74 protein-coding genes and 1 pseudogene (1 of these 75 only partly in view) are annotated in these 115,343 nt (G+C 74.4%); 44 read left to right on the forward strand and 31 right to left on the reverse strand.

The window, feature by feature from the left end:
- Positions 1-227 precede the first annotated feature (227 nt).
- Positions 228-1,070, forward strand: coding sequence for a transporter substrate-binding domain-containing protein (locus IF23_RS0105145; protein ID WP_030280277.1), 843 nt, complete (start codon positions 228-230; stop codon positions 1,068-1,070).
- A 57-nt stretch (positions 1,071-1,127) separates the two neighbouring features.
- Here the strand turns inward: IF23_RS0105145 and IF23_RS0105150 are convergent, their stop codons facing one another.
- A complete protein-coding gene (locus IF23_RS0105150) occupies positions 1,128-1,598 on the reverse strand; it encodes a pyridoxamine 5'-phosphate oxidase family protein (RefSeq protein ID WP_030280279.1) in 471 nt (156 codons plus the stop codon).
- A gap of 333 nt (positions 1,599-1,931) precedes the next feature.
- Between IF23_RS0105150 and IF23_RS0105155 the strand changes: the two genes are divergently transcribed.
- The 6 genes from IF23_RS0105155 (at position 1,932) to IF23_RS0105180 (ending at position 7,474) form a co-directional block, all read left to right on the forward strand.
- Entirely contained in the window at positions 1,932-2,915 is a 984-nt protein-coding gene (locus IF23_RS0105155; protein ID WP_107126874.1) for a sugar ABC transporter substrate-binding protein, read from the forward strand.
- Entirely contained in the window at positions 2,912-3,979 is a 1,068-nt protein-coding gene (locus IF23_RS0105160) for an ABC transporter permease (RefSeq protein WP_030280282.1), read from the forward strand. The genes IF23_RS0105155 and IF23_RS0105160 overlap by 4 nt, the downstream gene beginning before the upstream one ends.
- Positions 3,976-4,785 (forward strand): ATP-binding cassette domain-containing protein, encoded by an 810-nt coding sequence (locus IF23_RS0105165; protein WP_030280284.1) that lies wholly within the window; start codon positions 3,976-3,978, stop codon positions 4,783-4,785. Before IF23_RS0105160 ends, IF23_RS0105165 begins: the two co-directional genes overlap by 4 nt.
- A 260-nt stretch (positions 4,786-5,045) precedes the next feature.
- Positions 5,046-6,167 (forward strand): ROK family glucokinase, encoded by a 1,122-nt coding sequence (locus IF23_RS0105170; RefSeq protein ID WP_030280286.1) that lies wholly within the window; start codon positions 5,046-5,048, stop codon positions 6,165-6,167.
- Entirely contained in the window at positions 6,164-6,730 is a 567-nt protein-coding gene (locus IF23_RS0105175; RefSeq protein ID WP_051739241.1) for a hypothetical protein, read from the forward strand. Before IF23_RS0105170 ends, IF23_RS0105175 begins: the two co-directional genes overlap by 4 nt.
- Positions 6,731-6,901: 171 nt before the next feature.
- The gene (locus tag IF23_RS0105180; RefSeq protein WP_030280291.1) at positions 6,902-7,474 is read left to right on the forward strand and encodes a dihydrofolate reductase family protein; all 573 of its coding nucleotides are present in this window, start codon (positions 6,902-6,904) and stop codon (positions 7,472-7,474) included.
- 30 nt (positions 7,475-7,504) lie between these two features.
- Here the strand turns inward: IF23_RS0105180 and IF23_RS0105185 are convergent, their stop codons facing one another.
- The 4 genes from IF23_RS0105185 to IF23_RS0105200 form a co-directional block, all read right to left on the reverse strand.
- Positions 7,505-7,933 (reverse strand): YbaB/EbfC family nucleoid-associated protein, encoded by a 429-nt coding sequence (locus IF23_RS0105185; RefSeq protein ID WP_051739242.1) that lies wholly within the window; start codon positions 7,931-7,933, stop codon positions 7,505-7,507.
- A gap of 222 nt (positions 7,934-8,155) precedes the next feature.
- Positions 8,156-39,736, reverse strand: a complete 31,581-nt coding sequence (locus tag IF23_RS0105190) for a protein-glutamine glutaminase family protein (RefSeq protein ID WP_030280295.1) — start codon at positions 39,734-39,736, stop codon at positions 8,156-8,158.
- A gap of 168 nt (positions 39,737-39,904) precedes the next feature.
- Positions 39,905-40,399, reverse strand: coding sequence for a hypothetical protein (locus IF23_RS31885; protein WP_051739243.1), 495 nt, complete (start codon positions 40,397-40,399; stop codon positions 39,905-39,907).
- 160 nt (positions 40,400-40,559) lie between these two features.
- Entirely contained in the window at positions 40,560-40,871 is a 312-nt protein-coding gene (locus IF23_RS0105200; protein WP_030280298.1) for a WXG100 family type VII secretion target, read from the reverse strand.
- A gap of 219 nt (positions 40,872-41,090) precedes the next feature.
- On the opposite strand from IF23_RS0105200, the gene IF23_RS0105205 reads away from it, so the two are divergent.
- Positions 41,091-41,729, forward strand: a complete 639-nt coding sequence (locus IF23_RS0105205; RefSeq protein ID WP_157847974.1) for a hypothetical protein — start codon at positions 41,091-41,093, stop codon at positions 41,727-41,729.
- A 113-nt stretch (positions 41,730-41,842) separates the two neighbouring features.
- Here IF23_RS0105205 and IF23_RS0105210 read toward each other — a convergent pair whose 3' ends face one another.
- Positions 41,843-42,904 carry a hypothetical protein gene (locus tag IF23_RS0105210; RefSeq protein ID WP_030280302.1) on the reverse strand — a complete coding sequence of 354 codons (1,062 nt, stop codon included), beginning with the start codon at positions 42,902-42,904 and terminating at the stop codon, positions 41,843-41,845.
- Positions 42,905-43,195: 291 nt separating this feature from the next.
- Between IF23_RS0105210 and IF23_RS0105215 the strand changes: the two genes are divergently transcribed.
- Positions 43,196-43,933 (forward strand): response regulator transcription factor, encoded by a 738-nt coding sequence (locus IF23_RS0105215; protein WP_078653792.1) that lies wholly within the window; start codon positions 43,196-43,198, stop codon positions 43,931-43,933.
- On the opposite strand, the gene IF23_RS0105220 is transcribed toward IF23_RS0105215, so the two are convergent.
- Both IF23_RS0105220 and IF23_RS0105225 read right to left on the reverse strand, forming a co-directional pair.
- The gene (locus IF23_RS0105220) at positions 43,908-45,254 is read right to left on the reverse strand and encodes a PP2C family protein-serine/threonine phosphatase (RefSeq protein WP_051739288.1); all 1,347 of its coding nucleotides are present in this window, start codon (positions 45,252-45,254) and stop codon (positions 43,908-43,910) included. The genes IF23_RS0105215 and IF23_RS0105220 overlap by 26 nt on opposite strands.
- 162 nt (positions 45,255-45,416) lie before the next feature.
- Positions 45,417-47,912, reverse strand: a complete 2,496-nt coding sequence (locus IF23_RS0105225) for a helix-turn-helix domain-containing protein (protein ID WP_030280308.1) — start codon at positions 47,910-47,912, stop codon at positions 45,417-45,419.
- Positions 47,913-48,093: 181 nt separating this feature from the next.
- Here IF23_RS0105225 and IF23_RS0105230 point away from each other — a divergent pair, with 181 nt between their 5' ends.
- From IF23_RS0105230 to IF23_RS0105245, 4 genes are all read left to right on the forward strand, one after another.
- Entirely contained in the window at positions 48,094-49,152 is a 1,059-nt protein-coding gene (locus tag IF23_RS0105230; protein WP_037677363.1) for a BTAD domain-containing putative transcriptional regulator, read from the forward strand.
- A gap of 379 nt (positions 49,153-49,531) precedes the next feature.
- On the forward strand, positions 49,532-50,809 hold the full coding sequence (pcaDC, locus tag IF23_RS0105235) for a bifunctional 3-oxoadipate enol-lactonase/4-carboxymuconolactone decarboxylase PcaDC (protein ID WP_030280310.1): 1,278 nt from the start codon (positions 49,532-49,534) through the stop codon (positions 50,807-50,809).
- A gap of 38 nt (positions 50,810-50,847) precedes the next feature.
- Positions 50,848-51,486, forward strand: a complete 639-nt coding sequence (locus IF23_RS0105240; RefSeq protein WP_030280312.1) for an MBL fold metallo-hydrolase — start codon at positions 50,848-50,850, stop codon at positions 51,484-51,486.
- Positions 51,487-51,528: 42 nt separating this feature from the next.
- A complete protein-coding gene (locus tag IF23_RS0105245) occupies positions 51,529-52,308 on the forward strand; it encodes an exodeoxyribonuclease III (RefSeq protein WP_030280314.1) in 780 nt (259 codons plus the stop codon).
- An 89-nt stretch (positions 52,309-52,397) separates the two neighbouring features.
- Here the strand turns inward: IF23_RS0105245 and IF23_RS0105250 are convergent, their stop codons facing one another.
- On the reverse strand, positions 52,398-54,197 hold the full coding sequence (locus IF23_RS0105250) for an SGNH/GDSL hydrolase family protein (protein ID WP_030280316.1): 1,800 nt from the start codon (positions 54,195-54,197) through the stop codon (positions 52,398-52,400).
- Positions 54,198-54,457: 260 nt separating this feature from the next.
- On the opposite strand from IF23_RS0105250, the gene IF23_RS0105255 reads away from it, so the two are divergent.
- From IF23_RS0105255 to IF23_RS0105275, 5 genes and pseudogenes are all read left to right on the forward strand, one after another.
- Complete coding sequence (locus tag IF23_RS0105255) at positions 54,458-54,901, forward strand: DUF6278 family protein (protein WP_030280318.1); 444 nt, start codon at positions 54,458-54,460, stop codon at positions 54,899-54,901.
- A 260-nt stretch (positions 54,902-55,161) separates the two neighbouring features.
- Positions 55,162-55,737 (forward strand): annotated as a pseudogene (locus tag IF23_RS0105260) (amino acid ABC transporter ATP-binding protein); the annotation flags it as partial.
- A gap of 44 nt (positions 55,738-55,781) precedes the next feature.
- The gene (locus IF23_RS0105265; protein ID WP_078653795.1) at positions 55,782-56,666 is read left to right on the forward strand and encodes a glutamate ABC transporter substrate-binding protein; all 885 of its coding nucleotides are present in this window, start codon (positions 55,782-55,784) and stop codon (positions 56,664-56,666) included.
- Positions 56,667-56,680: 14 nt separating this feature from the next.
- On the forward strand, positions 56,681-57,325 hold the full coding sequence (locus IF23_RS0105270; protein WP_030280324.1) for an amino acid ABC transporter permease: 645 nt from the start codon (positions 56,681-56,683) through the stop codon (positions 57,323-57,325).
- On the forward strand, positions 57,322-58,197 hold the full coding sequence (locus IF23_RS0105275; RefSeq protein ID WP_030280326.1) for an amino acid ABC transporter permease: 876 nt from the start codon (positions 57,322-57,324) through the stop codon (positions 58,195-58,197). The genes IF23_RS0105270 and IF23_RS0105275 overlap by 4 nt, the downstream gene beginning before the upstream one ends.
- A 23-nt stretch (positions 58,198-58,220) precedes the next feature.
- Here the strand turns inward: IF23_RS0105275 and IF23_RS0105280 are convergent, their stop codons facing one another.
- From IF23_RS0105280 to IF23_RS34335, 4 genes are all read right to left on the reverse strand, one after another.
- Positions 58,221-59,531, reverse strand: a complete 1,311-nt coding sequence (locus IF23_RS0105280; protein ID WP_245654896.1) for a cytochrome P450 family protein — start codon at positions 59,529-59,531, stop codon at positions 58,221-58,223.
- Between the two features lie 22 nt (positions 59,532-59,553).
- Entirely contained in the window at positions 59,554-60,282 is a 729-nt protein-coding gene (locus tag IF23_RS0105285) for a TetR/AcrR family transcriptional regulator (protein WP_030280330.1), read from the reverse strand.
- A gap of 212 nt (positions 60,283-60,494) precedes the next feature.
- A complete protein-coding gene (locus IF23_RS0105290; RefSeq protein ID WP_030280332.1) occupies positions 60,495-62,081 on the reverse strand; it encodes an alpha/beta fold hydrolase in 1,587 nt (528 codons plus the stop codon).
- Between the two features lie 250 nt (positions 62,082-62,331).
- The gene (locus IF23_RS34335; protein ID WP_169749985.1) at positions 62,332-62,526 is read right to left on the reverse strand and encodes a hypothetical protein; all 195 of its coding nucleotides are present in this window, start codon (positions 62,524-62,526) and stop codon (positions 62,332-62,334) included.
- Between the two features lie 369 nt (positions 62,527-62,895).
- Here IF23_RS34335 and IF23_RS0105300 point away from each other — a divergent pair, with 369 nt between their 5' ends.
- The gene (locus tag IF23_RS0105300) at positions 62,896-63,723 is read left to right on the forward strand and encodes a class I SAM-dependent methyltransferase (protein WP_245654897.1); all 828 of its coding nucleotides are present in this window, start codon (positions 62,896-62,898) and stop codon (positions 63,721-63,723) included.
- Here the strand turns inward: IF23_RS0105300 and IF23_RS0105305 are convergent.
- Both IF23_RS0105305 and IF23_RS0105310 read right to left on the reverse strand, forming a co-directional pair.
- Positions 63,690-64,937, reverse strand: coding sequence for a globin domain-containing protein (locus tag IF23_RS0105305; protein WP_030280338.1), 1,248 nt, complete (start codon positions 64,935-64,937; stop codon positions 63,690-63,692). The two genes, IF23_RS0105300 and IF23_RS0105305, sit on opposite strands and share 34 nt — an antisense overlap.
- 290 nt (positions 64,938-65,227) lie before the next feature.
- On the reverse strand, positions 65,228-65,674 hold the full coding sequence (locus IF23_RS0105310) for an RrF2 family transcriptional regulator (RefSeq protein ID WP_030280340.1): 447 nt from the start codon (positions 65,672-65,674) through the stop codon (positions 65,228-65,230).
- A 278-nt stretch (positions 65,675-65,952) separates the two neighbouring features.
- On the opposite strand from IF23_RS0105310, the gene IF23_RS0105320 reads away from it, so the two are divergent.
- Complete coding sequence (locus IF23_RS0105320; RefSeq protein WP_030280341.1) at positions 65,953-67,152, forward strand: glycosyltransferase; 1,200 nt, start codon at positions 65,953-65,955, stop codon at positions 67,150-67,152.
- A gap of 297 nt (positions 67,153-67,449) precedes the next feature.
- The gene (locus IF23_RS0105330) at positions 67,450-68,187 is read left to right on the forward strand and encodes an SDR family NAD(P)-dependent oxidoreductase (RefSeq protein ID WP_030280342.1); all 738 of its coding nucleotides are present in this window, start codon (positions 67,450-67,452) and stop codon (positions 68,185-68,187) included.
- A gap of 378 nt (positions 68,188-68,565) precedes the next feature.
- Here the strand turns inward: IF23_RS0105330 and IF23_RS0105335 are convergent, their stop codons facing one another.
- Both IF23_RS0105335 and IF23_RS0105340 read right to left on the reverse strand, forming a co-directional pair.
- On the reverse strand, positions 68,566-69,666 hold the full coding sequence (locus IF23_RS0105335) for a calcium:cation antiporter (RefSeq protein WP_030280343.1): 1,101 nt from the start codon (positions 69,664-69,666) through the stop codon (positions 68,566-68,568).
- A gap of 163 nt (positions 69,667-69,829) precedes the next feature.
- Positions 69,830-70,573 carry a hypothetical protein gene (locus IF23_RS0105340; RefSeq protein WP_030280344.1) on the reverse strand — a complete coding sequence of 248 codons (744 nt, stop codon included), beginning with the start codon at positions 70,571-70,573 and terminating at the stop codon, positions 69,830-69,832.
- 360 nt (positions 70,574-70,933) lie between these two features.
- Between IF23_RS0105340 and ggt the strand changes: the two genes are divergently transcribed.
- From ggt to IF23_RS0105355, 3 genes are all read left to right on the forward strand, one after another.
- Positions 70,934-72,754: a gamma-glutamyltransferase gene (gene ggt / locus IF23_RS0105345; RefSeq protein ID WP_030280345.1), complete on the forward strand. Its 1,821-nt coding sequence runs from the start codon at positions 70,934-70,936 to the stop codon at positions 72,752-72,754.
- A gap of 156 nt (positions 72,755-72,910) precedes the next feature.
- Positions 72,911-74,380, forward strand: a complete 1,470-nt coding sequence (locus tag IF23_RS0105350; RefSeq protein ID WP_030280347.1) for an amidase — start codon at positions 72,911-72,913, stop codon at positions 74,378-74,380.
- 183 nt (positions 74,381-74,563) lie between these two features.
- Entirely contained in the window at positions 74,564-75,085 is a 522-nt protein-coding gene (locus IF23_RS0105355) for a cupin domain-containing protein (protein WP_030280349.1), read from the forward strand.
- 34 nt (positions 75,086-75,119) lie between these two features.
- On the opposite strand, the gene IF23_RS0105360 is transcribed toward IF23_RS0105355, so the two are convergent.
- Together IF23_RS0105360 and IF23_RS0105365 are read right to left on the reverse strand one after the other, a co-directional pair.
- Positions 75,120-75,671 carry an isochorismatase family protein gene (locus tag IF23_RS0105360; protein ID WP_030280350.1) on the reverse strand — a complete coding sequence of 184 codons (552 nt, stop codon included), beginning with the start codon at positions 75,669-75,671 and terminating at the stop codon, positions 75,120-75,122.
- Positions 75,672-75,751: 80 nt separating this feature from the next.
- A complete protein-coding gene (locus tag IF23_RS0105365) occupies positions 75,752-76,192 on the reverse strand; it encodes a MarR family winged helix-turn-helix transcriptional regulator (protein ID WP_030280353.1) in 441 nt (146 codons plus the stop codon).
- A gap of 219 nt (positions 76,193-76,411) precedes the next feature.
- Between IF23_RS0105365 and IF23_RS0105370 the strand changes: the two genes are divergently transcribed.
- Together IF23_RS0105370 and IF23_RS0105375 are read left to right on the forward strand one after the other, a co-directional pair.
- Positions 76,412-77,254 (forward strand): nitrilase-related carbon-nitrogen hydrolase, encoded by an 843-nt coding sequence (locus IF23_RS0105370; protein WP_030280354.1) that lies wholly within the window; start codon positions 76,412-76,414, stop codon positions 77,252-77,254.
- Positions 77,251-78,570: an aspartate aminotransferase family protein gene (locus IF23_RS0105375; RefSeq protein ID WP_030280355.1), complete on the forward strand. Its 1,320-nt coding sequence runs from the start codon at positions 77,251-77,253 to the stop codon at positions 78,568-78,570. The genes IF23_RS0105370 and IF23_RS0105375 overlap by 4 nt, the downstream gene beginning before the upstream one ends.
- A gap of 7 nt (positions 78,571-78,577) precedes the next feature.
- Here the strand turns inward: IF23_RS0105375 and IF23_RS0105380 are convergent, their stop codons facing one another.
- Together IF23_RS0105380 and IF23_RS0105385 are read right to left on the reverse strand one after the other, a co-directional pair.
- On the reverse strand, positions 78,578-79,423 hold the full coding sequence (locus tag IF23_RS0105380) for a heparin lyase I family protein (RefSeq protein WP_078653796.1): 846 nt from the start codon (positions 79,421-79,423) through the stop codon (positions 78,578-78,580).
- A 127-nt stretch (positions 79,424-79,550) separates the two neighbouring features.
- On the reverse strand, positions 79,551-81,311 hold the full coding sequence (locus IF23_RS0105385) for a helix-turn-helix domain-containing protein (protein WP_051739244.1): 1,761 nt from the start codon (positions 81,309-81,311) through the stop codon (positions 79,551-79,553).
- A 195-nt stretch (positions 81,312-81,506) separates the two neighbouring features.
- On the opposite strand from IF23_RS0105385, the gene IF23_RS0105390 reads away from it, so the two are divergent.
- On the forward strand, positions 81,507-82,418 hold the full coding sequence (locus IF23_RS0105390) for a YceI family protein (protein WP_030280358.1): 912 nt from the start codon (positions 81,507-81,509) through the stop codon (positions 82,416-82,418).
- 24 nt (positions 82,419-82,442) lie between these two features.
- On the opposite strand, the gene IF23_RS0105395 is transcribed toward IF23_RS0105390, so the two are convergent.
- The gene (locus IF23_RS0105395; protein WP_030280359.1) at positions 82,443-83,324 is read right to left on the reverse strand and encodes a substrate-binding domain-containing protein; all 882 of its coding nucleotides are present in this window, start codon (positions 83,322-83,324) and stop codon (positions 82,443-82,445) included.
- Between the two features lie 462 nt (positions 83,325-83,786).
- Between IF23_RS0105395 and hydA the strand changes: the two genes are divergently transcribed.
- On the forward strand, positions 83,787-85,178 hold the full coding sequence (hydA, locus tag IF23_RS0105400; protein ID WP_030280361.1) for a dihydropyrimidinase: 1,392 nt from the start codon (positions 83,787-83,789) through the stop codon (positions 85,176-85,178).
- 85 nt (positions 85,179-85,263) lie between these two features.
- Positions 85,264-86,028 carry a MerR family transcriptional regulator gene (locus IF23_RS0105405; RefSeq protein ID WP_030280362.1) on the forward strand — a complete coding sequence of 255 codons (765 nt, stop codon included), beginning with the start codon at positions 85,264-85,266 and terminating at the stop codon, positions 86,026-86,028.
- 180 nt (positions 86,029-86,208) lie between these two features.
- On the opposite strand, the gene IF23_RS0105410 is transcribed toward IF23_RS0105405, so the two are convergent.
- From IF23_RS0105410 to IF23_RS31890, 3 genes are all read right to left on the reverse strand, one after another.
- Positions 86,209-86,700 carry a hypothetical protein gene (locus tag IF23_RS0105410; protein ID WP_030280363.1) on the reverse strand — a complete coding sequence of 164 codons (492 nt, stop codon included), beginning with the start codon at positions 86,698-86,700 and terminating at the stop codon, positions 86,209-86,211.
- A gap of 31 nt (positions 86,701-86,731) precedes the next feature.
- Complete coding sequence (locus IF23_RS0105415) at positions 86,732-87,232, reverse strand: RipA family octameric membrane protein (RefSeq protein WP_030280364.1); 501 nt, start codon at positions 87,230-87,232, stop codon at positions 86,732-86,734.
- Between the two features lie 71 nt (positions 87,233-87,303).
- Complete coding sequence (locus IF23_RS31890; protein ID WP_051739245.1) at positions 87,304-88,914, reverse strand: hypothetical protein; 1,611 nt, start codon at positions 88,912-88,914, stop codon at positions 87,304-87,306.
- Between the two features lie 309 nt (positions 88,915-89,223).
- On the opposite strand from IF23_RS31890, the gene IF23_RS0105425 reads away from it, so the two are divergent.
- Positions 89,224-90,225, forward strand: coding sequence for a TIGR03842 family LLM class F420-dependent oxidoreductase (locus tag IF23_RS0105425; RefSeq protein ID WP_030280366.1), 1,002 nt, complete (start codon positions 89,224-89,226; stop codon positions 90,223-90,225).
- A 177-nt stretch (positions 90,226-90,402) separates the two neighbouring features.
- Here the strand turns inward: IF23_RS0105425 and IF23_RS0105430 are convergent, their stop codons facing one another.
- From IF23_RS0105430 to lplAB, 3 genes are all read right to left on the reverse strand, one after another.
- Positions 90,403-91,281: a hypothetical protein gene (locus tag IF23_RS0105430; protein WP_030280367.1), complete on the reverse strand. Its 879-nt coding sequence runs from the start codon at positions 91,279-91,281 to the stop codon at positions 90,403-90,405.
- Complete coding sequence (locus tag IF23_RS0105435; protein ID WP_030280368.1) at positions 91,281-92,552, reverse strand: VWA domain-containing protein; 1,272 nt, start codon at positions 92,550-92,552, stop codon at positions 91,281-91,283. The genes IF23_RS0105430 and IF23_RS0105435 overlap by 1 nt, the downstream gene beginning before the upstream one ends.
- Before the next feature lie 103 nt (positions 92,553-92,655).
- Positions 92,656-93,720, reverse strand: coding sequence for a lipoate-protein ligase LplAB (lplAB, locus tag IF23_RS0105440; protein WP_030280370.1), 1,065 nt, complete (start codon positions 93,718-93,720; stop codon positions 92,656-92,658).
- A 235-nt stretch (positions 93,721-93,955) separates the two neighbouring features.
- Between lplAB and IF23_RS0105445 the strand changes: the two genes are divergently transcribed.
- Genes IF23_RS0105445 through IF23_RS0105455 form a run of 3 tightly spaced genes read left to right on the forward strand, consistent with a single transcriptional unit; the run spans position 93,956 to position 96,408 of the window.
- A complete protein-coding gene (locus tag IF23_RS0105445; RefSeq protein ID WP_245654898.1) occupies positions 93,956-94,906 on the forward strand; it encodes a hypothetical protein in 951 nt (316 codons plus the stop codon).
- Positions 94,907-94,925: 19 nt separating this feature from the next.
- On the forward strand, positions 94,926-95,585 hold the full coding sequence (locus IF23_RS0105450) for a hypothetical protein (RefSeq protein ID WP_030280376.1): 660 nt from the start codon (positions 94,926-94,928) through the stop codon (positions 95,583-95,585).
- On the forward strand, positions 95,566-96,408 hold the full coding sequence (locus tag IF23_RS0105455; RefSeq protein WP_030280378.1) for an inositol monophosphatase family protein: 843 nt from the start codon (positions 95,566-95,568) through the stop codon (positions 96,406-96,408). Before IF23_RS0105450 ends, IF23_RS0105455 begins: the two co-directional genes overlap by 20 nt.
- 41 nt (positions 96,409-96,449) lie before the next feature.
- On the opposite strand, the gene IF23_RS0105460 is transcribed toward IF23_RS0105455, so the two are convergent.
- Entirely contained in the window at positions 96,450-97,637 is a 1,188-nt protein-coding gene (locus IF23_RS0105460) for an ArsB/NhaD family transporter (RefSeq protein ID WP_245654899.1), read from the reverse strand.
- A 238-nt stretch (positions 97,638-97,875) separates the two neighbouring features.
- Between IF23_RS0105460 and IF23_RS0105465 the strand changes: the two genes are divergently transcribed.
- The 8 genes from IF23_RS0105465 to IF23_RS0105500 all read left to right on the forward strand — a co-directional run bounded on the left by IF23_RS0105465 (position 97,876) and on the right by IF23_RS0105500 (position 110,933).
- Positions 97,876-103,695 (forward strand): WD40 domain-containing protein, encoded by a 5,820-nt coding sequence (locus IF23_RS0105465; RefSeq protein WP_030280382.1) that lies wholly within the window; start codon positions 97,876-97,878, stop codon positions 103,693-103,695.
- A gap of 239 nt (positions 103,696-103,934) precedes the next feature.
- Complete coding sequence (locus IF23_RS31895; protein ID WP_051739246.1) at positions 103,935-104,336, forward strand: hypothetical protein; 402 nt, start codon at positions 103,935-103,937, stop codon at positions 104,334-104,336.
- A 277-nt stretch (positions 104,337-104,613) separates the two neighbouring features.
- Complete coding sequence (locus IF23_RS35330; RefSeq protein WP_281179954.1) at positions 104,614-104,745, forward strand: hypothetical protein; 132 nt, start codon at positions 104,614-104,616, stop codon at positions 104,743-104,745.
- 192 nt (positions 104,746-104,937) lie between these two features.
- Positions 104,938-106,761 (forward strand): gamma-glutamyltransferase family protein, encoded by a 1,824-nt coding sequence (locus tag IF23_RS0105480; protein ID WP_030280386.1) that lies wholly within the window; start codon positions 104,938-104,940, stop codon positions 106,759-106,761.
- Between the two features lie 110 nt (positions 106,762-106,871).
- Positions 106,872-107,771, forward strand: coding sequence for an inositol monophosphatase family protein (locus IF23_RS0105485; protein WP_030280387.1), 900 nt, complete (start codon positions 106,872-106,874; stop codon positions 107,769-107,771).
- Positions 107,772-107,821: 50 nt separating this feature from the next.
- Positions 107,822-109,234, forward strand: coding sequence for a phytoene desaturase family protein (locus IF23_RS0105490; protein ID WP_030280389.1), 1,413 nt, complete (start codon positions 107,822-107,824; stop codon positions 109,232-109,234).
- Positions 109,235-109,391: 157 nt separating this feature from the next.
- A complete protein-coding gene (locus tag IF23_RS0105495) occupies positions 109,392-109,922 on the forward strand; it encodes a hypothetical protein (protein ID WP_030280391.1) in 531 nt (176 codons plus the stop codon).
- 54 nt (positions 109,923-109,976) lie between these two features.
- Entirely contained in the window at positions 109,977-110,933 is a 957-nt protein-coding gene (locus IF23_RS0105500; RefSeq protein ID WP_030280393.1) for an NAD-dependent epimerase/dehydratase family protein, read from the forward strand.
- A gap of 151 nt (positions 110,934-111,084) precedes the next feature.
- Here the strand turns inward: IF23_RS0105500 and IF23_RS0105505 are convergent, their stop codons facing one another.
- On the reverse strand, positions 111,085-111,612 hold the full coding sequence (locus IF23_RS0105505; protein ID WP_051739247.1) for a winged helix-turn-helix transcriptional regulator: 528 nt from the start codon (positions 111,610-111,612) through the stop codon (positions 111,085-111,087).
- A gap of 78 nt (positions 111,613-111,690) precedes the next feature.
- On the opposite strand from IF23_RS0105505, the gene IF23_RS0105510 reads away from it, so the two are divergent.
- Together IF23_RS0105510 and IF23_RS0105515 are read left to right on the forward strand one after the other, a co-directional pair.
- Positions 111,691-112,335 (forward strand): dihydrofolate reductase family protein, encoded by a 645-nt coding sequence (locus tag IF23_RS0105510; RefSeq protein WP_030280397.1) that lies wholly within the window; start codon positions 111,691-111,693, stop codon positions 112,333-112,335.
- A 71-nt stretch (positions 112,336-112,406) separates the two neighbouring features.
- Positions 112,407-112,958, forward strand: a complete 552-nt coding sequence (locus IF23_RS0105515; protein ID WP_051739248.1) for an O-acetyl-ADP-ribose deacetylase — start codon at positions 112,407-112,409, stop codon at positions 112,956-112,958.
- A 65-nt stretch (positions 112,959-113,023) separates the two neighbouring features.
- Here the strand turns inward: IF23_RS0105515 and IF23_RS0105520 are convergent, their stop codons facing one another.
- Positions 113,024-113,479 carry a MarR family winged helix-turn-helix transcriptional regulator gene (locus IF23_RS0105520; RefSeq protein ID WP_030280401.1) on the reverse strand — a complete coding sequence of 152 codons (456 nt, stop codon included), beginning with the start codon at positions 113,477-113,479 and terminating at the stop codon, positions 113,024-113,026.
- 294 nt (positions 113,480-113,773) lie between these two features.
- Between IF23_RS0105520 and IF23_RS0105525 the strand changes: the two genes are divergently transcribed.
- Positions 113,774-115,343: the 5' portion of a flavin-containing monooxygenase gene (locus IF23_RS0105525; protein ID WP_030280403.1), read on the forward strand. Its footprint extends 275 nt past the window's final position; 1,570 of the gene's 1,845 nt are visible here — the first part of the coding sequence; its start codon is at positions 113,774-113,776; the stop codon falls past the right edge of the window.

The following is a 115,343-nucleotide window of genomic DNA, read 5'->3' on the forward strand; positions in this document are numbered from 1 at the left end:
ATCGCGCGCCCGCTCCGTTCTCCCGTGAAGCGGTCGTCCTCGTGGAGTGATCATCGGTAAGTGCGGGGCGGTGTGGCGGACTTGGGGGAGCGGCGGGGGTGGGGGCGCCGTCGGGGCTCGTGGCCCGTCCCATCCACCGATCACCCTCTTCACCCTCCGCGTCCCCTCTGCCACGCTGTCCGCGCCGCCCCCTGGCCTGATTCCGTCCCCGTACAGGAGCCCGCCGTATGAAGCGTTCCGTCGTTCTTCCCGCTCTGGCCGTGCTGCTCGCCGTCACCGCCGCAGCGCCGTCCGCGGCCACGCCCGCACCGGCGCCCGGCGCGGCGCCGACCGCCGCGGAGCCGCACCGTCCGCGGCCGGACGCCTCGCTGCTGGACACCGTGGCGCGCCGCGGGGAGCTGCGGGTCTGTACGACCGGGGACTACCGGCCCTACACCTACCGGGACCCGAAGACCGGTGCGTACCGCGGTGTCGACATCGACATGGCGAAGGACCTGGCGACGAGCCTGGACGCGAAGCCCCGGTATGTGGCGAGCACCTGGGCGTCGCTGGTCGGGGACCTCGCCGCGGGGCGGTGCGACATCGCCATGGGCGGCGTCTCGATCACCTTGCCGCGGGCCCGCGAGGTCGCGTTCACCGAGCCGACCCGGGAGGACGGCAAGACGCCGATCGTGCGCTGTGCGGACAAGGAGAAGTACGGGACGCTGGAGCAGATCGACCGGCCGGGGACGCGGGTGGTCGTCAATCCGGGCGGGACCAACGAGGAGTTCGCGCGGGCGCGGCTGAAACAGGCGAAGATCACCGTGCACCCGGACAACACCACGATCTTCGACGAGATCATCGCCGGGCGGGCCGATGTGATGATGACCGACGCGGGGGAGACCCGCTACCAGGCGAAGATCCACCCGGAGCTGTGCGCGCTCCACCCCGACGAGCCGTTCACCTTCTCCGAGAAGGCGTACGCCGTGCCGCGCGGCGACGCCGACTTCACCGCCTACGTCGACCAGTGGGTGCACCTGGCGACGCACGACGGCACGTACCGGAAGTACGAGGACGCCTGGATGAAGTGACCCGGGATGGCGGGGCGGCCCGGGCGCGGACGTACCGCCCGGGGCGCCCGGCACCCGTCAGACCAGCCACTTCCCGGCGCGCATCAGGGTCCGGCCGGACATCTCGGGGACCGTGCCCCACGCCTGGATCACCTCCGGGGTGACCTGGAAGAAGACGTACGAGGGATGGTCCGCGCGGGGGTCCCAGCCGTCCTTGGCGGCGAAGGCGTCGCCGACCCCGTCCGGCAGCTCCTCGCGGGGCAGCATGCGGGCGGTGCCGTGGACCAGGACCACGTCCCGGGGGTGGCCGAAGGCGAGCCGGGCCCGTCCCGAGGCGCACAGGTTGCGGCCCGTCGGATTGGTGTCGCGGGTGGCCAGCCAGACCGTCTCGCCGTCCCACCAGAAGGCGAGCGGGACCAGACACGGTTCGCCGGTGGCGTCGGCGGTGGCGATCCATACGTCGTTGTCCCGTGCCAGCCGTGCCAGCGCCTCACGCTTGCGCCGCTCCGGGCTGCGGGGGCCGTCGGGGGAAGATCCGGTATCCGTCATGGCAGAGGAGGCTAGGGTGCGGGCGCCCGGCCCACAACGGCGCGGGAGCGACCGGGCGGGGCGGCCCCGCCCGGACCCGCCCGGCGGCATCCGTTTCTTCCGGTCCGCCCCGCGGTCCCGCTCCGGGGCCGCCCCTGGGCTACGCTCCCGGGCCGGAGCCACCGCCACCGGCCCGGCGCCAGACCCCACGAACCGGTACAGATCGCAGGTAACGGATACTTGGTCGGTTGGGGCCGACGTTCCCGGAACGGTACGCGGCGACTCCCCGACAGAGCGTGACAATCGGCGGAAGGGCAAGACCTCGTGGCAAGGGTTCGAAGAGGCGTACGCGTCATGGGCGCCGTGCTGGCTGCGGTGCTCGGCGCCTCCCTCGCGGGGTGCAGCAGCACCGGAGGCAAACGTGCCGAGGACGCACGGGCGGCGCAGGCCGCCGGTGGCAAGGCGGCGGTGAACACCCCCAGGTGGACCTTTGCGATGGTCACCCACTCCGGGGACGGCGACACCTTCTGGGACATCGTCCAGAACGGCGCACAGCAGGCCGCGGCCAAGGACAACATCAAGTTCGTCTACGGCCACGACAAGGAGGCCCAGCGGCAGAGCCAGCTGGTGCAGTCCTACATCGACCAGAAGGTCGACGGTCTGATCGTCACCCTCGCCAAGCCCGACGCCATGAAGGACGTCGTGGCCAAGGCGGAGAAGGCCGGGATCCCGGTGATCACGGTGAACTCCGGCGCCGAGGACTCCAAGAAGTTCGGCGCGCTCAGCCACATCGGGCAGGACGAGACGGTCGCCGGTGAGGCGGTCGGCGAGGAGCTGAACCACCGCGGCCGCAAGAAGGCCCTCTGCGTCCTGCACGAGCAGGGCAACGTCGGCCACGAGCAGCGCTGCGACGGCACGAAGAAGGCGTTCAAGGGCGAGCTGGAGAAGCTGTACGTCGAGGGCACCAACATGCCGGACGTGCAGTCGTCCATCGAGTCCAAGCTCCAGGCCGACCCGTCGATCGACGCGGTCGTCACCCTCGGCGCGCCCTTCGCGCCCACCGCCGTCAAGGCCAAGGAGCAGGCCGGCAGCAAGGCGGAGGTTGACACCTTCGACCTCAATGCGCAGGTCGCCGACGGTCTCAAGGACGGCTCGCTCGGCTTCGCCGTCGACCAGCAGCCCTACCTCCAGGGGTACGAGGCCGTCGATCTGCTGTGGCTGTACAAGTACAACTCCGACATGCTCGGCGGCGGCAAGCCGGTGCTCACCGGACCGCAGGTGATCACCAAGAAGGACGCCGCGGCGCTCCAGGAGTACACGAAGCGGGGCACCCGATGAGCCCGGCCGGAACCGGTGCCTCCACCACCCTCGCGGACGCGGCGTCCGGCGATGAGCGGCTGCTGCGCCGCTCCCCGCTGCACCGTCTGATGGGCCGCCCCGAGCTGGGTTCGGTCGTCGGAGCCGTCGCGGTCTTCGTCTTCTTCGCCTGCGTCGCCGAACCCTTCCTGCGCGCCTCCAGCCTCTCCACTGTGCTGTACGCCTCGTCGACGATCGGCATCATGGCGGTCCCCGTCGCGCTGCTGATGATCGGCGGGGAGTTCGATCTGTCGGCCGGGGTGATGGTGGTCAGCTCGGCGCTGATCTCGTCGATGTTCAGCTACCAGATGACCGCCAACACCTGGGTCGGTGTCGGGGTGTCGTTGCTGGTCACGCTGGCCATCGGGTTCTTCAACGGCTTTCTGCTGACCCGTACGAAGCTGCCCAGCTTCATCATCACGCTCGGTACGTTCTTCATGCTGACCGGCCTCAACCTCGGCTTCACCAAGCTGATCAGCGGCACCGTCTCCACGAAGACCATCGCCGACATGGAGGGCTTCGACTCCGCCCGCGCCGTCTTCGCCTCGCATCTGACGCTCGGCGGCGTCGACATCCAGATCACCATCCTGTGGTGGCTCGTGCTGGTCGCCGTCGCCACCTGGATCCTGCTGCGCACCCGCGTCGGCAACTGGATCTTCGCGGTGGGCGGCGGCGACGACGCGGCCCGCGCGGTCGGCGTCCCGGTCGTCAAGACCAAGATCGGGCTCTACATGGGCGTCGCCCTCGCCGCCTGGATCTCCGGCCAGCACCTGCTGTTCTCGTACGACGCGATCCAGTCCGGCGACGGCGTCGGCAACGAGTTCCTGTACATCATCGCGGCGGTCGTCGGCGGCTGTCTGATGACCGGCGGCTACGGCTCGGCGATCGGCTCCGCCGTCGGCGCGTTCATCTTCGGGATGACCAGCAAGGGCATCGTCTACGCACAGTGGAACCCGGACTGGTTCAAGTTCTTCCTCGGGGCGATGCTGCTGCTCGCCACACTGCTGAACGCCTGGGTGCGCAAACGGGCGGAGGAGAAGGCATGACGGCGCTCGTCGAGCTGGCCGACGTCAGCAAGTTCTACGGCAACGTCAAGGCGCTGGAGGGCGTCTCGCTGGAGGTGCACGCCGGGGAGATCACCTGCGTGCTCGGCGACAACGGCGCCGGTAAGTCCACCCTCATCAAGATCATCGCGGGGCTGCACCAGCACGACGCGGGCACCTTCACCATCGACGGGGAGGAGACCCGCCTGGTCAACCCGCGCGACGCCCTCGACCGCGGTATCGCCACCGTCTACCAGGACCTCGCCGTCGTCCCGCTGATGCCGGTCTGGCGGAACTTCTTCCTCGGCTCCGAGCCGACCCTGGGCCGCGGCCCGTTCCGCCGCCTGGATGTGCGCACCATGCGCGAGACGACCCGTAGCGAACTGCTGCGGATGGGCATCGACCTGCGCGACGTCGACCAGCCCATCGGCACCCTCTCCGGCGGTGAGCGGCAGTGCGTCGCCATCGCCCGCGCCGTCTACTTCGGCGCCAAGGTCCTCGTCCTGGACGAGCCGACGGCGGCGCTCGGCGTCAAGCAGTCCGGCGTCGTCCTGAAGTACGTCGCAGCCGCCCGGGACGCCGGGCTCGGCGTGGTGTTGATCACCCACAACCCGCACCACGCCTACCTCGTCGGGGACCGCTTCGTCCTGCTCAAGCGGGGGGCGATGGCCGGTAGCCACGCCCGGTCGGAGATCTCGCTGGAGGAGCTGACCCGCCAAATGGCGGGCGGCAGCGAGCTGGAGCAGCTCAGCCACGAGCTGGCCCGCGAGGCACCCGGGGAATTCCCCGGGGGCCACCGCCCCGGCTGAGCACGCCGGGGGGCGCGCGGCGCATGCGCCCGCGCCCCCACGCCGCGGTGCGCCGGACCTGGCCGGTGATGCACAATCGCACCAAACCCGTGCACCCGGGGGTCTCGACGACCGGAAGGGAAGGCCCCCGCACCGCAGCCCCGGCGGAACCCCCGCCCGCAGACCGAGGCCCGACCGGCCTCCCGACCCGCAGGGACGAGACGACTCTTGCGCGCACACAGCCGACCGGGCCACCACCGCAGCCACGGCGAGGTGGGCCGATGAGCACGTACCGTGAACGCGTCCCGAGGGGGCCCGCCCGGGCGACCGTGCTGCGTACCGCCGGGACCCGCGAGCGCCGCTCGCACCTGACCGCCCCGCGGGTGCCGACCGTCGGTATCGACATCGGCGGCACCAAGGTCATGGCGGGCGTCGTCGACGCCGACGGAGCGATCCTGGAGCAGGTCCGCACCGAGACGCCGGACAAGTCCAAGAGCCCGAAGGTCGTCGAGGACACCATCACCGAGCTGGTCCTCGACCTCTCCGACCGCCACGATGTGCACGCGGTCGGCATCGGCGCCGCCGGGTGGGTCGACGCGGACCGCTCCAACGTCCTCTTCGCCCCGCATCTGAACTGGCGCAACGAACCGCTCCGTGACCGCCTCGCGGGCCGTCTCGCCGTCCCCGTCATGGTCGACAACGACGCCAACACCGCCGCCTGGGCGGAGTGGCGGTTCGGCGCCGGACGCGGCGAGGACCACCTCGTCATGATCACGCTGGGCACCGGCATCGGCGGCGCGATCCTGGAGGACGGCCAGGTCAAGCGGGGCAAGTACGGGGTGGCCGGAGAGTTCGGCCATATGCAGGTGGTGCCCGGCGGGCACCGCTGCCCGTGCGGCAACCGCGGCTGCTGGGAGCAGTACAGCTCCGGCAACGCCCTGGTCCGCGAGGCCCGGGAGCTGGCCGCCGCCGACTCACCGGTCGCGTACAACATCATCGAGCGGGTCGGCGGCCACGTCCCCGACATCACCGGGCCGCTCATCACCGAGCTGGCGCGGGAGGGCGACGCGATGTGCGTCGAACTGCTCGCCGAGATCGGCCAGTGGCTGGGCGTCGGCATCGCCAACCTCGCCGCCGCCCTCGACCCGTCCTGCTTCGTCATCGGCGGTGGCGTCAGCGCCGCCGACGACCTGCTGATCGGCCCCGCCACGGACGCCTTCCGCCGCACCCTCACCGGCCGCGGCTACCGCCCCGAGGCGCGCATCGCCAAGGCGCAGCTGGGCCCCGAGGCCGGGATGGTCGGCGCCGCGGATCTCGCCCGGCTGGTCGCCCGCCGCTTCCGGCGCGCCAACCGCCGCCGGGTCGAGCGCTACGAACGCTACGAACGGACCGGCCGCCGATGACCACCCAGGACCTCACGGGCGCCGCCGCCCCGCCGCCCGCCGCCACCCCGCGGCGCGGAACGCCCCGCTGGCTGATGGCGGTGATCGTCTTCCTGCTGATCACCATCCCCGCGGGCTACATCGTCATCTCCGCGGAGCAGAGCCGCGACAGCGGCGAGATGAAGGAGGCCGAGGCCGCCGCGACGGGCCTGACCAACGCCTTCCCGTCCAAGGTGCAGCAACGGATCTACAACGTCCCGGTGCCGCTCGGCTCCACACCCGTCTACTACTACGAGACGAACTCCTGGGACACCAGCTCGCTCTACGTCCAGTTCCGGACCAACGGCGTGGGCCTGGCCCGCTATCTCAAGGAGATCGGCTCCAGCACCGACGCGCTCAAGAAGGGCGAGGTCACCATCACGCCCCGGCAGGCGGCACAGGTCGGCTGGGACTTCACCGGCGACGGCCAGTTCGCCGGTCTGCGCGAACACCGCGCCGAGCCGCAGCCCTCGCAGCAGATCACGGTGAGCTTCGACGAGCCGGGGCACCCTGTGGTGCACACCGTCTCGACCGTCACGTTCTGACCGGCGGCCGGGCCCGGCACCTGCCGCCGGTACTCCGGACGGCTGAGGCCGACGGGCGGTTGCCGCGGCGGGGCTTCCCCGGGCCGGGCGGTCGGCGATCATGTCGGGGCGCCGGGCCCGGCCCGGGTCCGGTGACCGCCGCGGCGGACGGCCCGGATCCCGAGGAACCCGATGCGCACGCTGATCAGCACCGCCTTCATCTCGCTCGACGGCGTCGTGGAAGCCCCCGGCGGCGAGCCCGGCTACCGCAACTCCGGATGGACGTTCAACGACGTCGACTTCCTGCCGGAGGCGTACGAGATCAAGCGCCGCGAGCAGACGCAGGCCACCGCGCTGCTGCTGGGCCGGGTCAGCTACCAGGCGTTCAGCCCGATCTGGCCGGACGTGGCGGAATTCGCCGGGTACCTCGCGATGCCCAAGTACGTCGTCTCCACCACCCTCACCGAGGACGACCTGGTCACGAACTGGGGCGGGACCACGATCCTGCGCTCCCTCGACGAGGTCGCCGCCCTCAAGGAGACCGCGGGTGGCCCGATCCTGGTCAACGGCAGCGCCACCCTCAACCACCACCTCTCCGACGCCGGGCTGATCGACCGCTACCACCTGCTGGTCTTCCCGCTGCTCCTCGGCGCGGGCAAGCGCCTGTTCAGCACCGCCGACCGGCCCACCCGGAAACTGCGGCTGACCGAGCACACGACGTACCCCAACGGGCTCCAGCTGAACGTCCTCGACGTGGTGCGCTGACGCTCCCGGCGCGCCCCGCGCCGCGGCCGGTCAGCGTTTCCCCGGCCCGTCCTCCGCGGACGGCACCGGGGCGGTGAAACCGGCCGCCTGCGGGTCGGTGAGCGGGGAGGCCCGCAGGTGCCGGTTCTCGGTGCGGAGGCCGTCGGCCAGGCTCAGCATGCCCTCGGTGAACTCGCCGACCTGCTGCTTCCGCATCTCCCGCAGCGTCGACTGCGCGGCGGCGACCGCGGTGACGACCATCTCCTCCAGCGACTGCGGATCCTCCGGATCGATGACGGACGGGTCCACCCGCAGCGAGGTCAGCATCCCGTCGGCGTCCACCTTCGCGGTCACCAGCCCGCCACGCGCATGCCCGGTCATCTCGCTGTCCTTGAGCCCGCCCAGACCGGCGAGGTTCCCCTGGAGGTCACGCATCCGCCGGGTGAGCGCGGCGATGTCGAAGGACGGGCTGTCGGCCATGGCGGGGCTCCTCGGGGGTGCGGAAGGGGACGGACCGGGCCGCGCGGCGTGCGCGGGCGCACCGCGGGCCACCGGCGGCAGGCGGCAGCGGTCCACGGCCATCCTGCGGCCCGGCCCGGCACCGGCCCAGGTCCCTGTTCGGGGGATCTCCGCCTCCGGCACGGCGGCGCAGCCACGAGGCCGGGCCGGGGCGCTCCCCGCGGAGCGCCCCGGCCCGCCCGGTCACTGCGCGGACTCGCAGTTCTCGACGACCAGGCCCGCCGGGAGGGACGTACCCGTCATGGCGGTGACGAGCGCGGCGCCGGAGCGGTGCCACAGCACGCTGTCGCCCAGCCGCGCGAAGCCGTGCTCCGTGAGCAGCTCCGGCGTCAGCACCGCCCCGTCGGCCTCGACGAACACCCGCTCGGCGCCGGGGGTGAAGCTGTCACCGGCCGCGAGCGCCGCGACCCGCCGCAGCAGCGCCCGGACGACGTCCGAGGCGTGGGAGTCGTCCCAGAACACCGCCCCGCTCAGGTACAGCACCCGCGGCGGTTGCCCGCCGCCCCGGCCGTCCGTCGCGAGCAGCGGCGCCACCGGGTCCGCCGCCGTCAGCGCCCCGGTGTCCACGGAGCCGATCCGGTAGTGGATCTTGCCGAGCGCCGCGCCGGTATCCGCCGCCGCCTCGGCGGGGGCCCACCGGGTGACCAGGAGCCGTCCCCGGACCAGCTCCTGGTCGACGAGGAGCGGCACCGGCGGCGCGGCGAGGTCCGGGGCGGTGTCCCGGGTGGTGTCCGGGGTCTGGGACGGGGCGGCGCCGAGGTTGGCGAGCGGCAGCGGCGCGGGAGCCGGGAGCCGTGGCGTCCGCTCCGCCACGGACTCCTGGACCGGCGCCGCCGGAGCCGACAGGGCCCGCGGGCCCGGTGCCGTCTCCCGCGGCGCGACCGCCTCCTCCGCCGCGACCGCCTCCCGCGGTGCCGCCGAGGCGCGGTGCGGCAGGAGGCGGGTGAACTCGGCCACCGGCGGCACCTGCAGCCGCTCCGGTCCCTGCACGGTGACCGTCCCGGCGCCGCCGCTGCTCGTACCGGCGCCGCTGCTCGTACCGGAGCCACCGGCCCGGTGCGGGGCGTGCTCCGGGCCGGTGGTCTCCCGGCGGCCGACGGGTGCCCCGCCCACGCGGCGCAGCCCGCGCTGTTCCTCCGTGCCGATCCAGGACACCGCGGTGCCCCGTGTGCGCGGGGGCAGCGCGGCGCGTTGGGCCGCGGACAGCTCCACCAGTTCGCCGCGGAGGAAGGCGGTGCGCTGGGCGTCGGTGAGCGCGTCCCGCACCTGTGGGTCCAGTGCGGCGAGGTCGGCCGCGCGCTGACTCTCCGACACCGCCGCCGCCGTCGCCCGCGCCGTCGCCGGGCCGTCGAGGAACAGGGCCCGCTCCACCTGCCGGAGCGCGGCGCCCAGCGCCGCCCGGCGGCGGCGGGCCTCCTCGTCGGTGCCGATGATCGGGGGCCACCGCAGAATGCCGGAGGCGAGCCGGAGCCGCTCCTGCGTACCGCGCGCCACGAGTGCCTGCGGGGTGACGCGGTGGTCCGTGGCGACCTCGGTCAGCGCGTACGGGACCGCGCCCAGCGCCCGGGCCATGTCCACCAGGTGCGCCGCCGCCCGGCCGGTCAGACCGAGGGCGCGCAGGGTGTGCGGCACCGCGCGGAGCTGTGCGGCCAGCTCCACCAGGTGCGGCACCGTCTCCTGGGGCAGCGCCAGGTCATGGGCGAGGCCCACCAACTCCTGGGCGCTGAACCACGGATACCGGCGCGGGTCGGCGAGCGCGGCGAACCGCTGCCGGGTCAGGCCCAGTTGCCGGGCGCGCCAGGCGGCGATGGCCGGGGCGAGCGCGGCGCGGTGCTCGGTGGCGTACCGCCACAGCGCGCGCCGCTGCTCGTAGGTCAGCCCGTCGTAGCCACCGGTCGCCGGGGCGGACGCCGTGCTCCCCGACCGTGCCACGTGGTCCGCGAGCGCGGGCAGCTCCTCGATGCCCACGCCCCAGGTGTGGAGCGTGGTGAGCAGCGCGACGACGTACGGACCCTCGCTGCCGCCGGGGTGGACCAGGGCCCGGGCGTCGATGCCGTGGTGGGCCAGCAGCGCGCCGAAGTCCCGGTCGCTCCAGGGCAGGAGGGGGCCGACCCGCTCCGCGTGGCCCCGGAGCAGGCCCGTGAACACCTGGAGCAGATGGCGTCGCCCCTCCGGCAGGCGGAGGGCGTCGGCGACGTGCAGCAGGTGGAACGCGAGGGCCGGATCGACGCGCAGCGTCCCGGCGAGCGCGCGGACGTCGTGCAGCACGGGCCGCCCGGTGCGCGCGCCGTACTCGTAGAGGGCGTGCGTCAGCTCGGCGGGGGCGCCGGTCCCGTGGACGTAGGTGGCGATCTCCGCGAAGGTGATGCCGCCGCGGACGAGTTGGCGGTACTCGGCGGCGCTCCGGCCGCCCCCGGTGGTGCCGAGGCGGCCCGCGCGGTGGGCGACCCATCCCGTCAGCGCCGTCAGGAGCGCGGGCCCGCCGGGCGCCAGGACGTACTGGTGCCGGATGTCCGTGCCGGTACGGCGTTCCCGGGTGTCCACGGTGCGGTCGATCCGGGTCAGCACGTCATGGAAATCCTCGCTCCGCAGCTCCTCGAACGGGTGGCCGTCCATCAGCGCGAGGACATGCAGCGGCGAGAGCCAGCGGCCGGTCCACTCGCGCTCGGCGGCGCTGCCGGGCCCGGCGAACGCCGGGTCGGCCAGGGTCCGGAACAGCCAGGCACGGTCCTGGGGTCCATGGGCCCGCGCCGCGGCGGCGACATCGCGGAGCAGTTGGCGGTGCTCCGCGGTGTCGGGGATGCCGAAGGTGTGGAGGAAGTGGGCGAGGGCGGCGGGTTCGTCGTCCAGCAGCCCGGGCTGTACGGACCAGTGGGTGCCCTGTGCCCCGCCCTGCCGGGCGGGCTGCTGGGCCAGTTCGTCGAGGGCGTCGATGACCCGCTGTACCTCCGGGCCGGACTCCTGGACGTGCCGGGCGGCCAGGGGCGCGAAGAGGTCCCGCAGGACGTGCGGCGCGGCGAGCGAGTGGAGGGCCGCCAGCCGCATGGGGCGGCGGCTCAGCACCTGGTGGAAGGCGCGCGGGTTGCCCCGGAGCCCGAGGGCGTCGAGGGAGGCGCGGAACGTGTCGGGCTCCGGGACCTCGCCCATGGCGTGCAGCAGGGCCGAGAGGTCGTCCACCGGGAGGTCCAGCAGATGCTGGAGGTCCACCATCTGCCGGAGCGGGCCGAGGAAGAAGTCGTCCTCCGCCGCGGACAGCTCCGCGCCGTACTCCGGAGGGCTGACGGCGGTGTCCGCCGTGCCGGGCACCAGACCCTCGGCATCGGTCTCGCCGAGGGGCCCGGAGTAGTCCGTACGGCGCCGAGCGCGCCCGGCGTCCGTGCCGATCCAGGAGACGGCGGTGCGCGGCGTCTCCTCGGGCGGGGCGGCGTGCTGTCCGTCGGTCAGCTCCACCTCCTCGCCCGCGAGGAAGGCGGTGCGCTGTTCGTCGGTGAGCCGGTCCCGGACCTGCGGGGGAAGGGCGGCGAGGTCGGCCGCGCGCTGTGCCTGGGACGCGGTCGCCGCCTCGGCGTGCGCCGCCGCGGGACCTTCCAGGAACAGCGCCCGGGTCACCCGCGCGACCGCGTCGCGCAGCCCCGCCCGGCGGCGGTCGGCCTCGGCACGGTCCCCGGCGCCGAAGACCGAGGGCCACCGCAGGAAGGCGGCCACGAGCCGGTTACGGCCCTGGGCGCCGGAGGCCATCAGCTCCTGCGGGGTGCGGCCGAAGGCCGCGGCGACCTCCGCCAACGCCACCGGGATCGCGCCCAGTTCCCGCACCAGATCCACCAGCTGCGCCGCATCCGTGCCGGTCAGGGCCAGGGCGCGCAGGGGGTGCGGGACCGTGTGGAGCCGTTCGGCGAGGTCCACCAGACGGGGCACTGCCTCCCGGGGCAGTTCGAGGCGGCGGGCGAGACCGACCAGCTCCCGGGCGTTCCACCCGTCCGTGCCGTTGAGGGCGTGGAACCGCTCCGGGGAGAGCCCCAGTTGCCGGGCGCGCCAGGCGGCGACGGCCGGGACGAGGGCCTCGCGGTGCGCGGCGGCGTACTCCCACAGGGCGCGGCGCTGCGGCAGCGCCGCCCCGTCGTAGCCGCCGTCCAGGGCGGGCGCCTGCGGGTCGTACGCCGTCAGGAAGTCGGCCAGTGCGCCGAGTTCGTCGATACCGGTGTCCCAGCTCTGGAGCGCGGTGAGCAGGGCGACGGCGTGGGTGGCTTCGGCTCCGCCGGGTGCGGAGAGCAGATCGGTGACGCGGATGCCGTGCTGTCCCAGCAGCGTGCCGAGGTCCTGGTAGAGCCGGCCGACGAGGGCGTCGTTCCGCTCCGCGCGGTCCCGGAGGTAGTCCTCGAACACCTCGAAGACCATGGCGTGTTCGTCCTCCGGCAGGCGGAGGGCGGTGGCGACGTGCAGCACGGTGAGCGCCGACACCGGGTCGGTGTGCAGCTCCTCGGCGAGCGCGCGGACCTCGTCCACCACGGGCCGCCCGATGCTCGCGCCGTACTCGTACAGGGCGTGCATCAGCTCGGCGGGGGCGCCGGTGTGCAGGACGTAGTCGACGGTGCCGGAGAGGGTGATGCCCTGCGCGGCGAGCCGCCGGTACTCCTCGGGGGGCTGGTTGCCTCCGGTGCGGTCGATGCGGCCCGCCTGCTGGGCGACGTGGTGTTCCATCGCCTCCAGGAGCGCGGGCCCGCCGGGCGCGAGTACGTACTCGTTCAGGATGTCGGTGCCGATGATGATCGCCCGGATGGCCGCGGCGTTGTCGATCCGCTCCAGGAAGTCGAGGAAGTCCTCGCCCCGCATCTCCTCGAACGGGTGCTGCGCCATCAGGAAGAAGACATGCATCGGCGAGAACCAGCGGCCGGTCCACTCGCGCCCGGCGGCGTCCCCGGGCCCGGTGAACGCCGGGTCGGCCAGGGCGCGGAAGAGCCAGGCGCGGTCGTGCGGGGTGTAGGCGCGGGCGAGGACCGCGAAGTCGCGGAGCAGTTGGCGGTGTTCCGCGGTGTCGGGGAGGCCGAAGGTGTGGAGGAAGTGGGCGAGGGCGGCGGGCTCCTCGTCGAGCAGCCCGGGCTGTACGGACCAGTGGGCGCCCTGCGCCACCCCTTGCCGGGCGGGCTGCCGGGCCAGTCCGTCGAGGGCGTCGACGACCCGCTGCACCTCCGGGCCGGACTCCTGGACAGGGCCGTCGGCCAGCGGGGCGAAGAGTTCCCGCAGGACGTGCGGCGCGGCGAGGGAGTGGAGGGTGACCAGCCGCATGGGGCGGCGGCTGAGCACCTGGTGGAAGGCGCGCGGGTTGCCCCGGAGCCCGAGGGCGTCGAGCGAGGCGCGGAAGGCGTCGGGCTCCGGGACCTCGCCCATGGCGTGCAGCAGGGCCGAGAGGTCCGACGTCGAGATCTCCATCAGGTGCTGGAGGTCCATCAGATGGTGGAGGGGGCCCAGGAAGAGGTCGTCCAGCGCCGACGCCGGTGTTTCGGCGTACTCGGGCGGCGTGGGCACGGAGGCGTAGTCCGGCAGACGCGTCCCGAGTGTGGCCGTCCGCGCCGGGTCGACGATCCGGCCCTCGGCGTCGGTCTGGCGGAGGGTGTCGGAGTAGTCCGTACGCCGGTACCTGCGCTGCTGGTCGGTGCCGATCCAGGAGGCGACGGTGTCCGGCGCCTCCCGGTCGGTGCCCGCGGGCTCGCCGGTGAGGTACGCGGTGGCCTGTGCGGCGGTGAGGCCCACCTCCTCGCCCGCCAGGAAGGCGGTGCGCTGGTCCTCGGTGAAGAGGTCCCGCACCTGCGGGGGCAGCGCGGCGAGGTCGTCCGCGCGCTGCGCCTGCGAGAGTTCCGCCGCCGCTGCCTGCGCCGCTGCCAGGCCCTCGCGGAACAGCGTCCGCTCCACCCGGTCGATGGCGTGGCCCAGGGCCGCGCGGCGGCGCACCGCCTCCGGGTCGTTGTACGGGCCGAAGACCGCGGGCCAGCGCAGGATCTGGGAGGCGAGCCCGCTGCGCGCCTGGGCGTCGGAGACCGCCACCAGCTCTTCGAGGGTGAGGTGGCAGACCAGGGCGACCTCGGCCAACGCCAGCGGGACGGCGCCCAGTTCGTGGGCCAGCCGCACCAGGTGCACCGCGTCCGCGCCGGTCAGACCCAGATCGCGCAGGGCGTGCGGGACGGCGCGGAGCTGTTCGGCGAGGTCCACCAGCTGGGGACGGGCCTCTTCGGGCAGCTCCAGGTGGTGGCCGAGGTCCGCCAGCTCCCGGGCGTGGAACCAGGGGTGGTGGACCGCGTCGTCGAGCGCGTCGTACCGCTCCTGGGAGATCCCCAGTTCGGCGGCGCGCCAGGCGGCGACGGCCGGGAGGAGGGCGTCGCGGTGCACGGCGGCGTACTGCCACAGGGTGCGGCGCTGCGCGGGCGTCGCCGCGGGGTAGTCGACCTCCGGCAGTCCGGCCGCCGCCGGCAGCCGGTCCGTTATATGGGTGAGGAGCGAGGGGAGTTCCTCGATCCCGGCCTGCCAGGTGTGGAGCGCGGTGAGCAGGAGGACGGTGTGGGCGGCCTCGGTCCCGCCGGGCGCGAGCAGCTCGGCGACGTCGATGCCGTGCTGGGCGAGGAGTCCGCCGAGGTCCCGGTCCCTCCAGTGGAGGAGGGTGCCGTCCCGCTCCGCGTCGTCCTGGACGTAGCCGGTCAGCACCCGGAGCAGCGGGCGCTGTCCGTCCCGCAGCCCGAGGAGGTCGGCGAGGTGCAGCAGGCTGAGCGCCGCCATCTCGCCGATACGCAGCTCCGCCGCGAGGGCGTGGACGTCGTCCGTACGGCGCTGTCGGCGCCGCTCCTCCGTGGCGAGCCAGGGGGTGAGGGTGTGCGGCGTGTTCCCGGGCAGTCCGGCGCGCTGCTCGTCGGTGAGCGGGACGGGTTCGCCGGTGAGGAACGCGGTGCGCTGCTCCTCGGTGAGTACGTCCCGGATCTGCGGGGAGAGTGCGGCGAGGTCGTCGGCGCGCCGGGCGCGGGACGCGGTCGCCGCCACGGTCCGCGCGGCCTCGGGCCCTTCCCGCAGCAGCGCCGCGGCCACCTGGTCGACCGCCTCGGCCAGCGCCGCCCGGTGGCGGTCGGCGTCGGCGCCGTGGAGCGCGGGCCAGGCCAGGATCTGCAGCGCCGGCCAGCGGCGTCCCCGGGCGCCGACCGCCACCAACTCCTGCGGCGTCGTCCGGTAGATCCCCGCGACCCGGGACAGCGCGGAGGGCACTCCGCCCAACTCCCGGGCCGTGGCGACGAGATGCGCCGCGTCCGGGCCGGTCAGCCCCAGGGCGCGCAGGGTGTGCGGCACCGCGCCGAGCTGTGCGGCGAGAGCGACCAGCGACGACACCGACTCCTGGGGCAGATCGAGGCCGCGGGCGAGGCCCACCAGCTCCCGGGCGTGGAACCACGGGTGGTCGTCCGCGTGGTTGAGCGTCCGGAACCGCCCCCCGGAGAGCCCAAGTTCGGCGGCGCGCCAGGCGGCGACGGCCGGGAGGAGGGCGTCGCGGTAGGTGGTGGCGAACTCCCACAGGGCGCGGCGCTGCGCGGGCTCCACATAGGCGTAGCTGTTGTCGAGTGCGGGCGCCTGCGGGACGTGGGCCGTGAGGAAGTCCGCGAGCGGCGCCAGCTCCTCGATGCCGACGTCCCAGGTCCGCAGCGCGGTGAACAGTGCGAGGAGGTGGGAGATCTCGGCTTCGTCGCGGGCGAGCAGCGCGGCGCGGTCGCCGCCGTGCTCCTCCAGCAGCTCCCCGAGGTCCCGGTGGCTCCAGCGCAGGAGGGTGTCGCCCTGCTCCGCCTGCTCCCGGAGATGGTCCTCGAACGCCTCGACGAGCAGCTGCCGGGCGTCGTCCTGGAGACCGAGGAGGTCGGCGAGGCGCAGCAGGCTGAGCGCCGACATCGGGTCGATGCGCAGTTCTTCGGTGAGCGCCTGGACCTCGTCCACCACGGGCCGCCGGGCGAGCGCGCCGTACTCGTACAGCGTGTGCATCACATCGTCGGGCGCACCGCTCCGGCGGACGTGGTCGACGGTGCCGGTGAGGGTGACACCGGCGGCGGCCAACTCCCGGTACTCCGTGACGCTCCGGCCGCCCCCGGTGCGGTCGATACGGCCCGCGTGCTCGGCGACGTGGTGTTCCATCGCCGCCAGGAGCGCGGGCCCGCCGGGCGCGAGTACGTACTCCTCCAGGATGCCGAACCCGAAGTAGAGCGCCCGGGTGGCCGCGGAGTCGTCGATCCGCTGGAGGAAGTCGAGGAAGTCCTCGCCCCGCATCTCCGCGAACGGATGGTCGGCCATCAGGAAGAAGACATGCATCGGCGAGAACCAGCGGCCGGTCCACTCCCGCTCGGCGGCGTTGCCTGGCCCGGTGAACGCCGGGTCGGCGAGGGTGCGCAGCAGCCAGGCGCGGTCCTGGGGCTCATAGGCCCGCGCGAGGGTGGCGAAGTCCTGGAGCAGTTGGCGGTTCTCCGCGGTGTCGGGGATGCCGAAGGTGTGGAGGAAGTGGGCGAGGGCGGCGGGTTCGTCGTCCAGCAGCCCGGGCCGTACCGACCAGTGGGTGGCCGGGAGCACGCCCTGCCGGGCGGGGCGGTCGGCCAGCTCGTCGAGGGCGTCGACGATCCGCTGCACCTCCGGGTCGGGCTCGGTGAACTGCCGGTGGACCAGGGGCGCGAACAGCTCCCGCAGGACCTCCGGCGCGGCGAGCGTGTGGAGCGTCTCCGGCAGCCGGGGCCACTGCCGCAGGACGTGGTGGTAGCCGTGCGGATGGTCGCGCAGCCCGAGGGCGTCCAGGGACTCCTGGACGGCCCGGGGGTCCGGGACGTCGCCCCGCTCCCGGGCCAGCGCGACGAGGTGGTCCATCGGGACGTCGAGCATGCCGTGCAGCAGGCCGAGCCGCAGCACCTGCTCGGTGGTGAAGCCCGCGAGGACGGCGCCGTACTCCTGGACCAGGGCGGACGCGCCCCGGTCGGACTCCGGCAGCGCCGCGAAGTACCCCTCCGTGAGCGGCGGCTGCGTGCCGTAGCCGGGCGGCGCGGCGACCTCCTCGTAGCGCGGCGGAGGGGCACCGGTGCCCGCCGTCGGCACCGTGCTGATGATCCGGCCCTCGGCATCGACCTGGCGGAGGGTGTCGGAGTAGTCCGCGCGGCGGTGCCTGCGCTGCCGCTCCGTGCCGATCCAGGACATGACGGTGTCCGGCGCTTCCCGGGCGGGGCCGTTCTGCGGCGTCACGGCGGTGCGGTACGCGGTGACCTGCGCGGTGGTGAGGGGCACCGCCTCGCCCGCCAGGAAGGCGGTGTGCTGGTCCTCGGTGAGGAGGGCCTGCACCTGCGGGGGGAGCGCGGCGAGGTCGTCCGCGCGCTGGGCCCGGGAGAGCTCCGTCGCCGCCGTGTGGGCCGCGTCGGTGCCCTGTGCGAAGAGTGTTGCCGTCACCCGGTCGATCGCGCGGCCCAGGGCCGCGCGGCGGCGCACGGCCTCCGGGTCGTTGTAGGCACCGAGGACCGCGGGCCAGCGCAGGAACTGGGTGCCGAGCCAGGTCCGCCCCTGGTCGTTGAGGGTCACCAGCTCCTGCGGGGTGGTGCCGTAGGCCGCGGCGACCTCGGCCAGCGCCCGCGGGACGGTGCCCAGGTCCTGGGTCAGGAAGACGAGATGGACGGCGTCCGTGCCGGTCAGGCCCAGGTCGCGCAGGGCGTGCGGTACGGCGCCGAGCTGTTCGGCGAGGTCCACCAGATGGGGGCGGGCCTCCGGGGGCAGCTCCAGCTGCCGGGCGAGGGCCACCAGCTCCCGGGCGGCGAACCAGGGGTGGCGGGTCGCGTCGTCGAACGCGGCGTACCGCTCCTGGGGCAGCCCCAACTCCTCGGCGCGCCATACGGCGACGGTCGGTACGAGGGCGTCGCGGTGTGCGGCGGCGTACTGCCACAGCACCCGGCACCGCTCGGGCGTCGCCTGGTGGAAGCTGCCCGTCAGCTCGGGGGCCTCCGGGTCCGACCGGGTCAGGTGCTCGATGAGGGAGGGGAGTTCCTCGATACCGGCGTCCCAGGTGTGGAGCGCCGTGAGCAGCGAGGTGACCTGGGCGGCTTCGGCCTGGTTGACCTCGTTCGGCCCGTCGGCGGCGAAGAGGTCCTCGACGTCGAAGCCGTACTCCTCCAGCAGCGGTTCGAACTCCTCCCGCACCCAGTCGAGGAGGGAGTTCCCCCGCGCCGCGTGGTCGTGGAGGTGGCCGGTGAGGACGCGGAGCAGCTGGCGCCGGTCGCCGGGCAGGGCGAGGAGGTCGGCGACGGGGAGGAGGGCGAGCGCCGCCACCGGGTCGAGGTCCAGCTCCTCGGCGAGGGCGCGGACCTCGGCCACCACGGGGCGGGCGACGGCCGCACCGTACTCGTGGAGGGCGTGCGTCAGCTCGGCGGGCGCGCCGGTCTCGTGGACGTATGTGGCGGCGTCGGTGAGCGTGACGCCGTGGCCGAGCAGCAGGCGGTACTCGTCGGCGCTCCGGCCGCCCCCGGTGGTGCCGAGACGGCCCGCCCGGTCGGCGACCTGCCGCGTCAGCGCGGTCAGGAGCGCGGGCCCGCCGAGGGCCGGTGCGTGCCGCTCCAGGAGGTCGGGCTCCATGTCGTCGGCGGTGACGCGGATCCGGTCCTGGAAGTCGAGGAAACTCTCCTGGCGCATCGCGTCGAACGGGTCATCGGCCATCACCAGCGCCACCTGGGGCGGTGCGAGCCGACGGCCTGTCCACTCGTGTGCGGTGGCGTCGCCGGGCCCGGTGAACGCGGGGTCGGACAGGGCACGGAGCAGCCAGGCCCGGTCCTGGGGTGTGACGGCCCGGGCGAGGGTGGCGAAGTCCTGGAGCAGTTGGCGGTTCTCCTCGGTGTCGGGGATGCCGAAGGTGTGGAGGAAGTGGGCGAGGGCGGCGGGTTCGTCGTCCAACAGGCCGGGCTGCACCGACCAGTGGACGCCCGGCACCGCACCGTTCGGGGCGGCGGACCGCAACAGCGCGTCCAGGGCGGTGACGGCCCGCTGTACCTCCGGGTCCTCCTCGTCCACGGCACGATCGGCCAGCGGGGCGAACAGCGCGCGCAGTTCGTCCGGTGCGGCGAGCGAGCGGAGCGTGTCCAGGTGCAGCGGGCGCTGCCGGAGCACCTGGTAGAGGGCGTGGGGGGTGTCGCCCAGCCCGAGCGCGTCGAGCGTCTCGTGGACCGCGGCCGGATCGGGGATCTCCTGGGTCACCAGGGTCAGCGGGACGAGGTCGTCCATCACCACGTCGAACAGGTCGGACAGGGCGCCCAGGCGCAGGATCTGCTCGGAGGTGAAGCCCGCGAGCAGGGCGCCGTGCTCTTCGATCAGGGCGGACGAGGCGTCCTCCTCCGGATCGCTCTCCGACTCCGCATCGCCGTGGTCGTCGAGGGTGTCGGAGTCGTGTAGGCGGCGCTGGTGGTGCTGTGCGTCCGTGCCGACCCAGGACACGACGGTGCGCGGGGCGTCCTGGGGCGGACCGGTGCGCTGCGCGTCGGTCAGCTCCACCTCCGCGCCCGTGAGGAAGACGGCCCGCTGCTCCTCGGTGAGGGCGTCCCGCACCTGCGGGGGGAGGGCGTCGAGGTCGTCCGCCCGCTGCGCCCGGGACACGGCCGCCGACACGGTCCGCGCCGCCGCCGGGCCCTCGCGGAACAGCGCCCGCTCCACCTGGCCGAGCGCATCCTCCAGCCCGGTGCGGCGCCGGGTGGCCTCGGCGTCGGTGCCGGTGATCGACGGCCAGCGCAGGTACTGCGAGACGAGCCAGCTCCGGCCCTGGGCGCCGGGCGCCAGCACCGCCCGCGGGGTGAGGCCGTGGGCCGCGGCGACCTCGGGCAACGCCGTCGGGACGCCGCCCAGCTCCCGGGCCAGGGACACCAGCTGTACCGCGTCCGCGCCGGTCACGCCCAGGTGCCGCAGGGCGTGCGGAACGGCGCCGAGCTGTTCGCCGAGATCGACCAGACGGGGGCGTGCCTCGCGGGGCAGGTCGAGATCGCGGGCGAGGGTCACCAACTCCTCGGCGTCGAACCAGGGGTGGCCGGTCGCGTCGTCGAGCGCGTCGAACCGCTCCTGGTCCAGGCCCAGTTCCTGGGCCGGGTGCTCCGTCGACGCCTGGGCGGCGGAGGAGCTTCCCCAGGGGGCGAAGAAGTGGTCCGGGACGGAGGGGTCCGGGCTGCTCGAACCGGAGCCGCCGCCCTGGGAGGCCCGCATCGAGGCGAAGATGTCGTCCAGGCTGTCGGGCGCGCCGCCCACCACGCGCCGTCGGCGCCGCTCCTCCGTGCCGATCCAGGACCCGAAGGAGTCCGGGGTGCTCCGGGGCAGACCGGCCCGCCGGTCGCCGGTGAGCGTCACCCGCTCACCGGCGAGGAAGGCGGTGCGCTCCTGCGGGGTGAGCCGGTTCCGCACCTCCGGGGAGAGGACGTCGAGGTCTTCCGCCCGCTGGTCCCGGGAGACGGTCTCCGCGACGGCGCGCGCCGCCGCGGGACCGCCCAGGAACAGCGCCCGCGTCACCCGCCTGATCGCCTGCTCCTGCGCGGTCCGGCGCCGGACCGCCTCGGCGTCCGTGCCGATGACCGGCGGCCACCGCAGGATCCGGGAGGCGAGCCCGGCCCACCGCGGCGCGCCGGACAGCAGCAGTTGCTCCGGTGTCGAACCCTCGGTCTGGGCGACCTCGGCCAAGGCCGTCGGCACGGCGCCCAACTCCCGGGACAGCCGCACCAGTTCGGCGGCGGCCCGGCCGGTCACACCCGCGTTCAGCAGGGCGTACGGCGTGCCGTTCAGCCGCTCGGTGAGCGCCACCAGGTCCGGCAACGCCTCCGGCGGCAGCGCCAGCGCACCGGCGAGGTTCTGCACCGGCCGCGCGACGGCCACCTGGAGGGGGTCGGCCGTCACCGTCGCGTCCGGCTCCTCGGCGCCGACGGTGACCGCCGGTGCCTCCGCGGTGACCTGGACATAGCCGTCCGGTCCGGGCTCTCCCCAGGTCACGGTGTACGCCGCCGTGGCCGGGTCGGCGGCCAGCTCGTCGTGGAGGTACGCCGCCTCGAACGCCTCATGGGTCAGCCGCGCCCCGTACGCGAGGACGGTGGCCCCGTCCACCGCCTGGACCCGCCACACCAGGACACCGTCGGTGGCCGGGAGTTGCTGGGCCCGGACCAGGTCCGTCAGGAGCGGGTCCTGCCGGTCCGCCGCGCTCCGCGGCGGGACGAACCGGCCGGACGGCGTGGGGATCGCGGTACGCCGTACGTCCCCGAGTCCCAGCAGGGTGGCCTCCGGCGAGTACCGCAGGGCCAGCAGGTCCGATACGTGGAAGACGAGGCGGAGCCGGTCGCCGCCGTAGCGGAGCGCACCGCGTTCGTTGGCGCCGCGCAGCTCCACCACGACATAGGCGTCCGCGTAGTCATGGGTGTGCCAGAGCGTGGTCTGCGCGGTGCCGTCGACGCGGCTCATCGCCCAGCCGGAGCTGGTGACGGAGCGCCCGGCGGAGTGGCTGAACGACAGCGCCCCGCTCACCGTGGCGACCGGCAACTGCCCGTCCCGGTCCAGCGGGACGGGCTGCCCCCACCCGGTCGAGAGGCCCTGCCCCAGGCCCGTACCGAACGACATGCCGTTGTTCTGGGAGCCGTAGTCGCTCCGCTCGGCCGTGCCCGGGCGCCAGCCCAGGGACGTGCCCTGCGCGGCGGGCAGCACGGCGACGGTGAGCGCACCGGTGGTGTCGGTGAGCGGGCCGCCCAGGGCGCGCAGCGCCGGGCCGACGGGAGCCGGGGTGGCGGTGAGACCGTGGAGCAGCACATGGCGGGTGAGGACGTGCGGGTCGAAGGCGCGGTGCAGCCCGTCCTGCGAGAACTGGCCGTCGCGGGTCAGCTCGCCCAGGAGCGCGCCGTGGCGGTGCAGCGCCGCCGTCACCTGGTCGAACAGCTGCCGGACCGCGGCCGGGTTGAAGAGCGCGCCCACGGAGCTGCGGGACAGCTCGGACGCGCTGATCGCGTACCGGGCGGCGGACGCGAGGACGGTGTCCGGGCGCGGGGTGGTCAGCCGGGCGGCGACGGGCTCCGGCCGCCGGGTGGTGGGCAGTTGGTCGGGGAGCTGTTCCAGCGGGACGGTGATCTCCTCGCGCAGCCGGACCAGGCCCGGGGGCACGCCGCCGCTCGCCGTCCGGAAGACGCGGGCGGCCCGGCGGGCCAGATCGAGGCTGAGGGTGGTGACGCCGCGGGACGGCACCACCGTCCGGCGCAGCGTGATCTCCAGGACGCCGTCCACCTGGAAGGTGGCCAGCGTCCCGGAGACCGTGTACCCGTCGTGACGGCGGGTCAGCACGGCGGTGCTGATGCTCTGTGACGTGCTCGCCGTACGGCTCGCCGTCGCCGAGCCGCCCGAGAACGCCGGGGTGAGGGCGTGGCCCTGCCCCGCGCCGTGGCTCCGGCCCTGTTCCTGGCGGGTGTTCCACTGGGTGTAGCGGCTGACGGTGCCGGGGGTCAGCCGGTGGGTGAAGCGGGCGCCCCGGTCGGCGGGGTCGCGGTGGAGCCGGAAGATCAGTTGGAGATGGGTGGTGTGTCCGGTGCCGGGCACGGTGGTGTGCAGCACCATCCCGGCACCGGCCATGGCGTCGGCCATCGCGTGCAGGGTGCGCGGGGTGAGGACGGTGTCCAGCGTGCCGGAGAGCGCCGTGCCCGGGACCTGCGGCGTCCACTGGGAGTCCAGGGCGGACGCGGCATGGGCGGTGAGGAGCCTTCCCACCTCCGCCATGACCGCCTCGGTGAGGGGGGCGGGGCTCTCCAGATCGTGCCCGTGCTCCTCGGCCACCGTCAGCGCGGTCGCGTCGGCTGCCGGGAGGAGGCGTTCGCTGACCGACGCCGGGGGCAGCGCGGTGACCGGCAGTGTGTCGGGGACGGTGCGCAGCCCGGCGGGGGCGGCCACCGGCCACTGCGGGGTGAGGAAGGTGAGGCCCTGCGCGACCTCCACCGTGTCCCGCTCGACGACCGGGGACCAGTCGCCGAACTGGTTGACGTTCTTGGTCTGCACCGTCAGATGCCAGCGCACCCGCCCCGTGCGCGGACGGTGCGGCAGCGCGCCGCGGGCCACGAAACCGCCCGGGCTGACGTTGGTGATCTCCGCGAGGCTCTGCCCCTTGTCGCCGGAGACCGACCGCTCGTACCCCAGCCCGCCCGTCGTGGTGCCCGAGCCGCCGGTGAGGGTGGCGGAGTGCGCGTGGTCGAGGTGGTGGGTGGTGGTGCTGCGGACGTCGGAGAAGCCCGCGGAGTACTCCGCGAGGTCCATCGTCGACAGCGTGACCGGCGCCCCGGCGTCCACCACCTCGCTGATCTCCGCGCGGAAGAGCAGCCGGACCCGGCGGTCGGTCAGGAGTCCGTCCAGGACCACCTGGGTGGCCGCCGACGCGGCGCCGGTGTGCAGCGCCGCCACCAACTGGTCGTGGGTGAGGGCCGTCTCCAGATGGGCCCGCGCCTGGTGCCGCGGGACGCCGTGGGCGGTCAGCAGTTGCAGGGCGCGGCGGCGCAGCGCGGCGGTGCCGGAGACGCCGAGCACCCGGTCGTGCTGGGTGAGGGTCACCGGACCGTCCGTGGGCGCCTCGGTGACCTGCGCCCCGGCCGCGACCGGGTCGGGCACCGGGATCAGCCAGCGCGCCTCGGCCTCGACCGTCCGCACCCGCACGGGGCGCCGGTCGGCCGTCGCCGTGGCGCCGGTGCGCCCCGGACGGAGCGCGCGCACCAGGCGGTGCACCGCGCCGATCGGCCCGGCCGCCGGGACCTTCTCCACCGTCACGGAGGTGAACAGCCGTACCCGGTACGTCAGTTGGTGTGCCGGTCCCGAGTAGTTGAGGCCGGACAGCAGATACGCGTAGGACGTCAGGCCCTGCTTGGCGGTGTGGCTGCGGGAGAACACCTTCACCTCGCTGCCATGGCCGACGTGCGGGCCCCAGCCGGTCGCCACGCCCAGGCTCAGCGCCAGCTGGGAGCTGTGCGACTGGGAGTTGGCGAAGTCCCGCATGGCGCTGGGCCACAGGTCGAACCCGGCCTGCGCCAGCGGTACGGCGGAGAGCGGCGCGATGGCCTCCCCGGGCGCCACGGGCACCCGCTCGGCACGCACCCGGAAGTGGACCGCCTCGCTCCCCCCGTCGGCCAGCGGCCGGACGAAGGTCCGGCGCAGCCCCTGCTCCTCGGGGGCGGCGGACGCGTCCCGGTCGCCGAACAGCTCCGTGAAGCGGGCGCCCAGCGACTGGGTGTGGAAGTGGGTGTCGAGGAACGTCTCCATGGCCGTCAGCTCCGCGGGTGTCCACTCCGGCGCGCCGGTGGAGCGCCGCTCGTGCAGGAACTGCTCCCGCAGCTGCTCCCGTACGTCCGTGGACTGACCGTGCCGCGTCAACTGCGCCAGCCCGACCGGCCCGTACAGCCCCGAGCTGCCCCGCGGCTCCGTCAGCTCCTGCGGGATCACCGGCTCCGGGAGGTCCGGCCGCGGGGCGTAGGTGAGCGGCAGCGGGGCGTCCGGCAGCCGGTTCAGGCCCGCATCGTCCACGAGGCGGCCCAGCGTCGCCTGGAAGGCGTCGGCCAGCTCCTCGGGGACCCGTACGACGGCGGCGACGGATTCGCGGAACTCGTGGCCGACCGGGTCGCCGAGCGGGCGCACCCCGGCCTCCAGCCGGACGGTCAGCAGGAACGGCACGCTCCGGCCGTTGAACCGGACGCTGTGCCAGCGCCCGCCGCCGGTGTCGCCCGCCGAGCTGAACGATGTGGACGTCCCGACGTCGAGCCGCCCGGGGAACTGGAAGGCGGGCAGGACGGTGCCCGCGGCGGTGGTGGCACCGGCGGTGACGGAGAAGCCGCCGCCGGTCGCGGCGGAGGCGCCCTGCAACTCCAGCCAGCGCAGGTTGAGGACGGTCGGCAGGGCGGTCGCGTCACCGATCCGCTCGACGCCGGTCACCTGCCCCGACAGCCCGCCGTGCAGCGTCCGGCCACCGCTGAGCGGCACCGGCGGCAGCGTCATCCCGCCGTTGAGGATGCGGGCGAGGTCGTTGAGCACGCTCAGCTCGCCGAGCCGGTGGTGCAGATACTCGTGGAGCGGGTTGCCGGGCCGGGCGTCGGCGGGGTAGGCGTGGATCAGCCGGTCCCGCAGGCGGCCGAGACCGCCGATGTGCTGCCCGACGGAGAAGAACCGCAGGACCTCCTGGGTGAACCGGCGCCGCAGCGCGGCGGGCGCCTCGGTGGGCAGCGTGGCGTGCCACGGCGTGCGGGTGTCGTTCGTGGCCGGTTCCACCAGCTCGCTGGGGAAGGCGACGAGCAGCGTGTCCTGCCGCGAGCGGGTGCGGCCCAGGACCGGCACCGCCGGGCCCGCCGTGGTGACCTCCAGCCGCACATCGGCGAAGGTGAAGTGTGCCAACTCGCCGCTGTAGCCCAGCGACGGGTTGGTGTACGCGTTGGTGCTCCGGCTCTGGTCGTAGGAGCGGGACGACGACAGACCGGCACCCACCTTGGGGGTGACCGGGACGTTGCCCGGCGTCAGCGGCACCTTGACGGCGGCGCTCAGCCCGACGGAGGAACCGGCGTTCTCCGCACTGCCCGTCGACCGGTTGGTGGTCGCCTCCTGCGGGCCGATCAGCTTCTCGCCGTAGGGCCGGTAGGGCGCGGTGGCGGGGGTGGCGCGGTGGCGGTGGATGTCGGTCAGCCGGATACGGACGGTGTGCTCCGCATGCTGCCGGTTCCCGGGCACGGTGAGCGTCAGACCGCCGTCGACCAGCCGCCGGGAGAGGTTGTTCGCCCCCAGCCGGTCGAGGTACGCGCCGAGTTGGGTGTCCACCGCGGACGTCAGCCGCCGGTGGAGCGCCGCGCCGATGTCGGCAGCGGCGGGCAGCAGCGAGGCGACCAGCTCGCCGAGCGGACGGGAGACCGTACCGCCGGGCAGCACGGTGCCGTCGAAGCGGAGGTCACCGAAGGCGACGACGGAGCCGAACAGGCCGAGCGGGAACTGCGCCGCGCGGCCGTCCGCCGCGACACCGAAGCCGACCGGCGGCACGGGAGCCTGCGGGAAGGTCACATACGTCTCGTCGTACGGGAGGGTCTCCCCGGCGGTGTGGAGGAGCCGCGTCCGCTCTGCCTCGGACAGCGGGGCGGCCGGGGCGGGGAGGGTGTAGGTCGGGTAGCTCTCCTCGACGGTCTCCACGACCAGGTCGGAGTCGTCGTCGCTCTCCCGGACGAGCAGGTCGTCCTGCCCGTCGAGGGGCGCGGCGCCCGCCGTGACCTCCTCGGACTGGGACACCGGCCGCGGTACGTCGATGACGGCGGGCGGCACCAGGAGTCCGGTGGCCGTCGCCGTGGTGGCGCCGGGTGCCGCCGGGGCGGTCGCCGCGTTCCGCGGGGTGAACGTCCGCCACGCCCCGCGGTTGCCCCGGGCGTCGTGGTAGAGCAGGAAGCTGAACTCCTTGACGTGCGGGGTGGCGGCCACCTTGGTGGTCGGCGCCACGACGTTCATACCGGTGGCGTCGGCGATCTGCTGGGCGATCGAGCGGCCCGCCGCGTCGGTGGCCGCCGCCTCGCACGCGGCCAGCAGGATCCACGCCCGGCTCCCCGCGCGTTCCTTCAGCGCGACGACGCTGGGGCGCCGCCGCAGCATCCGGCCGAAGTCCGTCCCCGACACCCGGACCGGCCTGCCGTGCACCGGAACGGTCAACCAGCCCTTCCCGCCGTGGAGCAGCGCCAGGTACAGATCGTCGCCGGGCTGCCAGGGCACGGTCTCCAGGTCACTGCCGGAGACCGTGTGCCGCACGGTGTGGCCGCCCTTCCCGTCCGGGACGCGGACCGTGCGCTCCGGGTCGAAGTGGGCGAAGTGCCGGGTGGTCAGGTCGAGATCGGTGTGGGTGAGCAGCCGCTCCCGGGTGTCGTCGACGGTGTGGAAGGACCGCCCGGCCGATCGCAGCGAGCCGGGGGAGACGATGAGGAGGTGGTCGATGTCGGACGCCTTGATGCGGGTGCCGTCCGACGCCGTCAGCTCCAGCTCGGACTCCCCGGCGCCGTCCCCGAGGCCGGTCAGCTCCAGCTCCGGCGGCTCGGCCGCCTGCCGGAACCACTCCCGGACGTCCGGGTGGAGCGCCTGCCGCGGCGGGTTGACCGTCCGCGGGTCGTGGTACGCCGCGTACGCCTCCGCGAACCAGGCGCCGGGCGAGGCGAACTGGTGGCGGGAGACCGCGTGGGCGCGGGCGGCGACGGAGTAGCTGATCCACCCGCCGGTCACCGGGTGGGTCTGGTGGACGCGTCCCCCGTACGCCAGCAGGGCCGCGCCGCCGTCGTCGCGTGTCCACGGCCGGTCCATGGCGTCCCGCAGGAGTGTGACCACGGCCGTCAGCTGTCGGAACAGCTCCGGGTCACCGTCGGCCAACTGCTCGGGTATCCGCCCGATCCGCTCCGGGTCCGGGCCTTGGGCCCGCTGCGTCGGCGTGATCCGGGACGCCACCTCCGCCACCAGCCCGTCGAACGTCCGGGTGCCCGGGGTGTGGGTGGCGGCGGTGAGTCCGACGAGGGCGAGGAACGCCGTGGCGACCTCGGAGATCCCCTCGCCGGTGTGCGTCCGCCAGCCGCCGAACTCCGGCCGGTGGGCATGGTGGAGCGACCATCCCGTCCGGGCGTCGACGGAGCGGCCCACCTCGTGCCGGAGGACCCGTTCGACGAGGTTGCCGCCCTCCGCCGGGGCGGAGGTGGGGTGCGGAGCCGCGGTGATCAGGTTCTGGTGGCCGCCGGTCGCGACGAGGTCCCGCACCCAGCGCAGCGCGAGCCCGTTCCCGCCGGAGCGGGTGTCCAGCCAGGACGGCATACGGAACGGGTGGGTGAGGTGGAGCGTGCGGTCACCGGGCCGCCAGGCGCTGTCGGACGTTCCGGACGCACTGGCGGTGACCGCGGTGAGCTGCGGGTTCTCCTCCACATCGCGGCGCGGCAGGGAGCCGAGGACCTGCTCGATCCGGTCCAGCAGCGCATGCCCGAAGTGGTGGCCGCCGCCCGGCCCGGCGCCGATGAGCGTGCCGAACCGGCGGGTCAGCGCCGCCTCCCGCGCCCCCGCACCGGCGTTCCGCAGCCAGCCGCCGATCGCACGGGACGGGGCGACCGCCACCATGGTGCTCTGGGCGGCGGGGGCGGAGAGGTCCCATGCCGGGGCGTCCGCCACGGCGTCGGACGCCTCGTCACCGGTGGCCGCGCTCCCCTCGTCCTCCCGGAGGGCGGCGGGGTGGCCGTCCGGCAGCATCCGGCGCAGCTCCCGCTCCAACGGGGTGTCCTCGGGCAGCAGCCCGTCCTGCGTCAGGTCCGCGTAGGTCGTCGCGGCCCACTCCGGTGACGGTGCGTCCACGGCGTCGAGGTGCCGCCGCACGCCCTGCCGGGCCTCGTGCAGACGGGTGCGGTTGAGGTGCTGGACGGTGTGCGCGTCGAGGGCGTCCGTACCGGCGTCGCGGTGGTGGGTGTCGGTCTCCCGCAGCGAGCGGAAGGGCGGCGTGTCCGAGGTGAGGTGTGGGAAGTCGTAGGCGTGCTCATCCGTGAGGACCGCGACGGTGCGGCCCCAGGTGGGCAGGGTCTTGCCGTCGATCCACAGCCACCGCTCGCCGCGTTCGTCGGCGTCCTTGCGGAGCTGTTCGCTGACGACGGCGAGCGGCCCGCTGAACCACTCGACGCCCTGCCGCGGATCGACCCCGATCGCGGTCAGCCAGGCGTCGATGGTCAGCGGCCCCAGCTCCAGGGCCGGGTCCAGCACCCGGAACTCGTCCGCGCCCGCCGCCGTGCGGACGGGGATCGCCGCGGCGATGTGGTACGCCCACTGCACCGGCCCGGTGCCGAGCATCTCGGCGGCGCCCTCGGCGTGCGGGGACTCCAGCTTCAGCTGCGGGCCGACGCGGGAGACGATGACCTTGCGGACCTGCGTGTTCCACTGCTGGAGCCGCATCGTGATGATGTGGGCGCGCAGATGGCAGCCGTCCTCCGGGTGCCGGTTGGGCAGCGGGCGCGCCCCGTCCCGCGGATGCTGGTACTCCAGCGTCGTCAGCCGCTCGTACCACTCCTGCGCCTGCTCCTCGGAGACCGGCACCGCACGGGTCGGGTGGCCGAACACCTCCGGGAGCCGCTGGTGATCGGGGACGGAGAGCCGCCCGGGGCTGAGGAAGAAGTTCCACAGGTTCTGCCGGGTCAGCCGGGTGTACGCCTCCTCGACCGACCAGATCTTGCGCAGATCCCGCCGCAGCCCCCCGACCGCGTCCAGCGCCTGCGGGAAGAGATAGCTGGTGATGAGCAGGAAGATCCGCAGCGCGAACGCGGTGACCTGCGGCAGCCGCGGCAGCGGCACGCCCTCGGCGACATGGCGCAGATCGAGGTCCCAGGGGGCGTCCGGTGCCGCCGGTCCGTAGAAGTGGTGCAGGATCCGCAGCGCGTCCGCCGGGGCGAGGGCCTTGGTCATCAGCGCCGGGACGAGCAGCTCCGGGAGTGTGGAGCCGGTCGCCCGGTGGACGGCGCGGTCGAGGTCGTCGAGGGCGAAGCTGTCGGCGGGCCGGGCGCGGCGGGCCACCAGCGCGTGCAGCGCGGGCACCTCGACGACCGGCGCCTTCAGCAGGTCGTGGAAGCCGGTGGCGAACTCCTCGTCGGTGAGCGGGGCGGGGGCCACCGCGATGGGCGCCTGCTCCGGTGCCGGAGCGGTGTCCTGCGCCCGCGTGTCCTGGTCGCCGTCGGTGAGCGCGTCGGTCGCGGTGGTGGCCTGCGGTGCGGGCGCACCGACCGCGAGCGCCCCTTCGACCGCCGTGAGCTGGGCGAACGCCGCCCGCTCCGCCCGGTCCCGGCGCATCCACGCGTCCCGCAGGACCGCGGCGGCGGCGTCGAGCCGGGCGCGCGCCTCGGTGAGCGCCGCGTTCAGGTCGGCCGGGACCCGGTCCACGGGGTGTGTACCGCGCCGGGCCTGCCGGTCGGCGCGGACGAGCGCGTCGTACTCCCGCAGCCGCGCCTCGACCTCCGACCGGGCCCGCGCGTACCCCTCGGCCGTGTCGAGCGCGACATCGAGCCGGTCCCCGGCCGTCTCCCCCGCGTCCTCCACCACGGCGGGCGACGGCGCGGTGGTCGACGGCGCGGTGGCGGTCGCCGGGTGGTGCGCCGTGCCGGTGGGCGCCGGTGCGGCGGACTGGGCGAGCGCCGTCTCCGGCGGCAGCAGCCATCCGCCCACCCGCTCCGTGGGCGCGGTGTGTACCGGTGCGGGGGACAGCCCGGCGCGCCGCAGCGCGGCCGCCAGCCGCCGCCGCGCCGCGGTGTCCCGCTCCTCGGCCGCGGTCCGGGCGCGCCGGGTCCGCTCCGCCTCCTGCCGGGCCTCCCGCAGCCGCGCCGCCGTCTGCTCCTCGACGGCCCGCGCCTGCGTGAACTCCACGTATTCCGGGCGCTGTTGGACATTCGTGTCCGCCGTCTGCGTCCACTGCCCGGACCGCAGCAGCTCCGCCACGACGTACACGCCGGTGTCCAGCGCGGCCCGCGCCTGCCGGTGCGCCCGCTCGGCCACCGTACGGCCGGTCCGGGCCTCCCGGTCGGCCGCGACCGCCCGCCGCAGCCGTGCCGCGGTCTCCTCGGCGGCCTCCCGGAGCGCCGGAAGCGCCGCGGTCGCCTCGTCGGTCAGCGCCGCCCGCCACTCCTTCCCGGCCACCGTGAGACGCCGCTCCGCCCGCGCCGACAGCTCCTCGGACGGGGCGTCGCCGGTCGCGTCGGACCGGTCCGCGTCCCGCTCCGCCCGGGCCCGCCGGACCGCGTCCGCAGCCGCCGCCAACTCCTCCTGGGCGGCCTGGGCCCGGGTCAGCGGCCGGGCGAGCCCGGACGCCGGTGGCGCCGCGTGCGGTACGGGCATCTCCTGCGCCTCGGACCCGGCGGGGAACTCCTCCTGGACCACACCGTCCGCGGCGGGCGTGGCCGCCTCGGTGACGGTGTCGTCGGGGCGCCAGGACGGCGCGAGGTCGTGCGGCGCCCAGATCCGGCGGTAGGAGGCCATCAACTCCCCGGCGAACCGGCCCCGGAGCCGGGCGCGGGTGGCGTCGTCGAGCGGGTGGGTGCCGGTCAGGGCGTCGAACGCGGTGTGGGCGGCGCGGAGTGCGGCCGGTGCCTCCGCCTCGAAGCGGAGATGGGCGTCGAGGGATTCCAGCAGCCGCGCGGACCGCAGCTGCCAGTCCACGAGGCCGCCGGACACCTCCGCGACCCCGGAGTGTGCCCCGGCGAAGGAGGCGTCGAAGTCGGCCGCCGCCCGGGCGCGGAAACCGGCCGCGGCCCGCTCGGCCGCCTCGTCCGTCAGCGGGAGCCCGGGGTGCGCGGCCCGCCACTCCGCCAGCGCATGGGCGAACGCCGTCTGCGCCCCGGCGAGCGCCGCCGCCTTGGCGGCGACCGCCAGCAGCCGCGGCGCGAGCGCCTCCGCACCGGTCAGCCCGGTGTACGTGGCCTCCCAGTCGACGGGAATCCGGGCCGTGGCGGTGTCCGCGAACGCCCGCTCGAACGCCGCGTCGACCGCGACGGCGGTGGCGTGCTGCACCGGCGCCACCGCGGCGGCGAGCGCCCGCTCCGGCGCCAGCGCGGGGAAACGGCGCAGGAATGCCAGGTCGGCGCCCTCGCCCCGGAGCGCCGCGGCCTCCGTGACATCGTCGAGCGTCCGCGCCAGAACGGCCTCGTGGGCCGCCTGCCGGGCCAGTCGCCGCGGCAGCTCCGCCGTCGCCGCCGCGTACGCCTGCCGCCACCCCGCGAGCGCCTCCGGGCTCTCCCCGCGCGCCGCCGCGACGGTGTCCGGCCGCAGCTGCCGGGAGAACGCCTCGTCCAGCGCGGTGAGATACCGCTCGCGCAGCGCGGCGATCCCGGTCCGGGACAGCGTGGTGCCCTGTGCCCCGAACGCCGTGAGCACCGCCTGCTGCTCCTCGGTCGGCCGCTCGCCGAAGGCCGCCACGGCCGCGTCGAACTCCCGCCCCGCGCGGTCGAGTTCCGACACCCGCAGCGCCCGCAGATCCAGCATGTCCGGGAGTTCGGCGAGCAGGTCCCGCAACTGCCGCACCCCGGCCCGTACGTTGGCGGCCAGCCGGGTGCCCCGGGCGTCCGCGGGGGTGGCGAACGTCGCCCGGACATGGACGTCCAACTGCTGCGCGAACCGCTCCGCCTCCTCCTCGGCCACCCGCGTGAGCAGCTCCTCGTCGAGGGCGTGGGCGGGGGCCGCGGCGCCGGGGGCGAGCAGCGACCGGCGCCAGGACCGCACGGCACGGTCGAAGGCGGCCCGGCCCTGCGCGCGGGCGCTCTCGCGGGCCCGCTCCAGGGTCAGCCGCCCCTCGGCGGCCTCCCGCAGCTCCTGCGCGGTCGCGCCCTCCTCCCGGATACGGGACATCTCGTCGGTCAGCCGCTCCGCCTGCTGCGGCGACAGCGGGTGACCGCCGTCCCGCGCCCACTCCTCGACGCCCGCGCGCAGCTCCTGCCGGTGCGCGGCCTCCGCGCTCTCCTGCGCCAACAACTCCTCGTACGCCGTCCGGAGTTGCTGCTCGGCCTCGTGCATGACCGGCGTCCGCCAGTCGTCCGACCCCGGATGCGCGGGGACGGGCGTGGCCGGGGCGGACGCGCCGTCGAGCAGCTCCGGGTGCTCCCGGAGTTCGGCGCCGCGCCGCACCACCGCCATCTGCTCCGCGTACGCCCGCCGGACGTCGGCCGACGCGCCCGGATCGCGCTCCAGGGCCTCGATCGCCTGTGCCCGGTGGAGCTGCTGCTCGGCCCGGAACCAGCGGTCGGTCTCCGCGCTCCACCCGGAGCCCGGCAGGAACTCGTGGGAGCGGCTGTACGCGGTGAACCGGCCCACGAGGTCGGCCATCGGCGCGGCGACGGCGGTCAGCCGCTGCGCCGCGGCGCGGACCGTGCGGTTCCACTCCTCGCGGGTCTGCGGCACCTGCCCGTCGGCGGGCGGCGCGGTGTGCGCCTCGACGTAGGCGCTCTCCACCTGCGTGAGCTGGGCGGCGTACCACTTCCGGGTCGGTTCGTCCCAGAAGTGCTGGCCACGGGTGAGGTCGTTCTCCACCATCCAGCCGTCGACCAGGCCGGAGCGGGGCGTGAGCGGGCCCTGCCGGAGCGCCGCGCGGAACTCCCGCCGCAGGCCCTCCCGCTCCGTCCAGTCGGCGTGGGCCTGCCGGTAGGCCGGGCCGACCTTCCGCCCGGCGGCCTCGGCGGCCAAGGTCTCGGTCAGCCCGTCGGCGATGCCTCGGGCGAAGTGGCTGCTGAACTCCTCCTCCAGACGCCCGGCCTGCCGGGTGGCGGCGAACCCGCGGTCCCAGCGGTCGGGGCGCAGGTGGGAGTCGTAGCGCTTCCAGGAGAGTACGCGCAGCTCCTCCCCGTACTCCCAGGACCGCGGCAACTCGCCCTCCCCGGCTGCCGGGTGCTCCTGTGCGAACAGCTGCTGCCGGATGTGGCCGGAACCCTCCGCGGCGGCCGTGTGCGGCTCCGCGGGCTCGTGCGTGGTCCGCGATCCGGCCTGGTTCCGCGCCGACGGCTCCCGGGTGACCTCCTCGCGCACCTGCCGCTCCGGGACACGCCGCCCGGCGCCCCGCTCCTGCGGCACGGTCTCGGTGATCTGCTGCTGCGCGCCGGGGCTGTCCGGGGTGTCCTCGGGGGTACGGGTCCGGTCGGAGGCCGCCTCCGGGGTCTCGCGTTCCGCGGTCAGGTCCCGGCCGGAACCGTGCGGGGCGTCCCCCTCGGCGGCGGCGCCCGCGGGTTCGCGGGTACCGGCGGGCGCGGTCTCCGTCGGCCGCTGCCCCGCCACGTCCGGCGCCGGGCGCGGCTCCCGCTGTGTCCGCACACGGTCGAGGCCCTGTTGGAAGGCGTCGGCGGAGTTCTTCTCGGTCTCCAGCCAACTCTTCAGATCGTCGGCGCCGGGGCGGCGGAAGTGGTCGTCCAGGGCGACCCAGTCGCGCCGGAACGCCGACGCCACCCCGTCGCTGCCGGACCACCGGCCGCTCTCCGGGACATGGTGGATCAGCCCGTCGCCGAACGTCGTCTCGAAGACCTCGCCCGCCTCCCGGGCGGCGAACTGCCGGTCCTCGTCCAGCCGCAGTTCCGCGTCGAAGCGGTCCAGGAGTGCCCGGGAGTCCTCGCGCCACTGCCGGAACCGCGGGTCCGACTCGCCGCCCGCCAGTGGGGAGCGGCCGGTCCGTACCCCGCCCAGGTGGGTGTCGGCGAGCTTCTCCAGCTCCGCGGCGAGCTTGTCGTGGACCCGCTCGACGGTCACCGGGTCGGTCAGCAGGCCCCTGCCGTCGGCCTGCGCGCGCAGCTCACGGAGGTGGGCGTCCATCTCCTCGTGGTAGCGCAGCCGTCCGGCGAGCCCGCGCTCGCCGGTCATCGCCGCCGCGGCGGTACGGCCCTGGCCCACCGCGCGACCGGCGGCGTGCGGATCGGTCGTGCCGCCCACGTGGTGCGCGGTGAACGCGTCGTCCACCGCCGCCCTGAGATCCTTCTCCAGGCTCTGCGCGGCCGCGTCGACGAGGTCGGTGTCCCGGTCGTGCCGGAACGCCCCGTCGAACAGCGAGTCCCGCAGCCCGGGCAGCTCCCGTTCGAGACGGAGCTGCTCCTCCAGCTTCCGGACCCCGCCGTCCAGCGCCAGATCCGCCGCCTCGCGGGCCTCCGCCCCCGCCGCGTGCAGCGCCCCCAGGTCGCGGTAGGTGTCCAGCAGTTGGCCGCGGGCGGTGGCGCGCCACTTCTCGCGGGCACCGTCCCACGCGGCGCGGTCCGGGCGGTCGCCGCCGTCGTACCGCTTCATCAGATCGTCGACGTGCCGCTCGGCCCGGCGGGCGAAGTCGAGCCGGTCCCGGAGGGAGCCGACCACGTCCCCGCCGTCCGCCCCCGCCTGCCGCGCCGCCGTCAGCTCCTGGGCGTAGCGGGACTTGACCGCGTGGACCATCTCGTGGGGGAGCGGGTCCCGGACGAACTCCGGGGTCGCCAGCAGGTCGTCGACGGCCTTGTCGGCGGTGGGGGACCAGTGGCCGTCGCGGTGGCGCAGGTCGAAGCGGGTGGGCAGCTCGTCGAGGAGCTTGCGGTGGTAGCGGGACCAGGACTCGGACAGCGCCTCCCGGTCGGCGCTCCCCACCAGCCCGGCTTCGGGCAGCTCGGTGAGCTTCTCGAACTCGCTCCGCAGCTCGGCGGTGACCTCGTCCACCACCGCCTTGATGTCGTCGGCGCCCGGCGTGTACGACGTAGGACGGTCGATCAGCTTCCGGAAGCCGTGGCCCCCCGCGTCCTGCGCCGCGGTCGAGGCGCGCCAGGCGGAGGCCGCGGCGTCGTCCGCGCCACCGGCCGTGTCCAGCGCCCGCGCCGCGGCCCGCTCGGCCGCCTCGGCCGCCGCCCGGGCCTGCGCGGCGGCGTCCCGGACCGCGGCCGCCACCTCGGCCGTCGGCGCGGCGGCGCCCGCCCCGCCCGGGAACCGGTCGGCGGCGGCGCGGGCCGCCGCGGTGGCGTCCGCGGCGCGCGCCGCCGCGTCCCGCGCCGCCGTCGCGGCGTCCTCCGCGGTACGGGCGGCGGCCTCGGCCTTCTTGACCTCGGCGACATCGCCGTGCAGCGTCCGGTCCACCTCCGGCGCGGCGGGGACGGTGTCCCTGCCGCGCGCGGCGGCCCGCTCCTCGGCGGTGAGGGACTTCGGGGGGAGCGCGCCGCCCCGGCCGCCCTTCCCCACCAGCCGCTCCAGCGCCTCGGCGGCCTCCTTCGCGGCGGCGGCCGCCTGCCGGGCCGAACCGGCCGCGTTCCGGGCGGCGTCGGCGGCCTGCTCCGCGGTGCCGGTGGCGTCCGCGAGCCGGTGGTGCGGCGGCTGCCACTCGTGCGCCGCGCGCCGGACGTCGTCGGCGAGCTGCGACAGCTGCCGCTCCTGCACCCCGGCCAGCTCGACGACGGTCTCGTAGTGGTCCAGGAGACGGGTGCGGGCCTGCTGGTGCTCCGCGGCCCGGGCGGCGTCGTAGGGGATGTCGGTGGTGCGCTCGGGGGCGTGCCACTCGATGCCGTCCAGGCGTCCGTCGGACCAGATCTTGCCGTGGCCGGACATCCAGTCGCGGTGGAACTCCGACCACATGCGGTCCGTGGTGGACGTGGGCAACCCCGGGTGTCCGGCGGTCAGTTCGTCCCAGGCGGCCCGCGCGCCCGTGGTGGCCTCCGGCAGCCGTTCGGCGCCCGCCCGCAGCTCGGGCGTCGCCCGGCCGATGTCGGCGAGGGAGGAGTCGAGCCGGGTCAGCGCGGAGTCGACATGGGTGGGGGAGTAGTCGGTGCCCAGGCCCTTGCGGACGTCGGCGAGGGCGTGGTCGCGCAGCTCCTGCTGCCAGGCGCGCACCTGCGAGCCGTGCGGGCCCAGGTCGTCGGCGGGGCGCAGCGAGGCGTTCCACCGTTCCTGGACGCCGCGCTCGAAGCGGAACCGCTCGTCCAGGCTCCCGTTGAGCCGCTCCAGCCCGTCCCGGGTGAGGGTGTCGAGGTCCCGGGCGCCGGTCTCCAGCGGCTTGTCGCGCACCGTGTCCCACAGCGCCTCGGCGTCGCGCTTCAGCGAGGCGTGGACGCTGTCGATCAACTCCCCGCGGGTGTGCGCGGCGCGGGGCCCGTCCGGCAGACGGGTGTCCAGGCGGGTGGGCAGCTCGTCGATGAAGCGGCGGAGGTCCTGTCCGGCCCGGACCTCGGCGTCCAGCCGGCCGATCAGCTCCTCCCCGCGCTGCGGCCACTTCTTGACCGCGAGGTCGTGGGCGAGCTGCTGCTCCTTGGCGGTCAGCCGGGAGAGCACCCGCGGCCGGTGCTTGGCGGCGCGGAGCTTCGCCGCCTCCTTGTCCACCAGCTCGTCGAACGCCTCCCGGCCGGTGCGGGAGTAGCGGTCCTGCAGGGCGGTGCGGTCCTCCGTGCTCAGCCCGGAGCCGAACTCCTGCCAGGCGTCGAGGTGTTCACGGGCCGTGGCCTGGAACTCGATCTCCCGGCCCAGCCGGTCGGGCAGCCCCTTGCGCAGGTGGTCGGCCATCTGGTCGAAGCGTCGGCCCTTGTCGCTCACCTGCCAGTGCGGCTCCGTCCGCAGCTTGCCGTACGTGGCGTCCGCGACATGGCTCAGCCCCTCCTCGTACTCCTTGGCGAACCGCTCGACGAGGTCCGGCTCATGGCCCTCGGCCCGCCACCCCCGGCGGGCCTCGGAGACCTTCGTCTCGATCCTCCCGTCCAGCTTCGGCTGGAGCTTGTGGAGTTGGGCGCGCCCGCGGACGGTGCCGCCGAGCCTGTCCAGCTCCTTCTGCCACTGCTGCTCGGCCTTGGCCAGCGCCTCGGGCCGGACGTCGGTCCCCTCACGGAGGGGGCCGAAGATCTTGTCGAACGTGGTGCGGGCGTCGCCCACCAACCGGTCGAAGACCTGCTGCCGTTCGGCGTCGTTCAGCGACCGCAGCGCCTTGGACGAGCCGGTGGCGTCGGTGAACTTCTCCTGGAGCTTCCGGCCGCCCTCGTGGAAGTGGGCGTCCGAGGTGTACTCGCGGACCCGCTCGGCGTCGGACAGCCGCTCCGCGGTGTTCTTCTTCAACGTGTCGCTCTCGGCGGCCCACGCCTTCTCCTTGGCGGCGTCCGCCTCCTTCGCGGCGGCCGCCCCGGAGTGCTCCACGTGTCCGGCCGCGCCCGCACCGGGACCGCTCCCCGCGTGCAGGGGGTCGGCGCCTTCCCGGGAGCCGGGGTGGACGGCGTCGTCCGCGGTCCGCGACTGGTGGACGCCCTCGGCCGCCGCGTCGTGGGCCCGGTCGCCCCGGCCGCCGGAGGACGCCGAGGTGTGCTCCGTGCTCTTCGGCGCCCCGGACTGCGTCGGCCCCTCGTTGCGGGCGCCGTTCCGGGCGGTGGTGTTCCCCTCGTCCCTGGTCGGCAGCTCCTTCGAGGAGGTGGTGACGGTGCGGTCGCCGCCCGGCTTGTTCTCCACCGACGGCCTCTCCCCGGTGGGCGTCCCCGGCGTGGACCGTTCCGTCGGTGCCTTCCCCTCGGTGCCCGCGGGGTGCGGCTCGGAGCGGCTGAGCTGCTGCGGCCTGCCGTTCTCCGCACCGACCTTGGCGTCCTTCACCCCGGGCGCGGTGACATCCTGCGCCTTGGTGCTGCCGGGGTTGCCGGTGAGGTCCTGGGCCTTGGTGTTGCCGGGATTGCCGGTGAGGTCCTGCGCCTTGGTGTTGCCGGTCAGGTCGTTCGTCTTGCCGTTGCCGGGGTTGCCCGTGAGGTCCTGGGTCTTGCCGTTGCCGGGGTTGCCGGTGACGTCGTTCGTCTTGGCGCCGTTGGGCGTGAGGTCGCCGCTCCGACCGTCGCGGAGCGTCTGGTGCGGCGCCTCGGACTTCGGGATCTCGCCCGCCGGGCCACGGCCGGGCGGCGTGGCCTCCAGGTGCGCCCTGCCCGGAACCTTCTGGAGCCCCTCCTCGCCGACGTGCTGCACACCCTTGCCCGGCGCGCCGGGGTTGTGCGCACCGTGCTCGGACACCTGCGTCAGGGGCGGCACCTCGGCGTGCTCGTCCGCCGTCCGCGACGAGGTCGGCGCGTCCTGCTGCGGCGTCGCCCCCGGGCCCTCCTGCTCGGGGCGGCCCGTGGACGTACCCCCGGGCCGTTCGTCGGAGAGCGGCGCCCCCTTGGCGGGCCCGGTGTGACGGCCCGCCGGGGCGTGCGGGGACACCGGGTCGGTCGCCGACGGGTTCGGCTGGTGCGGGCTCTCCAGATCGGGCTTCGGCTGGAGCGGCACCTCGCCCTGCGGCCGGGGGCCGTTCGGCGGTGTCAGCTCGCTGCGCGGCGGGACGTTCCCGGGCGTCTCGCGCGGCGGGGCCGACGGGTGGGGACCGGCGTTCACCGGGATCTCGGCGCGGGGCAGATCCCCGCCGGGGAGGAGGGTGTCCGTCTTCGGGGGCTTGAAGGTGGTCCGGTCCGGGAGGGCGGTGACCGGGCCGTCCGGCACCTTGTTGACGACCTTGCCGTCGAGGTTGCCGAGCCCCGACGGCGGGGTGATCGAGCCCTTCGGCATGTCGAACCCGGAAGCCCCCCGCCCGCCGCCCAGCGGCGGCGCCTCGATCTTCGGGTCGAACTTCGGCGGGGTCAGCTTCGGACCGCGCATCAGATCGCCCAGCCCCCGCCGCAGCGCGCCCAGCCCCTTCAGACCGGGGGCGAGGAGGCTGCCCGCGCCCGCGAGCCCGAGGTTGAGGCCCTCCTGCTTCCACCACTCCTTGCTGCCGAAGTCCGGCATGTCGGTGTGGGTGACGGCGGCGGCGAAGGCTTGCGCGCCCACGTCGGCGCCGAGCTGCACCGCGACGTTCAGGATCACGTCGAGCGCGATGGCACCGGCGTAGGTGGCGGCGACGGCGATGCCCTCCATCACCACGCCCATCGCCTCCAGCACCGAGGTGAGCGCCGCCAGGATCGTGCCCAGCGGCAGCAGGACCGCCAGCGCCACGACGGCGAGCAGCGGGAGCAGGGTGACCAGCATCAGCTTGATCGCCTGCATCCGCGCCGCGTGCAACTCCTTGGCCTGCACCTCCTTGATGAAGTCGCCGTACGCGTTGATGGTGTTGCCGATCTCCCAGGCGTGGTTGACCGCGGGCCGGTACTTCTCGTCCCGCAGCCGCGGCCAGGCCACGGTGACCGCCGTGTCGTGGGCGTCGCCCCGCCAGTCGACGCCCTGGACCGAGCCGTCCATGTCGAGCATCTTTTCCCAGAGCATGTCGCCGAAGTCGATCCATGCGTTGCCGAGGGCGTAGATGTCGTCGGTAATGGTCTGATCGGGCTGGTACATGGCGACATCACCTGGGTGGGGAAGGGCGGAAGGAGAAAGAGGGGAACTGTGTCACGGAAAGGTGCCGGCTGCGAATATCAGCGGGACGTCAGCGCAACGCAAGAAAAAAGCAAGAAAAACGCAAGCGGAGCATCCGCGGGGAATAGCGGGGTGGCGCGAATTTCGGGGTCAGAATTTTTCACCGATCGCGGACTTCGTGCTGTCGGTGACGTCCTCCGCTTTTCCGCCGCCGTCGCCCGTCGCGGCGAGCTGGGTGGCGAAGTCGTTGAACTCCTGATGGGACGCGTCCTCCGCGGCCAGATAATTGTTGCCCGCCAGCGTCAGCGAGAAGGCGACCCGCGCCAGCACGCTGTTCGTCTGGCTCTCGGTGTCGCCGCTCTTGCCGAAGAGGCTGGTCATGCAGGCGTCCAGGCGCCGGAAGAAGGCGCCGGCCTCCTCCTCGGTCTTGCCCGCCCAGCCGACCTGGAGGTCGGAGAGCGCCTTGAAGATCTTGGACACCTCGTTGCCGAGGTCCTCGACGAGACCGCCGCCGCCGTCGGGCCCGCCGATCTGCTCCCCGTAGGTCCGCAGTGCCTCACCGTCGACGGAGATCGTCGCGTGCACGCCGCCCACCTGGCCGTAGGTGACCGGGGGATCGGGCCGGGGGTCTTTGCTGGGGCTCACCGCTGCTCCTGGGCCGTACACGGGAGCGCCGCCGTACCGCCGGGCGGGCTCCCTGGGGGATGTCCGGACGTCGGCGCCCGCCGCGCGGCAGCGCACGGCGGGCGCCCGATGCGCCAGGGGCGCCGCCCGGCCCGTCCGGACCGGTGCGGCACCCCTGGCGCTACTTGTGGAAGTTCTTCGTGTTCTTGGTCTCGACCTCGTGGTAGACGTCGTACGCCGCCTGCATCCGCCGCTTCATCTCGTACAACAGCGCGACCAGCGTCTCCATGTGGTCGCTGAACTCGCGCTGGAGCTCGGAGAAGGTCGCGCTGGACGGGGAGCTCCAGACGCCCTCGGCGAGCCGGAAGGCTTCCTTCACGGCGGCGATGTCCGCCTCGATGGCGGCGGTGCATCCGCCCACCGTGCCGATGGTGTCGTGGAGCCGGTCCAGCTCGATCCGGAACTCGTCGAGGGTGAAGGTACGAGAGGCCACGCGGTGACTTTAAGTGCGCGGATGACCCCGATGCAGGTCCCTCTTCCGACGCCGTCCGTGTCACCGATCAGGGGCGATACGGCGTCACCCAACGGGGACCTGTCTGTCTCGCCCCCGCATTGGATGGGATGGACAGAACCGGACACCACCCGGAATGATCATGGCGGAAGGGCACCTGTGGCAGTGGAACCGAAAGACTCCCGGTACGGCCCCCACCGGGTGCCCATCGACGCCGACGGCGGCGGTTCGGACACGTCGGGCGACGGCGCCGCGCCGCCCGAGGCCGCCGCGCCGCCCACCCTCTCGATGCTCTGGCAGACCACCCCGGTCATCACCACCGAGATGCCGCAGACCGACGGCAGCGGCGGCGACGGGAAGGCGACCAAGGCGCCCAGCCACGCGGCCTTCAACGTCAACGTCGGCGCGCTCGCCGACAGCATGGAACTCCTGCGGGTCTCCGCCGGTCAGATGGTCACCGGGTACGAGAACCTCAAGTCGCTCGTCCTCGCCGCCGACGCCGCGCACACCGTCTTCGGTGAGCAGGCCACCTACACGGACACCATCCCCAAGCCCCGCCCCGGCCAGAACGTGGACCGGCGCAACCCGCACGAGGCGACCTTCGCGGAGCCCGACCCGGGCCCCCTGATCAAGGACGACCCGGGGGTGCGGCAGGCGGCCGAGAAGTTCGGCCCGGTGATGTACCCGAGCATGAAGAACGTGCTGATGGAGTGCGCCAACGCCATCGAACTGGTCGGGCGGTACATGGTCCTGATGGACCGCACGGGCACCTACTACGCCCACGCCGACCACGCCTCCGTCTTCCCCGGACCGACCGGCAAACCCATCGTGGACAGCTGAGCGCGCCGCCCACCGGCACCGACGGGCCGGGGCCCGGCCGTTTCCCTGCGGAAGCGGCCGGGCCCCGGCCCGTCCGCGTCCCGGCCGCCCGTGAGCGGCCGGGACGCGCCCGGTCAGGCGGGTGCGCAGGTCAGCTGCACCGGACCGGCGGCATCGTGTGCGTACTGGGTGGCCGCCGTGTGGTCGACGCCGGTGTTGAACATCCGCAGCGTCACCTTGCCGCTGCGGACCTTGAACGGGCCGTGCGAGAGCCACTTGCCGCGGCTGTTGACCTGGTCGATGCCGAAGGCGGTGGCGGGGGTGCCGCCGCTGCGGTCGGCGTCGTAGACCGCGTACTGCGCGGGGTGGCCGCCGACGTAGAGGATCTTCGGGTTGTCCGGGATGTACACCGCGAGGCGGCAGGTCGCGGCGCCCTTGATCCTGGCGCTGTAGTCGAACTTCCACAGCACGTACTGGGCGGGGTCGTACTTGGTCGACGACCCCGACATCGGCAGCGAGACATACCGTCCGGTACAGCCGGAGCCCGTGTAACCGCCGGTGCCGGACTTGACCCAGCCCTCCCGCTTCAGCTGGAAGTTGGCGTCCTTCATCCAGAACCCGGCGGTCGCGTTGGACGGACAGCCGTACCCGGTGAGCGCGGTGAACGCCGGGGCGACGCTGCGGGAGCGCGCCGTGACGGTGCCGTCGTGGCCGGTGGCGGCGGCCTTCGGGCTCGGCGGGGTGTGCGCGGAGCCCGTGGGGTCCGCGGTGTTCGGCGCGGGTATGTCCTGCCGCCCGTCCGGGGTGATCTCCTGGCCGCCCGTGCCGCCGGAGCCGCCCGTGCCGCCGATGCCGCCGGAGCCGCCCACGCCGCCGGTCCCGGCGTTCCCGGTGCGGGACTCCCGGCCCTTCTCGTGGTGGTCGGCCCCGGCGGTCGCGCCCGCCGGTGCCACCTTGTCCGCCGCCTGTGCCTTCTTGTCGTCCGGGGCGGTCAGCGCGCCGATCGCGAGGGCGCCGAGGCCCAGCGCGGCGACGACCGCGATGCCGATCACCATCAGCCGCTTGCCCGGCCTGCCCTCCTCGCCCCCGGAGCGGACGCCGCCCACGAACGCGGAGACGAAACCGTGCCGGTCCTCCTCCGGCAGGCGCCCCGACGCCGCATCGGCGGACTGCGGGGACTTTTCCTGGTCAGCCACGTACGTACTCTCCCATTGTCGTGCCGTAAGAGACAGGCGGCAGAATACCGCTCACCGGCAATCGGAAAAGGCCCCCGGAAGAAATCGAATCGCTCCGGTCGGTTTGCCTTCCGAGGGGGCTCCGGGTGATTGTGTGACGCCCCGCCGAAGCGTGTGGTGTTCCGCTCCGCGGACCGTCGATCCGACGGTACCGATCGGTGCGGTACGTTGGGGCGCATCGCCTCGATCTTCCGCTAGTGTGCCGCTCGGAAGAACGGGGAACGACGCGTTGATCTGACGACAGGAATACGCATGTCCAGCTGTGCGCGCATTGTCATTGTCGAGCGCCAGAATCTCGTCCGGTACGGTCTGGAAAGGGCGCTTTCCCGGGCTCCGTGGCTGGAGGTCGTCGCCTCGGTGGAGCGCGTGCAGGACCTCCCGCTCACCCCGGGACCCGACGCGCCCGACGCCATCCTCTACAGCCCGCCCGCCTACGACCACGCGGGCACCGAGCCCCCGGCGCGGACCCTCGACCGCCTCGTCGCCTGCGCCCCGGTGCTCCTGGTGTCCGGCTTCGTCCAGCCCTACCGCCTGCTCGGCGCCGTCCGCGCCGGGGTGCTGGGCTGCGTCACCGACCAGGTGGACGACGAGGAACTGCTGCGCGCCGTCGGCACCGTCGTCACCGGCGGCTTCCATCTCTCCGCCACGCTCGTGCCCCGGCTCCGCAACGAGTTGGAGCAGCCCGGCGGCATCGAACCGCGCTCGCTCGCCCGCCGCGAACTGGAGGCGCTGCGGCTGCTCGCCGAAGGACTGACGCACGGTCAGATAGGCCGCCGGATGGGCCTGTCCGAGGCCACCGTCAGTACGTACGTCAAACGCATCCGGGCCAAGCTCAACGTCGGCAACAAGGCCGATCTCACCCGGACCGCCATCGAGTTGGGGCTGCTGCGCGAGCCGCGGCCGAAGCTCGCCGCGAGCGCCGTGGGGCCGCTGGCCACGCCGGGACGGGCGGCCGGGGGGCGGCTCACGGACCGGGCGTACGCAGGATGAGCGCCGCCATGTCGTCGTGTCCGTCGCTGGGGTGGCGGTCGGCGAGCGAGCGGCACAGCTGGTCGACCGGCTCCCGGGCGTGGTGCCGGGCGAGCGCCGCCAGCGCGGTCATCCCCTCGGTCAGCGGCCGGTCGTGGCGCTCGATCAGCCCGTCGGTGTAGAGGATGACGATGCTGCCCGGCGGCAGGACGCGGGAGTGGTCGGGACGGGGCCGGGTGGTGTCCACCCGGAGCGGCAGTCCGGGCTCCGCGTCCAGGTAGTACGCGGTGCCGTCCGGCGGCACCACCAGGGGCGGCGGGTGCCCGGCGCTGCTCCACCGCAGCCGCCAGCCCCGGTCGGCGGGGTCGAGGCGGGCCACGCACGCCGTGGTGAGCAACTGGCCGCCGGTCATGTCCATGATGCGGTCCAGCTGGGTCAGCGCGGCGCTCGGCGGGGTGTGCCCGTCGAAGGTCAGCGCCCGCAGCATGTTGCGGGTCTGCGACATGGCCGCCGCCGCCTCCAGATCGTGGCCGACCACATCGCCGATCACCGCGATGCACGAGTCGTCGGAGAGCTTCACCGCGTCGTACCAGTCGCCGCCGAGCTGACCGGGTGTACGCGCCGGCCGGTAGATCGCGCCCGCCTCGAACGGCCGCAGGTCCAACAGCTCCGGCAGCAGCAGCCGTTGGAACCGCTCGGAGCTGTTGCGGACCTGGTCGTACAGGCGGGCGTTCTCGATCGCCACCCCCGCGGTCCCGGCGAGCGCCAGGATCACGCCCTCGTCGTGCCGGTCGAACGGCTCCCCGTCCCTCCGGTCGGAGAGATAGAGGTTGCCGTAGATCCGGCCGCGTACCGAGATCGCGACACCGAGCAGGGTGCGCATCGGCGGATGCCCGGGCGGGAAACCCGCCGAGCCCGGGTGGTCGGCTATACGGTCCACCCGCAGCGGCTGCGGATGGTGGATGAGATGCCCCAGCAATCCGCGCCCCCGCGGCAGCTCCACCCCGGCGAGCCCGGCCAGCTCCTGGGTGGTCAGGCCGAGCGGGATGAACTCGGCGAGCTGCTCCCCGCTGTCGTCCAGGACACCCATGGCGCCGTAGCGGGCGCCGACCAGATCCATCGCGGTACGGACGATCCGCCGCAGCACCGTCGGCAGCTCCAGCTCGCTGCTGATGCTGACCACCGCGCCGAGCAGCCCCTGGAAGGTCCGCTGGGCACGCGCCAGATCGTGCATCTGCTCGCCGAGGCGGTCCAGGTCCGAGCTGAGCGGCAGGTTGAACAGCGACAGATACGGCACGTCGGCCGGGTCGTCAGGCGTCCTCTCCTCCCGCTCCTGCGCCACCGGCTGCCCCTTGTTCACCGCCACCGGAACGCGCGCACGACGCGCTCACCTCGACGTACAGACCCTTCCATATGAGCATGGATCGGACGGACCGCGCCTGGTGTGGGGCGGCCGCGGTGCACCGTCCGGGGGAACCGGGACCGCTACGGCCGCCCGGACGCCTCACCGCCGTGGGCCGCCGCGGCCGGGCGCCGTGCGGTGGGCCCGCGCCAGATGGTGCTGGAGGCGGGCGTGGCGGAACTGGTAGACCGCGCCCGCCTGCCGCAGCACCCCGCGCCGGTAGGCGTCGTCGAGGAAGGCGGTGACGGCCCACGGCAGCCGCCCGGTCAGCGGCAGCCAGAACCTGCCGAGCACCAGCCACTGCCCCCACGCGGTCAGCGCGAGGACATACCCCAGCGCGCCGCCCACCCCGCTGAGCGTGCCGAGCACCAGCCCGGCGGCGGGGCTCCACAGCAGGGGGCCCAGCACCCCGCGCAGCAGATCGACCGCCGCCGCGGCACCGCCCCCGACCAGCGCCCCGAAGAGGGGCGCCCAGACGGCGAGCCGGGTCAGCACCGTCGCGCGGTGGGTGCGCAGCAGGCCCCGCGGATGGGCCGCCGAGCGCAGATCGAGGGGGCTCTCCACCAGGCTCAGCAGGCAGAAGCTCAGCCCGGCGGCGACGCTGAAGACCAGCCCGTAGAAGGTCCCGTCGATCAGGCCGTACCGCAGCCCGCCCGGCCAGCGGAAGCGGCTCTGCATCAGGCCGACGACCAAGCCGTAGCCGAGGCCGAAGACCCCACCGCCCAGCGTCCCGACGACCAGCCGGGGACCGGCCGTACCGCGCGGCGCCCCGCGGCCCAGACGCAGCCGCACCGCCGACGGCGCCACCTGTACGTCCCGGACCGCGAAGGTCAGCCAGTACACGAGCCCGAACATCAGCCCGGCCAGCAGCCCCACCACCGCCCCGTCCACCAGCGGGTACGGGCCGCCGACCGCGGCGGCCAGCGCGGCGTCGGCGAGACCGATGGCCACCCCCGTCACCAGCGCGGTGACCGCCGTACGGGGACCGCGGCGCAGCCCGCCGCCCAGCCGCCACCACGCCAGGTCCGGGGTCTCCAGCCGGTGGAGGTGGTGGGCGAGGTGGCCGAGCCAGTGCCGGGCGCGGTCCGGGGCGACGGCGCGGCGCGGCCGGGCGCCCGGCGCCGACGGGGACGGGCGGCGGTAGACGGTGGGCAGAAAGCTCTCCAGGAGGTGGTCCTCCAGCGCCTCCGGGCCGCCGAACCGCTCACCGTCCAGCAGCTCCGCCGGGTCGTGGTCCGGGGTGTCGCTGTAGACGGCGCGGGCCAGCGCGACCATCAGCGGATTGGTCAGAACGGCCGCGAGCGGCGGCGCGGGGTGCGCGCGCAGGGCGGTCAGCACCGGCTCCCAGGCGTTCGCAGCGGGCCGGGCGCGGCCGGGCTTGCGGGTGGTGCGGGGCAGATAGGCGGCCAGGTCGTCGAGGGTGAGGTCGGTGAGTTCGACCGCCGCGGCGGAGGTGAGGACATCGGTCTCGGCGACCGCGGCGGCGTACTCCGCGGGGCGGCTGGTGAGCAGCAGCGGGAGGGTGGTGGCGTTGAGCGCCTCCAGCGCGGGGCGGCGCAGCCCGGCGGCCATCTCGTCGAAGCCGTCCAGCACGGGCAGCACCCGCCCGGACTCCACCAGCGCCGCCGCCAGCGTCGTCCCGCCGGGACCCTGGGCGGCGTAGCCGGGGTGGTCGCGGATCAGCCGGTCGGCCAGCCAGTCCCGCAGCGGGACGGCGGTCGGGTTCCAGGCGCCGATGCTGAAGATCACCGGCACCGGCTCCGCGGCGGTCCGCGAGGCGAGATGGTCCAGGACGAACCGGAGCGCCAGCACCGTCTTGCCCGAACCGGACCGCCCCAGCACCACCAGCCGCCCGGACGGCACCCGCCGGTACAGCGCCGCGACGCCGTCCAACCGCCCCTCCAGCGCCAGCGGTCCGGCCGCCGCGCCCGGTGGCAGACGGCGGATGTTGGCCCAGTGGTCGGCCAACTCCTCGGCGGCGGCCCGCCACCGCACCGGCAGCGGGAACGGATCCTGGATCTGCCGCTGCTCCTCCTCCCGGCGCCAGCGCGCGGCCACGGCGCCCGCCAACTGCTCGACGGCATCGGCCAACGGGCCGGAGGCGGGCGGGGGAGCGGAGGTGGACGAGAGATCGGGGGACGAGGGGATGTCGGCTGCCGGGCGCGCCGCTTCCCCCGGGGACGCCGGTGTGGTGCCTGCGCCCCGGTTCGTACCGGGGGCCGACGCGTCCGGGACCGTGCCGGGGACGGACGCGCCCCGGGCCGTGCCGAGGACCGGGCCTGGGCCCGCGCCCCGCGCCACCTCCTCGCCCGGCACCACCTCCGGTGCGCCCCCGTCCCGCACCACCTCCGCCCCGTCCAGCCCCCGCCGCGCCTCGCCGCCCAGCGCCGCCCGGAGCAACTCCCCGCGCTCGTCGGGGGCGAGCGGCAGCGCCCGGGCCAGTTCCTGGACCGTGGTCATCCGCGGGTTGACGCGGCTGCCGGTCTCCAGGCCGCGGATGGTGCGGACGCTCACCCCGGAGCGCTCCGCCAACTCCTCCTGGGTCAGCCCCGTACGGCTCCGCAGCCGCCGCAGCACCTCGCCGAACGCACCGGCCACAACTGACGTTCCCTCCCCGTGCGACGACGTCCTTCGCAGGTCGAGGACTGTAGCGCGGCCACCGGCCACATATGGCCGCCTCGGTGTCCTGTCCACCGTTCCTCCACCGGGCCACCGTGACCCCCGGCCACCGGCGCGCCCGCGACCGCCGGACGACCGCACCACGGAACGGGGACACCACATGCCGACACCGGCCACCGACCGGGAACACCCGCACCTCACGCCGCTCACCGGCCGCGAACGCGAGGTGCTCCACGCGCTCGGCCACGGTCTGGACGACGCCGGGATCGCCGCCACCCTCGGCCTGCCCGCCCCGCTGGTGACCGCACAACTGGAAGGGATCCTGCGCAAATTGGGCCTGCGCGACCGCACCGCCGCCCTCGCCCACACCGCCGACCGCGCCCTCGTCGTCCCCGGCCTCGGCCCGCACCGGACGGCGCCGGACCTCGCCCTGCCGCCCGGCCCACGGCTGCGGATCTCCCTGCTCGGCCCGTTGCGGGTCCGGCTCGCCGGGCGCCCCGTCGACGTCGGACCCGTCCGCCAGCAGGCCGTCCTCGCGGCGCTGGCGCTGAGGTCCGGACGCTCGGTCAGCCGCCGGGAGTTGCTCGACGGCGTCTGGGGACTGGAGTCGCCGGACGCCGACGTCGTCCCGGTCTACGTCTACCGGCTGCGCAAACCCCTGCGCTTCGGCACCTGCCCGGACTCGGTGATCCGGCGCGACCGGTACGGCTACGGGCTGGCCCACGGCGTCGCCGAGGTGGACGTGGCCCGTATGGAGGACGAGGCCACGGCCGCCGCGACGGCCGCCCGCGCCGGGGATCTGCGCACCGCGGTACGGCACAGCTCCCGGTCGCTGGAGCTGTTCCGCGGCGAACCGCTGGCCGGGCTGCCGGGCCCGCTGGCCGAGACGGAACGGATGCGGCTCGCCGAACGCCGGGTCGCGCTGGCCCGGCGGCGCGCCGAATGGCTGCTGCGGCTCGGCCGGGTCGCCGACGCGGTCGCCGCCCTCACCACACTGGCCTCGGAGGAACCGCTCCACGAACCGGTCGCCGCCCTCCTGATGCGCGCCCTGCACCACGGTGGCCGCCGGGCCGAGGCGCTCGCCGTCTTCGACCGCACCGCCCGCCACCTCACCGGCGACCTCGGCGTCCCGCCGGGCGAACTCCTGCTGCGCGCCCGGTGGTCGGTCCTGCGCGACGACGCCACGGCGCGCGACACCGACCGGGCGGGCGCCGCCTGACCGCCCCGGCGCCGCCGCACCACCGGCCTCCGGACACCCCTCCCCGTACGCCCGCCGCGCCCGCGCCGGGCGCCGACCACCGCCGCCCGCAACGGCCGACCCGGCCCCGTTTCCTGCCCGTTCACGCCGATTTCGCCCGCTGTTCCCGCGGCCCGCGAAGGCGACGGCCGCGCACCGCCAGACTGTCCGGCGGACGCGCTCTCCGGCCAGTCCCACCCCGGCGTTCCCCATCTCTACGGCGGTGTCCGGGCGTTGAGGTGACACGGGTGTGACCGGCGCCGTACGGGCCGAACACGGGACGGACACGAGTGCACCGGTTCCGTCACAGAGTTCCTGACCCGGGTGTCAGGACCGCGTCAGTGCTGGGTAGCGTGGCCGGGTGAGCGAGAAGACCCTGCAGCATCGCATCGACGGCCCCGCCGACGCCCCCGTCCTCGTCCTCGGCGCTTCGCTCGGGACGACGTGGCACATGTGGGATCGGCAGATCCCGGATCTGACCCGGCAGTGGCGGGTCATCCGCTTCGATCTGCCCGGTCACGGCGGTTCGCCCGCCTATCCCGCCTCCTCGGTCGCCGAACTGGCCGACCGGGTCGCCGCCACCCTCGACGCGCTCGGCGTGGACCGCTTCGGCTACGGCGGCTGCTCCCTCGGCGGCGCCATCGGCATCCAGCTGGCCCTCACCCGCCCGCAGCGCGTCACCTCGCTCGCCCTGGTCTCCTCCTCACCGCGGTACGGCACCGCCGACTCCTGGCGTCAGCGCGGGGTGGTCATCCGCACCAACGGCCTCGACCCGATCGCCCGGACCGCGCCCGAGCGCTGGTTCACCCCGGGGTTCGCCGCCGCGCAGCCCGCCATCGTCGAGTGGGCCGTACAGATGGTGCGCACCACCGACCCGGGCTGCTACATCGCCGCCTGCGAGGCGCTGGCCTCGTACGACGTCAGATCGTCGCTGGGCAGAGTGGGCGTGCCGACCCTCGTCGTCGCCGGTTCGGAGGACCAGACCACGCCGACCACCGACGCCCGCAGCCTGGTCGCCGGGATCCCGGACGCGAGCCTGGCGCTGGTGCCCGGCACCTCCCACCTCGCCCCGGTCGAGCAGCCCGCGGCCGTCACCGAACTCCTCATCCGCCACTTCAGCACCGCCTGGCACGACAAGCCGTCCGCGGGCGGGCAGCCGGCCATCGGGGCGGCGGCGCCCAAGCCGCAGCTGGCCGCCGCCGCGCAGGCCGCGCCCGCCGCGATCGAGGCGGGGCTCGTCCAGCCGGAGGCGGTCCGCGGCAGCGCGTACGAGCGCGGGGCGAAGGTCCGCCGCGAGGTGCTGGGCGATGCGCACGTCGACGCGGTCGAGGAGGCCACCGACGCGTTCTCCGGCGAGTTCCAGGACCTGGTGACCCGCTACGAGTGGGGCGAGACCTGGACGCGCCCGGGCCTGGACCGCCGCACCCGCAGCATCATCACGCTCACCGCGCTGGTCGCGGGCGGCCACCACGGCGACATCGCCGCACACACCCGCGCCGCGCTCCGCAACGGCCTGACGCCCACCGAGATCAAGGACATCCTGCTGCACACCGCCGTGTACTGCGGCGTCCCCGCGGCGAACGCCGCCTTCACCGTCGCCCAGCGGGTGATCCGCGAGGAGACCACGCCGGAGGGGTGAGCCGGGCGCGGCCGGGCCCGGGGCGGCAGGATGGCGTCATGGAACTGACGAAGAAGACCCACTCCTGTGTCCGGCTGGAGAAGGACGGGCGGGTGCTCGTCATCGACCCCGGAGGCTTCAGCGAGGAGGACGCGGCCGTCGGTGCCGAGGCCCTGCTGGTCACCCATGAGCACGCCGACCACTTCGACGAGGGACGGCTGCGCGCGGGCATGGCGGCGAATCCGGCCGCCGAGATCTGGACCCTGGCGTCCGTCGCCGAGCAGCTGTCGGCGGCGTTCCCGGGCCGGGTGCACACCGTCGGCGAGGGCGACACCTTCACCGCCGCCGGTTTCGACATCGAGGTCCACGGCCAGCTGCACGCCGTCATCCACCCCGACATCCCGCGGATCACCAACGTCGGCTACCTCGTCGACGGAACGGTCTTCCACCCCGGCGACGCGCTCACCGTCCCCGAGGGGCGGCGGATCGACACCCTGCTGCTGCCGGTGCACGCGCCCTGGAACAAGGTGTCCGAGGTCATCGACTACGTCCGCGCGGTCGCGCCCCGCCGCGCCGTCGACATCCACGACAGCCTGCTGCGCGACCACGCCCGGCCGATCTACGACGGTCTGCTCGGCAATCTCACCGCCACCGACCACGGCCGCCTGGCGCCCGGCACCGCCACCGGCCCGCTCTGACACCCGCGGCCGTTGTCGGTGGTGCGCTGTAGGTTTACCGGCATGCGCATCGCGACCTGGAACGTCAACTCGATCACCGCCCGCCTCCCGAGGCTGCTGGCCTGGCTGGAGAACACCGGCACGGACGTGCTGTGCATCCAGGAGACCAAGTGCTCCCCGGAGCAGTTCCCCACCGACCAGCTGAAGGAGCTGGGCTACGAGTCCGCGGTCACCGCCACCGGCCGGTGGAACGGCGTCGCGCTGGTCTCCCGGGTGGGCCTGGAGGACGTCGTCTCCGGTCTGCCCGGCGGCCCGGCGTACGACGGCGCCGAGGAGCCCCGCGCGGTCTCCGCCACCTGCGGCCCGATCCGCGCCTGGTCGGTCTACGTCCCCAACGGCCGCGAGGTCGACCACCCGCACTACGCCTACAAGCTGGAGTGGCTGGCGGCGCTGCGGACGGCGGTCACCGAGGACGCGGCGGGCGGCCGGCCCTTCGCCGTCCTCGGCGACTTCAACGTCGCGCCGACCGACGCGGACCTCTGGGACCCGGCGGCGTTCGTCGGCCAGACGCATGTCACCGACGCCGAGCGCGAGGCGCTGGCCACCCTGCGGGGCACCGGTCTGAGCGATGTGCTGCCCCGCCCCCTCAAGTACGACCACCCCTTCACCTTCTGGGACTACCGCGCCCTCGGCTTCCCGAAGAACCGCGGGATGCGCATCGACCTCGTCTACGGCAACGCCGCCTTCGCGGGCGCGGTGTCGGACGCCTATGTGGACCGCGAGGAGCGCAAGGGGAAGGGCGCCTCCGACCACGCGCCGGTCGTGGTCGACCTGGATCTCTGACGGAGCCGGAGGCGTGCGGGGCGAGGGCCGGGGCCCGCGCCCCGGGGCGGCGGCACCGGCCCCCGGCCCGCGCCCCCGCCCCGTACGCCTCACCCCTGGCCCGGCACCAGCTTCCGCAGGTCCACCGAGGTGGCGAGCGCCGCGAGGCCCGCGTCGCCCGGGTGGAGATGGTCGCCGCTGTCGTAGGCGGGGAGCATCCGCTGCGGACGGGCCGGGTCGCGGACCACGGCGTCGAAGTCCAGCACCGCGTCGAACGCCGCGCCGGGCGCGCGCAGCGCCGCGTTGACCGCCTGCCGCCGCTCCTCGACCTGGGCGGTGCAGTCCTGGTACCCCTCGCAGGGCGTCACCGTCGCCGCGATCACCCGCAGCCCGTGCGCGTGCGCCCGCCGGGCCAGCGCCCGCAGCCCGTCCACCACCTCCGGCGCGGAGGTACCCCACCGCACATCGTTGATCCCCTCGAAGAGCACGACGGTACGGGCCGAGGTCTGCGCCAGGACGTCACGCTGCCACCGGTGTCCGGCGCTCACCCCGCCCATGTCGGTGCTGACGCCGTCGCCGGTGTAGCGGTCGGTGACCACGCGGTTGGCGGAGATGCCCTGGTTGAGGACGCCGTAGCGGGGGAGCGTGTCCTGCTGCCGGAAGCGGCGGGTGAGGACGTCGGGCCAGCGGCGGTTGGCGCCGCCGGTGGAGCGGACCCCGTCGGTGATCGAATCGCCCAGCGTCACGATCGACCCGGGCCCGCCGGTGACATCCACGCCGGTCAGGAACGGCCAGGTGGTGAGGGTCTCGGGGAAGGCGCCGCCGCCCGTGTCGGCGGTGCGGTCCCCGGCGCCGGACGCGCTGAGGTACGAGGTCTGCGCCGCCTCCTGGTGCACCGGCGCCGCTGTCACCGTCCCCGGCAGATGGACGCTGACCAGCAGATCCCGCCCGGCGGGCACGGCGAAGCCGAGCGGATCGCCGACCACCTCGGCACCGGCCGGGACGCGTACGCCGCGCTCCCCGTGGAAGGTCAGCCGCCGCGGCGCGCCGTCGGCCGCCGCGCCGTCACCGCGGACGGCGATGCTCGCGGCGCCGAGCGTCACCGGCGCGGCGGCGAAGGTGTTGGCGAACCGCACCCGGACCCGCTGCCCGCCCGCGCCGGAGTGCACCACCAACCGCAGCGTCCGGTCCCGCCACGGTCCGACCGCCGCGTAGCCGGAGGTGCTGGTCGCCCAACTCCCCGTCCACCCCTGGTCGTTGCGGCGCACGCCGAGTGCGAAGACGTGCAGCGCCGCGCCGGAGGCGGTGGCCCGCGGCAGCTGTACGGAGGCGACGGCGCGGCCCGCCCGCAGCGGCACGGTCACCGCGTACAGCCGGGCCGGTCCGGCGACGGTGCCGCGCCCGGTGACCAGGTGCGGCAGCGTCACCGCCGCGGTGGCGGTCGGGCCGGAGCGCCAGTCGGGGGCGGTCAGCCGGTAGCCGCTCCGTGAGCCGTCGCGGTAGCGGACGGTGCCGCTCCCGGTGGCGGCGGCGCCGGTGCCGGTCGCGGCGGTCAGGAAGGTCAGCGCGCCGCCCGTGCCGTGGACGGCGATGGTCTGGCCGTTCGCCACCACGTTGTCGGGCCGTCCCGCGGTGGCGCGCGGCCAGGTCAGGGTGGTGGCGTCGAGGTCGAGGGCGCGGCCCGGCGTCCAGTCGGCCGCCGACAGATCGGGTGCGGCGAGGGCGTTGCCCGCACCGTCGAAGTCGGCGGCGCCGGGTCTGGAGCCGCCGCCGACCGCGGTGTTGTCGTAGAGATGCGTCAACGGCCGGGCTTTGGGAGCCTGTTGTGCGGCGGCGTCCGCCGTGGCCGTCGGCAGCGTCGCGGCGGCGGTGAGCAGCGCCAGGGCGGTGCACAGATGTCGTACGCGCATCGGTCGTTCCCTCCGTGAGACATGGGGTGCGAGAGGGTCCGCGCCGCCCGCCCGGTACGGCGGCGGGCGGCGCGCGGTGCGGACTTCCCCTGATGAAACGGGCGTTCCGGTGAGAGGTGGCGGCTGTCGGATCCGGCAGATCAGACCGGAGCGCCGTGAAAGGGGGGAGAAGGGAAGGGGGCGTCGGGATGACGAACGGCGGTCGGCGGTTGCCGCGCGCCTGTGGCCGGGCCCGGCGGACGGGTGGGACCCTGCACCCCATGAACATGCATTTTCTGGACAAGTGGCGCAAGGGTCCGGGCGCGCACCGTACGGCGGTGTCGCCCGCGGACGCGGTGCGCGAGGATCCCGAGGCCGTCGCCGAGCTGCTGTCCGAGTGCGAGCTGCTACGCGCCGAGGCCGGTCACGCCGGGGTCGAACTGGACGACTCCGCCGCGTCGTTGGAGGCGCTCGACCAGCTGCAACCGGTCTGGCGGGACGATCCGGAGGTGCTGCCCTGGCTCGGCAACGACGCGGGTCTCTACCTCGGCACCGTCCTCGTCCGCACGGTGCCCGGCGCGCGGTGGCGGCTCTGGCCGGACGGGCAGCCGGTGGTGTGTCTGGCCTCCGGCCGGGAGATCGACGTGGCGTCCGCCGGGCACGAGTGGGCCGACGACGGGGCGCCGGAACTCTCGCAGGTCTACGCGGAGGTCGCGGAGAGCTGACCGGACCGGGCGGCCCCGCCGCGTCCCGGTGTGCCGGTGCGCCCCGGCGACCGCGAGGTGGCCCCGTCGGCGGGCGGCCCCCGGTCCGGCCGCGGCTCGGCGGCGAGCCCCGCCCCCGGAGCGCTCCCGCCCGCCCCGCCGATTCCACTCTCCTCACCGCCCCCGTGCGTGTCAGCGGAGAACTGTCGGATATGTCCCGGTAAGTTGCACACTCTCCGCTGTACGGATGAGAGTGAGCAGACTGCATGGCCGGTGAGGCGCTGATCGAACTGCGCGGGGTCAACAAGCACTACGGGAAACTCCATGTCCTCCAGGACATCGACCTCACCGTCGGCCGCGGCGAGGTGGTGGTCGTCATCGGCCCCTCGGGCTCCGGCAAGTCCACGCTCTGCCGGACCATCAACCGCCTGGAGACCATCGAGTCGGGCACCATCACTCTGGACGGCACCCCGCTGCCCCAGGAGGGACGGGCGCTCGCCGGGCTCCGCGCCGAAGTCGGCATGGTCTTCCAGTCCTTCAACCTCTTCGCGCACAAGACCGTCCTCGACAACATCACGCTGGCCCCGGTCAAGGTCCGCAGGCAGAAGAAGGACGAGGCCGCCCGGCGCGCCCGCGAACTCCTCGACCGCGTCGGTCTCGCCGCCCACGCCGACAAGTACCCGGCCCAGCTCTCCGGCGGCCAGCAGCAGCGCGTCGCCATCGCCCGTGCCCTGGCCATGGACCCCAAGGCGCTCCTCTTCGACGAGCCGACGTCGGCGCTGGACCCGGAGATGATCAACGAGGTGCTGGAGGTCATGCAGCAGCTCGCCCGGGACGGTATGACGATGGTCGTCGTCTGCCGAATTCCCACCGACGGCGCCCGGGCCGCACCCTCACCGCCCTGCTGCTCTGCGCACTCCTCACCCTGGCCGCTGCCGCCTGCGGCCGCGAGGGATCCCCGCCCGCCAAGGGCCCGAGCGCCGAACAACTGCCGCACTATGCCGTGAACACCGGCTTCAAGCTGCCCGAATCGCCCACCTGGCGACGGGCCGAACGCCGCGGCCACCTCGTCATCGGCGTCAAGGAGGACCAGCCCTACCTGGGCGAACGCGACCCCGCCAGCGGCCGCTACTCCGGCTTCGACATCGAGATCGCCAAGATGATGTCCGCCTCCCTGGGCTTCGCCCCCGCCACCATCGACTTCCGGACCATCGCCTCCGCCAACCGCGAGACCGCGCTGCAGAACGGTCAGATCGACATGTACGTCGGCACGTACACCATCAACGCGATGCGCAAGAAGCAGGTGGGCTTCGCCGGGCCGTACTACATGGCCGGGCAGGGGCTGCTGGTCCGCGCCGACGAGGACAACATCCACGGCCCGCAGGACCTGGCCGGGAAACGCGTCTGCTCGGCCGCCGGGTCCACCCCCTACCAGCGCATCAAGGCCGACTACCCCAAGGCGGTCCTGGTCGCGTACGACACCTACTCGATCTGCGTCGACAACCTCCTCACCTACCAGGTCGACGCCGTCACCACGGACGACGCGATCCTGCTGGGCTACGCGGCGAAGGCGCCCGACGAGCTGAAGGTCGTCGGCAAGCCCTTCTCGAAGGAGCCGTACGGGATCGGCGTGCCGCGTGAGGACACCGCGCTGCGGATGGCGCTCAACGACGCGCTCGCCGCCCGGCAGCGGAACGGCGACTGGAAGAGGGCGTTCGAGGCGACGTTGGGCCTCTCCGGGGTCCCGGCGCCGAAGCCGCCGCCGATCGACCGCTACCCGGGCTGAGAAGGAACCGACCGATGAACGTTCTCCTCGACAACTTCTCGCTCTACGGCAAGGGGCTCCTCGGCACCGTCGAACTCACCGTCTACGCCTCGCTGCTGGCGCTCGCCCTCGGTCTGCTGATGGCCGGGTTCCGGGTCGCGCCGGTCGCCTCGCTCCGGGTCTTCGGCACGGTCTGGGTGACGGTGCTGCGCAACACCCCGCTGACCCTGCTCTTCTTCGCGGTGGTGCTGGGGCTGCCGCGGTTCGGGCTGGTGCTGCCGTTCCAGCTGTTCGCCGTCCTCGCGCTGGGCTGCTACACCTCCGCGTTCATCTGCGAGGCGGTCCGCGCGGGCATCAACACCGTGCCGAAGGGCCAGGGCGAGGCGGCCCGCAGCCTGGGCATGACCTTCCCGCAGACCCTCGGCGACGTGGTGCTGCCGCAGGCGTTCCGCTCGGTGATCCCGCCGATCGGCTCGACCCTGATCGCGCTGGCCAAGAACTCCGCCATCGCCGGGTCGTTCAGCGTCGTCGAACTGCTCGGCACCTACAAGACCCTCAACGAGCTGGGCTACAGCATCGTCTGGTCGTTCGTCTGGATCGCCGTCGGCTATCTGCTCGTGACCCTGACCATCAGCGCGCTCTTCAACGTGCTGGAGAAGCGCTGGGGAGTCGCCCGATGACCACCGCCCTCTACGACGTCCCCGGACCGCACACCCGGCGCCGCCACCGCACCTACGGCATCGCCGCCACCGCCGTCCTGCTGGCCCTGATCGGCTGGATCCTCTACCTCCTCTTCGACACCGGCCAGTTCACCGCCGCGAAGTGGACGCCCTTCCTCTACAAGGGAATCCAGGAACTGCTGCTCAAGGGCCTGGGCAACACCCTCAAGGCGTTCGCCTACGCGGCGGTGCTGTCGCTGGCGCTCGGCGCGGTGCTGGCGTCCGGCCGGCTCTCCGAGCACCGCGCGGTGCGCTGGGTGTCCACCGTGCTGGTCGAGTTCTTCCGCGCCATGCCGGTCCTCGTCATGATCTTCTTCGTCTATGTGGCGCTGAAGGCGGAACCGCTGGTCGCGCTGGTCAGCGGGTTGACCCTCTACAACGGCTCGGTGCTCGCCGAGGTCTTCCGTACCGGCGTGAACGCCGTCGAACGCGGCCAGGGCGAGGCGGCGCAGGCGCTCGGGATGCGTAAGACGCAGGTCATGACGCATGTGCTGGTCCCGCAGGCGGTCCGGGCGATGCTGCCGACGATCATCAGCCAGCTGGTGGTCGCCCTGAAGGACACCTCGCTGGGCTTCCTCATCACCTACGAGGAGTTCCTGCACGCGGGCAAGCTGATCGCCTCCAACCTCGACTACGACCTGCCGTTCATCCCCGTCGTCATGATCATCTCGCCGATCTACATCGGCCTGTGCATGCTGCTCTCCGCGCTCGCCACCTGGGTCTCCCGGCGGCAGCGGCGCAACCCCAAGGTGGAGGCGGCCGAGGTCGGGCCGCCGGAGCCGGGCACGCTGCTGCCCGGCGCCGGACAGCATCCGGCGCCGCCGCGGGAGTGACCGCGACGGCGCCGGACGGCCGGTCAGCCCAGCCGGAGCGGGAGCGCCGTCAGCCGCCAGCTGCCCGGGCGCGGTAGCCGCACCAGCTCCTCGGGGGCGACGGCCAGCGACAGGTCCGGGTAGTGCGCCAGCAGCCTGTTGAACGCCACCTCGCCCTCCTGCCGGGCCAGCGTCGCGCCGAGGCAGTAGTGCATCCCGTGGCCGAAGCCGACGTGGTTCTCGGGCTGGCCCGCCGGGTGACGGGTGAGGTCCAGCCGGTCGGGGTCGTCGTAGTGGCGCGGGTCGAAGTTGGCGGAGACCAGGATCGGCTGGACCGCGTCCCCCTTGGCGATCCGCACCCCGGCGATCTCGACGTCCTCTGTCGCGTACCGCAGCTGGGTGCCCTGGACCGGGCCGCACCAGCGCATCAGCTCGTGCACCGCCCGGGGTGCCAACTCCGGGTCCTCGCGCAGCAGCCGCAGCTGGTCGGGGTGGGTGAGCAGGGCGGCGGTGCCGTTGGCGAGGAGATGGGCGGTGGTCTCGTGGCCCGCCAGGACCAGCGTGAACACCATGGTGGCCATCTCGGTGTCGCTGAGCCGGTCGCCGTCCTCGTCCTGCGCCCGGATCAGATCGCTGAGCAGATCGTCGGTGAGCGCCGCGCGGCGGCGCCCGATCAGCTCGTGGATGTGCTCGACCATCAGCGGCAGCGAGCGCCCCAGCCGCTCCGGCTCCATCGAGACCAGATCGGCGCCCCAGCTGCGCCACTGCACCCGGTCCTCCTCCGGGATGCCGACGAGTTCGCAGATCACGGTGATCGGCAGCGGGTAGGTGAAGTGCTCGATGAGGTCGACGACCCCGTCCTCGGCGTGCTCGGGCAGGCGGCGCAGCAGCTCGTCCGTGATCTGCTCCACCCGCGGCCGGAGCGCATTGATCCGGCGCGCGGTGAAGGCGCGCGAGACCAGACGGCGCAGCCGGGAGTGGTCCGGCGCGTCCTTGTTGAGGATGGATTCCGTGAGGTGCTGCTTTGTCCCCTCGGGGATGCCGAACGTCCTCAGCGTCCGCGTCAGCGGGTCCTCACCCTCGGCGCTGCCGCTGGCGTGCGAGCGGTCGTTGGCGAACCGCGGGTCCCGCAGCACCGCGCGGACGTCGTCGAAGCGGGTGATGAACCAGATCGGCGAATCGTCGAGGAACCGGCCCCGGACGACCGGGCCCTGCTCCCGCAGTGCGCCGTAGCCGCTGAACGGGTCCGTGAGCAGCGTGGGGTCCATGACGTTCGGCTCGCCCGGGTGCTTGCCGACGTGGGCGGAGAAGGCGGCGGGCACCGCGTTCGGTTCGGTGGACGGCTTCGCAGACATCGTGTTCTCCTCCGGTCGGGAGTCAATCGCGCAGCTGACGGCGCATTTCCTCGGCGCTGAGCCGGGCGACGTGTTCGTACAGCGCGATGACCGCGGGTGCGGCCAGGGTCGCTGCCGCCCGGACGCCGGGCAGGTCGCCCGGGTCGGTGACGGAGCCGGCCGGGGTCTCCAGCGCGGCGCGCAGGGTGCGGGCGAGAAGGTCGGCGCGGTGCCCGGCGGTCTCCGGGGCGCGCCCGTCGCGCAGCGCCTCGGTGGTGAAGAAACCGCTGAGCACCGCGGTGAACGTGTGCAGCTGGTCGGCGGTGCTCAGATCGTCACGGACCAGACCGTGGGTACGCAGGATCTCCAGATGGCGCAGGACCGCGTCGGTGGTGTGGTCCATCAGTTCGGCCAGTTCCACGGTGGCGATGTCGGTGAGACGGCCCAGGACGTTGGTGTTGTCGGTGTGCAGGGCGCGCAGTACCGGGCTGGTCAGGAAGTCGTGGAAGTAGCCGCGCGCCATCCGGCTCGGCAGCGCCTCCAGCGGGGACTCCCGCTGCCGCGACAACTGCCGTCGGAGCGCGGCGTTCTTGCTGTCCAGGAGCACCGCGAGCAGCAGTGCGTCCTTGGTCTTCCAGTGCAGGTAGACGGTGCCTTTGCCGACACCGGCGCGGTGGGCGATCTCGTCGATGGTCACCCTGCGGTAGCCCCAGGACACCAGGAGTTCCCCCGCCACCCGGAGAATCCGCTCCCCGCGCCCCGGCTGCTCCATCGCCGTACCCCCGTCCGTGCCGTGACCAGATTTCCATTCTGGTCACGTGGTCAAAGGTACGGCGGCCCGCACCGCCCGCACAGTCAACTTCCGGCCACGCCGGACGGGTTGAGCCGCGCGGGGCGCTGTCAGTGGCCGGTTGTAACGTTCCGTAGTGACCGCACCGGAGCGGTGCGGTCGGGCCCTGCAGGGGAGCGGAGCGAGGGGTGGGATCAGTCGTGGATCGGCACGGAGAGCGACGAGGGGTCGGACGCCGGGGAGGAGAGGGTGAGCTTCGCGCCGCTCGGGTTGTGCGCGATGTAGAGCGGGTCCACGGTGTCCACGACCACCGCGAGCCGGTGCCCGGCGGGCACGTCGTACGCGGTCGAGAAGAGGTCCAGATCCACACCGAAGGGGGTGCCCGGCGTCCGGTCGTGGAAGGTGTACGGCGCGTGGGTGACGAGCTTGCCGATGCCGAGCGCGTCGACGTCGTAGAGGTAGGCGACGGCGGTGCCGCTCTCCGCGGTGCCGGTCAGCGTGGTGTGCAGGGTCGCGGTGCCGCGGATGTGCTGGGTGGTGCGGTAGGGCTCGGACTGCCAGACGGCGGCGAGCGAGCGGGGCAGCAGCGGGATCGAGGCGGTGGGCGGCAGGTGGAGGAACTGGTCCAGCACGCTGGAGAGGAAGATCAGCCCGCCGTCGGCGCCGGAGTCCAGACCGGTGCGGAGGGTGTGGGAGCCGTCGAGCGCGATCCGCCGCTGGCCCGATGTCACCTCCCGCCAGCTGCGGTAGCCCTCGTAGCCGCCCGTGGAGCGGGGCTTGAGCTGCACCGGCGCCGCGCGGTCGATGCCGTTGTCCGTGCCCTTGAGGTAGTGGTCGAACCACTCCCGGGCGTGCGACCAGGTGTCGTTGGGCAGTCCGAAGAGCCCGAGCCCCTCCGCCGTGGCGTGGTCGCCGGGGCGGAACTCCAGCCGCTTGGGGCCCTTGAGCTTCTCGAAGAAGTCGGCGTACTGATTCGGCGGGAAGAGCGAGTCGCCCCAGGCGTTGCCGAGCATGATCGCCGCGCCGTTGGCGTTGATGCGGTCGACATAGGTGGCGGGGGAGCGCTTCTTCCCCCAGGCGATCATGTCCTTCTCCTTGGCGAGGTTCGAGCCGAGGAAGTCCTTGAGCACGGAGCGGAGTTCCGGCCCGGGCCGCCCGGTGAGCGCGCCCGAGGCGCCGAGCATCGCGGTCGCCTGGAGGTGCTGGGTGCGTCCGCTGTAGATGGAGTCGATGAGGTCGGCCCAGCCGCTGAGCGCCGTGACCGCCCGCACCCGCCTGTCCTGCGCCGCGGTCAGCAGGCTGATACCGGCGCCGTAGGACACCCCGCCCATGCCGACCTTCGCCGGGTCGGCGGGGGTGTGTGCCAGCGCCCAGTCGATCACCTTGGAGGCATCGGCCACATCCCGCGGCCCGGCCGTCTCGATCTCCCCGCCGGACTGCCAGAAACCGCGCACGTTGTACCCGATGACGACATAGCCCGCCGCGGCCAGCTTCCGCGCCTGCGCCAGATACTCGACCTGCGGCATGCTCCAGCTCGTCGGCAGCACCACGAGCGGATACCGGCGGGAGCCGTCGGCGTCCGCCGGGGTGGTGACGTTGGCCTTCAGCGTGACACCGCCGTCGCCGGTGATGTCGACGAACCGTACGGCGGGCGCCGCGGCACGCCCCTGCTCGGTGGTGACCGCGCCCGCGGCGGGGGCCACGGTGAGGGTGGTGGTGGCGAGTACCGCGGCGCAGACGGCGGCGGTCGCGGCGCGCAGCGCCGTGCGGGAGGGCGTCATCTTCTGCTCCAGACCGTGAGGCGTACCGCCGGACGCGGTCCGTCCGGCGGGGCCCGGACACCTCCGGCACGGAGGTGCGGGCGGCGCCCGCGAGCCCCTGCCGACAGGGCGCGACACCCGGCGTGCGAGGTGAACAGGAGAGTACGGCGCGTGACTTACCGGTGGTAACCCGACAGTAGGTTACGTGTGGGTAACGTCCGGTGCGGGCCGACGGCGTGACGAGGAGGGCACGGTGACGGGACGACGGCGATCAGGAGGCGGAACGGTGCAGCGGGAAGTCCACGGGGACGGCGCCATCGGGAGAGACACGGCTGCCCCGGGCGGGGGCGGGTCCCACGGTGGCGATGAGCGGCGCGGCTGCCGTGGCGACGGCGGCGAGGTGGGAGCGGGGGCGGGAGCCGGAGCGGCAGTGGAAGCGGGCGACGGCGCCCACGGCACCGGCCACCGTGCGGCCGGATACGGCGACGCGGGGGGCGCCACGGTCGGAGGCGACGCCGCGGCCGGAGGCGACGGTGCAGGGATCACTGCGGTCGGAGGCGACGCCGCGGAGAGCGCCGCAGCCGGAGACGGCGGAGCATGGAGCGCCGCAGCCGGAGACGGCGGAGCATGGAGCGCCGCAGCCGGAGACGGCGGAGCATGGAGCGCCGCAGCCGGAGACGGTGGAGCAGGGGCCATCGCGGCCCGAGGCGACGCCGCAGAGAGTGCCGAAGTTGGAGATGGCGGCGCATGGAGCGCCACAGCCGGAGGCGACGCCGCAGGGGCCGCCCCCACCCCCTTCGATCTGGGGGAGCGTCGTGCCTGGGCGGGGCGGGCGGTGGCGTATGAGGCGGGGTTCGGGCGGCTCTGTGCGCACACCGTTCCGCTGCTGCTCGATGCGGCGGGGGTGCGGGCGGGGACCGTCCTGCTGGATGTCGGGTGCGGTACGGGCACGGTGGCGGTCGCGGGGCTCGCGCGCGGGGCGCGGGTGACCGCCGTCGACGCGGAGGACGGCATGGTCCGCCGTACCGCGGTGGTCGCCGGGGGCGCCGCGGTCCACCGGGCCGCGCTGCCCCGGCTGCCCTTCGCCGACGGGGTGTTCGACGCGGCGGCGGGCAACTTCGTCCTCAACCACGTCGGGCGCCCCCGGGAAGCCCTCGCCGAACTGTGCCGGGTGGTGCGGCCCGGCGGCCGGATCGCGCTCACCGTCTGGGCGGTGCCCGCCGCCCCCGGGCAGACGCTCCTCGGCCGGGCCGTCGCCGCGGCGGGGGTCGCCCGTCCCGGCGGCTTCCCGGCGCCGGCACCGCAGGACGACTTCCCGCGCACGGCGCCGGGGTTGGCCGGGCTGCTGCGCGGCGCCGGGCTGACCGGGGTGGCCTGCCGGTCCGTCGTCTGGAACCACCGTGCCACCCCGGAGGAGTGGTGGCGGGGCCCGGCCGCCGGGGTCGCCACCATCGGGCAGACCGTGATCAGCCAGGGCCCCGAGGTCACCGACCGGATCGCCCGTCACTTCCGGCGCCTGGCGCTCCCGTTCACCGGCCCGGACGGGCGGCTCGTCCTTCCGCACCGGGCGCTGCTGGCGTTGGGGGTGGTGCCGGAGCGGACGGGCGCGGGCCCGGGCCGGTGTGGCGGTCAGAGGCCCAGGTCGGGGCCGAAGACCTCGTAGTGCAGGTCGGCCGGGCGCACGCCCGCGGCCAGCAACTGTGCGCGGGCGGCCTTCATGAACGGCACCGGGCCGCACAGGTAGGCGACGGTGCCGGACGGGATCTCCAGCGCGCCGAGGTCCATCCGCCCCTGCCGGACGGTCGGCGTCCGCCCGTCGGCGGAGCCGGTCGCGTCCGGGCCGGTCGCTGTGGTTCTGGGCTCCGGACGCTCGTACCAGACCTCCGCCGTGGCGTTGGGCAGCTTGTCGACGAGGTGGCGGAGGTCGTCGCGGAAGGCGTGGGTGGCGGGGGTGCGGTCGGCGTGGGCGGCGATGACGCGGCGCGGCGAACCGGCGGCGGCGAGGTGGGACAGCATCCCGATGGCCGGGGTGCAGCCGATGCCCGCGGTCGCGAAGAGCAGCGGCCGGTCGCCCTCGGCCATGACCACATCGCCGAAGGGCGCGCTCACCCGCAGGGTGTCGCCCTCGTGGACGTGGTCGTGCAGATGGCCGGAGACCTCGCCCGCGGGGTGCGTGGCACCGGCCGCGCCCGCCGTGCCGGGCACCCGCTTCACCGAGAACTGCAGCCCGCCGTCCGGCTGCCCGGAGAGGCTGTACTGGCGTATCTGGTGGGCCCCGTCGGCCAGTTCGACCTGGACGGAGACGTACTGCCCGGGCAGCGACGGCGGCACCGGACGGTCGTCGGTGGGCCGGACGAAGAACGTCGCGACGTCCGCGGTCTCCGCCACCCGGCCGACGACCCGGTAGGTCCGCCAGGTGTCGCCGTCCGGGGTACCGGCCGCCGCGTACAGCCGTCGTTCGGCGGCTATCAGCCCGTTCGCCATCAGCCAGTACACCTCGTCCCAGGCGGCGGCGACCTCCTCGGTCACCGCATCGCCCAACACCTCGGCCAGCGCGGCGAAGAGATGCTTCCGGACGATCGGGTACTGCTCCTCGCGGACGCCGAGGGAGGCGTGCTTGTGCGCGATCCGGTCGAGGAGGGCGTCCGGCCGCTCGTCGGGGTGGTCCAGCAGATGCGTGGCGAACGCCGCGATCGATCCGGCGAGCGCCTCGCGCTGGGTGCCGTCGGCCTGGTGGGCGCGGTTGAAGAGATCGCGCAGCAGCTCCGGGTGGGCGGCGAAGAGCTTCTCGTAGAAGAGCGGGGTGACCTCGCCGATGGCGGCGGCCACGGCGGGCAGGGTGAGGCGGACGGTCTCGGCCGATTTCGGCGACAACATGGAGGACTCCTGCTTTTCGGGAGGGCGGTACGGAGGGGAACCGCGGGGAGGAAGGGGGCGGGTGAGGGGGAGGAGTGGCCGGGGGCGCCTGCACGGAGATCAAATGTGCATGTGAGATGCGTATTTTTAGCCGTGCGGGGATGCCGGAGGGGTGAGGGTGAGGGGGCGGGTGGTCAAGTCCGGTCGGTCGGGCCGGGGTCGGGGTGGAGCGTCGGCAACGGCCTTACGGGGGAAGGGGGTTCGGCGGGGCGCCCGGATCGCGAGGTCGGATCGCCCGGCCGGTGCCGTCCTCAGCCCGGTGGTCGTGGCGAGAGGGTGATCAACAAGGGGCCGGTGGGGGGCTGGACCAGATCGTCGATCGTCAGGGGATCCAGGGAGGCGTAGAACGCCTCCTGGGCCGTGCGCAGGGCACCGCGCAACCGGCAGCCGCCGCGCAGCGGGCAGCCCGGTCCGTCCTCGCAGCCGACGACGTCATGGACGCCCTCCAACTCCCGGACCAGCCGCCCGAGCGAGGTGGTCCGCCCCGTCTCGGTCAGGGTCAGACCGCCGCCGCGCCCCCGGCGTGCCTCGATGGCGCCGAGGTGCTGGAGCTTGCTGACGACCTTGGCCGCGTGGGTGTACGGGACGTCGACCGCGGCGGCCACCTCGCGGGTGGTCGGCGCGTCGCTGCCGTCGCCGATGACCGCCAGACGCATGGCGATACGTAGGGCGATGTCGGTGCTCTTGGTGAGTCGCACGGTCACCACCGTACAGAAGTGGTATCTCCAATACCAATTTCACATGCGGTGGCCGGAGCGGCGCCGCGGGGCGGGTGGCTCAATCCCGGTGGCCCGCGCTGAGCTGCTTTGACGTGCTGATCAGGGTCTCCTTACCGTCGATCATGTGCCGGTCGGTGGGGGGTGCGGACCGCGGCGGGGGAGTGCGCGTGACGCGGTTCACGGCGGTGCCCGGCGCGACGGCGACCACGGCGATCGGCGGCGTTCGTGGCCACCGTCAAGAGAATGAGGAACCCCGTATGCGTGTTCTGTGCACCTCGACCGGTTCGCCGTCCCACGGCCGGGCCATGCTCCCGCTGGCCCGCGCGCTGGCCGGGGCCGGACACGCGGTCACCGTCGCCGCGACCCCCGAGATGGCGCCCGTCTTCCACGCCGACGACGTCACCCTCGAACCCTGCCTGGCGTCGCTGCCCATGACCGACCCGGGCGCCGCGCCCGCCGTGGAGCCGGGGGCCGACTTCTCGGGGGACGGCCACATCCAGCTGGTGCTGACCCTGCTCACCGGCGATCACGCCCGCGCCATGTACGACGTGCTGGCGGAGGTCGCGGGCCGGGTCCGGCCCGATGTGATCATCCGGGACGGCATGGACATGGCCGGGATCGTGCTCGCCGAGCGGCTCGGCATCCCGCAGCTGCCGATCCCGTCCGGGCTGGTCAACATGGTCGACCCGGCGCAGTTGCTGCCGAACCTCAACCGGCTGCGCCGGGAGGTGGGCGTGCCCGAGCAGGAGGACGCCGCATCGGCCGTCCCGTACGGCCGGTTCGACTACCTGCCCGAGGAGTACTCCTTCGCCCGCTTCCCGGCGCAGGTGCGGGCCTACCGGCAGACCACGCTGGTGGACCGCACCGACGGGCTGCCGTCGTGGGTGACCGAACTCCCCGCGGACCGGCCGCTGGTCTTCGCGGCCACCGGCACCGCGCTGCCCATGATCATCGGGCTGCGGGAGCGCGGTCTCGACCTGCCGCCCGGCATGACGCACCCGGCGGAGATGCTGCGGGCGACCGTCGAGGCGCTGTCCCGGCTGCACTGCTCGGCGATCGTGGCGACCGGCGGTGTGCCGCTCGACGGCATCGAGCCCGCCCCGCATGTCCGGCTCGTCGACCGGCTCGCCCAGCCGCTGCTGCTGGAATGCGCCGACCTGCTCGTCACCCACGGCGGCTACAACAGCGTCCGCGAGGCGATCCGGACGGGGACGCCGATGGCGGTGCTGCCGAACTTCGGCGACCAGCCGCACAACGCCGCCCGCGTCGCCGAACTGGGCCTGGGGCGGCACGTCCCCGAGACCACCGCGGACGCCGTCGCCACCGCCTGCGAGGAGTTGCTGGTCGACGGGGACGTCGCCACCCGCGTCCGCCGGGCGCACCGCGCCGCGCTCGCCCTGCCGGACGCCGGTCAGGTCGCCGCGGACCTGGAGAAGCTGGTGCAGCAGGCACGCTGAACCGGCCGCGCCGCCGGGCCCGTCGCGTATCCGGGCCCGGCGGTGCCGCGTCCGCCGCCGCGACGGGTCCCGGGGCCGCGTCCCGCCTCGTCGGGGCCCGGTCCGCCCGGCTGCGGCCGACGATGATCCTTTACGATCGCTGACGGTCAACCCCGCGGTCACGGCGGGGAGAACGGCGAGGTGGAGCATGTCCGTGCAGCTGTCCGGCCGGCCTTTCCGGCGGCGGTACCAGGCCCCGGTCCGGCCGTCGTCCCACCGCGGTGCGGTGCGCGTCGGCGCGGTCGCGGGAGGTGTCCGGTGAGCCGCGCGGTCCTGGTGACCGGCGCCTCGCGGGGGATCGGACGGGCGGTCGCCGAGCGGTTCGCCGCCCACGGCGACCGGGTCGCGCTGCACTACGCCACGCGCGAGGAGGCGGCCCGGGAGGCCCTGGCCGGGCTGCACGGCAGCGGCCATGTGCTGGTCCGCGGCGACCTCGCCACCCCGGAGGGCGCCGCCGCGGTGGTCGCCGCCGCGGTCGACGGGCTCGGCGGCGTCGACGTGCTCGTCAACAACGCGGCGGTGAACCGTCCGCACCCGGCGGCCACCACCCCGTTCGACGCCTGGCAGCGCGCCTGGCGGGAGATCGTGGACGTCAATCTGCTCGGTGCCGCGCACGTCAGCCACTGTGCCGCGCGGAACATGATCGACCGGGCGGTGTCCGGCCGGATCGTCAACATCGGCTCCCGCGGCGCCTATCGGGGCGAGCCGGACCACCCGGCGTACGGCGCCACCAAGGCGGCGCTCCACGCCCTCGGGCAGTCGCTCGCCGTCCATCTGGCGCCCTACGGCATCGCGGTCGCCTCGGTCGCACCGGGCTTCGTCGCCACCGAGCGGGTCGCCGACCGGCTCACCGAGGAGGTCCGCGCGCAGAGCCCCTTCGGGCGGGTCGCCGAGCCCGCGGAGATCGCCGCCGCCGTCCTCCACCTCGCCTCACCGGAGGCGGTCTGGAGCTCGGGCACGGTGCTGGACGTGAACGGGGCGTCGCATCTGCGCTGAGGCGCCGCCGCACGGAGCGGTCCGGCAGTGGGCCCGCGTCGGGCCGTGGGGAAGAGGGGGAGGCCCCGGCCGGACGGGGGAATCCGGCCGGGGCACGGCCGGTCACGCGCGTGGCGTCCGGCCCGCGGGTGTCGGCGGCCGGATCTTCCGGGCGACTGGGGGGACAGTGACCCGGGCGGCACGGTGACACCCGCTCCGTTTGAACGATAAACCACGTGGTGGGTTGATCCGCCCGAAAAGGGCCCCAAAGGGGTGCGGCGTGGCGAGTGTCACGGTCCGCGCCCGATGTCGATCTTCTACGCCGCGGCCGGTACGCCGATCCCGTCGAAGAGCGCTTCCGTGGCGGGGACTTCCGGCCCGTGTGGGTGTCGTCGCAGGTCAGGGGCTGAGGGCCAGGACGATGTACCCGACGAAGAGGGTGAGGTGGACGCCGCCCTGGAGCGGGGTGGCGCGGCCGGGGATGACGGTGAGGGTGCCCGCGGCAACCGTCAGCGCGAGCAGCACCATATGGGTCGGGCCGAGCCCCAGCTCCAGCGGGCCCGCCAGCCACACGGACGCGGCGGCGACCGCCGGGATGGTCAGGCCGATGCTGGCCATCGCGGAGCCGAGGCCGAGGTTGAGGCTGGTCTGGATGCGGCCACGGCGGGCCGCGCGGACCGCCGCGATGGTCTCCGGCAACAGCACCAGCAGTGCGATCACCACCCCGACGACGGACGACGGCAACCCCGCCGCGGCCACCCCCGACTCGATCGCGGGCGACACCGCCTTCGCGAGCCCCACCACCGCGATCAGGGCCAGCGCCAGATGCCCCAGGCTGATCAGCGCCGTGCGCTTCGACGGCGGTTCGGCGTGGTCGGAGTCGAGCACATCGCCCGCCTGGGTCACCGGGGCGAGGAAGTAGTCACGGTGGCGCACCGTCTGCGTCGTCACGAAGAGGCCGTACAGCACCAGGGAGGCGAGCGCGGCGAAGACCAGCTGCGGGGTGGAGAACTGCGCGCCGGTGCCGCTGGTGGTGAAGCTCGGCAGGACGAGGCTCAGCCCGGCCAGGGTCGAGACGGTGGCGAGCGCCGCGCCGGTGCCCTCCGGGTTGAAGATCGCGACCCGCCGCCGCAACGCGCCGACCAGCAGACAGAGTCCGACGATGCCGTTGCAGGTGATCATGACGGCGGCGAAGACGGTGTCCCGGGCCAGCGCGGCGCTCTTGTCGCCGCCGTCGGCCATCAGGGTGACGATCAGCGCCACCTCGATGATGGTCACCGCGACCGCGAGGACCAGCGAACCGAACGGCTCCCCGACCCGGTGCGCGATCACCTCCGCATGGTGCACGGCGGCCAGCACCGACCCCGCCAGGAAGAGCGTCACCAGACCGACCAGCGGACCCGGCAGGGACCGCCCCCAGACCAGGATCAGCAGGACGACGGCGAGTACGGGCACCGCCCGGGTCCAGTGCTGGGCGGTCGAACGGATCCGGGCGATCATGTTGACGAGCTTGGCAGATCCCACCCGGACGCGCGCGCCGACGACCGCCCGCCGGGTGCCGGGCGCGCGCCTTGAGGGACCGTCGCGAACCGGGCGCGCGCCGCCCCTTCCAACGCCCGGACTCACACCGTTTCAGGCGCGGGGCCGGGCGCCCCGGACGGGCTCAGGCCGACGCGCGGTGGCCCCGCGGCTCGGCGGGCGCGGTCGCCGCGCGGGTCACATCCGCGACGACCTCCACCACGTCCGGCCCGTACGCCTGCGAATTGACCACCTTCAGCAGCAGACAGAACTGCCCGTCGGTGCCGTGCCTGCGGGCCAGCTGCGGATGGTTGCGGACCAGATGGCGGACCGCGGCGCGGTGGGTGACCGGCCGCTGCCCGGCCGCCAGGAAGACCGGACGGCCGCCCTCCCCGGCCGTCAGCCGGGCCAGCAGGACGTACTCCACGGCGCCGGGCTCCATGCGGTACGCGGTCGAGCCGATGGTGAACGTCCCCCGGTCGGCGCCGGTCGCGTCGCCCGGGTGCACCACGACGCCCGGCAGCAGCGAGGTGAGGTGCGCGGCGAGGCGGCGGTGGGCCGTCGGGTCGCCGACGCAGAACTCCGTACGGGCGCCGAAGCCCTGGAGTCCGGTGTCGTGCGGGGCGACCTCCGGGTGGGCGCGGCAGTTCTCGACCACCGCGGCGAGACCGAGCAGGGCCAGCGCGTCGTGGCGCGGGATGCTGCCGTGGGCCGAGGCGCTGTCCCGGTGGGTGACCAGGACGCACTCCGAGCCCTCCGGGAGGCCGAAGAAGCGCTGGGTGCGGTGGAGCGTCCGGCGGGCGCCCGCCGAGGAGGCGGCCCAACCGGCCGCCGCCCCGACGACGAGCGCACCGACGGCGACGATCAGGAGGAGCAGGGAGTCGTTCATGGCGGGGGAGCGTAACCCCTGTCCGGGTGTGTGTTCGAGCGGGGCGGGCGGGATGGGGGCGCTCGTCCCGGTTCGTACGGCGTGGTTGGCCGGTATCCGATGCCGCGGGGCGGCGCGGGCCGCACGCGCGTCTTCGACGTGCCGTCACCCGGCGTACGGCGATGGCGCGAAACCGCCGGGAACGGGGCACGGCGCGGCCGGATCTCTCGCCCGGCAGGCGGTCACCATCCGGGGCATCACCGGCAGATGACGCATCGGCGGAACCGGCGGAGATCGCCTGGTGGACCCCTCTGTTACGACACGAGTACCACGAGTAGGCTCCCGCCACCTGCGTTCCCTGCGCTTGGAGGAAGTCCACCCATGTCCCGTGCCCGACGTCTCACCGTCCTGGGGGCCGTGGCCACCCTGGCCGGATCACTGGTGGCGGTTCCGGCCGTCGCCCAACCCGCCCCGGCGGGCTCCGGCGCCCCGCACCCCGCGCCCGTCCCGGCCAAGACCCCGGTCGCCGTCGGCTCCGGAGGCGCCGTCTCCAGCGTCGACCGGGACGCCTCGGCCGCCGGTATCGCGGTGCTGAAGAAGGGCGGCAACGCGGTCGACGCCGCCGTCGCCACCGCCGCCGCCCTCGGCGTCACCGAGCCGTACTCCGCCGGTGTCGGCGGTGGCGGCTACTTCGTCTACTACAACGCCAGGACCCACACCGTGCGCACCCTGGACGGCCGCGAGACCGCCCCGCGCACCGCCGGACCCGACCTCTTCCAGGAGAACGGCAAGGCCCTGCCGTTCGACGAGGTCGTCACCAGCGGCCTCAGCGTCGGCACCCCCGGCACGCCCGCCACCTGGGACACCGCGCTGCGCAAGTGGGGCAGCCGGTCGCTCGGCCAGGTGCTGCGGCCCGCCCGCGACCTCGCGGCGCGCGGCTTCACCGTTGACGAAACGTTCCGCGACCAGACCGCCCAGAACGAGGCGCGGTTCCGGGACTTCCCCGCCACCGCCGACCTCTACCTGCCCGGCGGCAAGCTGCCGGTCGTCGGCTCCACCATGAAGAACCCCGACCTCGCCCGCACCTACGACGAGTTGAGCCGCCGCGGTGTCGACGCGCTCTACCGCGGTGACCTGGGGCGCGACATCGTCAACACCGTCCGCAAGCCCCCGGTGCGCCCCGGCGCCGACCGCAAGGTCCGCTCCGGTGACCTCACCCCGCGCGATCTGGCGGACTACAAGGCGCTCGGCGAGGCCCCGACCCGCACCCGCTACCGCGGGCTCGACGTCTACGGCATGGGCCCCTCCTCCTCCGGCGGCACCACCGTCGGCGAGGCGCTCAACATCCTGGAGCGCAGCGACGTCAAGCACCTGAGCGAGAAGCAGTACCTCCACCGCTACATCGAGGCCAGCCGGATCGCCTTCGCCGACCGGGGCCGCTGGGTCGGCGACCCGAAGTTCGAGAACGTGCCGGTCAAGGGCCTGACCTCGCAGCGGTTCGCCGATGCGCGCGGCTGCCTCATCAAGGACGACAAGGTCCTCACCAGCCCCCTCGCCCCCGGTGACCCGCGCCACCCCGAGCCGTGCGGCAGCCACGGCAAGGCGTCCCCGACGACGTACGAGGGGGAGAACACCACCCACCTCACCGTCGCCGACAAGTGGGGCAACATCGTCGCCTACACCCTCACCATCGAGCAGACCGGCGGCAGCGGCATCGTCGTCCCCGGGCGCGGCTTCCTGCTCAACAACGAGCTGACCGACTTCTCGTTCACGCCGATCACCCCGGGCGTGCACGACCCGAACCTGCCCGGTCCCGGCAAGCGGCCGCGGTCGTCGATCTCGCCGACGATCGTGCTGCGGGACGGCAGGCCCGTGGTGGCGCTCGGCTCGCCCGGCGGCGCGACCATCATCACCACCGTGCTCCAGTCCCTCGTCAACCACCTCGACCGCGGGATGCCGCTGGTCGACGCCATCGCCGCGCCCCGCGCCAGCCAGCGCAACGCGGCGAGGACGGAGCTGGAGCCGGCGCTGTGGAACAGCCCGCTCCGCGGCGAACTGGAGGGCATAGGCCACCAGTTCACCAAGGTCGAGGAGATCGGCGCGGCGACCGGTGTGCAGCCGCTGCCCGACGGCCGCTGGCTCGCCGCGGCCGAGAAGGTCCGGCGCGGCGGCGGCTCGGCGATGGTCGTCCACCAGAAGTAGCCGCCCCGCCGTCACCGGCCCGGGCCCCGCCGCCCGGACCGCCCACGCCCGCCCGGCGACGACGCGCCCCGCCACGGTGCGTCGTTGCCGGGCGGGCGCGGGCCACATAGCCTCCCGGGGACCGCCGGTCCGCCGCAGCCCCGGGAGGCGTACGCCGTGAGCATCGACGAGAGCCGCGAGAGCCGCGAGAGCCGTCCCGCACCGCCCGGCGCCGGGGGCCCGCCGGAAGGGCTCGCCGAGCAGGCCGCCGCGCTCGCCGACGGACAGGTCACCTCCGCCGCCCTCGTCCGCCGCTGTCTGGACCGCATCGCCGCCTCCGCGCCCACCGTCAACGCCTTCCGCCTGCTGCGGGCCGACGCCGCCGAGGCGGAGGCCGCGGACGCCGACCGCAGGCTGGCGGCCGGGGAACGGCTGCCGCTGCTCGGCGTACCGGTGGCGGTCAAGGACGACATGGACGTCGCGGGCGAGCCCACCGCGTTCGGCTGCGCCGGGGAGTTCCCCGCCAAGGCGGCCGACGCCGAGGTGGTGCGGCGGCTGCGGGCCGCCGGGGCGATCGTCGTCGGCAAGACCAACGCCTGCGAACTGGGCCAGTGGCCGTTCACCGAGGGCCCGGCCTTCGGGGACACCCGCAACCCCTGGCACCTCGACCACACCCCGGGCGGCTCCTCCGGCGGCAGCGCCGCCGCCGTCGCCGCGGGCCTGGTCCCCGCCGCACTCGGCACCGACGGCGCGGGCTCGGTCCGTATCCCCGCCGCCTGGACCCATCTGGTCGGTGTCAAACCGCGCCGCGGCACCCTCTCCACCTGGCCGGACCCCGAGTCGTTCCAGGGCATCACCGGCATCGGCCCGCTGACCCGCACCGTCGAGGACGCGGCGCTGCTGCTGGACGCGGCGAGCGGCAGCCACCCCGGCGATCTGCACCGGCCGCCGCCGCTCGCCGCCCGCGAGGCCGTCCGCCGCGACCCCGGACGGCTGCGCGTCGCCCTGTCCTGGAAGCCGCCGTTCACCGCCACCGCCACCCCGCTCCACCCGGACGTCCGGCGCGCGGTGACCGCGGTGGCCCGGACGCTCGCCGGGCTCGGCCACTCCGTCGAGGAGGCCGATCCGGACTACGGGCTGATCGGCCTGGCGTTCGTGCCGCGCGCCACCGCCGGGGTGCGCGAGTGGGCGGCGCGGGTGCCCGATCCGGCGCTGCTGGACCGGCGCACCCGCGGCGCGGCCCGCATGGGGCGGCTGCTCGGCGGCGCGGCGCTGCGCCGGGCGCGCGCCGCCGAACCCCGCCAACGGCGCCGTATCGGCGCGCTGTTCGGCCGGTACGACGTGCTGCTGACGCCGACCACCGCCACCCCGCCGCTGCGGATCGGCGCCCTCGCCGGGCTCGACGGGCGCCGTACCGATCAGGCCATGATCGCGGCCTGCCCGTACGCCTGGCCGTGGAACGTCCTGGGCTGGCCCGCGGTGAACGTCCCCGCCGGGTTCACCGCGGGCGGGCTGCCGCTCGGTGCGCAACTGCTCGGGCCCGGCGACGGGGACGCCCGGCTGCTGTCGCTGACCGCACAGCTCCAGGACGCTTTGCGCTGGCACGAGCGCCGCCCGGCCACGGAGGCGGCGGGCGGCGCGGCCTGACGGTCACCCGCCGGACCCGGACGAGGGCGGAGGGGCCGCGGCCGGGGCGCCGCGAGGGCGCGCGGGACGGGGCTTAGGCCGTTGGGCCTCGTCCCGGGGTCCGCAGTGATCCTTCGCGGGCCCGATGCCGTGCCCGGCCGCGGCGGACACCCTGGTGGTGGATCTGCCGAGAAGGAGCACACGATGTCGTACGTCGAGAACATGCAGTACCCGCAGCCCCGCTACCACGCCGCCGAGGGCGAGGTGAGCGCGTCCTTCCGTGCGGCCGACACCCCGCCGGAGGTCTCCTCGCCCGGCGGATCCACCAGCTACCTCGCCACGCAGGAGTCGACCGACGGTGCATTCGGTCTCTACAAAGGGGTGTTGGGGCCGCGGTCCGCCGGTGCGAAGACCCACTTCCACCGGGCGATGTCGGAGTCCTTCTACATCCTCTCCGGCGCACTGGAGCTCTTCGACGGCGAGAAGTGGGTCACGGGCCGCGAGGGGGACTTCCTCCATGTGCCGGCGGGCGGGCTGCACGCCTTCAAGAACACCACCGACGACCCCGTGTCGATGCTGATGCTCTTCGCCCCGGGCGGACCGCGGGAGGAGTACTTCGAGCGGGTCGCGGAGATGTCGCAGCGCGGCCCCGAGCAGCTCAAGGAGTTCCGTATCCGGCACGACAGCTACTTCACGGAGGACTTCGCGGCGCCGGGGGAGCGGTAGCTGTCCCCCCCCGGCGCCGGGCACCCGCCGGGGCTCAGCCGAGCAGGGCGATGATCTCGTCCGTGGTGCCGGTCTCGCCGAGCCGCGGGAAGATCTTCTCGACGCTGTTGCGGTGCGCCGCCTCGTCCAGGTCGGTCACCGCGTCGGTGGCGACCGTGACGTGGTAGCCGTGCTCGTGCGCGGCGCGGGCGGTGGACTCCACACCGATGCTGGTGGCGATGCCGGTGAGCACCACCTGCGTCACGCCCCGGCGGCGCAGCTCCAGATCGAGGGCGGTGCCGTGGAAGGCGCCCCACTGCTGCTTGCTGACGAGGACGTCGCCGGGCTGCCGGTCCAGCTCGGGCACCAGCTCGGTCCAGTCGGCGGGCGGGGTGCCGCCGGGGCGGGCGGCCTCGGTGCGGCCCGGTGCGCCGCCGGTGACGTTCACCAGCACCACGGGCAGCTGCCGCGAGCGGAACGCGGCGGCCAGTCGGGCGGAGCGGGCGATGATCTCGTCCGACGGGTGGACGGAGGGCAGTGCGGCGATGCCCTTCTGCAGGTCGATCACGACGAGGGCGGAGGTGGCGTCGAGCGTCGTCACGGACATGGGATCTCCAGGGAAGAGGGGTGCGGCGGCGTCAACGGACGGTCACCGCGGGGGAGTCAGGGGTTTCTACGGGGTCCGGCTCACGGTCCGGCCACCCGGCGCAGCAGCGCCGTCGCCTCGGCGAGGGTGCGGCGCTCCTCGGCGGTCAGCCGGTCGGCGAGCGCGTCGGTCAGCCAGTCCCGCTTGGCCCGCCGCGCCTCCCCGATCAGCCGACGGCCCTCGTCGGTGAGGGAGAGGACGACCTGCCGGCCGTCGGTCGGGTGCGGGCTGCGCGCCACGACGCCGTGCTCCTCCAGCGCCGCCAGCGTCAGCCGCATCGACTGCGGGCGGACCAGCTCCGCGCGGGCCAGCGCCGCGGTGGTCGCCGGGCCGTCCCGGTCGAGGCGGGCCAGGACCGCGCGCTGGGTCGGGGTCACCCCGCCGAGCGGCGCGGCGGCCCGCAGATGGCGCATCAGCAGGCCGACCGCCGCCGCGAGGTCGGAGGCGAGCGGTCCGGGCTCCGGGTTCTGCGCGTCGTCCATGCCGCCACCGTAGAAGTACGACAGGGAAACTTGCAAGTTTTCCTGTCAATGTCCGTGGGGGTGGGGCGGTGTGGCCGCGTCCGTGGCGGGCGGGCGCCGCGACGCACCGGAGAGGGGCTTGCCCCGCCGCGCGGCGGGGCCTACGGTCGCCTCCACGCGCGCAGGGCCCGCCCGAGACCGCGTGGCCCGCAGCCTGACGCGCCGACAAAGGAGCTGTTCATGGCCGATGTTGTGCGAGCCGCACTGGTCCAGGCGACCTGGACGGGCGACACCGAATCGATGATCGCGAAGCATGAGGCCCACGCCCGTGAGGCGGCCGGGCAGGGCGCGAAGATCATCGGCTTCCAGGAGGTCTTCAACGCCCCGTACTTCTGCCAGGTGCAGGAGCCGGAGCACTACCGCTGGGCCGAGCCGGTCCCGGACGGCCCGACGATCACCCGGATGCGGGCCCTCGCCCGCGAGACCGGCATGGTCGTCGTCGCCCCGGTCTTCGAGGTCGAGCAGTCCGGCGTGTACTACAACACCGCGGCCGTCATCGACGCCGACGGCACCGTGCTCGGCATCTACCGCAAACACCACATCCCGCAGGTCAAGGGGTTCTGGGAGAAGTACTACTTCAAGCCGGGCAACGCCGGGTGGCCGGTCTTCGACACCGCCGTCGGCAAGGTCGGCGTCTACATCTGCTACGACCGCCACTTCCCCGAGGGCTGGCGTCAGCTCGGCCTCGGCGGCGCCCAGCTCGTCTACAACCCCTCCGCCACCTCCCGCGGCCTCTCCGCCTACCTCTGGCAGCTGGAGCAGCCCGCCGCCGCGGTCGCCAACGAGTACTTCGTCGCCGCCATCAACCGCGTCGGCACCGAGGAGTACGGCGACAACGACTTCTACGGCAGCAGCTACTTCGTCGACCCCCGCGGTCAGTTCGTCGGCGACGTCGCCGACGACGGCAAGGAGGAACTGCTCGTCCGCGACCTCGACTTCGGGCTGATCGACGAGGTCCGCCAGCAGTGGGCGTTCTACCGCGACCGCCGCCCCGACGCGTACGAGGGACTGGTGCGCCCGTGACGGCGGACGGCGCCCCCGGGGCGCTGCTCGCCCGCCACCGCGCGGTGCTGCCCTCCTGGCTCGACCTCTACTACGAACGGCCGCTGGAACTCACCCACGGCGCGGGCCGCCACGTCTGGGACGCGGAGGGCAACCGCTACCTCGACTTCTTCGGCGGCATCGTCACCACCATGACGGCGCACGCCCTGCCCGAGGTCACCGACGCCGTCACCGCGCAGGCCGGCCGGATCCTGCACACCTCGACGCTCTACCTCTCCCGCCCCATGGTGGAGCTGGCCGAGCGCATCGCCGCGCTCTCCGGCATCCCCGACGCCCGGGTCTTCTTCACCACCTCGGGCACCGAGGCCAACGACACCGCGCTGCTGCTCGCCACCGCCTACCGCCGCTCGAACCAGGTCCTGGCGATGCGCAACAGCTACCACGGCCGCTCCTTCTCCGCCGTCGCCGTCACCGGCAACACGAGCTGGTCCCCGACCGGCCTGTCGCCGTTCCAGACGCTGTACGTGCACGGCGGGGTGCGCGGGCGTGGCCCGTACGCCGGGCTCGGCGACGACGCGTACATCGCGGCGTGCGTCGCCGACCTGGAGGACGTGCTGGGACAGACCGCCGGGGGCGTCGCCGCGCTGATCGCCGAACCGGTCCAGGGCGTCGGCGGCTTCACCTCCCCGCCGGACGGGCTCTACGCCGCCTTCCGCGAGGTGCTGGACCGGCACGGCATCCTCTGGATCAGCGACGAGGTGCAGACCGGCTGGGGCCGCACCGGCGACCACTTCTGGGGCTGGCAGGCGCACGCCGGGAACGGCCCGCCCGACCTGCTGACCTTCGCCAAGGGCATCGGCAACGGCATGTCCCTGGGCGGGGTCGTCGCCCGCGCCGAGGTGATGGACGCGATGAGCGCCCACTCCATCTCGACGTTCGGCGGCAGCCCGGTCACCGCCGCCGCCGGTCTCGCCAACCTCACCTACCTCCTCGACCACGACCTCCAGGGCAACGCCCGGCGCGTCGGCGGGCTCCTCCTCGAACGGCTGCGGGCCGTCGCCGCCGGGAGCGACCTCGTCCGGGAGGTGCGCGGGCGGGGCCTGATGATCGGCGTGGAGCTGGTCCGGCCCGGCACCGGCGAACCGTCCGCCGAGGCCGCCTCGCTGGTCGTGGAGGCGGCCCGGGAACGCGGACTCCTCGTCGGCAAGGGCGGACGCGGCGGCGCCTGTGTGCGCATCGCCCCGCCGATGACGCTGAACGTCGCCGAGGCGGAGGAGGGCGCGGAGGCGCTGGCCGGGGCGCTGACCGACGCGCGCGCCCGGCTGCCCGCCGCCTGATCCGGCGTCAGGGCGCGACGTCGCCGTACGCGCGGCCCACCGCGGCGTCGTTGAGGTACGCGGTGGCCGCGCCGGTGACGCCGTCGGAGCGGTAGACGCCCCACTTGTCGGTGACCCATCCGGCCCGCAGCGTGGCCGCCCGGTACTGTGTGGCGCCGCCCGCCAGCTTCTGGGCGGCACCGTTGTGCCACAGCCGCACCCAGCCCTTCGCCGGATCCTTGGAGATCTTCAGCCCGACGACGAACGAGTGCCAGGAGTTGAGCTTCAGGGCGCCGTGCCACAGGTAGGTGGTCCGCAGCTTCGGGTCGCTGTACTCCAGGTCGACGGTGCCGTCACCGCGGGCGCGCAGCGACAGCGGCGGGGTGGCGGCACCGGAGCCGTAGTCCTTGAGCTGCCACAGCGTCACCCAGTCGCCCTTCTTCGTGGGCAGCGGGCCCCACATCGAGCGCCAGCCGATGTAGAAGACGTCCCCCTCCTTCGCGAAGCGCAGCGGTCCGCCCGAGGTGCGCTGCCCCCGCGTCTCGACCCGCACCCGCGTGGCGTCGTCGAGCTTGTGCCCCGAGGTGTGCAGCGCGTACGTCTTCCCGTACCGCCCGGCCGGATCGTTGACGACGGTGACCTGCCCGGGCTTGGTCTCCACGCCCTCGAACGGCTTGGTGCCAGTGGCCGGATCGGCCCGCCAGAGGGGGGCCGCACGGTGTGCGGGCGGCGCGGTCGAGGGGGCGGCCGTGGCTTCGGGGGTGTCCGGGGGAGTGCCGCCCTCGGCGTTCGCGACGGTCCGGATGCCGACCAGGCCGAGCCCGGTCAGGAGGGCAACCACCCAGAGCAGAGGGTGGGTTGAGGCGCGTTTCATGGGGTCTCCCGATGTGGGGTGGGGAGGAACGCGTGAAAGTTAGGTTTGTTGCCAGAAAACGTCAAGGGGTGTCGGGAGGGCGCGCGGACGGCCCCCGGCGGGGCCCGTACGCCGCCCGCGCCCGGCCTCACCCGTATCCGCGCAGCTTCCGGTACAGCGTCGCCCGCGCGATGCCGAGCGAGGCGGCGGCCCGCGCCTTGTTGCCGCCGTGGGTACGCAGCGCCGCCAGGATCGTCTCCCGCTCGGCGCGCTCGATGGTGCCCGGCGGCGGCGCCGTCGCCCGGCGCCGCACCGACCGCGGCAGCTCCTCGCGCCGCACCGGCCCGGCGGACCGCCGCCCCCGCGCCACCTCCCGCACCAGCGCGGCGAGTTCGGTGACATTCCCCGGCCAGGGCTGCGCCTCCAGCGCCCGTACCGCCTCCAGCGTCCAGGTCAGCGGCGGATGGCCGGGCGACGGCGGCGGGGCCAGCCGGGTCAGCAGCGCGGGCAGGTCCTCCGGGCGCTCCCGCAGCGGCGGGAGCGTCACCGACCGCGCCCCGAGGGTGTCCAGCAGCCGGGCGAGACACGGCCCGACCTCGGTGCCCGGGGTGTGGGTGACCACCAGCGGCAGCCGTGGCCGCTCGTCGAGCAGCGCCACCAGCGCCGCCACGTCCCGCTGCCCCAACCGCTCCACATGCCGCAGCAGCAACGGCGCCGGACCCGCGCCGCCGTCCGCCACCGGATACGGGCGCAGCGCCGCCAGCTCCCCGTCCGGCGCGCCCGCCGCATCGACGGTCAGCGGCCACGCCGCGCCGTCCGGGCCACGCAGCAGCGCCCGGCCCAGCGTCGTCTTGCCCGTCCCGCGCTCCCCGGTCAGCAGCAGCGGACGCGGACAGGAGAACAGCTCCACGGCCCGCCCCACGGCGCGCCGCCAGACCGCCGAACTCCCCGGCGGCACACCGGGGACCGCGCCCGCCCCCGGCTCCCGCCCCGCACCGTCCGCCTCCTCCTCGACCACCGCGAGCGCCCCGGTCACCGCCCCGGACTCGCGCACCGGCAGCAGCCGCGCGGCGACCGCGCCGCCCCACCGCACCGTCGGCTCCCCGTCCCAGCGGCCCGCCGGACCGTCCGCCGCGAGCAGCGCCACCGCCTGCCGCTCCAGCCCGTCCACCGCCTCCGGCGACAGCAGCCCGGCCGCCGCCTCGCTCACCAGACGGCTGTGACCGTCGAAGGCGAGCACCGCCCGCCCGGCCGCCCGCTCCCGCGCGAACGCCGCCAGCAGCCGCCGCTCCGGCTCCCGCGGCCCCCGCGCCGCCCACCCCGCCTCGACCGCCGCGGCCACCGCCTCCGCCAGCGCGGTGTCCGGATGCCCGCCGCCCCCGGCGCACAGCCCGCGCGCGAGGGTGACGGTGCCCAGCGCCCGCGCCGCGCCCGGCCGCCGCACCGGCACGCTCACCGCCGACACGCCCTGCCACAGGTCGAGGAAGTGCTCCGGCCCGTGCGTCTCGAACCGCTGCCCGTACCGCAGCGCCAGCGCCGCGCTGTTGTGCCCCACGACCTCCTCCGACAGGTCGTCGCGGAGCGTGCCCGGCGACGGCACCCCGCCGCGGCACACCACCCGGCACCGCGCATCGGCGACGAGCACCCGCCGCTCCCCGTCGTCCAACGCCCCGGCCAGCCGCTCCAGCACCGGCCGGGCGGCCGCGGCCAGCGGCCCGTCCCCCGGCGCGCGCGGCGCCGCGCCCGCGGCCAGATCGTGCGGGACGCCGAAGAACGCGGCCCGGCGCCAGGCGGAGACCAGCGGCTCGGGCACCCCGTCGGGCAGCGGACGCCCGGCGAGGAACCGCGCCCGCGCCTCGCGCAGCAGCGCCGGTTCGGGCCCGGAACGGAAGGAATCTGTACAGCTCACAACCGCTCCACCGTACTGGGACGCGCCACCGCGGCGGCCGTCGGCGCCGCATCCGGTGCCCCGGAACACCGGCCGTCGCCGGGTGGGGTGTCTCGAAATGAGACACCCGGACACCCGCCGGACGTTCCAAGATCATGGATGCCGGTGCGGGCCCCGCGGCCCTCGCACCGCACGCCGACGAAAGGTTGCACACCCATGGCTTTCGCACTCCTCCGGCGTGGCCGGTCCGACCGCGTACGCGGCGGAGCGGGCATCCGGCTGGCCCTGCCGGTGGGCGCCGGCGGTCTCGCCCGTACGGTCACCGACCCCTCGGGGCAGCCGGTCGACGGGGCGGTCGTCACGGTCACCGCGGTCACCAGCCGCAAGGTCGTCCACAAGGGCACCACCGACCCGTTCGGACTCTTCGCCGCGGCGCTGCCGCCCGGCCGCTACAGCCTGATGGTGTCGGTCGACTCCCTCCAGCCCCACCAGGAGAGCGTCGAGGTCACGGCCGGGCGCGGTGCGGAGCCCGAGCCGGTCCGGCTCACCGAGGCCCGCGCCCTGGAACTGCCCACCGCCGGAACGTGGCTCTTCGACCCGCCGCACACCGCGATCCGCTTCATCGCCCGCCATGTCGGCATGGCCAACGTGCACGGCCGGTTCACCCGCTTCGAGGGCGGTATCCGCGTCGGCGCCGACATGGCCCACTCCCATGTCGAGGTGCGGATCGACGCGTCGAGCATCACCACCGGCAACCGCACCCGCGACAACCATCTGCGCTCCGCGGACTTCCTGGACGTGGCGAACTACCCGTACATCCACTTCACCAGCAACCGCTTCGTGCACCGCGGCGGTTCGCAGTGGCAGCTCCAGGGCTCGCTGAGCATGCACGGCGTCAGCCGGTCCGTCGCCCTCGACACCTCCTACCTCGGCGTCGTCAACGGCGGCTACGGGCAGGAGCTGCGCTGCGCGGCCCTCGCCAAGGCCGAACTCCACCGCGAGGACTACACCCTCAACTGGCGCACCATGCTCGCCCGCGGCATCGCCGTCGTCGGCCCCACCGTCAAGCTGGAGCTGGACGTCCAGGCGATGTACCGCAGCCACGACACCCCGACGCCGCCGGAGTGAGCCGCGCCCGCGGCCCGCGCCGGGTCACCGCCCGGCCGCGCCGCGGACCGCCGCCGCCACCTCGCGGAAGAACCGCGCGTGTGCCCGGCGGCTGCACGGCGCCTCCGGGTTCCAGCCGACCAGCCGGGCCGACGCCGCCACCGCTTGCCAGTGCGCGCCGCCGCGCAGCGCCTCCGGCGGCGCGGCGTTGGCCCGGACGTCGCTCAGCACGATGTCCGGGCGGAGCGCCGCGACCTCGGCCCAGGTGGCCGTCGCCCAGTTCGCCCCGGGCCCGGCGGCCGGCTCCAGCAGCGCCACCCCGTGCTCCCGCAGCGTCCGCAGATCCGGCCAGGCACCCGGCCGCGCCAGATACGCCTGCTCCGGACCGGCCGCCGACAGCGCCAGCACCCGGGGCCGCGGCCCGTCGCCCGCCGCCGTGCGCAGCGCGTCCTCCGCGTCGTCCAGCGCGAGGGCGGCGCCCGCCGTCTCGCCCGCGCCCAGCGACCCGGCCAGCGCCGCGAACCGCTCCCGCACCACCGCCAGCCCCCGGCCGGGCCCCACACCCAGCGCCACCACCGGGACGTGCGCCTCCAACTCCCGCGCCGTCTTCGCCTCCAGCCCGTACACCGCCTCCCCGTCGTAGGTGACGGCCACCACCAGGTCCGGCGCCGCCCCCAGCACGGTGTCCGGATGCACCGCCGCCCCCGCGCCCAGATACGGGATGCCCTCCCGGGGCAGCTCCCCGCTCTTCGTCCGGTCCGGCGCCGCCCCGTCGTGCTGCGACCCGAAGAGCCCCACCGGGCGGACGCCGTGATCCCACAGCGTCGCCCCGGCCTGTATGTACGCGACGATCCGCGACGGCCGTTCACCGGCCACCGCCAGACGTCCGCGGTCGTCGGAGAACTCCCACGGCGTGCTCCGCTGCATGACGTGTCGCCTCTCTGCCCGGTGTCGGTCCGCTCCTGCCGCCCGTGCCGTGGCGCCCGCGCCCTCCCCGGCGGCCCTGCCCCCGCCCCGAAGGCGGTGAGGGGCGTCCCCCGGCGGCGTCGGTTACCTGCCCAGTCCGCGCACCCCGCACCCCTCTTGGTCCATACCTCCCCGGGCGCACCGTGCGCCGCACCGTTCAACCGGCCGGATGACCGACCGCGCCACACGGCCGCCGCGCGCGGGCGCCGGACACGGTATTGCCCCCGCGGCTGCCATGCTTCTACGGTCTCCTTCCCGCCCGGGAACCGGCGCCGCACGGGCCCGCCCGCCGCGCGCGGGCACCCGTACGGAAGGAAGCGGACGGCGGCCCGCCGCGGGTCACCGTCCGCGGCACGGGCGGCCGTCCGCGCCGGGCCGCCCGCCGCACGGCACGCAACCGTGGCGCAGTGAGGGAGACCGGACGTGACACGCACTCTCATTACCGGCGGTCTGGTGATCACCGCTTCCGACGAACTCCACGCCGATGTCCTCGTCGAGGGCGGCCGGGTGGTGGCCCTCGCCACCCACGGCAGCCACGACTGGCAGGCCGACCGCGTCATCGACGCCGCGCAGAAGTACGTCATCCCCGGCGGCGTCGACGCCCACACCCACATGGAGATGCCGTTCGGCGGCACCCGGGCCTCCGACACCTTCGAGACCGGCACCCTCGCCGCCGCCTGGGGCGGCACCACCACCCTCGTCGACTTCGCCATCCAGCCCAAGGGCGGCTCCCTCCAGGAGGGCCTGGACACCTGGCACGCCAAGGCGGACGGCGTCTGCGCGATCGACTACGCCTTCCACATGATCATGTCCGAGGTGAACGCCGCCTCGCTGAAGGAGATGGACCGCCTCGTCGAATCCGGCGTCAGCTCCTTCAAACTCTTCACCGCCTACCCCGGGGTGTTCCTCTCCGACGACGGACAGATCCTCCGCGCCATGCAGCGCGCCGCCGACAACGGCGCCCTGGTGATGACCCACGCGGAGAACGGCCTCGCCATCGACGTCCTCGTCGAACAGGCCCTGGCCCGCGGCGAACGCGACCCGCGCCACCACGGCGAGGTCCGCAAGGCGCTCCTGGAGGCCGAGGCGACCCACCGCGTCATCAAGCTCGCGCAGGTGGCGGGCGCCCCCGTCTACGTCGTGCACGTCTCGGCGCGCGAGGCCGTCGCGGAGCTGATGCGCGCCCGCGACGAGGGGCTGCCGGTCTACGGCGAGACCTGCCCGCAGTACCTCTTCCTGTCGACCGACAACCTCGCCGAACCGGACTTCGAGGGCGCCAAGTACGTCTGCTCCACCCCGCTGCGCCCGGCCGAACACCAGGAGACGCTCTGGCGCGCCCTGCGCACCAACGACCTCCAGGTGGTCTCCACCGACCACTGCCCGTTCTGCTTCACCGGCCAGAAGGAGCTGGGCCGCGGCGACTTCTCGAAGATCCCCAACGGGCTGCCCGGCGTCGAGAACCGCATGGACCTGCTCCACCAGGCCGTCGTCGACGGGCACATCGACCGCCGCCGCTGGATCGACATCGCCTGCACCGCCCCGGCCCGGATGTTCGGCCTCCACCCCAAGAAGGGCACCATCGCCCCCGGCTCCGACGCCGACCTCGTCATCTACGACCCGCACGCCGAACAGACCCTGTCGGCCGCCACCCACCACATGAACGTCGACTACTCCGCGTACGAGGGGCGGCGGGTGACCGGCCGGGTCGAGACGGTGCTCTCCCGCGGCTCCGTGGTGATCGACAACCGCCGCCACACCGGCCGCGCCGGACACGGCGTCTACGTGCCCCGGGGCCTGGGCCACTACGCGGGCTGACCGCCGCTTGCGGTTGCCGTTGCGTCAACTCCTACGGTCGTCACCAGGGCCGGAGAGACCGGCCCGGCGAGGAAGGGACACCGCCATGACCTGGTCGATCGCCGAGGTCGCCCGGATGAGCGGGGTGACGTCCCGGACCCTGCGGCACTACGACGGCATCGGCCTGCTGCCCCCGGCCGGAACCGGGAGCAACGGCCACCGCCGCTACGGCGAGGCGGAACTCCTGCGGCTCCAGCAGATCCTGCTGATGCGGGAGTTGGGCCTGTCGCTGCGGGAGATCCGGGCGGTGCTGGACAGCCGCGCCGACCGGGCCGCCGTGCTCCGCGCGCACCACACCCGGCTGCTGGCGGAGCGGGACCGGCTGACGACGCTGGCCGGGACGGTCGGCCGCACCCTCGCCGCACTGGAGGAAGGCAGGGAACACCCCGACATGAACGGCATCAACCGGCCCGAGAACCTCTTCGCGGGCTTCACACCCGACCCGGAGACGGACGCCGAGGTCCGCGAGCGCTGGCCGCGGGCGTGGGAGGAGTCCCGGCGCGCCACCGAGGCGATGACCGACGAGGAGACCGAGCGGTGGCAGCGGGAGGTCACGGCCGGGATGGTCCGCATGGCGGAGTTCATGGTGGCGGGCACCCCCGTCACCGACCCCGCCGTCCAGGCCGAGACCGACGCCCACCACCGCGGCGTCTGCCGCTTCTGGACCCCGAACGCGGCGGCCTACCGCGGTCTGGCGGCGACCTATGTCGACGACCCCCGCTTCCGCGCCACCTTCGACCGCGTCGCGGAAGGACTGGCCGCCTACCAGCGGGACGCGATGGAGGTCTACGCGGCGGAACGGCTGAGCTGAGGTCCGGCGGGTCCGGTGTCCGGCGGGTCCGGCGTCCGTTGCCCGGCGCCAGGCCGGGCGCCGGGTCCGCCGGGCTCGCCGGGTCCGCCGCGTCCGCCGGGCTCGCCGGGCCCACCGGGGGCTCGCCGGGCCCACCGGACGGGGACCCGCCGGGCCCCGCCATGCGTGCCCGCCGCCCGGCTACCGGGCCGATGCGCGGCGGGCGCCCTCGGGCCAGAGCACATGGACCGGGAGCCCCGCCGCGCGGGCCTCGGCGACGGTGGTGGCGGTGCCGCCGCCCTTCGCGGGCGGCAGCCCGTCCCAGACCGCGACCAGGGCGTCCGCCCGCTTCAGCAGCGCGGAGTTGGCCGCCTCGAACGCCGCCAGACTCGCCTGCGGGTAGGGCTCCACCGTCACCTCGGACGCCGCCGCCACCAACCGGTCGAACCGCTCCCGTACGGCCGGGTCGGCGAGGGAGCCGCGGTAGTCGTGGAACGGCAGCACCACCTCCAGCGTGCCCCCGGCGGCGAGCACCGCCTCCGCGAAGACCGAGTCGGCGCCCGGGGCCAGACAGGACAGGCCCGTCAGACCGTCCGCCCCGGCGGTCAGTTCGGTCAGCAGCGCGGGCAGCGCCGCCCGGAGCAGCCGCTCCGTCCCCTCGGCCAGATCCATGTGACCGGTCACGGCGATCATCCGCACTCCGTCTCGCCCTCCTGTTCGGCTGCTACGCCACGGTGGCCAGGAACCCTACAACGTAGGCCGCGGCGAAGATCAGCGGCACCCACTGCTCCACGTAGGTCAGCGGCAGATACCGCCGCCAGTCACGGCCCTCGCCCAGCGCGACCCACTCCGCGTCGGAGTACGCCAGCGCCGGGAGTCTCCGCTCCAGCGCACCGATCACCGCGTACTTGGCGGCGTTGAGCTGGCGGTACGACCGCATGGTGACGAACCACGCCAGACACTGCGTCAGCAGGATCATCAGCCCGGCCGACCGCACCCAGGCCGAACCGTGGATGCCGCTGCCCGCCGCAGCGGCGGCGACGACCGCGGTGTTGAGGGTCAGGAAGAAGGTGTTGGTGAGATTGCGCCGGGAACTGACCCGGTCGGCCATCTCCACACACAGCTTGTACTGCTCCAGCACCGCGCTCCGGTAGGTCTCCTCCTTGCGGGTGTAGTCGGACGGGCCGATGTCCACGTTCCAGAGGTTCTCATCGATGCCTGCCATGCGGCCATGGTGGCCGAACTCCCGCCCGGGAAGGGAGAGTTCCGCACCAACCGATCGCCTGCTCCAGGCGGTCAGGGCTCGGCGGATATCTCCGGGCCGGGCGGCGCCGGGGCGGCCGAGGGCGGGGCGCCGACCAGCCCGTGCAACCGGCCCGTCGGACCGAGATCGAGACGGACGGTGTCGCTGTCGGCCGCGCCCCGCCCGCGCACCTCGCGCAGCCGCGCGCACAGCCACTCGTACGGGATGTCGAGCGCGACCGGCCCCTCGCCCGCGCTCTCCGGGCCCTCCGGCCGCTCCTGTCCGGGGGTGCGGACCGCCCCGGCGACGGAGACCAGACGGCCGTGTGGATCGAGCGCCGGTTCGTTGGGCCCGGCGGGGGAGACGCCCCGGATCCTGGCGCCGGGGGTGAACTCGACGCGGAACAGGGTGCCTTCCGGTCCGGACGGTGCGCTGTCCGCGGGGGCGTCCGCTTCGCCGCTCCGGGTGCCCGCGTCACCGGTGCCGGTCGTCGCGTCCGCGGCTCCCGCCCGTTCCGCCGTCCGCAGCACCTCCTCCAGGTCGGCGAGGGTCGGGCAGCCGGTCGCGTCCCGGCGGTCGGCGGCCTCCTCCTCGGCGCGGACACCGTCGAGGACGTGCCGGTAGGCGGGCAGCCACTGCGCCCTGACCGCCTCCTTGACCCGCTGCTTCCGCCTGCCGTCGAACGTGGTCGGGTCGATCCGGGTGAAGTGCGGGGTCCAGCCGGGCCCGAAGTGGATCACGCCCCGCACCAGCGGCGCCCCGCCCTGCTCCGGACGGCGCAGCGGTGGATAGCCCGGGAAGACGGGCGGCGGACCGGGCGCCCCGGTGGCGGAGGCGGCACCGGCGTCCGCGGTGACCGCGCCCGCCCCGCCGTCGCCGGTCCGCGCCCCCTCCGCGCCGCCCAGGACCCGCGCCAGGATCGCATCGCCCCGGACCCGGAAGGCCGCGTACTCCCGCTCGTCCGAGTAGACCAGCAGCAGGACGTGGTGCGGGGCGCGGCGCCGGATCAGCTGTTCCAGCTCCCAGAGCGTGCCCTCGGCGACACCGGTGCCCAGCACGACGATCCGCGCGTCGTCGATGAGCGCCGTGACCACCGGCTGCCAGTCGTCCCACGGGAGGTAGAGGCGGGCGGCGCCGGGCTGCGGCAGCCGCTCCTCGGGACGGCCGACGGCGATCACCCGGCCGAACGCCCGGAACATCCGGGTGAGGTTCTCCTCCGTCGTCAGCTGCTCGCCGCTGCGGTTGACGAAGTGCGGCCGGGCGGCCGGGGGCGGCAGGGACGCCGCGGGCCGGTCCACCGTGAACGGCCGCAGATAGAGCACGTACGGCTCGCCGCGGGCCTCGTCCACCGTCCGCAGCACCCGTGCGCAGTGGCGCCGTCCGTGGCGCCGCAGCCGGGGCCCGGCCACCGTGGCGCCGGTGCTCGCGAGGAAGGCCACGGCGGCGATGAGCACCCGCTGCCACCCGGGCGTACCGAGCAGATCCTCGGGGAAGCGCGCCCGGCCCAACTGGGTGACGGCCGTGAGGAAGCCGAGCACGGCGACGACGTTCAGCGCCGAGCCGAGCAGGCGCAGCAGCAGGCCCCACGGCCGGTGCTGTCGGCGCAGCGGGGTGCCGAGCGGGGGGAAGGGCCGCCCGGACGGGGCATCGGTGTTCCCGTTCATGAGGCCACTCACCCACACCCGCGCCGAGCGCCGCAAGGTCTGTGGACAACCCTCGCCGGAGGTCCAACCTCCCTGCCGGAGGCGCTCTTTGGCGGTGGATTCCCGGTCCGGCCGGACGTCCTCGGCCAGGTGTCGGCGGGTGGCGTCGTACGGGGTTCGAAACGCCCCGGTGTGGAAGGATTCCGGCACCGTCCGCGTCGGGCGGCCCCGGCGGACCCGCTCCGCACGGTGCCGTCGTGGCACGGCCGCCGGGCCCCGCCCGGCCGGTGCTCCCGGGCCCGCCCGTACGCCGAACAGAAGGAGCGCAGCGTGGACTTCGGAGTCGTTCTGCAGACCGATCCGCCCGCATCGTCCGTGGTGGGGCTGATGCGCCGGGCCGAGCGGAGGGGGTTCCGCTACGGCTGGACCTTCGACTCCGCCGTCCTGTGGCAGGAGCCGTTCGTCATCCACAGCCGCATCCTGGAACACACCGAGCGGCTCATCGTGGGCCCCATGGTCACCAACCCCTCGACCCGTACCCCGGAGGTCACCGCCTCCACCTTCGCCACCCTCAACGACATGTACGGCAACCGCACCGTCTGCGGGATCGGCCGGGGCGACTCCGCGATGCGGGTCGCGGGGCGGCCGCCCAACACCCTGGCCCGGCTGGGCGAGTCGATCGGCGTGATCCGGGACCTCGCCGAGGGCCGCGAGGCCGACGTCGGCGGCCACCGGCTGCGCCTCCCCTGGGTCCGCGACGGTCGACTGCCCGTCTGGATGGGCGCGTACGGGCCCAAGGCGCTGGCCATGGCCGGGCGGCTGGCCGACGGGTTCATCCTCCAGCTCGCCGACCCCTACCTCACCGAATGGATGGTCAAGGCGGTGCGTGACGCGGCGGCGGACGCGGGCCGCGATCCGGCCGAGGTAACGGTCTGTGTGGCCGCGCCCGCCTATGTCGGCGACGATCTCGCGCACGCCCGGGAGCAGTGCCGCTGGTTCGGCGGGATGGTCGGCAACCACGTCGCCGACCTCGTCGCCCGGTACGGCGCGCACTCCGGCGCCGTCCCGGAGGAGCTGACCGCGTACATCGAGAAGCGCGCCGGGTACGACTACTCCCACCACGGCCGGACCGGCAACCCCGACACCGCCTTCGTGCCGGACGCCGTCGTCGACCGCTTCTGCCTGCTCGGACCGGCCGAGGCCCACATCGAGAAGCTGCGGCGGCTGCGGGAGCTGGGCGTCGACCAGTTCGCGCTCTACGCCATGCACGACGCGAAGGAAGAGGTCATCGACGCGTACGGGGAGCAGATCATCCCGGCGCTGACCGACTGAGGCGCCGACCGGCCCGGGCGCCGACCGGCTTGAGGGGGCGCCCGGCCCGGGGCCGCGCGCCCCGCCGGGCCCCGGGCGCGCCCGTCCCGGAGTCGCGCCCGGGGCGCCCCCGGACACACCACGGGCCCGGCCGGAACGACCGGGCCCGTGGCACATGGAGGCGGAACCTCCGCCGGATCAGACGCCCGGCGGTACCCGGGACGGGCGGCCGCGTCCGGCGGTGAGGCGGTACCCGGCGATGCCCGTCAGGGCCGCCGCGACACCGCCCGCCGCCGTCCAGATCCAGCGGTCGGACCACCAGCCGGAGCTCCAGCCACCGTCCGGCTCGGCCGCCGTCGCGGCGCTCGCCGAGGACGCCGACGGGCTCGGCGAGGGACTGTCCGACGCGTCGTCACCGGCCTGGTCCTGCGTGTCGGAGACGGTCGCCCCCGGGACGAGCGGCGCGGCCAGCGCCCCGTCCACGGCATGGGCGCCGCCCGCGTCCGTGACGTCCGCGGTCACCTCGGCACGCACCGGCAGCCCCAGGTCCTCCTGCGGCTGCTCGGTGGTGGTCAGCCGCAGGTAGTAGCGGCCCGGCAGCGGATCGTCGGACCACGGCTCCGCCCATCCGCGGACGGTCCGCAGGGTGCACGCCAGCTCCACCGACGTGGCGTCGGCCGCCACCGTCCGCGCCTGCATGCCGTAGCGGCACGCCTGACGGCGCCGCAGCCCGTCGTACACGTCCAGCCGCCAGGTGGCCTCGCCGTGCCGCGCCGACTCGGGGAGCTTCACCTTCGCCCGGACCGTCGCGTCCTGCCCCTGGTCGAGGGGGACCGCCCAGTACAGGTAGTCGCCCGTGGAGGCGTCGGCGGTGGCGCGCTGACCGGGCAGCATCAGCGCGGCCGTACGGAACGACGTGCCCGCCTCGGTCGGCGCGGGCGCCTCACCGTCGGACCCCGGGCTCGGGGAGCCGTCGGAAGCCGTCGGCGTCGGGTCGTCGGCGAGGGCCGGTGCGGCCGCGGCGAACAGGGAACCGGCGGTGAGCAGCGCCGCCGTCAGGGTGCGCAGGGTCCGCATCAGTTGGTCCTCCAGACGGAGATGCGCCAGCGGGAGATCCAGCCCCACACGAGGCCGCCCACCAGACCGGCCAGGGCGAGGGTGACCAGCAGCCACCAGCCGCGGCCCAGCCCGAAGGCGGCCGGGTCGGCGGCGGCGCGCGGCCCGTCCACCACGTCGACGGCCAGCTCGACGGGGAGCCCCGGGTCCCGCTTGACCGACGCCGGTGCGGAGAAGGAGTTGCTGACCTGGAGGCAGACCGTCTCGGCGGGCGGGGTGTCGCTGCCGTCCGGCGCGTCCTCGTCCGCCTTCGGGTAACGCAGCCCGGTGGAGAGGACGTCGGTGCGCCCGTCGCCCGCCTCGGAGCCGCGGACGATCTCCCGGCCGTGGACGGTCACCGCCCGCAGCAGCACGCCGTAGTCGTTGTCGACGGCCCGGTCGGCGGCGACGCTCACCGAGGCCCGCAGCTCCTGGCCGGGGCGGACGTCGACGCGGTACCAGCGGTGCTCGCCGAAGCGCTCCCGGTCGTTGTAGAGACCGGGCTTCAGCTCGGGTGCCTTGGTGCACTCCGCGGCGCCCTCGGTCGCCACCGGTGTCACCACCGGATCGGCCGCCCGGTCCACCAACTGGTGCACCCGCTTGCGGAGCTGATCGGTGTGGTGGACGGAGGTGTACGTACCGCCGGTGGCCTCCGCGATGCAGCTGAGCTGCTTACGGGTCTTGGCGTCCGGCAGCAGACCGAGCGTGTCGACGGTGAGGTGGATGCCCTTGGCGGCGATGTCGCGCGCCACCTCGCAGGGGTCGAGCGGCTGGCAGGTGTCCTCGCCGTCGGTGATCAGGACGATCCGGGCCGAGTCGCCGCCCTTGAGGTCGTCCGCGGCGGCGAGCAGCGACGGGCCGATCGGCGTCCAGCCCGTGGGGGCCAGCGTGGCGACCGCCGCCTTGGCGTCGTTCCGGTCGAGCGGGCCGACCGGGTAGAGCAGCTTGGTGTCCTTGCAGCCGACCTGGCGGTCCTCGCCGCGGTAGTTGGCGCCGAGGGTGCGGATGCCCAGCTCGACATCGCCGGGCACCGCGTCCAGCACCTCGTTGAAGGCGGTCTTCGCCGCCGTCATCCGGGTCTGGCCGTCGAGGTCGCGGGCGCGCATGGAGCCGCTGACGTCGAGGACCAGCTCGACCTTCGGGGTGGGCTGCGCGTCCGGCTCACCGGCCGCGGCGGGTGTGGGGAGCAGGCCGACGGCCACCGTGGCGAGCAGGCCGCACACCCCGGCCGCCAGCCGCTTTCTTATGATCATCGACGGATCGTATGGAGGATTCGCCGCCGAAACAAAACGGCCCGTCAGATACCGGACGCGGCCCGCCGGACGCCGCCACGGCCGCCCGGCCCCGCCTCTTCCGCTACGGCACCCGCGCCGTCCACTCCGCGTCGGCGAACTTCGTCCGCACCAGCTCCTCGGCGCGCGCCAGCTCCGCGTCGGTGACCGCGCCGCGGGTCAGACCGTACCGGTCGCGGAACGAGCCGATCATCCGCGCGATGACCTCCTCGCGCGCCAGCCCCGTCTGCCGCCGCAGCGGATCGACCCGCTTCTTCGCGCTCTTCGTGCCCTTGTCGGACAGCTTCTCCTTGCCGATGCGCAGCACGTCGAGCATCTTCTCCGCGTCGATGTCGTACGACATGGTGACGTGGTGCAGCACCGCGCCGGGCCCGCCGTCCGGGCCGACCATCCGCTTCTGCGCGGCGCCCGCGACCTTGCCGACCTCGGTGGCGATGTCGTTGAGCGGCTGGTACCACGCCCGGATGCCCATGTCGCCGAGGGCGCCGAGGACCCAGTCGTCGAGATAGGCGTAGCTGTCCGCGAACGACAGACCGGAGACCAGCGCCTCCGGGACGGCCAGGGAGTACGTGATGGTGCTCTGCGGCTCGGCGAACATCGCGCCGCCGCCGGAGATCCGGCGCACGACCGTGACGCCGTGCCGGGCGGTGCCCTCGGCGTCGACCTCGTTGCGCAGCGACTGGAAGCTGCCGATGATCACGGCGGGGGAGTCCCACTCCCAGACCCGCAGCGTCGGCGCCCGGCGGCCCGCCGCCACCTCCGCCGTGATGACCTCGTCGAGCGCCATGTGGAGGGCGGGCGGCTGCGGTTCGTCGTGGATCAGCTGCCAGTCGTAGTCGCCCCACTCGGTGGCCTGCGCCAGCGCCCGCCGTACGGCGATCGCGACGCCCTCGGCCGTCAGCCCGAACATCACCGTGTCCTTCGGCAGCGCCGCGGTGATCCGGGCGGCGAGCCCCGCCGCGTCCGTGGTGGCGGGGGCGCCCTCCAGCGCGTTGTCGATCGCGCCGATCGCCTCGTCCGGCTCCAGGAAGAAGTCACCGGCCACCCGGACGTGCCGCAGCACGCCGCCCGCCACGTCCAGATCCACCACGACGAGCTTGCCGCCGGGAACCTTGTACTCGCCGTGCACCGTGCCGCCTCCGCGCCGCCGTCGGCCGCACCGGCCGAGAACCGTCCTGTTTGTCCCACCGTAACCGAGACCGGTGACAACCGGACCCGTCCGTCTGTTCGGGCCCGGCGCCGCCGCCCCGCACCAGGTCACAGGCGTGCGGCGGCAACTCCCGGGCCCCCGGCGGGGCTTGGCGGCCCTGGCCAGAGCCGTCCCCCAACTCCTACGATGCGGGGGAACGGGGAGGGGGAACGACGTGGTGCAGCGTGTGGGACGGGTGGAGTTCGGCGTCGCCTGGGTGATCAGGAACCTCGACGTACTGATCGCCGTGGGGCTCGGTCTGACCATCGGCATGATGGACGTCTTCGGCGACGTCATCAGCGACGACGTGTCGTCCGGTGCGACGCTCCTGGTGCTCGGCACCCTCGCGGTCGGCTCGATGACGGAGAGACTGCGTCGCAAGTCCGACATCGAGGAGGCGTCCGCGGACACCCGCCGCGCCCTGGAGGACCTCGCCATGGTCCGCTCGCTGTCGGGCGACGAGGTCGGCGACGCCCTGGAGCGGGCCCGCGCCCAGACCAACCGCTGGTCCTTCAAGGGCGGCACCGGCACCTATCTGCGCGCCGTGACGCTGCCGCGCTGCGTGGCGACCGCCACCCGCCAGCGCGCCCAGCTCAGCGTCAAGATCGACATCATCAACCCGGCCGACGAGCGCACCTGCGCCGCCTACGCCCGCTTCCGCCAGACCTTCGCGCACCGCCGCAACGACGACACCGCGCACGCCTGGACCGTCGACCGCACCCGCAAGGAGGCGTACGCCACGGTCCTGGCCGCCTGCTGGTACCGCCAGCGGCTCGACACCCTGGAGATCAGCGTCCACCTCTCCTCGGGCGTCCCCACCCTCCGCTTCGACCTCTCCGAGTCCTGCCTGATCATCACCCAGGACGACCCCAACCGCGTCAACCTCCTCGTCCCCCGCGACCGGCCGCTCTACGACTACTACGTCACCGAGCTGCACCAGAGCCGCGAACAGGCCGTCCACCTCAGCCTGCGCGACGCCGCCCCGCTCAGCGACGAGCCCACCGTCGACGAGGTCCGCGCGGTCTTCGACGACGTCGCGCTGCCGCTGCCCTCGGTCTTCGGCGACACCGACGTCGCGGAGATCATCGACAAGGCCCTGCACGCCGAGGACCCCTACCGGAGGTGAGACGCCCCGGGCGCGGCTCATGGACTACGACACGCTCGACCGACTGCTCCGGCCCGGCACGCCGCCCGAGGCGCCGCGCGCCGGGATCACCCGCGTCCTGGAGGACATCGCCCGCGGCAGACGGCAGCTCCGCGCAGTCCACCACCCGCTCGGCTTCCTCTGCCTGCCGCTGGTCCGCGACGGCGCCCGCGGCGTCTGCGTCCACCTCTTCGGCACCGGCGCCCGCCCCGACCCCACCGCCGCCCCCATGCACGCCCACAGCTGGGAGCTGCGCAGCTACGTCCTCTACGGCCGGGTCGGCAACCTCCCCGTCACCGTGACCGACGCCGCGCAGGCCCCCACCCACCGCATCTTCGAGGTCATCAGCGCTCCCTCCGGCGTCGACGAACTGCGCCCCACCCCCCGCCTGGTGCGCTGCGAGCCGGGACCCGCCGCCGCCAGCGGCAGCGGGGAGACGTACAGCCTGCCGGCGGGTGAGTTCCACGCCACCGTCGTCACCCGCGACGAGCCCGCCGCCACGCTGGTGCTCGGCCGGTCGCTGCCCGGCCACACCGACCTCTCCCTGGGCCCCCTGCACGGCCACGGCCACCGTACGGTGCGCCGGTTGTGCGGCGCGGAACACACCGAACGGACCGTCCGCACAGCACTCAGGAGGATCCATGCCGAGCAGCGCGAGTGACCGGGACGCCGCACCGTACGCGCACGAGACGCGGGTGGCCGTCGCCGCCGCCGAGGAGGCCGGGGCGCTGCTGCGCGGCCGGTTCGGCGCGGCGCGGGCGGTGGGCGAGAAGGACGCCGAGGGCGATGTCGTCACCGACCTCGACCTGGCCGCCGAGAAGATCATCCTCGCCCGCCTCCAGACCCACTTCCCGCACGACCGGATCCTGTCCGAGGAGGCCGGTCTGCTCGACGCCGTCGGCCGCCGCACCTGGCTGGTGGACCCGCTCGACGGCAGCAACAACGTCGCGATCGGCCTGACCGCATACGCCGTCGGCATCGGGCTGTGCCTGGACGGCGCACCGGTCGTCGGGGTGGTGCACGAACCGGTCACCGGCCGCACCTGGCAGGCGGTCCGCGGCCGGGGCGCCACCTGCGGCCCGGAGCGGCTGCCCGGACCGTCCGGCGCGGTGCCGCGCAGCGGGCCGGTGGTGGCCTGGACGCAGGGTCACGCGGTGGGCCGGGCCGACCCGGTGGCCGCCGGGCTCCGCGGCCGACTGGAGCGGCGGTCCCGGCGGGTGCTCCAGCTGTGGGCGCCGCTGCTCGGCTGGTCCATGCTGGCGCGCGGCGCGATCGACGGTTTCGTCGGCTACCGCGCGGAGGGCATCGACTTCCCCGCCGGTGCGCTGCTGGCCGCCGAGACGGGCGTGGAGTTCCGCACCCTGGACGGCGGCCCCTTCACGGTGGACGCCGCGGCCCCGGACACCGACCGCAACTTCGTCGCCGCCCGCGCGGACACCCTGACGTACCTGCTCGACGTGGTCGGGGAGGCGCGGGCCGCCTGACCGGGAGGCGGGCGGTCACCGGCTCCCGGGGGCCGTCCGCCTCACGCCACGGTGAGCGCCGCCGTGGCCGCCAGCGTCGCCGTCACGGCCAGGACGAGACCGGTGCCCATGAAGCGCCGCAGCGGGATGACGGTGCCCTGGCCGCGGCACCGCTCGAACCACAGCAGCGTCGCCAGCGAGGCCCACGGGGTGACCAGCGGGCCGACGTTGGTGCCGATCAGCAGCGCCAGCAACTGGTGGTGGTTGCCGACCGGCACCGCCGCCTCGCCCGCCATGTAGACCGGCAGATTGTTGAGGACGTTGGACAGTCCCGCGCCGACGCCCGCCGAGCGGAGCATGCCCAGCAGCCCGCCGTCCGGCCCGATCGCGGCGGTCAGCAGCGCGTGCAGCCCGTGCGCGTTGACCGTCTCGACGACCAGGAACATCCCCGGCACCAGCACCAGCAGCCGCCACGGCACCAGCGACAGGCGCAGCTCGGCCGGGCGCCGCAGCGCGAACGCCACCACCACGATCAGCATCGTCGTCAGCGACGCCGACCACAGCGGTACGTCCGCGACGAGGATCGCCACCAGGAACCCGGCACACGCCAGCGCACACACCCGGAACAGCACCGGATCGGCCGGTGCCGTCCGCTCCGGCGGCACGTACCCGTCCGAACCCCGCCGCCCGCGCCGCCAGTAGAACCCCCACAGGCACGCCGTCGTCACGGCGATCGCGGCCAGTTGGGGCAGGCCCATCGTCGCCGCCATCTGCGTGGGGGAGAGGCCGACCCGGTCCGACGCCAGCAGATTGGTCAGGTTCGACACCGGGAGCAGCAGGCTCGCGGTGTTCGCCAGCCAGACCGTGGTCATCGCCAGCGGCACCGGCGCGATGCCGACCCGCCCGGCCAGCGCCAGCATCACCGGCGTCAGCAGCACCGCCGTGGTGTCGAGGTTCAGCGCGATGGTGGTGACGGAGGCGAAGAGCACACACAGCCCGAAGAGCCGCGGATAGCTGCCCCGGCCGGTCCGCGCCACCCACGACGCCACCGCGTCGAACACCTCCGCCCGGCCGGTCAGTTCCGCCATCACGATCACCGTGGCGAGGAACGCCAGCAGCGGCCCGATGCGCGCCATCGCCTCCCCCGCCGGTGCGGTCGGCAGCAGCCCCGTGGCCACACAGATCAGACCGCAGGCGAGCAGCCCGGCGGCGAGCCAGTCCAGGGGATGCAGACGTTTGAGGAAGCGCACGCCGGACAGCGTCGCACACACGGCCGGACGGGACGGGGGCGAGGCGAGGATCAAGGGCCCGGGCGGAAGGCTCCGGCGCCCGCCGCCCCGCCCCGCACGCCGGAGCCCGGCGCCGCCCGGACGGCGGCCCGCCGCGCGCCCGCCCGCCGCGGCCCGATCCCGCCCACGGCCCGCCGCCCGCACACGTGATCCCGTCGAACCCCCTGCCCCGCCACCCCCGACCTCCTACGATGGGGCCATGGTGACAGACGGGGAACTGCTCGGCCGGACGCGTGACTTGGACTTCTTCATCAGCTATTCGCCCGCCGACGAGCAATGGGCGTCCTGGATCGCGTGGACCCTGGAGGAGGCCGGGTACCGCACCGTCATCCAGGCGTGGGACTTCGTCGCCGGGACCAACTTCATCGACTTCATGGACCGCGGCGTCAGCGAGTCCGTCGCCGTCATCGCCGTCCTCTCCGGCCACTACGGCCGCTCCACCTACGGCCGCATGGAGTGGCAGGCCGCGCTCCGCGCCGAACCGGAGCAGCCCGAACGCAAACTGCTCACCGTCCGCGTCGAGGACATCCCCATCGAGGGCCTCCTCGCCACCATCACCTACGTCGACCTCGTCGGCGTCGCCGACCCCGCCACCGCCCGGAGCATGCTCCTCACCCGCGTCGGCCAGGCCGTCGAGGGCCACGCCCGCCCCGGCCACAGCCCCGGCTACCCCGGCTCCCTCTCCGCCACCGGCTCCTTCCAGCTGCCCGCGCCCGGCACCGCCGGTGACGACCGGCAGCGCCCGCTGGGCCGCACCGGCTGGTCCGGCCGCCGCCGCCCGGCCCGCCCCCCGCAGTACCCGCGGTCCCCGGGCCCGGCCCGCGAACAGGGCGCGCTCACGGTGCTCCATCTCGCCGGTCCCGACTTCGGCCGCGGCCGTGAACCGGACGCGCTGCGCCGGGAGATCCGCGGCGACCTCGTCGAGCTGAAGGACGCCGGGGCGCCCTCGCCCGACCTCCTCGTCGTCACCGGCGACCTCACCGCCTCCGGCAGCCCCCGCGAGTGCGACCAGGCCCTCAGCTTCCTCACCGGACTCCGCTCCCAGCTCGACCTGCCGCCGCAGCGCGTCGTCGTCCTCCCCGGCAACCAGGACGTCAGCCAGGCCGCCTGCCGCGGCTACTTCCACACCTGCGAGGCGGACGAGATCCCGCCGCAGCCCCCGTACTGGCCCAAGTGGCGCCACTACACCCGCCTCTTCCGCGGCCTCTACGAGGGCCTGGACACCGTCTTCGACAGCGACCAGCCCTGGACCCTCTTCCCGGTCCCCGAACTCCACACCGTCGTCGCCGGGTTCAACTCCTCCATCGCCTCCAGCCACCGCCCCGAGGACCAGTACGGTTTCCTCGGCCGCGACCAGGCCACCTGGTTCGCCGAGGCGCTGCGCGGCTACGAGGAGGAGGGCTGGCTGCGGATCGGCGCGCTCCGCCACCCGCTCACCGGCCGCCGCCGCCCCCAGGACGCCCCCGGCGGCCCCGGCATCCTCCGCGACGTCGACACCTTCACCCGGCTCGCCGCGCCCCGCCTCCACTTCGTCCTGCACGGCCCCAGCGGCGGCCCCCGCACCACCGGCGGCGAGCCCTCCCACGACCACCTCCCGCTCCAGAACGGCGCGCTGCCGCTGTACGGTTCGGCCGCCCCCGCCGGGTTCGAGCTGCTCCACGTCACCGCCGACGGCGTCACCCGCTGGACGGGCGAGGGCGGCACCGAACCGACCGTCTTCCCGGTCAGCTGGCAGGGCGCCGGACGGCTCTTCGCCCCCGCCGGGGAGCCCGCCGGGCCGCCGACCGCCGCGCCGCCCGCCGACCACCGTGCCGTCACCGAGCCCGCCGACTCCCTCGCCGAACGCGTCAAGGAGGTCTGCCGGGCCCGCCAGGAAGGCGTCCGGCTGCGCGACGTCCCCCGCGCCACTGCCGACGACCTCACCCAGATCATGGTCACCTGGAGCGACGAGGGCGTCATCCGCCAGCAGCGCATCGCCGTCCACCCCGGCACCCCCACCGACGCCGAACTCGACCGCTTCCTCGCCCAGGCACACGCCACCGACACCGGCTCCGACGCCGAACTGGTCCACGACGGCCCGCCGCCCGCGACGTCGCTGCGCGAACGCGCCGGGCGCCGCGGCATCCGGATCCGCAGCTTCCTCGAATTCCAGGGCCTGCTGGACCTGCGCTCCTACGTCACCGCCCAGACCGCCCGCCTCGGCAACGACGACCGCTACGCCCCCGACCTCTACCTCCCGCAGCGCTACCGCGACGCCGAACGCCCCGACGCCGACGAGCGCGACCATCTCGTCGAGGAGATGCTCCGGCTGCTGGAGACCGACCACGGCCGCTTCCTGCTGCTCCTCGGCGACTTCGGGCACGGCAAGACCTTCGCCCTGCGCGAGCTGGCCCGCCGTATCCCCGAACGCCTCCCGCACCTCACCCCGATCCTCATCCCGCTGCACACCCTCGACCGCGCCCACAGCCTCGAAGGGCTCGTCGCCGCCCACCTCGCCGGTCACGACGTCGACACCATCGACCTGCGCGCCCTGCGCTACATGCTCGGCCAGGGCCGCGTCGTCCTCCTCTTCGACGGCTTCGACGAACTCGTCAACCGCGTCAGCTACGACCGCGCCGCCGACCACCTCCAGGTGCTCCTCAACGCCGCCGTCGACAACGCCAAGATCGTGGTGAGCAGCCGTACCCAGCACTTCAAGTCCCAGGACCAGGTCCTCACCGCGCTCGGCGAACGCGTCGGCCTCCTCTCCCAGCGCCGCATCCTCGCCGTCGAGGGCTTCGTCCCCGAGCAGATCCGCGCCTACCTCGTCAACCGCTACGGCGACGAGGAGACCGCCGCCCGCCGCTTCGAACTCCTCGGCAACATCCCCGACCTGCTCGCCCTGTGCGCCAACCCCCGGCTGCTGAGCTTCGTCGCCGACCTCGACCCCGACCAGCTGCACGCCGTCGCGGGCGCCGGCCGCGCCCTGAGCCCCGCCCGCCTCTACGAGGACGTCTTCACCGCCTGGCTCGCCCACGAGGAGCGCCGCGGCCAGGGCGGTCCCGGCGCCGCGCCCGGCCTCACCCTCGACCACCTGTGGGCCGCGGTCACCGCCCTCGCCCGCCGCCTGTGGGAGACCGGCCGCAGCGCCCTCCACCTCGACGAGCTGACCGACACCGTCGCCACCGCCCTCGCGGGGCTCGCCGGGACCACCCTCACCACCCAGGAGAGCGCCCAGGCGGTCGGCGCCGGATCGCTGCTGATCCGCACCGACGACGGCCTGTTCCAGTTCATCCACGGCTCCGTCGTCGAATGGCTCATCGCCCGCGAGGCCGCCGACCGCCTCGCCGACGGCGACAGCGCGCTGCTCGCCGCCCGCCCGCTGAGCGCCCTGGCCGTCGAGTTCTTCTGCGACCTCGCCGACCACGACCTGTCCACCGCCTGGGTCCGCACCGTCCTCAACGCCCCCGGGCCCGGCGTCGGCGACGCGGCGCGCGCCAACGCCGTCCGCGTCATCGACCGCCTCCGCGTCCCGGCCGGTGCCGATCTGCGCGCCGCCCGCCTCTCCGGCGAGGACCTCTCGGGACGTGACTTCTCCGGCGTCGACCTCACCGGCGCCGACCTCACCGACACCCGCCTCATCGGCGCCAACCTCTCCGGCGCCGTGCTCCGCGACGCCCGCCTCAACGGCGCCCGCCTCGACCACGCCGACCTCTCCGGCGCCGACGTCACCGGCGCCGATCTGCGCGGCGCCCGGCTGACCCGCGCCGATCTGCGCGGCGCCGTCCTGACCCGCAGCCGCTGGCAGCGCGCCGCCCTCATCGACCCGCTCATCGACCCGCAGGTCCGCGCCGCCCCCGAGCTGCGCACCGCCTCCGTCGCCCCCGGTATGCCCGTCGAGGTCGGCTTCCGCCCGGCCGCCGTCGGCGTCCCGTACGGCTTCGACATGCGCACCAGCCGACTGCCCGAACCCCTCTCGTACAGCCCCGAGGGGGAACTCCTCGCGGTGGGCAGCGAGGACGGCGGGGTGCTGGTCTGCGCCGCCGACACCGGGCGCGCCCTGCGCACCCTGCACGGCCACGAAGGCCGGGTGTACGCGGTGAAGTTCCGCTCCCGGGTGCTGGCGACCGGCGGCGCCGACGGCACCGTCCGGCTGTGGGACCCGGTCTCCGGGCGGCAGCTGCACCGGCTGGACATCCATCCGGGCGGCGTCTGGCCGGTCTCCCTCGACGACGCCGGGTCCCTCCTCGCCACCGGTGACGCGGACGGCCTGGTCACCCTCTGGGACACCGCCACCGGCGAGCCGCTCCAGCAACTCCCCGGCCACGCCGCGCCCGTCTACACCGCGGTCTTCAGCGCCGACGCCCGCACCCTCGTCACCGGCGACGCCGCCGCCAACCTCCGCATCTGGGACACCCGTACGGGAGAGTGCACCGGCACCCTCGACGGCCATGAGCACGCGGTGTTCCGGGCCCGGTTCAGCCCCGACGGCACGCTGCTGGCCACCGGCGACCACGGCGCCGAGGGCCACGGCACGGTCCGCGTCTGGGATCTGGCCGGGCGCCGGTTGCTGCACACCTTCACCGGCCACACCGGCCGGGTCTACACCCTCGACTTCCACCCCGAGGGGAATCTCCTGGTCAGCGGCGACACCGACGGTCAGGTCCGGCTGTGGGACCCGGTCGTCGGCGCGCCCGCGGGCGCCCTGGAGCGGTGCACCGGCGCGGTCTACCAGGTGATGTTCGGCAACGGCGGTCGGCTCCTGGCGGCCTGCGACAGCGACGGCACCGTCCGGCTGTGGCGGGTCGCGCTGAGCGGTGGCCACCGCGCCATCAGCCTGTTGCGGCAGCAGCCCGTGGAGCACCGCGGCTCCGCCTGGGCCTGCCGGTTCCGCCCGCAGGGCAGCCAGTTGGTGACCGTCGGCAACGACGGCGGCGCGCAGATCTGGGACGCCGACACCGGTCAGGGCCAGCGGATCCTGCGCGGCCACGGCCGCCGGGTCAACACCGTCGCCTTCAGCGCCGACGGCTCCCGCATCGCCACCAGCGGCAACGACGGCATAGTGCGCCTGTGGGACACCCGTACCGGCCGCCGCACCGCCGAACTCACCGGCCGCGGCGACCGGTTGATCTCCGGCGTCTTCAGCCCCGCCGGTCCGATCCTGGGCACCGCCAGCAACGACGGCGACGTCTACCTCTGGAACGCCATGACCGGCGAGTATCTCCGCGAGATCGATGTGGAGACCGACCACACCTGGGCCGAGGCGTTCAGCGCCGACGGCACTTTGCTCGCCACCGCCAACGACGACGACTCCGTCCGCCTGTGGTGGCGCGCCACCGGCGCCCACATCGCCACTCTCGCCGACCACCGTGGCCGGGTGCGGTCGATCGCCTTCCGCGGCGACGGCGCGGCGCTCGCCACCGGCTGCGACGACGGCCGGGTCCGCCTCTGGGAGCAGGACAGCGGCCGGATGACCGCCGAACTCGACGGCCACGCCGACCGGGTCTACGCCGTCACCTTCGGCGCCGACAGTGACTGGCTGGCCAGCGCCTCCTGGGACGGCACCGCCCTCATCTGGCGCGACGGCGCCCCCCGCCACGTCCTGACCGGGCACCACGGCCGTCTCTGGGCGGCCGTCGCCCACCCCCGGCTGCCGCTGCTCGCCACCGCCGGTGACGACCGCGTCATCTGCCTCTGGGACGCCCGCACCGGCGCCCGCGTCGCCCGTCTCACCGGCCACACCGGCCGGATCTTCTCGCTCTCCTTCAGCCCCGACGGCACCCGCCTGGCCAGCGGCGGCGAGGACGGCACGGTCCGCCTGTGGAACGTCCCGGCACCGGACGGCCCGCCCACCCCGCACGCCACGCTCATCGGCGTCCCCGGCGGCTGGGCGGCGCTGACCCCCGAGGGCGGCTACAAGTACGAGGGCGAGGTCACCGGCGAGTTCTGGCACGTCGTCGGCATGGCCCGGTTCACCCCGGGCGAGCTGGACGCCTATCTGCCGGGCGTCCACCGGCTGCCGCTCGACGCGGAGTTGTGAGGGGACGGGCCCGGCGCCGACGGCGGTTCGTCGGTGCTCCGGCCCACATCCCGGAGACCGCTCTTCCCCACCGCCGGACGGTTCCGAACCGGCCACCGGCAGGACAGCAGCGGAACGTCAGAAGAGTGCATGCGAAACGTCAGCCGCTTGCCACAAGGTAGGTGCTGTCGTTCGTCTCGTTGCACGCCCCGTCCGGGCTGAACGGGCACAGCATCCGCTAAAGCACAGAAAGATCCGCAATGAAGAAAATCAGGGCTGCGGTCATCGCCGCCACGATCATCGCCGGCACGGCCCTCGCCGCCACCCCGGCACAGGCCCTCAGCCACTGCAACCGCGGTACCGGCACCATCATCTGCGAATACGGCGTCGCCACCTTCACCTCGAAGGCCGGAGTCCAGCGCGAGTTCGCGATCGGCACCGACCACGCCGCCTACGTCCGCTCCAAGACCGCCACCACCGACTGGAGCGACTGGTCTTCCCTGGGCGGGGAGTGGTGGGGCAATGTGGTCCTGCTCGACGGTGACCACAAGAACATCGAGTTCTACGTCTCCCTCGTTGGCACCGACGGACGCTCGTGGGTCAACGGGTACGCATGGGACGGCACCCGGACCGGCTGGAAACTCTTCGGGCAGCACACGTGAACCCATACTGCCTGGTGGGAATTGACGCACCGTAAGCACGTGCGTCCTGCCTGACGGTGCAACCGGTCAGGACGGCGGCCCCTGGCACCCGCTGCCCTGACCGGTGACGCCTCGCGTACCGCCGGCCTGCTCGCATGGAGCCTCTTCCCGCTTCGGGTAGCTGCTGGTCAGCGCCGTTTCATGGGCATCGGTCAGACCCTGGCCATGACGTTCGTGGTGGTGCGCGCGGGACCGACGGCCTCGCATTCGCCCGGGGGCGCTGCGCGGCGGCGTCCTGGTGATCCCCGGCGAGGTCTCCGACCGGCCGGGACATCTGCGGGTGGCGGTCGGACGCGACCCGGCCGAGCTGCGCGCCGGACTCGCGGTGCTCACGGACGCATTCCCCGCGGCGGTGCGGCAGGCAGCCTGACCGGCTCCGGCCGGGCCGGGTGCTCCGGGGCACTGCGTACGCCCCGCAGCGCCGGGCCGCCCCGGCGGACAGCCGTCGGGGCGGGCCTCGTTGCGCCCGGCGCGCCCCGTGCGGTCTGCTGGCCGGGTTGATCATCCGCCGGGGCGGAGCCCGTCCGGCCCGGCGGCCCGCCGCGCCCCGAGGAGCCCGCCCGTGTTCACCACCCGCCCCACTCTCCAAGGCACCTTCGGGATGGCCGCCACCACCCACTGGCTGGCCTCCCAGTCCGCCATGGCGGTGCTGGAGGACGGCGGCAACGCCTTCGACGCGGCCGTCGCCGCCGGATTCGTCCTGCACGTCGTCGAACCACATCTGAACGGCCCGGCCGGTGAGGTGCCGATCCTCCTCGCCCCGGCGGGCGGCCCCGTCCAGGTCCTGTGCGGCCAGGGCCCCGCGCCCGCCGGGGCGAGCATCGCCCACTACACCGGCCTCGGCCTCGACCTGGTCCCCGGCACCGGCCCGCTCGCCGCCGCCGTCCCCGGCGCCTTCGACGCCTGGATGCTGCTCCTGCGCGACCACGGCACCAAACGCCTCGCCGACGTCCTGCGGTACGCCATCGGGTACGCCGAACACGGCCACCCCGCCGTCGAGCGGATCGGCGAGACCATCGCCACCGTCCAGGACCTCTTCACCACCGAGTGGACCACCTCCGCCGAGCTGTATCTGCCCGACGGCCGCCCCGTCGCCCCGGGCGGGCTGCTCCGCAACCGCCCGCTGGCCGCGACCTGGCGGCGGCTGACCGCGGAGGCGGAGGCCGCCGGGCCCGGCCGCGAGACACAGATCGACGCGGCCCGCCGTATCTGGCGCGAGGGCTTCATCGCCGACGCCCTCGCCGACTTCGCCGCCCGCCCCGCCATGGACACCTCCGGCGCACGCCACGCGGGGACCCTCACCGGCGCCGACCTCGCCGCCCACGCCGCCCACTACGAGGCGCCGGTCACCCACGACTGGAACGGCTGGACCGTCGCCAAGGCGGGCCCCTGGTCACAGGGCCCCGCCTTCCTCCAGCAACTCGCCCTGCTGCCCGACACCCTGCCGCCCTACGGGAGCGCCGCGTACCTCCACACCCTGATCGAGGGGTGCAAACTCGCGATGGCCGACCGCGAGGCCTGGTACGGCGACGCCGCCGAGGTCCCCGTCGCCACGCTCCTCGGCGACGCCTACAACACCGCCCGCCGCGCCCTGATCACCGACACCGCCAGCCACGAGCTACGTCCCGGCAGCCCCGACGGCCGCGCTCCGCGCCTGGCCCGCCACGCCCTCGCCGCCGCCGCGGGCACCGCCGGAGCCGCCTGGTCCCCGGGCGCCGGGGAGCCGACCGTCGGCACCGGTCTGCCCACCGCCGACCCGGTGACCGGCCCGGACGGCGCCACCCGGGGCGACACCTGCCACCTCGACATCGCCGACCGCTGGGGCAACCTCGTCTCGGCCACCCCCTCCGGCGGCTGGCTCCAGTCCAACCCGGTCGTCCCCGGCCTCGGCTTCCCGCTCGGCACCCGCCTCCAGATGACGTGGCTGGAGGCGGGGCTGCCGGGCAGCCTCACCCCGGGGCGCCGCCCCCGCACCACGCTGACGCCGTCGATGGCGCTCCGCGACGGCGTACCCGTCATGGCGTTCGGCACCCCGGGCGGCGACCAGCAGGACCAGTGGCAGGTCCACTTCTTCCTCGCGGTGGCACTGCGCGCACAGGTCCGCTCCGGCCTCGACCTCCAGGGCGCCATCGACGCCCCGAACTGGCACAACGACTCCTTCCCCGGCTCCTTCCACCCGCGCACCATGCGGCCCGGCGCGGTCACCGTCGAATCCCGTGTCGGCCCGGACGTCATCGACGGACTGCGCCGCCGCGGCCACCACGTCACCGTCGGCGGCCCCTGGTCGGAGGGGCGGCTCTGCGCCGTGGCCCGCGATCCGGAGACCGGGGTGCTGTCGGCCGCCGCGAACCCGCGCGGTATGCAGGGCTACGCGGTCGGACGCTGAGCCACCCGCAGGTCACGGGCGGTCCCCGGCACCCGCCCGTGACCTGCGGAGCACCTGGAATTCACCTCGGGTCCGGCTGCTGTGTCAGTGGGGCGTGGTTCGATGGACGCATGATCGAAGCAGTCGACAACCGCAATCCGGGAGATTTCGTACACCCCACCGCCGCCCCGGCCCTCCGGCCGCAGGCCGCCGTCCCGACGCCCGAGGAAGCCGCCGCCGTCGAGGACGCGATACGCCGCGCCGCGGCCGAGGAGATCCTGCCGCGCTTCCGGCAGCTCGCCGACGAGGACGTCGTCGAGAAGAACGGCCCGCACGACCTCGTCACCACCGCCGACCGCCGCGCCGAGGAACAGCTCACCACCGCCCTCGCCGCCCTGCTGCCCGGCTCCGTGGTCGTCGGCGAGGAGGCCGTCCACGCCGACCCGTCCGTCCTCGACGCGCTGAGCGGCGACGCCCCCGTCTGGATCGTGGACCCGGTCGACGGCACCCGCCAGTTCGTCCACGGCGACCCCGGCTTCGCCACCCTCGTCGCCCTCGCCCACCACGGCGAGGTGCTCGCCTCCTGGACGTACGCACCGGCCCTCGGTCTGATGGCGGTCGCCCGCCGCGGCCACGGCGCCACGCTGAACGGCGCACTGCTCGTCCCGCACCCCGCCGTGCCCGGCGCCGCCCTCGAAGTCGCCATCTCCCACTACGACTTCACCACCGACGACCAGAAGCGGGTGCTCGGCGCCCTCGACACCGAAGGCGTCGCCCCGCGCCCCTGCGGCTCGGCCGGTCTGGAGTATCTGCGCATCGCCCGCGGTGAGATAGCGGCGACCGCCTTCAGCTGGGAGAACGCCTGGGACCACGCCGCCGGACTGCTCCTCGTCCAGGAGACGGGCGGCACCGACGCCACCGTCGCCGGGGTGCCGTTCGCGCTGGCCGGGGGCAACGCCCTGCCCTTCACCGCGGCACGGGACGCCGAGGTGGCCCGGCGTATCCTCGGACTGCTGGCAGCCGCCAACTGACCCCCGCGGCGGCGGGGGCCGCACACGAGGGAGTGGCACAGGTGCCGAGAATGCTCGATGCCGTGGTGATCGGCGCAGGTCCCAACGGCCTGACGGCGGCAGTCGAACTGGCCCGCCGCGGGCTGTCCGTGGAGGTCTTCGAGGCCCGCGACACGATCGGCGGCGGCGCCCGCACCGAGGAGCTGACCCTCCCCGGCTTCCACCACGACCCCTGCTCCGCCGCCCACCCCTTCGGCATCGGCTCCCCGGCGTTCGCCACCATGCCGCTCGCCCGCCACGGCCTCGAATGGCTCCACGCCGACCTGCCGATGGCGCACCCCTTCCCGGACGGCACCGCCGCGGTGCTCGCCCGCTCCGTCGCCGAGACCGCCCGCTCCTTCGGCGCCCACGACGCCGGTGCGTACCGCAGGCTCGTCGCCCCGTTCCTCGGCAAGTGGGACACGATGGCGCACGACTTCCTGCGCACCCAGTGGCTGGGCCTGCCGCGCGACCCGGTGACGTACGCCCGCTTCGGGCTGACCGCGATGCAGCCGATCACCCTGCTGGAGCGCCGCTTCCGCGGCGAGAAGGCCCGGGGTCTGCTCGCCGGTCTCGCGGCGCACGCGATGGCCCCGCTCGGCGGCTTCGGCACCAGCGGTCTGGCGATGATGTTCGCGCTCGCCGGGCACGAGCGCGGCTGGCCGGTGGCGCGCGGCGGCTCCCAGGCGATCTCCGACGCGCTCGCCGGACTGCTCCGTGAGCACGGCGGCACCGTCCACACCGACTTCGAGGTCAAGCGGCTGGACGATCTCCCCCCGGCCCGCGCCTACGTCTTCGACACCTCGCCCACCGCGCTCGCCCGTATCGCCGGTCTGGGCAACGCCTACCGCGACGTCACGTACGGCCCTAGCGTCTTCAAGATCGACTACGCGCTCTCCGGCCCGGTCCCCTGGACCGCCGAGGAGGCCCGCCGCGCCGGGACCGTCCACATCGGCCCCACCAGCGGCGAGATCGCCGCCGCCCTCGACGCCGCCGCCCGGGGCGCGGACCCCACCGTCCCGTTCCTGATCACCACCCAGCCCAGCATCGTCGATCCGGGCCGCGCCCCCGAGGGCAAGCACACCTTCTGGGCGTACGGCCATGTCCCCAACGGCTGGGAGGGGGACGCGACCGAGGTCGTCGAGCGGCAGATCGAGCGGTTCGCCCCCGACTTCCGCGATCTGGTACTGGCCCGCGCCGTCGCCGGTCCGCCCCAACTCGCCGCCCGCAACGCCAACTACGTCGGCGGCGACACCGCCACCGGCTCCGCCGCGGGGCTGCGCCTGCTGATCCGCCCCAAGCTGGCCCGCGTCCCGTACGCCACCGCGCACCCCGCCGTCTTCCTCTGCTCCCAGGCGACCCCGCCCGGCCCGGGTGTCCACGGCATGTCCGGCCACCACGCCGCCCGCTTCGTCTGGCGCCGGCTCCACGGCGGCGCACGCTGAACGCCGCCTGAACGCCGCGGACTCCACCCGCCCGCCACACACCGGTGCCGGTCTTCCTCCCGCGAGAGGAAGACCGGCACCGTCGTTATGCGGAACGAAGCTCACCACTTGACAACTTCAGTTACCAAAACCCTTTCCGTGAACTACAGTCGTCATCATGACGCGGATCGAAGCCACCGAAGCGGAAATCACCGCCCTGGAAACAGCTCTCTACGACGCGCTCAACCCCTTGGTCACCGGCGTACGCGCCCGGGAGACCGGCCTCCCCGCCGAGCGCATGGGGGACGCCGACCCCGTCGACGTCACGCTCTCCGTCCTGTCCTGCTGGAAGATCGTGGACGCCACGGTCGAGCGGCTGACGGCGGGCGCCGCCCGGACGGCGGGCTCCTACGGCGCCAGCTACGAGCGGCTGGGAGCGGCCTGGGGCATCACCCGCCAGGGCGCCCGGAAGAAGTGGCCCGACGCCGTCGAACGCCCGAGGGCGGGCATACCCGAGCCCAGCACCGTCGAACTCTTCGGCGGCATAGCCGAGTTGTACTGGGACCCGGTCCCGAACGGCTGGCGCTGGAAGGGCGCAGCCGCCGACGGCACCCCCGGTGAGGCCGACGGCTCCCACCCCCTGGGCAGCAGAGAGGAGGCCGCCGCCTACGCGGGCGCCTTCCTGAAGGAGCACGCGGGGGGCGGGTGAGGGGGCGGGGGCGCGCTCCCTCACCCGCACCGCCCCTGCGGCTACCTTCGGGGCATGCGCATCCTTGTCCTCGGCGGGACCTCATTCGTGGGTCGGGCCTTTGTGGAAGACGCCCTTCAAATGGGCGCGGGCATCACGCTGTTCGGCCGGGGCCGGACGGGGCCCGAGCTGTTTCCGGGAGTGCCCCGGCGGCTCGGCGACCGGGACACCGGCGACTACACGGCGCTACGGGAGGGGATGTGGGACGCGGTCGTCGACGTCAGCGGGTATGTACCGCGCCACGTCGGCCAGGCCATGGACGTACTCGGCGATCGCGTCGGCAGATACTTCTTCCTCTCCAGCCAGGCCGTCTACGTCCGGACGGGGGTGGCCGCCGGGGCGGATGAGGACACCCCGCGCCTACCGCCCGTCCGGGACACCGAGGAGCTGACGGAGGAGACCTACGGACCACTCAAAGTGGCGTGCGAGGACGACGTGTTCGCCCGGTACGGCGCCAGGGCGACCGTGGTGCGGCCGGGGAAGGTCGTCGGGCCGCACGATGCCCAGGACGGTGTCACCTACTGGCTGCGCCGGGCCGCGCGTGGCGGGCGGGTGGCGCTGCCGGGGCGCCCGGAGCAGCCGGTCCAGGTGGTCGACTCGCGGGACCTGGCGCGACTGATCGTGCGGCTGCTGGCGGACGACCGGCCCGGCGCCTTCCACGCCGTCGGACCGGCCGAGCCGACCACCCTGGCCGGGCTGATCCACGCCGGTGCGCGGGTCGCGGGCAGCGGTGTCGACCTCGTCCCGGTGCCCGCCGACGCGGTCTCCCCGCCGCTGCCGCTGATCCGGCCCGAGCCGATGTGGCCGACCCAGCAACGCGACCCGGCGCGGGCACGGGCGGCCGGGATGCCCGCGACCCCGCTGGAGACCACCCTCGCCGACGTTCTCACCTGGGACCGCGAACGCGGCGAACCGCCCCTGGACCACGGCCTGACCCCGGAGGAGGAGGCGCGCCTGCTCGCCGGTGCCTGAGCCGGAACGGCCGCGCCGACACCCGGACGTTCCGTGCGTCGGGTCGGCCCGAGCCGCCCGGGCTGACCCGCGCCCCGCCCGCCCCGGTGTGGTTGCCCGCTGCCCGCTGCCCGCTGCCCGCTGCCCGCCGCCCGCGCCGCGCCCCCCCCGTCTACCCCTCCGCCGCGGCGCGTTCGTAGGCGCGGGTGAGTTCGGCGAGGACGCCGTCGGTGGGGAGGGGGTGGCCTTCGAGGTGGGTGGCGCGGAGTTCGGCCATGAAGCGTTCGCCCAGTTCGGGGCCGCCGGCCGCGAGGAGTTGGGCGCGGAGGGACAGTTCGGGTGTGGTGGGGAGCCAGCGGGCGCCCCAGGCGCCCAACTGGGTGAGGACGGGGACGAGTTGGACGGCGGCCTCGGTGAGCCGGTACTCGATCTTCTGCCGGTGGCTCGGATCGTCGTGCCGGGTCAGCAGTCCGGCGGCGGTGAGCTTGGCGAGCCGGGCGGCGAGGATGTTCGACGCGATGCCCTCGACGGAGTGGGTGAGCAGTTCGCGGAAGTGTCGGTGGCCGCCGAACATCAGGTCCCGCAGCACGATCAGGCTCCAGCGGTCGCCCAGCAGCTCGACGGTGAGATTGATCGGGCAGCCCGACTTCCCCGGCGGCACGGGCAGCCGTTCGGCCGATTCCGGTTGCGGGGTGTCCATGGCGGAGTACGGTACCACCGGTTGTTGATTGCAATCGGATGCCGGGGTCGGTCGGCTCCGGCTCCTTGAGGAGGGCTCATGTCACAGCTGTTGCGGGTGCAGTGTTTCTGTGTGTCGCGGGACGGGTTCGGCTCCGGCGAGGGGCAGAGCCTGGAGCGGCCCTTCGGCCATGCGGACCCCGCCGCGCTGGTCTCCTGGGCGGGCGCCACTGCGAGCTGGGTGAACCGCACCGAACCGGGCGGCACCCGCGGTCTGGACGACTACTTCACCCGCGACCACGCCGCCAACATCGGGGCGGAGATCATGGGGCGCAACAAGTTCGGCCCCCAGCGCGGCCCGTGGCAGGACTACTCCTGGCAGGGCTGGTGGGGCGACACCCCGCCGTTCCACACCCCGGTCTTCGTCCTCACCCACCATCCGCGTCCGTCCTTCACCCTGGCCGACACCACCTTCCACTTCCTCGATGCCACCCCGGTCGAGGCGCTGGCCCGGGCGAAGGAAGCCGCGGCGGGGCGCGATGTCCGCCTCGGCGGGGGAGTCGCCACCGTCCGGGAGTTCCTCGCCGCCGATCTGGTCGACACCCTGCACATCGCCGTCGCCCCCGTCGATCTGCACCGCGGCGAACGCCTCTGGGAGAGCCCCGACGAGCTTCTGGACCGCTTCCACCTGGAGAAGGTGCCGAGCCCCAGCGGCGTCGTCCACCATCTGTTCTGGCGGCGCTGACCGGGCCGTTCCGTCCGCCGTCCCCGTAAGTCTGACGCGCCGTCGCCCGGGCACGGCCTAGGCTCCCGCCCATGAACGCCGCATCCGACGACGCCCAGACCCCGTCCGCCTCCGGCCCCCGGCTGGTGCTCGTCCGGGGGGACATCACCGAGCAGCGGGTGGACGCGGTGGTGAACGCCGCCAACTCCTCGTTGCTGGGCGGCGGGGGAGTGGACGGCGCGATCCACCGGCGGGGCGGCCCCGAGGTGCTGGCCGCCTGCCGTGCGCTGCGGGCGTCGCAGTACGGGCGGGGGCTGCCGACGGGCCGGGCGGTCGCGACCACGGCGGGTCGGCTGCCCGCGCGCTGGGTGATCCACACCGTCGGCCCCCGCCACTCGCCGGACGAGGACCGGTCCGCGCTGCTCGCCTCCTGCTACCGGGAGTCGCTGCGCCTCGCCGATGAACTGGGCGCGCGGAGCGTCGCCTTCCCCGCGGTGTCCGCCGGAATCTACGGCTGGCCGATGGCGGACGCCGCGCGGATCGCGGTGACGACGGTACGGGCCACGCCGACCGCGGTGGCGGAGGTCAGATTCGTCCTCTTCGACGACCGGGCGTACGAGGCGTTCGCCGCACAACTGGACTGACGCCGCGGCAGCCCGGACGGCGCGGAAGTCCGGACGCCGCGGCAGCCCGCACGGCACGGGCCCGCTCACTCACCCCGCGGCCAGGGCCGTCCCCCCGAGCGTTCGATGTCGGCGTTGAAGCGGCGCAGGTAGGCGGCGAAGGCGGTGAGGTCCTCGTCCGACCAGTCGGCCATGACATGGTCCAGCGCGCGGACGGTTCCCGCGCGTTCCTCGTCGAGGGCGTGGGCGCCCTTGTCGGTGAGGCGGAACTTGCGGGCCATGCCGCCGCCGGGGTCGGGGATGCGCTCCACATGACCGGCGCGGAGGGCCGCGGCGGTCTGCCGGTTGAGGGTGGAGGGGTCCAGACCGAAGGCGTCGGTCAGTTCGCCGATCGACATGGGGCCCTGGACGCGGATGCGGCTGAGCAGCAGATAGGCGCTGTGGTCCAGTTCGCCGCCCCGGCGTCGCCCGCCCCGCCGGTTCAGCGTGTGGCGGCTGAGCAGCATCTGCTCGTACTCGATCGCGTCTGTCGCTCTGTTCATACCTGCCGTCGCTTCCTGGCTTCCGCTGTGTGACGCCGCGTCACCATCCGGCGGTTTCCACGCCGGTGGTGCGCCGGGACATCCTCTCATGCGCTATGCATCGTGCATATCGTGTGCGTGATGCATAGTGTGTGCACGATGCACATCGCCGCGGGTCGGCGGCGGTGTCCCGTATGGCGTGCCGCCGGGTGCGCCGCCCGGCCCGTGTCGCCCGTACCGCCCCACTCCCTGCCGCCGCCCGGTCCGTACCGCGTCCGCGCCGCGGCACGGACCACGGAGAGGAAGAGGAACACCATGCCCCACCCCCACGGCACCCCCGTTCCCCCCGACGGCCCGCCGGCCGACGCCGGTCTGGAGGCCCTCCGCGCCCGCTACCGCGCCGAACGGGACCGCCGCGTCCGGCCGGAGGGCCGCGGGCAGTACCAGCAGGTCACCGGCCGGTTCGGCTACTACGACGAAGACCCCTACACCGACGGGGAGTTCACCCGGGAGCCGCTGGCGGACCGCGTCGAGGTGGTGATCCTCGGCGGCGGGTTCGGCGGGCTGCTCGCCGGTGCCCGGCTGCGGCAGGCGGGCGTGACCTCGATCCGGATCATCGAGAAGGGCGGCGACTTCGGCGGCACCTGGTACTGGAACCGCTACCCGGGCATCCACTGCGACATCGAGTCGTACATCTATCTGCCGCTGCTGGAGGAGCTGGGCTACCTACCGAAGTGGCGGTACGCGCCCGGTGAGGAGATCCGGCAGCACGCCCGGGCGATCGGCCACGCCTTCGACCTCTACCGCGACGCCTGCTTCCGCACGCAGATCACCGAGTTGCGCTGGGACGAGGAGGCGGCCGAATGGCTCGTCGCCACCGACCGCGGCGACCGGATACGCGCCCGGTACGTGGTGACCGCCAGCGGCACCCTCAGCGAGGCGAAACTCCCCGGCATACCGGGCATCGAGACGTTCCGGGGCCACACCTTCCACACCAGCCGCTGGGACTACGCGTACACCGGCGGCGACGCCGACGGGAACCTCCACCGCCTCGCGGACAAGCGCGTCGCCCTGATCGGCACCGGCGCCACCGCCATCCAGTGCGTCCCCCACCTCGGCGCCGATGCCCGCGAACTGTACGTCTTCCAGCGCACCCCCTCCTCGGTCGACGTCCGCGGCAACCGCCCCACCGACCCCGAGTGGGCCGCGTCGCTGACCCCCGGCTGGCAGCGGCGCCGCCGGGAGAACTTCCTCTCCCTCGTCACCGGCGGTCAGGTGGCCGAGGACCTGGTCGACGACGGCTGGACCAGCACCGCCCGCCTCCAGCAGAAACTCATCCCCAGCGACGGCTACGCCACCGTCCCGCCCGAGGAGCGCGAACGCGCCTACGAACTGGCCGACTTCCGGAAGATGGACGAGATCCGGGCACGGGTCGACGCCGTCGTCACCGACCCGGCGACCGCGGAACTCCTCAAGCCCTGGTACCGCTACATGTGCAAGCGGCCCACCTTCAGCGACAGCTACCTCCAGACGTTCAACCGCCCGAACGTCACCCTCGTCGACACCGCCGACAGCCACGGCGTGGAGCGGATCACCGAGAACGCCGTTGTGGTCGGCGGACGCGGCTACGAGGTCGACTGCATCATCTTCGGCACCGGCTTCGAGGTCGGCGTCTCCGGGCTGACCTCCGGACGGCTGCCGGTGTACGGCAGGGACGGCGTCGCGCTGACCGACACCTGGCGGCAGCGTGGCCCCCGCACGCTGCACGGCTTCTACAGCCACGGCTTCCCCAACCTCTTCCAGCTCGGCCCGCTGCAGAACGCCAGCTCCGTCAATTACGTCCACATCCTCGACGAGCAGGCCACCCATGTCGCCGAGGTCGTCG

This window comes from Streptomyces catenulae (assembly GCF_000718015.1).
GTDB lineage: Bacteria > Actinomycetota > Actinomycetes > Streptomycetales > Streptomycetaceae > Streptomyces > Streptomyces catenulae.

Coding starts and splice junctions, on each gene's coding strand:
- IF23_RS0105145 (WP_030280277.1), top strand. CDS start 228: ATGAAGCGTTCCGTCGTTCTTCCCGCTCTGGCCGTGCTGCTCGCCGTC.
- IF23_RS0105150 (WP_030280279.1), bottom strand. CDS start 1,598: ATGACGGATACCGGATCTTCCCCCGACGGCCCCCGCAGCCCGGAGCGG.
- IF23_RS0105155 (WP_107126874.1), top strand. CDS start 1,932: ATGGGCGCCGTGCTGGCTGCGGTGCTCGGCGCCTCCCTCGCGGGGTGC.
- IF23_RS0105160 (WP_030280282.1), top strand. CDS start 2,912: ATGAGCCCGGCCGGAACCGGTGCCTCCACCACCCTCGCGGACGCGGCG.
- IF23_RS0105165 (WP_030280284.1), top strand. CDS start 3,976: ATGACGGCGCTCGTCGAGCTGGCCGACGTCAGCAAGTTCTACGGCAAC.
- IF23_RS0105170 (WP_030280286.1), top strand. CDS start 5,046: ATGAGCACGTACCGTGAACGCGTCCCGAGGGGGCCCGCCCGGGCGACC.
- IF23_RS0105175 (WP_051739241.1), top strand. CDS start 6,164: ATGACCACCCAGGACCTCACGGGCGCCGCCGCCCCGCCGCCCGCCGCC.
- IF23_RS0105180 (WP_030280291.1), top strand. CDS start 6,902: ATGCGCACGCTGATCAGCACCGCCTTCATCTCGCTCGACGGCGTCGTG.
- IF23_RS0105185 (WP_051739242.1), bottom strand. CDS start 7,933: ATGGCCGACAGCCCGTCCTTCGACATCGCCGCGCTCACCCGGCGGATG.
- IF23_RS0105190 (WP_030280295.1), bottom strand. CDS start 39,736: ATGTACCAGCCCGATCAGACCATTACCGACGACATCTACGCCCTCGGC.
- IF23_RS0105215 (WP_078653792.1), top strand. CDS start 43,196: ATGTCCAGCTGTGCGCGCATTGTCATTGTCGAGCGCCAGAATCTCGTC.
- IF23_RS0105230 (WP_037677363.1), top strand. CDS start 48,094: ATGCCGACACCGGCCACCGACCGGGAACACCCGCACCTCACGCCGCTC.
- IF23_RS0105240 (WP_030280312.1), top strand. CDS start 50,848: ATGGAACTGACGAAGAAGACCCACTCCTGTGTCCGGCTGGAGAAGGAC.
- IF23_RS0105245 (WP_030280314.1), top strand. CDS start 51,529: ATGCGCATCGCGACCTGGAACGTCAACTCGATCACCGCCCGCCTCCCG.
- IF23_RS0105250 (WP_030280316.1), bottom strand. CDS start 54,197: ATGCGCGTACGACATCTGTGCACCGCCCTGGCGCTGCTCACCGCCGCC.
- IF23_RS0105255 (WP_030280318.1), top strand. CDS start 54,458: ATGAACATGCATTTTCTGGACAAGTGGCGCAAGGGTCCGGGCGCGCAC.
- IF23_RS0105270 (WP_030280324.1), top strand. CDS start 56,681: ATGAACGTTCTCCTCGACAACTTCTCGCTCTACGGCAAGGGGCTCCTC.
- IF23_RS0105275 (WP_030280326.1), top strand. CDS start 57,322: ATGACCACCGCCCTCTACGACGTCCCCGGACCGCACACCCGGCGCCGC.
- IF23_RS0105280 (WP_245654896.1), bottom strand. CDS start 59,531: ATGTCTGCGAAGCCGTCCACCGAACCGAACGCGGTGCCCGCCGCCTTC.
- IF23_RS0105285 (WP_030280330.1), bottom strand. CDS start 60,282: ATGGAGCAGCCGGGGCGCGGGGAGCGGATTCTCCGGGTGGCGGGGGAA.
- IF23_RS0105290 (WP_030280332.1), bottom strand. CDS start 62,081: ATGACGCCCTCCCGCACGGCGCTGCGCGCCGCGACCGCCGCCGTCTGC.
- IF23_RS0105305 (WP_030280338.1), bottom strand. CDS start 64,937: ATGTTGTCGCCGAAATCGGCCGAGACCGTCCGCCTCACCCTGCCCGCC.
- IF23_RS0105320 (WP_030280341.1), top strand. CDS start 65,953: ATGCGTGTTCTGTGCACCTCGACCGGTTCGCCGTCCCACGGCCGGGCC.
- IF23_RS0105335 (WP_030280343.1), bottom strand. CDS start 69,666: ATGATCGCCCGGATCCGTTCGACCGCCCAGCACTGGACCCGGGCGGTG.
- IF23_RS0105340 (WP_030280344.1), bottom strand. CDS start 70,573: ATGAACGACTCCCTGCTCCTCCTGATCGTCGCCGTCGGTGCGCTCGTC.
- ggt (WP_030280345.1), top strand. CDS start 70,934: ATGTCCCGTGCCCGACGTCTCACCGTCCTGGGGGCCGTGGCCACCCTG.
- IF23_RS0105355 (WP_030280349.1), top strand. CDS start 74,564: ATGTCGTACGTCGAGAACATGCAGTACCCGCAGCCCCGCTACCACGCC.
- IF23_RS0105360 (WP_030280350.1), bottom strand. CDS start 75,671: ATGTCCGTGACGACGCTCGACGCCACCTCCGCCCTCGTCGTGATCGAC.
- IF23_RS0105365 (WP_030280353.1), bottom strand. CDS start 76,192: ATGGACGACGCGCAGAACCCGGAGCCCGGACCGCTCGCCTCCGACCTC.
- IF23_RS0105370 (WP_030280354.1), top strand. CDS start 76,412: ATGGCCGATGTTGTGCGAGCCGCACTGGTCCAGGCGACCTGGACGGGC.
- IF23_RS0105380 (WP_078653796.1), bottom strand. CDS start 79,423: ATGAAACGCGCCTCAACCCACCCTCTGCTCTGGGTGGTTGCCCTCCTG.
- IF23_RS0105390 (WP_030280358.1), top strand. CDS start 81,507: ATGGCTTTCGCACTCCTCCGGCGTGGCCGGTCCGACCGCGTACGCGGC.
- IF23_RS0105395 (WP_030280359.1), bottom strand. CDS start 83,324: ATGCAGCGGAGCACGCCGTGGGAGTTCTCCGACGACCGCGGACGTCTG.
- IF23_RS0105405 (WP_030280362.1), top strand. CDS start 85,264: ATGACCTGGTCGATCGCCGAGGTCGCCCGGATGAGCGGGGTGACGTCC.
- IF23_RS0105410 (WP_030280363.1), bottom strand. CDS start 86,700: ATGATCGCCGTGACCGGTCACATGGATCTGGCCGAGGGGACGGAGCGG.
- IF23_RS0105415 (WP_030280364.1), bottom strand. CDS start 87,232: ATGGCAGGCATCGATGAGAACCTCTGGAACGTGGACATCGGCCCGTCC.
- IF23_RS31890 (WP_051739245.1), bottom strand. CDS start 88,914: ATGAACGGGAACACCGATGCCCCGTCCGGGCGGCCCTTCCCCCCGCTC.
- IF23_RS0105430 (WP_030280367.1), bottom strand. CDS start 91,281: ATGCGGACCCTGCGCACCCTGACGGCGGCGCTGCTCACCGCCGGTTCC.
- IF23_RS0105435 (WP_030280368.1), bottom strand. CDS start 92,552: ATGATCATAAGAAAGCGGCTGGCGGCCGGGGTGTGCGGCCTGCTCGCC.
- IF23_RS0105450 (WP_030280376.1), top strand. CDS start 94,926: ATGGACTACGACACGCTCGACCGACTGCTCCGGCCCGGCACGCCGCCC.
- IF23_RS0105455 (WP_030280378.1), top strand. CDS start 95,566: ATGCCGAGCAGCGCGAGTGACCGGGACGCCGCACCGTACGCGCACGAG.
- IF23_RS0105465 (WP_030280382.1), top strand. CDS start 97,876: ATGGTGACAGACGGGGAACTGCTCGGCCGGACGCGTGACTTGGACTTC.
- IF23_RS31895 (WP_051739246.1), top strand. CDS start 103,935: ATGAAGAAAATCAGGGCTGCGGTCATCGCCGCCACGATCATCGCCGGC.
- IF23_RS0105485 (WP_030280387.1), top strand. CDS start 106,872: ATGATCGAAGCAGTCGACAACCGCAATCCGGGAGATTTCGTACACCCC.
- IF23_RS0105490 (WP_030280389.1), top strand. CDS start 107,822: ATGCTCGATGCCGTGGTGATCGGCGCAGGTCCCAACGGCCTGACGGCG.
- IF23_RS0105495 (WP_030280391.1), top strand. CDS start 109,392: ATGACGCGGATCGAAGCCACCGAAGCGGAAATCACCGCCCTGGAAACA.
- IF23_RS0105500 (WP_030280393.1), top strand. CDS start 109,977: ATGCGCATCCTTGTCCTCGGCGGGACCTCATTCGTGGGTCGGGCCTTT.
- IF23_RS0105505 (WP_051739247.1), bottom strand. CDS start 111,612: ATGGACACCCCGCAACCGGAATCGGCCGAACGGCTGCCCGTGCCGCCG.
- IF23_RS0105510 (WP_030280397.1), top strand. CDS start 111,691: ATGTCACAGCTGTTGCGGGTGCAGTGTTTCTGTGTGTCGCGGGACGGG.
- IF23_RS0105515 (WP_051739248.1), top strand. CDS start 112,407: ATGAACGCCGCATCCGACGACGCCCAGACCCCGTCCGCCTCCGGCCCC.
- IF23_RS0105520 (WP_030280401.1), bottom strand. CDS start 113,479: ATGAACAGAGCGACAGACGCGATCGAGTACGAGCAGATGCTGCTCAGC.